The organism is Corynebacterium gottingense, from assembly GCF_002285125.1.
GTDB lineage: Bacteria > Actinomycetota > Actinomycetes > Mycobacteriales > Mycobacteriaceae > Corynebacterium > Corynebacterium gottingense.
In genome coordinates, this window is the sequence record NZ_NSGN01000011.1 from 1 (window position 1) to 98,563 (window position 98,563).

The 98,563-nt window shown below is 66.6% G+C and carries 91 protein-coding genes, 1 tRNA gene, 1 other RNA gene and 2 pseudogenes; 56 read left to right on the forward strand and 39 right to left on the reverse strand.

Annotated features, from left to right (window positions below):
* Positions 1 to 883: 883 nt before the first annotated feature.
* The gene (locus tag CKJ82_RS10170) at positions 884 to 1,780 is read left to right on the forward strand and encodes a hypothetical protein (protein WP_165765427.1); all 897 of its coding nucleotides are present in this window, start codon (positions 884 to 886) and stop codon (positions 1,778 to 1,780) included.
* 74 nt (positions 1,781 to 1,854) lie between these two features.
* On the opposite strand, the gene CKJ82_RS10175 is transcribed toward CKJ82_RS10170, so the two are convergent.
* Positions 1,855 to 2,481 carry a hypothetical protein gene (locus tag CKJ82_RS10175; protein ID WP_095538048.1) on the reverse strand — a complete coding sequence of 209 codons (627 nt, stop codon included), beginning with the start codon at positions 2,479 to 2,481 and terminating at the stop codon, positions 1,855 to 1,857.
* Positions 2,482 to 2,829: 348 nt separating this feature from the next.
* Here CKJ82_RS10175 and CKJ82_RS11700 point away from each other — a divergent pair, with 348 nt between their 5' ends.
* Entirely contained in the window at positions 2,830 to 3,195 is a 366-nt protein-coding gene (locus CKJ82_RS11700; protein ID WP_133064070.1) for a hypothetical protein, read from the forward strand.
* Positions 3,196 to 3,267: 72 nt separating this feature from the next.
* On the opposite strand, the gene CKJ82_RS10185 is transcribed toward CKJ82_RS11700, so the two are convergent.
* On the reverse strand, positions 3,268 to 5,037 hold the full coding sequence (locus CKJ82_RS10185; protein WP_095538050.1) for an AbgT family transporter: 1,770 nt from the start codon (positions 5,035 to 5,037) through the stop codon (positions 3,268 to 3,270).
* A 172-nt stretch (positions 5,038 to 5,209) separates the two neighbouring features.
* On the opposite strand from CKJ82_RS10185, the gene CKJ82_RS10190 reads away from it, so the two are divergent.
* The 4 genes from CKJ82_RS10190 (at position 5,210) to CKJ82_RS10205 (ending at position 9,525) form a co-directional block, all read left to right on the forward strand.
* The gene (locus CKJ82_RS10190; RefSeq protein WP_095538051.1) at positions 5,210 to 6,016 is read left to right on the forward strand and encodes a serine hydrolase domain-containing protein; all 807 of its coding nucleotides are present in this window, start codon (positions 5,210 to 5,212) and stop codon (positions 6,014 to 6,016) included.
* Between the two features lie 30 nt (positions 6,017 to 6,046).
* Entirely contained in the window at positions 6,047 to 7,492 is a 1,446-nt protein-coding gene (uriT, locus tag CKJ82_RS10195) for a uridine transporter UriT (protein ID WP_233125605.1), read from the forward strand.
* Positions 7,485 to 8,423, forward strand: a complete 939-nt coding sequence (uriH, locus tag CKJ82_RS10200; RefSeq protein ID WP_095538053.1) for a uridine-preferring nucleoside hydrolase UriH — start codon at positions 7,485 to 7,487, stop codon at positions 8,421 to 8,423. The genes uriT and uriH overlap by 8 nt, the downstream gene beginning before the upstream one ends.
* A gap of 184 nt (positions 8,424 to 8,607) precedes the next feature.
* The gene (locus tag CKJ82_RS10205) at positions 8,608 to 9,525 is read left to right on the forward strand and encodes a DMT family transporter (protein ID WP_095538054.1); all 918 of its coding nucleotides are present in this window, start codon (positions 8,608 to 8,610) and stop codon (positions 9,523 to 9,525) included.
* 29 nt (positions 9,526 to 9,554) lie between these two features.
* On the opposite strand, the pseudogene CKJ82_RS10210 reads toward CKJ82_RS10205, so the two are convergent.
* Positions 9,555 to 11,398: pseudogene (locus CKJ82_RS10210) on the reverse strand (flavin-containing monooxygenase).
* Positions 11,399 to 11,761: 363 nt separating this feature from the next.
* On the opposite strand from CKJ82_RS10210, the gene CKJ82_RS10215 reads away from it, so the two are divergent.
* Positions 11,762 to 12,118 carry a hypothetical protein gene (locus CKJ82_RS10215; protein WP_095538055.1) on the forward strand — a complete coding sequence of 119 codons (357 nt, stop codon included), beginning with the start codon at positions 11,762 to 11,764 and terminating at the stop codon, positions 12,116 to 12,118.
* Positions 12,111 to 13,496: an NAD-dependent succinate-semialdehyde dehydrogenase gene (locus tag CKJ82_RS10220; protein ID WP_095538056.1), complete on the forward strand. Its 1,386-nt coding sequence runs from the start codon at positions 12,111 to 12,113 to the stop codon at positions 13,494 to 13,496. Before CKJ82_RS10215 ends, CKJ82_RS10220 begins: the two co-directional genes overlap by 8 nt.
* Here the strand turns inward: CKJ82_RS10220 and CKJ82_RS10225 are convergent.
* Both CKJ82_RS10225 and CKJ82_RS10230 read right to left on the reverse strand, forming a co-directional pair.
* Positions 13,493 to 14,251 (reverse strand): HAD-IIA family hydrolase, encoded by a 759-nt coding sequence (locus CKJ82_RS10225; protein WP_095538117.1) that lies wholly within the window; start codon positions 14,249 to 14,251, stop codon positions 13,493 to 13,495. The genes CKJ82_RS10220 and CKJ82_RS10225 overlap by 4 nt on opposite strands.
* Positions 14,252 to 14,271: 20 nt before the next feature.
* Entirely contained in the window at positions 14,272 to 14,580 is a 309-nt protein-coding gene (locus CKJ82_RS10230; RefSeq protein ID WP_165765428.1) for an acyl carrier protein, read from the reverse strand.
* A gap of 22 nt (positions 14,581 to 14,602) precedes the next feature.
* On the opposite strand from CKJ82_RS10230, the gene CKJ82_RS10235 reads away from it, so the two are divergent.
* Together CKJ82_RS10235 and CKJ82_RS10240 are read left to right on the forward strand one after the other, a co-directional pair.
* The gene (locus CKJ82_RS10235; protein ID WP_095538057.1) at positions 14,603 to 15,598 is read left to right on the forward strand and encodes an alpha/beta fold hydrolase; all 996 of its coding nucleotides are present in this window, start codon (positions 14,603 to 14,605) and stop codon (positions 15,596 to 15,598) included.
* Positions 15,599 to 15,600: 2 nt separating this feature from the next.
* On the forward strand, positions 15,601 to 16,629 hold the full coding sequence (locus CKJ82_RS10240; protein WP_095538058.1) for a Rib/alpha-like domain-containing protein: 1,029 nt from the start codon (positions 15,601 to 15,603) through the stop codon (positions 16,627 to 16,629).
* Positions 16,630 to 16,862: 233 nt separating this feature from the next.
* Here CKJ82_RS10240 and CKJ82_RS12065 read toward each other — a convergent pair whose 3' ends face one another.
* Complete coding sequence (locus CKJ82_RS12065) at positions 16,863 to 17,078, reverse strand: hypothetical protein (RefSeq protein ID WP_240510757.1); 216 nt, start codon at positions 17,076 to 17,078, stop codon at positions 16,863 to 16,865.
* Positions 17,079 to 17,084: 6 nt separating this feature from the next.
* Here CKJ82_RS12065 and CKJ82_RS12070 point away from each other — a divergent pair, with 6 nt between their 5' ends.
* Positions 17,085 to 17,270, forward strand: coding sequence for a hypothetical protein (locus CKJ82_RS12070; protein ID WP_240510758.1), 186 nt, complete (start codon positions 17,085 to 17,087; stop codon positions 17,268 to 17,270).
* Between the two features lie 213 nt (positions 17,271 to 17,483).
* Here the strand turns inward: CKJ82_RS12070 and aceE are convergent, their stop codons facing one another.
* A complete protein-coding gene (gene aceE / locus CKJ82_RS10250) occupies positions 17,484 to 20,240 on the reverse strand; it encodes a pyruvate dehydrogenase (acetyl-transferring), homodimeric type (protein WP_095538059.1) in 2,757 nt (918 codons plus the stop codon).
* A 187-nt stretch (positions 20,241 to 20,427) separates the two neighbouring features.
* Between aceE and CKJ82_RS10255 the strand changes: the two genes are divergently transcribed.
* The 3 genes from CKJ82_RS10255 (at position 20,428) to CKJ82_RS10265 (ending at position 23,120) form a co-directional block, all read left to right on the forward strand.
* Positions 20,428 to 20,838: a DUF3052 domain-containing protein gene (locus tag CKJ82_RS10255; protein WP_095546598.1), complete on the forward strand. Its 411-nt coding sequence runs from the start codon at positions 20,428 to 20,430 to the stop codon at positions 20,836 to 20,838.
* A gap of 67 nt (positions 20,839 to 20,905) precedes the next feature.
* Positions 20,906 to 20,978, forward strand: a tRNA-Val gene (locus CKJ82_RS10260).
* A 333-nt stretch (positions 20,979 to 21,311) separates the two neighbouring features.
* Positions 21,312 to 23,120, forward strand: coding sequence for an exonuclease domain-containing protein (locus CKJ82_RS10265; protein ID WP_165765429.1), 1,809 nt, complete (start codon positions 21,312 to 21,314; stop codon positions 23,118 to 23,120).
* On the opposite strand, the gene CKJ82_RS10270 is transcribed toward CKJ82_RS10265, so the two are convergent.
* The 5 genes from CKJ82_RS10270 to CKJ82_RS10290 are packed head-to-tail and all read right to left on the reverse strand — an operon-like array spanning position 23,101 to position 27,068.
* Positions 23,101 to 24,171: an NAD(P)-dependent alcohol dehydrogenase gene (locus CKJ82_RS10270; protein ID WP_095538062.1), complete on the reverse strand. Its 1,071-nt coding sequence runs from the start codon at positions 24,169 to 24,171 to the stop codon at positions 23,101 to 23,103. The two genes, CKJ82_RS10265 and CKJ82_RS10270, sit on opposite strands and share 20 nt — an antisense overlap.
* Positions 24,172 to 24,181: 10 nt before the next feature.
* Complete coding sequence (locus CKJ82_RS10275) at positions 24,182 to 24,898, reverse strand: hypothetical protein (RefSeq protein WP_095538063.1); 717 nt, start codon at positions 24,896 to 24,898, stop codon at positions 24,182 to 24,184.
* 22 nt (positions 24,899 to 24,920) lie between these two features.
* Positions 24,921 to 25,910 carry an SURF1 family cytochrome oxidase biogenesis protein gene (locus CKJ82_RS10280; RefSeq protein WP_205691405.1) on the reverse strand — a complete coding sequence of 330 codons (990 nt, stop codon included), beginning with the start codon at positions 25,908 to 25,910 and terminating at the stop codon, positions 24,921 to 24,923.
* A gap of 11 nt (positions 25,911 to 25,921) precedes the next feature.
* Positions 25,922 to 26,422 carry a low molecular weight protein-tyrosine-phosphatase gene (locus CKJ82_RS10285; RefSeq protein ID WP_276291593.1) on the reverse strand — a complete coding sequence of 167 codons (501 nt, stop codon included), beginning with the start codon at positions 26,420 to 26,422 and terminating at the stop codon, positions 25,922 to 25,924.
* A complete protein-coding gene (locus tag CKJ82_RS10290) occupies positions 26,409 to 27,068 on the reverse strand; it encodes an HAD-IA family hydrolase (protein ID WP_240510759.1) in 660 nt (219 codons plus the stop codon). The genes CKJ82_RS10285 and CKJ82_RS10290 overlap by 14 nt, the downstream gene beginning before the upstream one ends.
* A gap of 35 nt (positions 27,069 to 27,103) precedes the next feature.
* Here CKJ82_RS10290 and CKJ82_RS10295 point away from each other — a divergent pair, with 35 nt between their 5' ends.
* From CKJ82_RS10295 to CKJ82_RS10315, 5 genes are all read left to right on the forward strand, one after another.
* Positions 27,104 to 28,258, forward strand: a complete 1,155-nt coding sequence (locus CKJ82_RS10295) for a Nif3-like dinuclear metal center hexameric protein (RefSeq protein WP_095538065.1) — start codon at positions 27,104 to 27,106, stop codon at positions 28,256 to 28,258.
* A gap of 18 nt (positions 28,259 to 28,276) precedes the next feature.
* Complete coding sequence (locus tag CKJ82_RS10300) at positions 28,277 to 28,999, forward strand: zinc ribbon domain-containing protein (RefSeq protein ID WP_095534939.1); 723 nt, start codon at positions 28,277 to 28,279, stop codon at positions 28,997 to 28,999.
* Between the two features lie 8 nt (positions 29,000 to 29,007).
* Positions 29,008 to 30,195: a bifunctional RNase H/acid phosphatase gene (locus CKJ82_RS10305; RefSeq protein ID WP_095538066.1), complete on the forward strand. Its 1,188-nt coding sequence runs from the start codon at positions 29,008 to 29,010 to the stop codon at positions 30,193 to 30,195.
* Positions 30,196 to 30,216: 21 nt separating this feature from the next.
* An RNA gene (gene rnpB / locus CKJ82_RS10310) (RNase P RNA component class A) lies at positions 30,217 to 30,619 on the forward strand.
* A gap of 39 nt (positions 30,620 to 30,658) precedes the next feature.
* The gene (locus tag CKJ82_RS10315) at positions 30,659 to 32,056 is read left to right on the forward strand and encodes an RNB domain-containing ribonuclease (protein WP_095538067.1); all 1,398 of its coding nucleotides are present in this window, start codon (positions 30,659 to 30,661) and stop codon (positions 32,054 to 32,056) included.
* Positions 32,057 to 32,065: 9 nt separating this feature from the next.
* Here CKJ82_RS10315 and CKJ82_RS10320 read toward each other — a convergent pair whose 3' ends face one another.
* Positions 32,066 to 33,280 carry a galactokinase family protein gene (locus CKJ82_RS10320; RefSeq protein ID WP_095538068.1) on the reverse strand — a complete coding sequence of 405 codons (1,215 nt, stop codon included), beginning with the start codon at positions 33,278 to 33,280 and terminating at the stop codon, positions 32,066 to 32,068.
* Positions 33,281 to 33,421: 141 nt separating this feature from the next.
* On the opposite strand from CKJ82_RS10320, the gene CKJ82_RS10325 reads away from it, so the two are divergent.
* Positions 33,422 to 33,601, forward strand: a complete 180-nt coding sequence (locus CKJ82_RS10325) for a hypothetical protein (RefSeq protein WP_095278206.1) — start codon at positions 33,422 to 33,424, stop codon at positions 33,599 to 33,601.
* 23 nt (positions 33,602 to 33,624) lie between these two features.
* Here CKJ82_RS10325 and CKJ82_RS10330 read toward each other — a convergent pair whose 3' ends face one another.
* Positions 33,625 to 35,253 carry a CYTH and CHAD domain-containing protein gene (locus CKJ82_RS10330; protein ID WP_095538069.1) on the reverse strand — a complete coding sequence of 543 codons (1,629 nt, stop codon included), beginning with the start codon at positions 35,251 to 35,253 and terminating at the stop codon, positions 33,625 to 33,627.
* A gap of 56 nt (positions 35,254 to 35,309) precedes the next feature.
* Here CKJ82_RS10330 and CKJ82_RS10335 point away from each other — a divergent pair, with 56 nt between their 5' ends.
* From CKJ82_RS10335 to CKJ82_RS10345, 3 genes are read left to right on the forward strand one after another with little or no spacing between them, the layout of a single operon-like run.
* Positions 35,310 to 36,644, forward strand: coding sequence for a glutamine synthetase family protein (locus tag CKJ82_RS10335; RefSeq protein WP_095278201.1), 1,335 nt, complete (start codon positions 35,310 to 35,312; stop codon positions 36,642 to 36,644).
* Position 36,645: 1 nt separating this feature from the next.
* Entirely contained in the window at positions 36,646 to 39,684 is a 3,039-nt protein-coding gene (locus tag CKJ82_RS10340; RefSeq protein ID WP_095538070.1) for a bifunctional [glutamine synthetase] adenylyltransferase/[glutamine synthetase]-adenylyl-L-tyrosine phosphorylase, read from the forward strand.
* A 34-nt stretch (positions 39,685 to 39,718) separates the two neighbouring features.
* Complete coding sequence (locus CKJ82_RS10345) at positions 39,719 to 39,997, forward strand: Cgl2226 family protein (protein WP_095538071.1); 279 nt, start codon at positions 39,719 to 39,721, stop codon at positions 39,995 to 39,997.
* Between the two features lie 3 nt (positions 39,998 to 40,000).
* Here the strand turns inward: CKJ82_RS10345 and CKJ82_RS10350 are convergent, their stop codons facing one another.
* Positions 40,001 to 41,347, reverse strand: coding sequence for an MFS transporter (locus tag CKJ82_RS10350; protein WP_095538072.1), 1,347 nt, complete (start codon positions 41,345 to 41,347; stop codon positions 40,001 to 40,003).
* A 136-nt stretch (positions 41,348 to 41,483) separates the two neighbouring features.
* Between CKJ82_RS10350 and thrC the strand changes: the two genes are divergently transcribed.
* From thrC to CKJ82_RS10360, 3 genes are read left to right on the forward strand one after another with little or no spacing between them, the layout of a single operon-like run.
* A complete protein-coding gene (thrC, locus tag CKJ82_RS10355; protein WP_095538073.1) occupies positions 41,484 to 42,926 on the forward strand; it encodes a threonine synthase in 1,443 nt (480 codons plus the stop codon).
* Between the two features lie 25 nt (positions 42,927 to 42,951).
* Positions 42,952 to 43,089, forward strand: coding sequence for a hypothetical protein (locus tag CKJ82_RS11870; protein ID WP_165765430.1), 138 nt, complete (start codon positions 42,952 to 42,954; stop codon positions 43,087 to 43,089).
* Between the two features lies 1 nt (position 43,090).
* Positions 43,091 to 44,134, forward strand: coding sequence for a S1 family peptidase (locus tag CKJ82_RS10360; RefSeq protein WP_240510760.1), 1,044 nt, complete (start codon positions 43,091 to 43,093; stop codon positions 44,132 to 44,134).
* 15 nt (positions 44,135 to 44,149) lie between these two features.
* Here CKJ82_RS10360 and CKJ82_RS10365 read toward each other — a convergent pair whose 3' ends face one another.
* A complete protein-coding gene (locus CKJ82_RS10365) occupies positions 44,150 to 44,887 on the reverse strand; it encodes a hypothetical protein (RefSeq protein ID WP_095538075.1) in 738 nt (245 codons plus the stop codon).
* A 62-nt stretch (positions 44,888 to 44,949) separates the two neighbouring features.
* Here CKJ82_RS10365 and CKJ82_RS10370 point away from each other — a divergent pair, with 62 nt between their 5' ends.
* From CKJ82_RS10370 to CKJ82_RS10385, 4 genes are read left to right on the forward strand one after another with little or no spacing between them, the layout of a single operon-like run.
* On the forward strand, positions 44,950 to 45,474 hold the full coding sequence (locus tag CKJ82_RS10370) for an NUDIX hydrolase (RefSeq protein WP_095538076.1): 525 nt from the start codon (positions 44,950 to 44,952) through the stop codon (positions 45,472 to 45,474).
* Entirely contained in the window at positions 45,471 to 46,055 is a 585-nt protein-coding gene (locus CKJ82_RS10375) for a GH25 family lysozyme (RefSeq protein ID WP_095538077.1), read from the forward strand. Before CKJ82_RS10370 ends, CKJ82_RS10375 begins: the two co-directional genes overlap by 4 nt.
* A gap of 11 nt (positions 46,056 to 46,066) precedes the next feature.
* The gene (locus CKJ82_RS10380; protein ID WP_133064071.1) at positions 46,067 to 47,200 is read left to right on the forward strand and encodes an HNH endonuclease signature motif containing protein; all 1,134 of its coding nucleotides are present in this window, start codon (positions 46,067 to 46,069) and stop codon (positions 47,198 to 47,200) included.
* 40 nt (positions 47,201 to 47,240) lie between these two features.
* Positions 47,241 to 48,167, forward strand: coding sequence for a 2-dehydropantoate 2-reductase (locus tag CKJ82_RS10385; RefSeq protein ID WP_095538079.1), 927 nt, complete (start codon positions 47,241 to 47,243; stop codon positions 48,165 to 48,167).
* Here the strand turns inward: CKJ82_RS10385 and CKJ82_RS10390 are convergent.
* Entirely contained in the window at positions 48,164 to 49,093 is a 930-nt protein-coding gene (locus CKJ82_RS10390) for a TDT family transporter (protein ID WP_095538080.1), read from the reverse strand. The two genes, CKJ82_RS10385 and CKJ82_RS10390, sit on opposite strands and share 4 nt — an antisense overlap.
* Positions 49,094 to 49,161: 68 nt before the next feature.
* Between CKJ82_RS10390 and CKJ82_RS10395 the strand changes: the two genes are divergently transcribed.
* Positions 49,162 to 50,016, forward strand: coding sequence for a CPBP family intramembrane glutamic endopeptidase (locus CKJ82_RS10395; protein WP_095538081.1), 855 nt, complete (start codon positions 49,162 to 49,164; stop codon positions 50,014 to 50,016).
* Here the strand turns inward: CKJ82_RS10395 and CKJ82_RS10400 are convergent.
* On the reverse strand, positions 49,982 to 50,260 hold the full coding sequence (locus CKJ82_RS10400; protein WP_095538082.1) for a DUF4236 domain-containing protein: 279 nt from the start codon (positions 50,258 to 50,260) through the stop codon (positions 49,982 to 49,984). The two genes, CKJ82_RS10395 and CKJ82_RS10400, sit on opposite strands and share 35 nt — an antisense overlap.
* A gap of 154 nt (positions 50,261 to 50,414) precedes the next feature.
* Here CKJ82_RS10400 and CKJ82_RS10405 point away from each other — a divergent pair, with 154 nt between their 5' ends.
* On the forward strand, positions 50,415 to 51,017 hold the full coding sequence (locus CKJ82_RS10405) for an META domain-containing protein (RefSeq protein WP_095538083.1): 603 nt from the start codon (positions 50,415 to 50,417) through the stop codon (positions 51,015 to 51,017).
* Here the strand turns inward: CKJ82_RS10405 and CKJ82_RS10410 are convergent, their stop codons facing one another.
* Together CKJ82_RS10410 and CKJ82_RS10415 are read right to left on the reverse strand one after the other, a co-directional pair.
* Positions 51,018 to 51,491 (reverse strand): hypothetical protein, encoded by a 474-nt coding sequence (locus tag CKJ82_RS10410; protein ID WP_095538084.1) that lies wholly within the window; start codon positions 51,489 to 51,491, stop codon positions 51,018 to 51,020.
* A 19-nt stretch (positions 51,492 to 51,510) separates the two neighbouring features.
* The gene (locus CKJ82_RS10415) at positions 51,511 to 51,771 is read right to left on the reverse strand and encodes a helix-turn-helix transcriptional regulator (protein ID WP_095538085.1); all 261 of its coding nucleotides are present in this window, start codon (positions 51,769 to 51,771) and stop codon (positions 51,511 to 51,513) included.
* 160 nt (positions 51,772 to 51,931) lie between these two features.
* On the opposite strand from CKJ82_RS10415, the gene CKJ82_RS10420 reads away from it, so the two are divergent.
* Both CKJ82_RS10420 and CKJ82_RS12075 read left to right on the forward strand, forming a co-directional pair.
* Entirely contained in the window at positions 51,932 to 52,546 is a 615-nt protein-coding gene (locus tag CKJ82_RS10420) for an META domain-containing protein (protein ID WP_095538086.1), read from the forward strand.
* A gap of 172 nt (positions 52,547 to 52,718) precedes the next feature.
* Entirely contained in the window at positions 52,719 to 53,018 is a 300-nt protein-coding gene (locus CKJ82_RS12075) for a carboxymuconolactone decarboxylase family protein (RefSeq protein WP_240510761.1), read from the forward strand.
* Between the two features lie 47 nt (positions 53,019 to 53,065).
* Here the strand turns inward: CKJ82_RS12075 and glnA are convergent, their stop codons facing one another.
* On the reverse strand, positions 53,066 to 54,502 hold the full coding sequence (gene glnA / locus CKJ82_RS10430; RefSeq protein ID WP_095278165.1) for a type I glutamate--ammonia ligase: 1,437 nt from the start codon (positions 54,500 to 54,502) through the stop codon (positions 53,066 to 53,068).
* A 116-nt stretch (positions 54,503 to 54,618) separates the two neighbouring features.
* Here glnA and CKJ82_RS10435 point away from each other — a divergent pair, with 116 nt between their 5' ends.
* Positions 54,619 to 55,080 (forward strand): RDD family protein, encoded by a 462-nt coding sequence (locus CKJ82_RS10435; RefSeq protein ID WP_095278163.1) that lies wholly within the window; start codon positions 54,619 to 54,621, stop codon positions 55,078 to 55,080.
* A gap of 30 nt (positions 55,081 to 55,110) precedes the next feature.
* On the opposite strand, the gene CKJ82_RS10440 is transcribed toward CKJ82_RS10435, so the two are convergent.
* The 8 genes from CKJ82_RS10440 to sucB form a co-directional block, all read right to left on the reverse strand.
* The gene (locus CKJ82_RS10440) at positions 55,111 to 56,415 is read right to left on the reverse strand and encodes a threonine/serine exporter family protein (RefSeq protein ID WP_095538088.1); all 1,305 of its coding nucleotides are present in this window, start codon (positions 56,413 to 56,415) and stop codon (positions 55,111 to 55,113) included.
* Between the two features lie 28 nt (positions 56,416 to 56,443).
* Complete coding sequence (locus CKJ82_RS10445; RefSeq protein ID WP_095538089.1) at positions 56,444 to 57,232, reverse strand: DUF4191 domain-containing protein; 789 nt, start codon at positions 57,230 to 57,232, stop codon at positions 56,444 to 56,446.
* A gap of 74 nt (positions 57,233 to 57,306) precedes the next feature.
* Positions 57,307 to 58,350: a lipoyl synthase gene (gene lipA / locus CKJ82_RS10450; RefSeq protein WP_095538090.1), complete on the reverse strand. Its 1,044-nt coding sequence runs from the start codon at positions 58,348 to 58,350 to the stop codon at positions 57,307 to 57,309.
* A gap of 34 nt (positions 58,351 to 58,384) precedes the next feature.
* Complete coding sequence (gene lipB / locus CKJ82_RS10455; protein ID WP_095538091.1) at positions 58,385 to 59,173, reverse strand: lipoyl(octanoyl) transferase LipB; 789 nt, start codon at positions 59,171 to 59,173, stop codon at positions 58,385 to 58,387.
* 47 nt (positions 59,174 to 59,220) lie between these two features.
* Positions 59,221 to 59,613 (reverse strand): glycine cleavage system protein GcvH, encoded by a 393-nt coding sequence (gene gcvH, locus CKJ82_RS10460; protein WP_095278151.1) that lies wholly within the window; start codon positions 59,611 to 59,613, stop codon positions 59,221 to 59,223.
* 1 nt (position 59,614) lies between these two features.
* Positions 59,615 to 60,703 (reverse strand): glycine cleavage system aminomethyltransferase GcvT, encoded by a 1,089-nt coding sequence (gene gcvT / locus CKJ82_RS10465; RefSeq protein WP_095538092.1) that lies wholly within the window; start codon positions 60,701 to 60,703, stop codon positions 59,615 to 59,617.
* Between the two features lie 28 nt (positions 60,704 to 60,731).
* Complete coding sequence (gene gcvP, locus CKJ82_RS10470; RefSeq protein ID WP_095538093.1) at positions 60,732 to 63,572, reverse strand: aminomethyl-transferring glycine dehydrogenase; 2,841 nt, start codon at positions 63,570 to 63,572, stop codon at positions 60,732 to 60,734.
* Between the two features lie 175 nt (positions 63,573 to 63,747).
* Positions 63,748 to 65,823, reverse strand: coding sequence for a 2-oxoglutarate dehydrogenase, E2 component, dihydrolipoamide succinyltransferase (gene sucB / locus CKJ82_RS10475; protein WP_095538094.1), 2,076 nt, complete (start codon positions 65,821 to 65,823; stop codon positions 63,748 to 63,750).
* Positions 65,824 to 65,983: 160 nt separating this feature from the next.
* Here sucB and CKJ82_RS10480 point away from each other — a divergent pair, with 160 nt between their 5' ends.
* Positions 65,984 to 66,379, forward strand: a complete 396-nt coding sequence (locus CKJ82_RS10480) for an oxidoreductase (RefSeq protein ID WP_095538095.1) — start codon at positions 65,984 to 65,986, stop codon at positions 66,377 to 66,379.
* A 39-nt stretch (positions 66,380 to 66,418) separates the two neighbouring features.
* Here the strand turns inward: CKJ82_RS10480 and CKJ82_RS10485 are convergent, their stop codons facing one another.
* Positions 66,419 to 67,900 carry a leucyl aminopeptidase gene (locus CKJ82_RS10485; RefSeq protein WP_095538096.1) on the reverse strand — a complete coding sequence of 494 codons (1,482 nt, stop codon included), beginning with the start codon at positions 67,898 to 67,900 and terminating at the stop codon, positions 66,419 to 66,421.
* A 111-nt stretch (positions 67,901 to 68,011) separates the two neighbouring features.
* Between CKJ82_RS10485 and CKJ82_RS10490 the strand changes: the two genes are divergently transcribed.
* The gene (locus CKJ82_RS10490) at positions 68,012 to 69,118 is read left to right on the forward strand and encodes a branched-chain amino acid aminotransferase (RefSeq protein WP_095538097.1); all 1,107 of its coding nucleotides are present in this window, start codon (positions 68,012 to 68,014) and stop codon (positions 69,116 to 69,118) included.
* 15 nt (positions 69,119 to 69,133) lie between these two features.
* Here the strand turns inward: CKJ82_RS10490 and CKJ82_RS10495 are convergent, their stop codons facing one another.
* Positions 69,134 to 70,153 carry a nicotinate-nucleotide--dimethylbenzimidazole phosphoribosyltransferase gene (locus CKJ82_RS10495; protein WP_095538098.1) on the reverse strand — a complete coding sequence of 340 codons (1,020 nt, stop codon included), beginning with the start codon at positions 70,151 to 70,153 and terminating at the stop codon, positions 69,134 to 69,136.
* 3 nt (positions 70,154 to 70,156) lie between these two features.
* Complete coding sequence (locus CKJ82_RS10500; RefSeq protein WP_240510762.1) at positions 70,157 to 70,903, reverse strand: DUF3043 domain-containing protein; 747 nt, start codon at positions 70,901 to 70,903, stop codon at positions 70,157 to 70,159.
* Positions 70,904 to 71,069: 166 nt separating this feature from the next.
* Here CKJ82_RS10500 and CKJ82_RS10505 point away from each other — a divergent pair, with 166 nt between their 5' ends.
* Entirely contained in the window at positions 71,070 to 71,414 is a 345-nt protein-coding gene (locus CKJ82_RS10505; RefSeq protein WP_095278134.1) for a HesB/IscA family protein, read from the forward strand.
* Between the two features lie 72 nt (positions 71,415 to 71,486).
* Here CKJ82_RS10505 and CKJ82_RS10510 read toward each other — a convergent pair whose 3' ends face one another.
* Entirely contained in the window at positions 71,487 to 72,497 is a 1,011-nt protein-coding gene (locus tag CKJ82_RS10510) for a S41 family peptidase (protein WP_095538121.1), read from the reverse strand.
* Positions 72,498 to 72,960: 463 nt separating this feature from the next.
* Entirely contained in the window at positions 72,961 to 74,898 is a 1,938-nt protein-coding gene (asnB, locus tag CKJ82_RS10515) for an asparagine synthase (glutamine-hydrolyzing) (protein ID WP_095538100.1), read from the reverse strand.
* Between the two features lie 419 nt (positions 74,899 to 75,317).
* Here asnB and ctaC point away from each other — a divergent pair, with 419 nt between their 5' ends.
* From ctaC to qcrB, 6 genes are all read left to right on the forward strand, one after another.
* Positions 75,318 to 76,409: an aa3-type cytochrome oxidase subunit II gene (gene ctaC / locus CKJ82_RS10520; protein WP_095534902.1), complete on the forward strand. Its 1,092-nt coding sequence runs from the start codon at positions 75,318 to 75,320 to the stop codon at positions 76,407 to 76,409.
* 20 nt (positions 76,410 to 76,429) lie between these two features.
* Complete coding sequence (ctaF, locus tag CKJ82_RS10525) at positions 76,430 to 76,861, forward strand: aa3-type cytochrome oxidase subunit IV (protein ID WP_095278124.1); 432 nt, start codon at positions 76,430 to 76,432, stop codon at positions 76,859 to 76,861.
* Between the two features lie 428 nt (positions 76,862 to 77,289).
* Complete coding sequence (gene ctaE / locus CKJ82_RS10530) at positions 77,290 to 77,910, forward strand: aa3-type cytochrome oxidase subunit III (protein WP_205691406.1); 621 nt, start codon at positions 77,290 to 77,292, stop codon at positions 77,908 to 77,910.
* A 42-nt stretch (positions 77,911 to 77,952) separates the two neighbouring features.
* Positions 77,953 to 78,801 (forward strand): cytochrome bc1 complex diheme cytochrome c subunit, encoded by an 849-nt coding sequence (gene qcrC / locus CKJ82_RS10535; protein WP_095538101.1) that lies wholly within the window; start codon positions 77,953 to 77,955, stop codon positions 78,799 to 78,801.
* The gene (qcrA, locus tag CKJ82_RS10540) at positions 78,798 to 80,018 is read left to right on the forward strand and encodes a cytochrome bc1 complex Rieske iron-sulfur subunit (protein WP_095538102.1); all 1,221 of its coding nucleotides are present in this window, start codon (positions 78,798 to 78,800) and stop codon (positions 80,016 to 80,018) included. The genes qcrC and qcrA overlap by 4 nt, the downstream gene beginning before the upstream one ends.
* Positions 80,018 to 81,649 (forward strand): cytochrome bc1 complex cytochrome b subunit, encoded by a 1,632-nt coding sequence (gene qcrB / locus CKJ82_RS10545; protein ID WP_095538103.1) that lies wholly within the window; start codon positions 80,018 to 80,020, stop codon positions 81,647 to 81,649. The genes qcrA and qcrB overlap by 1 nt, the downstream gene beginning before the upstream one ends.
* Before the next feature lie 76 nt (positions 81,650 to 81,725).
* On the opposite strand, the gene CKJ82_RS10550 is transcribed toward qcrB, so the two are convergent.
* The gene (locus CKJ82_RS10550; RefSeq protein WP_095538104.1) at positions 81,726 to 82,799 is read right to left on the reverse strand and encodes a zinc-dependent alcohol dehydrogenase family protein; all 1,074 of its coding nucleotides are present in this window, start codon (positions 82,797 to 82,799) and stop codon (positions 81,726 to 81,728) included.
* A gap of 558 nt (positions 82,800 to 83,357) precedes the next feature.
* On the opposite strand from CKJ82_RS10550, the gene CKJ82_RS10555 reads away from it, so the two are divergent.
* From CKJ82_RS10555 to CKJ82_RS10590, 8 genes are all read left to right on the forward strand, one after another.
* Entirely contained in the window at positions 83,358 to 84,113 is a 756-nt protein-coding gene (locus tag CKJ82_RS10555; RefSeq protein WP_095538105.1) for a C40 family peptidase, read from the forward strand.
* Between the two features lie 198 nt (positions 84,114 to 84,311).
* Positions 84,312 to 85,358 (forward strand): C40 family peptidase, encoded by a 1,047-nt coding sequence (locus CKJ82_RS10560; protein ID WP_240510763.1) that lies wholly within the window; start codon positions 84,312 to 84,314, stop codon positions 85,356 to 85,358.
* A 19-nt stretch (positions 85,359 to 85,377) separates the two neighbouring features.
* Positions 85,378 to 86,481, forward strand: coding sequence for a glycosyltransferase family 4 protein (locus CKJ82_RS10565; RefSeq protein ID WP_095538107.1), 1,104 nt, complete (start codon positions 85,378 to 85,380; stop codon positions 86,479 to 86,481).
* 15 nt (positions 86,482 to 86,496) lie between these two features.
* Positions 86,497 to 87,462, forward strand: coding sequence for an ROK family protein (locus tag CKJ82_RS10570; RefSeq protein ID WP_095538108.1), 966 nt, complete (start codon positions 86,497 to 86,499; stop codon positions 87,460 to 87,462).
* A 36-nt stretch (positions 87,463 to 87,498) separates the two neighbouring features.
* Positions 87,499 to 88,248 (forward strand): lysophospholipid acyltransferase family protein, encoded by a 750-nt coding sequence (locus CKJ82_RS10575; protein WP_095538109.1) that lies wholly within the window; start codon positions 87,499 to 87,501, stop codon positions 88,246 to 88,248.
* 6 nt (positions 88,249 to 88,254) lie between these two features.
* Positions 88,255 to 88,467 carry a hypothetical protein gene (locus CKJ82_RS10580; RefSeq protein WP_095534894.1) on the forward strand — a complete coding sequence of 71 codons (213 nt, stop codon included), beginning with the start codon at positions 88,255 to 88,257 and terminating at the stop codon, positions 88,465 to 88,467.
* Positions 88,468 to 88,509: 42 nt separating this feature from the next.
* Complete coding sequence (locus tag CKJ82_RS10585) at positions 88,510 to 89,046, forward strand: polyadenylate-specific 3'-exoribonuclease AS (RefSeq protein ID WP_095538110.1); 537 nt, start codon at positions 88,510 to 88,512, stop codon at positions 89,044 to 89,046.
* Positions 89,047 to 89,097: 51 nt separating this feature from the next.
* Positions 89,098 to 90,486 (forward strand): class II 3-deoxy-7-phosphoheptulonate synthase, encoded by a 1,389-nt coding sequence (locus CKJ82_RS10590; RefSeq protein ID WP_095538111.1) that lies wholly within the window; start codon positions 89,098 to 89,100, stop codon positions 90,484 to 90,486.
* A gap of 62 nt (positions 90,487 to 90,548) precedes the next feature.
* Here the strand turns inward: CKJ82_RS10590 and CKJ82_RS10595 are convergent.
* A pseudogene (locus CKJ82_RS10595) lies at positions 90,549 to 91,859 on the reverse strand (protein kinase domain-containing protein); the annotation flags it as partial.
* 1 nt (position 91,860) lies between these two features.
* Here CKJ82_RS10595 and CKJ82_RS10600 point away from each other — a divergent pair.
* The gene (locus CKJ82_RS10600; protein ID WP_095538123.1) at positions 91,861 to 92,253 is read left to right on the forward strand and encodes an Rv2175c family DNA-binding protein; all 393 of its coding nucleotides are present in this window, start codon (positions 91,861 to 91,863) and stop codon (positions 92,251 to 92,253) included.
* Here CKJ82_RS10600 and CKJ82_RS10605 read toward each other — a convergent pair.
* From CKJ82_RS10605 to CKJ82_RS10615, 3 genes are read right to left on the reverse strand one after another with little or no spacing between them, the layout of a single operon-like run.
* Positions 92,225 to 93,712 carry an alpha-(1->6)-mannopyranosyltransferase A gene (locus tag CKJ82_RS10605; protein WP_095538112.1) on the reverse strand — a complete coding sequence of 496 codons (1,488 nt, stop codon included), beginning with the start codon at positions 93,710 to 93,712 and terminating at the stop codon, positions 92,225 to 92,227. The genes CKJ82_RS10600 and CKJ82_RS10605 overlap by 29 nt on opposite strands.
* Entirely contained in the window at positions 93,712 to 94,815 is a 1,104-nt protein-coding gene (locus CKJ82_RS10610) for a polyprenyl synthetase family protein (protein ID WP_095538113.1), read from the reverse strand. The genes CKJ82_RS10605 and CKJ82_RS10610 overlap by 1 nt, the downstream gene beginning before the upstream one ends.
* A 56-nt stretch (positions 94,816 to 94,871) precedes the next feature.
* A complete protein-coding gene (locus CKJ82_RS10615) occupies positions 94,872 to 95,438 on the reverse strand; it encodes a GNAT family N-acetyltransferase (protein ID WP_095538114.1) in 567 nt (188 codons plus the stop codon).
* Between the two features lie 139 nt (positions 95,439 to 95,577).
* Here CKJ82_RS10615 and CKJ82_RS10620 point away from each other — a divergent pair, with 139 nt between their 5' ends.
* The 3 genes from CKJ82_RS10620 to CKJ82_RS10630 all read left to right on the forward strand — a co-directional run bounded on the left by CKJ82_RS10620 (position 95,578) and on the right by CKJ82_RS10630 (position 98,524).
* The gene (locus tag CKJ82_RS10620) at positions 95,578 to 96,021 is read left to right on the forward strand and encodes an SAV_6107 family HEPN domain-containing protein (protein WP_095538115.1); all 444 of its coding nucleotides are present in this window, start codon (positions 95,578 to 95,580) and stop codon (positions 96,019 to 96,021) included.
* A 186-nt stretch (positions 96,022 to 96,207) separates the two neighbouring features.
* Positions 96,208 to 96,600: a DUF3040 domain-containing protein gene (locus tag CKJ82_RS10625; RefSeq protein WP_095534976.1), complete on the forward strand. Its 393-nt coding sequence runs from the start codon at positions 96,208 to 96,210 to the stop codon at positions 96,598 to 96,600.
* Between the two features lie 262 nt (positions 96,601 to 96,862).
* A complete protein-coding gene (locus tag CKJ82_RS10630; RefSeq protein WP_095538116.1) occupies positions 96,863 to 98,524 on the forward strand; it encodes an IS3 family transposase in 1,662 nt (553 codons plus the stop codon).
* Positions 98,525 to 98,563: the final 39 nt, after the last annotated feature.

Genomic DNA, 98,563 nt, shown 5'->3' on the forward strand with positions numbered 1-98,563 from the left:
AGGACTCCAGACGGACCATCTCTAGGACTTGATGGATCGCCTTCTCCTTGAATTCGGCGGAATACTTTCTGGGCATAGTGCCAATCCTTCCTTAGCAGAGGTAGGAACTAAACCCAGGACGCTTCACAGCAAGCTCATCGAGTCGCGTCACCAAGGTCTCACATTGCTTTTCGTCAACGAGGACGCCCGCCACGTAATAGTGACCTTTCTGGTAGGACTCGTCAACGAAGAGTTGATACATGCGGGGTGTTCTCCTGTCGGGTGGGCACTAATGACCTTATCCCATCCGCCAATTCCACAACGAAACGTTGATAGCGCAGCCACGTGAATAGGGCGTATGCACAGATTTGGCTCACGCACCTGGGGATGGCCCACGTCGGTGCACTCGCTGTCGGTGGCACCGACTCACACACAGACCGGTCCCTTTCATTGGTACACCAAACGGGGAGTGGATCAGCTGAGGGGGGCATTCGGTATGAATACGCATGACAAAACCGCTGAAGGAAGCTTCGGGAACAAGCTGAAGAGGGCGCTGCACGGGAGTGGAACCAGTGCGTTGTACCGTTATCAAACGCCTTGGCGAATACGGGCAGGGACGCCGCAGAGGACCGTTTTGAAGATGATGCGGGGACCCAATCCAGCCTTGATACTGTGAAGCTTCGCAGAACGGTTTTAACCGGAAGCCTTGGACATGAGCGCGTGCGTGTATTTTACCGTGTTGTAAATCGTGTGCATCGCGGTAGTCGTTGCGGAGGGACTCTTTCCTCAACGCACAGGTGCAGGGCAGGCCGGGGAAGAGCAGGAACACGGGTAATGGAGTCGTGGCTCACTAGTGTGAGAAGTGTGTCATTGTTTCCCGCTGTACAAAGGGGTTTGAGTCAAAGTGAATCGTGTGGTGGTAGCGCTCGGCGCGGCGTGCGTGCTGGCGCTTTCGGGATGTTCGGGTGCTGGGACCGGACCGGGGGAGGTGGAGTCGACGACGGTGACGTCGACAACGTCGGTGCCTGAGTTCGCGGCGGTTGGGGATACCCTGCCCGTTGGCTGCGACGGAGGGGAGTGCCAGGGCAGCCTTGAGGTCGAAGAGATCCTGCTTGGCGGGCAGTGTGCAGCTGGCGGGGACGCCGCCGTGGCTGAGGGGGAGACGCTCGTGCAGGTGCGTGGCGTGCTGAGCGCTGAAGGCGGGGAGGTTCGCATGGACGCGCCGGTGGTGTGGGACAAGGAGAACTTCAAGAACACGGGCAAGCCTGCGGATGCGTGCGAGAAGCCATCGGGGTACGAGCCGTGGTCGACTGGCGCGTCGGCTGGAGAGAAGGTTCGTGTGTACGGGGCGTATGCGGTCCCGGAGGCTGCGGTGGCGCTGGGAATCGCGGATGCGAAGTTTGACCTAGGGGAAGTGGGAAAGGGCGGTGCTACCCCAGCCCCCGCGGCGACGCAGGCTACTGGGCCGGTGGACGCACCTGCATCGGAGGCTTCCGCCACTGTGGTGACCGAGCAGACCCTCCCGCCGGCCGAGGCTGAGCCCGCTGAACCCGTCATCGGCTTTACGGAGGCGCCGGGCAACGAGGCGCCCCACGTGATGGACAAGCAGATTGCCTCGTGCGGCGACCCGAGCATCCACGAAACCGGGACCACGTTTTTCACTGACGGGACGAGCGGCTGGACGCAGCAGTGCGCGTCGCAAATGTGGCCGGCGCAGGAAGCGATGATCGCGGAGCAGGAGGCAGGCATGGACGGCGATGGGTCGGTCGGTGGAGTCGAGGACGCTGACAACTGGGAGTGACCGGGCCAGGCGTACGAAAAAGCGGTCCTAGATTTCAATCTAGGACCGCTCCGGAACTCAGACTACTGATCGAATTACTTCAGCACCGGTGAGAGTACGGCAAGGCCGTTTGCCGCTACATCGGACTTCTCGTTCAGATTGTTCACGGCCTTAAAACGGATGTGGACTCGGCCTCCACCGCGAACATCGATCTTCTGGGGCTTTGACTCGCCCTGCTTAACGTAAACCTTGCCACGTTCGCCGTTGTCGAGAGTGACTGTGACGATTCCTACACCACCGGAATTAGGAACAGTGTCAGCCCATGCCGCGGTGAAATTCAGGCTTTGGTAACCCTCCGGAACAATAAACTGCTGGTAACTCAGGTAACCGGAATCGTCGGTCGAGATCAGAGATTTCGCATAGTCCTTGCCGTCCACCGTCACGGACACGTTCGATTTGAGGTCACGCGGGTCAAACTTCTCTTGGTCGGCCAGGTAGTTACTCACGGTGGTCTCTGGCTTCGAGAACCCACCCTTCGAGTCGGTCGGGCGGCTGTTGCTCGTACCGGCGTTGCCGCCAAGTGCGTTGCTGCTGGAGCCATCTTCCAGACTTGGCACGAGGACACCGATAGCGGTTGCGATCGCAACGATTGCGCCGACGATGGCGGGGACAAGCTGCTGGACGTCGTTGAGCATCCGGGTGAGTTCACGAGCGTTTGGCACGGGAAGTCTTCCTTTCGTAGCAGAGGGGGAAGCAATGACATGTTTATGAAAGCACGTTTTTCCAGTGTGTGCACAGTGAAATCGGATAATTTTTTCAAGCTTGGGGTGCCGCACGCGCCCTGGTGGGTAGCCCGGCCACTGGGCAGTGCCTCTCCTGTCGTCCCGCGTATAGATACCGATACTAAGAACCCGAAGACGCTGCTCAGGAGCGTGTTGTCGGTATCTTACTAACGGTATCTGCGGAACGGTCGGCCAAATCCGCATGTCCCGGCGGGTCCCCCAGTCAAGACCCGAACCCAAAACACCTACCCCACAAAATCGATACAAAAAAGTGTTACTGTGAGCGGCATGCAACATCGAGTCCCCGTCGTCGCCACCGCAATTGCCGTGGCCACCATGTCAATATCCCCGATTTCTTCCCACGCAGCCACCCCGAGTCGCCCGAGCTACGATGAGTTCCAGCGAGACGCTACCGTAGTGGTCAACTCCGGCAGCTCGGTAAAGCACAGCTACGAGCGCGCCGTCGGCTCCAGCTTCGAGGACGCCATCGCCGCGGGCAGTCTTTCCGCGGTGGTGCGCAACGCGAGCCGCACCGACATCGTGCTCACCGCGCTCCTCGGCGCGTTCGCGGCCGGGTCGACCGGCTACTACATGGTGCTGCAGGGGATGGTGCCGAATCCGTTGCCTGGGATCATCCCGTCGACGGCGAAGTAAACGCCCCAAAAAGACCGAGGCCCCGCGCTCTCCCGGAACAGGGAAAGCGCGGGGCCGAAACGCGTCGTTGAATTAGACCTGGTAATGCATCGGCGAGCCCGGGCCGAGCGGGATGCCCACGTAGTACCAGATGAGGAAGAAGATGAACCAGCCCGCCAGCATGACAATCGTGTACGGCAGAGCCAGCGACATGAGCGTGCCCACGCCGGCCTTCTTGTAGTAGCGCTGCAGGAACGTCAGCGCGAGGGCGAAGTACGGCGACATCGGGGTGATGATGTTGGACGGGGAATCGCCGATGCGGTAGAGCATCTGGGTCACCTCGGGGGAAACGCCTACATACATCATCATCGGGACGACCACCGGGGCCATGAGCGCCCACTGCGCGGAGCCGGACGTGATGAACAGGTTGATCAGCGTGACCATGAGCACGAAGCCCAGGAAGAGCAGCACGTTCGGCAGGTTCCAGCGCTGCAGCAGCTCCGCGCCGTTGATCGCCGTCCAGGCGCCCAGGTTGGACCAGTTGAACCAAGCCAGGAACTGGGAGACGGCGAAGAAGAGCACCAGCATGGGCAGCAGCGTCTTCAAACCGCGGGCCATGAACTCAGGGATGTCAGCGGCGGAGGTGATCGTGCCGACAATGAGGCCGTAGACCAGGCCCATGAGGAAGAACGCCAGGGAAATCGGGACCGCGATCGCGCGGATCAGCGGAGACTCCATGAAGCCCTCCTCAGGGCGCGCGAACGGCGACCCCGGGATGAACAGCAGGCAGAAGTACGCGATCAGGAACAGCACCAGTGCGATCGTGGACCACACCATGCCCTTCCACTCGATGGGGGAGAGCTTGAGCTGGTCCTCGGTGAGCTCGCCCTCCTGGTAGTCGTCGGGGCGACCTTGGGCCGCCGCGTTCTCGGCGGCGGCCTTCTCCTTGGTCTTGCCTGCGGCCTCCTCCAGCAACGGGTCGCCGGATTCGGCTTCCTTCAGGGCCTTGGCGTGCTCGCGGCTCTCAATCTTGTCAAAGGAGAGCTCCTCGGTCTCGATGTGGTCGTGATTGACCAGCGCCTGCGCCTTCTTGTCCACGTAGAACTCGGTCACGGCGGTGATCACCAGTGCGAGCACGATAGCGGACGGGATGACGAAGTAGATGTTGGCCAGCGGTGAGACCTCGTAGGCCTCGTCCACAATATTGGCAGCGGAGGTGGAGATACCGGCCAGCAGGAGGTCCGTGATGTTCAGGATCAGGGACGCGTTGAAGCCTGCCGACGACGCCGCGAACGCCACCATCGCGCCCACCACTGGCGAGCGGCCGAGCGCGTGGAACGCCAGCGCGCCGAGCGGGATGATGATGACGTAGATCGCGTCGGAGGCTACCGAGCCGGTCACGCCGGCCAGCGCCACCATGAAGGTGAGCATGCCGGGGCCGACCTTGGCCACCATCGCGCGCACTAGCGCGCCGAGGAAGCCAGTCTGCTCCGCCACGGCCACGCCCAGCATCACCGACAGCACCACGCCGAGCGGCGGGAAGGCGATGAAGTTTTCCACCGCGTCGGTGACCATGCGCGAGATGTTCTCGGTGGTCAGCAGGGACTGGACCTCGATCGTCTCGCCCGTGCCGGGGTCTACTGCGGACATGCCAGCCTTGTGGCCGATCCAGGAGGTCACGGCTACGACACCCGCGAGGATGACAAATAGCCAGAATGGGTCCGGCAGCTTGTTGCCGATCTTTTCAATGATGCCGAGGAAGCCAGCGCCCTCGCCGTGCGTGTCGTGTGCGCGGTCGTCGCGCTTGTCGGGTTTCGTCTTTGTGCCCGCGGAACCGGGCGTGACTTTGGAGGAACCGGTCATCGATTCTCCCTCTCGTGCTCGTTGGGGCCTGCCCGGGTCTCCGCGCAGGCTGCGTGCAGTTGTGAAGGCCGTTCGGCCGGTGACCCGTGGCCCTAAGGCGCATAGGTGAGAGATAGCTTACACGTCACGTGTGTCACGTCCACATCAGCGGAGCGCAGGTACGCTCGGCACCATGGATTTCCGCCTTGACGACTACCTCGACACCTGGCCCGCCGACAACGTCAGCGCCGCCCTGATCGGCACGCGCACCGCCACCTACGGCGACGCCGAGCGCGTCTACGAGCTCGCCAGCGTGACCAAGCTGCTCTCGGCCTACGGGTTCCTCCTCGCCGTCGAGGAAGGAGCTTTTTCGCTTGAGAGCGCTTGCGGGCCCGAAGGCGCGACCGTCCGCCACCTCCTCGCGCACGCCTCCGGCGTCGGCTTCGCTTCCCGCGAGCTGGAGAAGCCGGTGGGGGAGCGACGCATCTACTCGTCGGCCGGTTACGAAATCCTCGCCGACTTCCTGGAGGAGCAAACCGGGTTTACCTTCGCCGAATACATGCGCGAGGGGGTTTTCGAGCCCCTGGGGATGCAGACAGCTGAAGTGTATGGGTCGGCGGGGCATGGCGGGAGGGCGTCGATAAGCGATCTCGCCCTGTTCGCGCAGGAGCTCATGGCGCCGAAGCTTTTGAGCGAGGAGACGCTGTGCGAGGCGTTCAGCAACCAGTTCGGGGACCTGCGCGGCGTGGTGCCCGGCTACGGGATGCAGAAGCCGTGCCCGTGGGGGCTGGGGTTTGAGATCAAGGGGGAGAAGGCGCCGCACTGGACGGGCGACGGGATGCCTGCAGACACGGTCGGCCACTTCGGTATGACGGGCACCTACCTGTGGGTCGCCGATGGGCAGGCGATGGTGGCGCTGACGGACCGCGAGTTCGGCGACTGGGCCAAGCCCCTGTGGCAGGAAACCAACACCGCGATCTGGGCAGCGCTGGGGAAGTGATTTTGCACCCCATGCCCTAGGCTGATGGGTATGCAACCCAACCAGGCGCCCGGCGCGGCCGGGCACAAACTTCCGTCCTCGCAGGTCTGGCCGCTCATGCTGGCCCTGCTCACCGCTATTTTCGCATTCCAGCTCAACGCATCCATGCTCGCCCCGGCGCTGGCGACCATGGAGGTGGAGCTCAACGCTACCACCAACCAGATCGGTATGACGCAGACCGCGTTCTTCACCGCCGCGGCGCTGTTCTCCCTGTTCATGCCCCGCTGGGGCGACCTGATCGGGCGCCGCAAGGTGCTCGTGGCCATGATGTGCGTGACCGTGATCGGCTCCATCATCGCCGCCCTGTCCACCAACGTGCCAATGCTCTTCCTTGGGCGCGTGGTGCAGGGCGTGTCCGGCCCGACGGTGGCGCTGACGTCGGTCATGCTGCGCCAGGCGGTGCGCGATGAGAAGCAGTTCGCCCTGCTGGTGGGCGTGCTGACCTCCATTAACGGCGGTATCGCCGGCGTGGACGCTCTGCTCGGCGGCTGGCTCACCTCCGCCTTCGGCTTCCGCTCCCTGTTCTGGGTCATCGGCGCCTTCGCGCTCGCGGCCGTCTTTACCATCCGCTTCGGCGTGGCGGAGACGAAGTCCAGCGAGACCCAGCGCATGGACTGGCTCGGCGTGGCCCTCCTGGTGGTGGCCATCGGCACGATCCTCACCGCGTTCAACGAGGCCGGCGCGCTCGCGGAGGCCAACTGGTTCCTGGTTATCGTGCTGCTCATCATCGGCGCGATCGCGCTGTTCTTCTTCTGGCGCGCCGAGAACTCGAGCTCCCACCCGCTGGTCCAGCCCGAGCTGCTCACCCAGCGCCGCACCTGGGCGCTGCTGACCACCACCACGCTCACCATGACCGGCATCTTCGCTGTCATGAACGGCTTGGTGCCCAACCTGGCGCAGGACGCGACGAACGGCCCGGGCTTGTCCGCCGGCACCGTCTCTTTCTGGACGCTCACCCCCTACGCCATCGCCGGCCTCATCTTCGGGCCGATCGCGGGCTACATGGCTGGCCGCCTCGGCTACACCACGGTGCTCAAGATCGGCATCGGCGGCGCGGCCTTGTCCGTCCTGCTCGGCGTGTTCGTGGTGGGCAACCCGACGCCGTGGCTGCTCTTCCTCGTCTCCGTCGCCGCCGGCGTCACCTACGCAGGCATTGCCAACATCATGCTCGGCTCGCTCCACGTCGTGCTCGCGCCGAAGTCCAACCAGGGCTACCTGCCGGGCCTGAACGCGGGCGCGTTCAACCTGGGCGCCGGCATCTCCTTCACCGTCATCTTCGCCGTGGTCACCTCGTTTGCGGACAACGGCGGCGGCTACCGCGCCGGCATGATCGCCGGCCTGGTGCTGCTCATCGCCGCGTTCTGCACCTCGTTCCTCATCCCGCGCCCGCAGGACCTCCCGGACACCATCGCCGCCGAGGAGGCCGCGCGTGCGTAAGATCATCCTGGATTGCGACCCGGGCCACGACGATGCGGTAGCCATTCTCCTCGCCCTCGGCGACCCTTCGATCGAGCTGTTGTGCTTAACGACGATCGGCGGCAACCACACCATCGACAAGGTCACCCGCAACGCAGCCCAGGTCCTCACCGTGGCCGGCCGCACCGACGTGCCCGTCTACCGCGGCGCGCACCGCCCCCTGGTGCGCGCGGTGGAAACTGCCGAGGCCATCCACGGCGACTCCGGCATGGAGATCCACGGCTTCGACCTTCCGGAACCGGAGGTTGCGGTCCAGGAGGGGCACGCGGTGCGCGCGATCATCGACACCATCATGGCCGAGGAACCCGGCACCGTCACCCTCGTGCCTACGGGCCCGCTGACCAACATCGCCCTCGCCGCCCGCCTGGAGCCCCGCATCGTGGAGCGCGTCCGCGAGGTCGTGCTCATGGGCGGGGCTTACGGCACCGGCAACTGGACCGCGTCCGCCGAGTTCAACGTGGTCGCCGACCCCGAGGCGGCCCACATCGTGTTCAACGAGTCCTGGCCCGTGGTCATGGTCGGCCTGGACCTCACCCACCAGGCCCTGGCCACGCCCGAGGTGGAGCAGCGGTTCGCCGCGCTCGGCACGCCCGTGGGCGACCTGGTCGTCGGGCTTTTCGGCGCGTTCCGCACCAACTACAAAGACAACCAGGGCTTTGACAACCCGCCGGTCCACGACCCCTGCTGCATCGCCTACCTCATCGACCCGTCGGTGGTAAAGACCGTGCCCGTGCCGGTGGACGTGGAGCTCTCCGGCGCACTCACCGCCGGCCGCACCGTCGCCGATTTCCGAGCCCCCGCCCCTGCCGACTGCCACACCTCGGTAGCCACCGAGCTGGACGCCGACCGGTTCTGGGACCTGGTCGTGCGCGCCGCCGAAAACCTGGGGTAGGGGCCTGGGGTGGGCCTCCGGGGCTGTCTCCGGGGCTGCCGGATGACAAGAATGCGTAAAATTTCCCCTTTTCCGGCGACCCCCTCGAGCGTTTCCCCAGTTGGGATGGTCTAGTCCATTCGCGGGACGGGGAAATCTTGCGCGCCGTCCCCTCGCGGCACCCCACCAGATAGCATGAGTGCCTATGTTGCACCTCCCCATTGCGCTGGCGATCGGCGCGATCATCCCCATCCAAACCGCCGCCAACTCCCGCCTGCGCCAGAGCGTGAACAATAAGCCGGTGGTCCCGGCGCTGACGTCGTTTAGCATCGCGCTGCTGCTGTCCATCCTGGCCACTACCGTGCTGGTAGGAAACCCATTGCCGCAGTTCGCGCCGGGCACGGAGACGCCGTGGTGGATCTGGCTCGGCGGACTCATGGGGTCCTGCTTCGTGCTGGGCAATATTTTGCTGTTTCCCAAGCTCGGCGCGGTGCAGACGGTGGTGCTGCCCATCCTTGGGCAGATCATCATGGGGTTAAGCATCGACCACTTCGGCCTGTTCCACTCGCCGCAGGAGCACGTGAGCTTCATGCGCATCGTCGGTGCCCTGGTGGTGCTGGTGGGCATCGTGGTCACGCTGGGCGTGGGCAGGAAGAATGTTGCGGGCGATGCTCACGGGCCCGAGGTGTGGCTCTACCGGCTCATCGGTGTGGGCGTGGGAATGGGCTCGTCGATCCAGGCGGCGGTGAACGGGTACCTGGGTACGATCGCGGGCTCGTCGCTGCACGCGGCCGAGATCAACTTGGCGGTCGGCGCGGTGCTACTGCTGATCGCGGTGCTGGCCACCAGTCCGAAGCAGCTGACCCGGAAGGTGCAGCCAGGGCCGTGGTGGATGTGGCTCGGCGGCGTGGTGGGCGCGATCTTCGTCATCGGCGGCGCCACGCTCGTGCCGATCCTGGGCACCGCCACCACGGTCATCGCGTTCAACGCGGGCACGATCGTCGGCGGCCAGGTGATGGAGTCGGTGGGTGCGTTTGGCGCGCGCAAGACGCCTATCGACGCCACCCGTGCCCTCGGCCTCGCAGTCATCATCGCCGGCGTGTTGGCGGTGCGGCTGCTGTAGGGGGCGCGGTGGCGTCGATAAGCAAACTGCTAGGAGGTGTGGTGGACCTCCGCGAGCTCGTAGACGGGGGTGTCCATGCCCTCGTAGCGGGCCTTGAGCTGCAGGGAGAGGTAGCGCGAGTAGTGGCGGGACTGGTGGAGGTTGCCGCCGTGGAACCACAGCTGGTCGACCTGGGTGGGCTTCCACATGTTGCGAAGCTCGCGCTCCCACGGGCCCGGGTCCTTGGTGGTGTCGGAGCCAACCCCCAGACGCGGCCGACGCGGTCGGCGGTCTCCTTGTCAATGAGGCGCTCGACCCAGCCGTTCATGGACCCGTAGCCGGTGGCCAGCACGATGACGTCGGCGGGGAGCTCGGTGCCGTTGTCAAGCACGACTGAATGCTCCTTGACCTCGGCGATCGTAGTGGGGGAGTGGACGGGGATCGAGCCGTCCGCGACGAGCTCGGAGGCGCCGACGTTGATGTAGTAGCCGGAGCCTCGGCGCAGGTACTTGAGGAAGAGGCCGGAGTCGTCGTCGCCGAAGTCCACCATGAAGCCGCGGTCGGCGAGCGAGTCGTAGAACTCGGCGTCGTCCTTGCGGATCTGGTCGAAGGCGGGGCGCTGCGCGTCGGGGAGCACCTTGTACGGCCAGGAGGCGAATAGGAGGTCCGCGGTGTCGGTGTCGATGCCAGCCTCCACCGCATCCTCCGAGTACAGCGGGCCGAAGACGTACTTCATCAGCGAATCCGACTGCGAGATGTGAGTCGACGAGCGCTGGATCATCACCGGGCGCGCGCCGTTGTGCACCAGGTCCGCGGCGATGTCGTGGGCGGAGTTGTTCGCGCCGAGGATCACCACGTCCTTGCCCGCGTCCACATCACCGCCGGGGTGCTCGGAGGAGTGGCGAATCTCGCCGGCGAAGTTTTCCTGGCCCTTCAGCTGCGGGCGGTTCGGCACCCCAGACATGCCGGTGGCGAAGACGAGCTGGGTCGGATGCAGCGTCATCTCGTTGCCGTCGCGGGTCAGGCGCACGTCCCAGCGCTGCTGGGCCTCGTCGAACTCGGCGTGCTTGACCTCGGCGTTGGTCCAGTAGTCCAGGTCCATGATGCCCACGTAGTGCTCGAGCCAGTCGCCCATCTTGTCTTTCGGGGTGAACACCGGCCAATCGTCGGGGAACGGCAGGTAGGGCATGTGGTCGTACCACACCGGGTCGTGCAGGCACAGGGAGTGGTAGCGGCCACGCCACTGGTCGCCGGGGCGGTCCGCCTTATCGACGATCAGCGCCGGCACCCCCTGACGCTTCAACCGCGCCCCCAGCGCGATGCCGCCTTGGCCACCGCCGATGATGAGCACGTACGGCTGCTCCGAAACGCCGAGGGTGGCGCGGCGCTTGTCACGGCGGTCCGCCCAGTTCTCCGGGTCCTGCTTAGGACCATGTTGCGCGCCCAGCTCGCGGTTGCGCCCTTTCTTCTCCGGGAAGTCTTTCAGCTCGCGGCCGGAGATGAGCAGGGTCCACGCCTTGCCGTCTCGCAGCCTGGCGATGCCGCGGCATTGGAAGTGGCCCGTATCGCAGGTGAAGTGCACGCGCGTGACGCCGTCGCCTTCGTCCTCGACGTCAGTGAGCTCGGTATTCGTGATTGTGCTGTCCGGGTGCGTCGCGGCGACCATGCGCGCGATCTCTTCCCGTCCCTCAGCGGTGTAGAGGTTCCAGGTCATGGCCGTGAGGTCACGCCAGAACCCTTCGGGTTCGAAGAGCTCGGCGGCGGCTTGGCCCGCCGCGTCTGGGTCGGCTGTCGCTGTCGCCGCTTCCAGGTCGGCGAGCCATTGCTGTGCAGCGTCGCGCAGCTGGTCCTTTTCGCTCACGTTTTCCGTGTTGGCCTGCAGGGTCTCAGTCATGGGATACCTTTCCGTAGTAATGGGTCAGGGTGTTGCTACACACACTAGACTCATGAGGGAGACGTAGACCACATAAAGGGGTGGGTGTGGTCGATCGTGGTGCGGGTTCGCCCGCGCTTGGGGCACTCACCCTCTACCTCAGCTTGAGTAAATAGGGGGATCAACCTGGGGTTTAGGGTTGCCGGAGTGAATGTGTGTGGCGCAAGATTGGTCGCGTTAAGCCAGAGGCCGTTGGGGAAGACGAACCTCTCGTCTTGCACCCCGCCGGCGCGCCTAGTCACCGCGCCGGAGCCCGCCTAGTCACCGGGTGTGGGGTGTTGTTCACCGAAACCGCGAAGCAATCCACGGAAGGTCCCCCACACCATGACTACGACATTGGTCGCGCCGTACACCTCGTTGACTGCGCGCGAAGCCACCCACACCCGCCAGCTCAGTACCGCCACGGCCACGCTCACGGTGGCCGAGATGGAGGGGCGGTGGCGGCGTGGCGTCGAGAAGCTGCTCTGCGAGCTGCCCGAGGCCCCGACCACGAGCGAGGACGACGCGATCTGGTTTACCCGGTGGCGCCGCGCGGCGGACGGCACCTACGAGTGCCGCGAAACCTTGCGGGCGCCTGCGGAGGCGCTGGCCACGTTCGCCGAGAAGTTGGACGCATACGCAAAATCGCATAGGTTTGTAGCGAGCGTCACGCCACGGTCGTACGATGGAGCGCATGTCTAGTCAGTATCGCGTACAAAATCCCGTAAACAACCAGGTCGTCGAGACCTTCGACTTCATCTCCGACGAGGACCTCGCCACCGCGCTTGACCGCGCCGACGCCGCCTTTGCGCAGTGGCGCGAGGTCAGCTTTGAGGACCGTGCGGCCCTGCTGCACAAGGTCGCCGAGCTTTTCGACGCCAAGCGCCCCGAACTCACCCGCATTATCGCCGAGGAAATGGGCAAGCCGCTCGACCAGGGCGAAAACGAGCTCAACGACGTGGTCAACATCTTCAACTACTACGCGGACCACGGCGCCGAGCTCAGCGCCGACGAGCCGATCGAGCACACCGGCGGCGAGGCTGTGATCCGCAAGGTCCCCACCGGCGTGATCGTTGGCGTCATGCCGTGGAACTTCCCGTACTACCAGGTCGCGCGCTTCGCTGCCCCGACCCTCATGGCGGGCAACACCGTGCTGCTCAAGCACGCCGAGATCTGCCCGCGCTCCGCCGAGGCCATCCAGGCGATTATCGACGAAGCGATCCAGGACACCGGCGTACCTGCCCACCTGTACACCAATATCCGCGCTACCCACGACCAGGTCGCCGACCTTATCGCCGACATGCGCGTCCAAGGCGTGTCGCTCACCGGTTCCGAGCGCGCCGGGCGTGCCGTCGCCGCGACCGCCGGCCAGCACCTGAAGAAGGCGTTGCTGGAGCTCGGCGGCACCGACGCCTACATCATCCTGGACACCGACGACGTCGAGGCCGCCGCCGACACCGCGTGGGGCAAGCGCATCGCCAACACCGGCCAGGCGTGCACGTCGAACAAGCGCATCATCGTCATGGAGGACATCTACGACGACTTCGTCGACGCGATGGTGCGCCGCGCGAAGGCGTTTACCCAGGGCGACCCGCTGGACCCGCAGGAGGGCCACTTCTACCCGCTGTCCTCCCGCGACGCCGCCGAGATCCTGGACGAGCAGGTGAAGAAGGCCGTCGAAGAGGGCGCGACCCTGCACGCCGGCGGCGAGCTGACTGGCGAGGGCGCTTACTTCACCCCGGCAGTGCTGACGGGCGTCCCCGTGGGCTCCGAGTCCTACTACACCGAGTTCTTCGGACCCGTCGCCGAGATCTACAAGGTTGCAAGCGACGACGAGGCGGTCAAGCTGGCCAACGACTCCAACTACGGCCTGGGCGGTGCGGTCTTCTCGCAGGACGAGGAGCGCGCAAAGAAGGTGGCCAACCGCGTGGTCACCGGCATGATCCACGTCAACATCCCGCAGGCGCGCGGACCCGAGCTGCCGTTCGGCGGCGTGAAGAACTCGGGCTTCGGCCGCGAGCTCGGTACGCTCGGCATGGACGAGTTTGTGAACAAGCAGCGCTTCTACGTCGCTGACTAGTCCCCGAACGGCTCGCGGATCCGCCCAACCAGATCCGCGACCGAGTCCACGATCTGGGTGGGGCGGTACGGGTAGCGGGCGATCTCGGCGTCGTCGCTAATGCCCGTGCGCACGAGCACGGTGCGCATACCGGCCTCCATGCCGGACTTGACGTCGGTGTCCATGCGGTCGCCGATCATCACGGTGTGCTCGGAGTGGGCGCCAATGTTGTTCAACGCCGAGCGCATCATCACCGGGTTCGGTTTGCCCACGTAGTAGGGCTCGCGGCCGGTCACCGCGGTGATCATGGCGGCGACCGCGCCCGTCGCCGGAATAACGCCGCTGGGCCCCGGGCCGGTGAGGTCCGGGTTGGTGGCTATGAAGCGGGCGCCGCCGCGGATCAGATTGCAGGCCGTGGTCAGCGCCTCGAAGGAATAGGTGCGGGTCTCGCCCAGCACCACGAAGTCCGGGTCCGCCTCGGTGAGGATCCAGCCCATCTCGTGCAGCGCGGTGGTCAGCCCGGCCTCGCCGATCACGTAGGCGGAGGCCTCGCCGGCCTGCTGGGAGAGGAACTTCGCCGTCGCTGTGGCGGAGGTCCAGATCCGCTCCGGCTCAATGTGCAACCCCATCCGCGTCAGCTTCGCGGACAGATCCCGCGGGGTCTGCATCGAATTGTTCGTGAGCACCATGAACGGGATGCCCTCCTCGCGCAGCCGCGCGATGAATTGGTCCGCGCCCGGAATCATGTCGCCCTCGCGGTGCAGGACACCGTCCATGTCGGTTAAGTACGCGACGCTCACTCGTGTTCCTCCAAGAATTCTGCGAGCTGGCCAACAGTCTCGTATTCATCGTAGATCTGCTCGGTCACCCGCGCGCCGAACTCGTCCTCGATTCGGATGGCCAGCTCGACCCGGTCCAGCGAGGACACGTCCACGTCCGACAGCCGCGATTCGCGGTGCACGCTGTCCTCCTCGCCGGTGATGCGCTCGATCAGCGCGGCGAGCCGGGCGAAAGCGCTGCCGTCGGAGTCTTTGCCGGTGTCGTTGGGGGTGTCGTCGAGAAGCTTGCCCAGATCACCGAGGTTGAGCCGTTGTGAGAGTTCCATACCCACATAATAAGGTGTATATATGCTCCAACCCCTCGCGTACGCCCGCACACTCACGCCCGCCGCGCGCCGCAACCTGCTGCACACGCGCGCGAAGCTCCACGACGGCGACGGCGTCATCGGCCTGTCGTACGAGCGCACAGGGCAAGTGCTTCTCGACGCCACGCGGCCCGACACCAGCCGCATCCACTGGTACGAGACGGGCCCGGACAACCCGGCGGCGACCACCGTTGTCTACGTTCACGGGTTCAATATTTCGGCGGAGACGTTTTACAAGCAGGTACGGGGCGTGGACGAACAATGCCCCGAAGTGCGCCAAATCCTCATCGACCTCCCCGGACACGGGCAAAACCCCACCACCGACCCGGGCAACCTGACCATCGACCGAGCCGCCGACGCATGCGCCGCAGTCCTGCGTGAACGCGGCGCCACCGGCCGCATCATCGTCGTCGGGCACTCGCTCGGCGGACCCGTCTCCCTGTCCATGATGCGCCGCTACGCCGGCGAATTCCCCTGGTCAGCCAGCGTGCAGATCTCCAGCGCCGTCGAACCCTTCACCGTGCAGGGTCTGCCGCAAATCCTCGCCGGACCCATCGGACGCGGACTCGAGACCGCCATCGCCGCCACCCCACGATTCGCAGAAGGCGTACGCGAAATCGTTACCGACACCATCACACCCGTCCTCGCGCTCGGCTTCTACTTCCGGCCCATGCCCTACGACATCGTCGACTTCCACGCCGTGATGATCCGCGAAACCCCGCTGGAAACCTACGCCGGTTACTTCCAAGACCTGCTCTATCATTCTGAGCTGGAAGCCGGCACTGTACTTGCCGGGATGCCTGGCTATATCCTGGTGGGAGACCGAGACAACGTCACCCCCGTGTCCCAATCGGAAGTGCTCCACCGGATCTGGCCACGCGCATACATGCAAGTGCTGCCCGACTCCGGCCACATGCCGCCCCTCGACGCGCCGGGTGCCGTCACCACCGCCATCGTGCGCCTCATCGAAGGAGCGTAGCCATGTCACGAATCCTGGCCACCAGTGTCATTGCCGCCTGCCTGGCTGCGGGCGCTGTCGTGCCCTCCGGTGTTGCGTCGGCCGCGCCGACGGCGCAGGAGTGCGTCGCGCGCGCCGATCAGGGGGTGAGCGGCCCGCAGATGGCAGATGAGTACGAGCCCTACATCGACACCACTCCGCGCACCGTCGGTGAGGTGCCCGGCCACTACGTCAGTACTTCCGCGCTGTACGACATCCAGGGCATGCCCGACGGCGCGACCTGGGCAATCGCCACGCAGAACAACCTCACCGAGCCCATTATGGTCCAGCGCAGGGGCGACCAGCTCGAGCTGTTGCTCTACCATTGGAACAGGCAACAGGGCGCACCACACCGCTCCATCCAGCCTGGCCCTAACACCACCGACAAGCTGGACATTCGCATCTGCTACCCGGACAACTCGACCGAGCTCGTGCGAATGCACCCCCAGCTCGTGCCCACCCATGCCTACCTCTACGACCTCATTTACGAGTCGCCCAAAGCCGACCCAGGCCAGCGCCTCACCCTCACCCCCAGCAACGGCAATTACCGGGACTACAACACCGACCCGGTGCGCCTGCCCAAGGACGTGGACGGGTGGTCCGTGTCCTCGCACGCGCGCTGGGATGTGCATATCGACGACCGCGGCACCGTCACCACCACCGTGCCCACCAACACCGACCGCGGCTCCAACTTCACCGTCGCGGTGCGCTACGCCGACGGCACTACGGACGAAGCGCAGTTCTACGTGGCCAACTCCGGCAAGGGTGTCTCGAGCGGTGGGCGCACCGAGACCCCCGCAGCCGGGCCGACGACGCAGAAGCCGGCCGGCAAGAAGGACGCGGGTAAGTCCGGCTCCGCCGCCAGCTCCAAGGGTGATAGCCAGTCCGGGTCATCGACGGCCCAGGTGGCGGCACTGATCATCGGGCTTATCGCCGCAATCGGCGGCGCCGTCGCTTTCCTGCTGCCACAGCTGGCCGACATTTTCGGCGACGGGCTGAGCCTGCCGGTCTAGCGGGATCCGCGTAAAAAGCGAGTATATAATTGCTGGACTATGACCAAGAAAATCCTGTCCGCCGCCGGTGTGCTCGTCATGGTTCTCGCTCTGCTAGGTGGCGGGTTTCTGTGGGGGAAGACAAACAGCCTCAACAGTCCGGTAGAAACCATTACTGAGACGGAGAACTCGGAGGTTATCCTCGCAGTGGAACGCCGCGAAGAAATCGTGCTGCCTCCACCTCAACCCAGGGGCTATACACCACTCAAAACACTGCGAAACTCTTCAAATGGGGTGTCCCCGGTAGCCAAAAGACGAATATCCTGCAGTACAAATTCACCGCCAAGCTGGGTCTCGACGGCAAGGAAGTAAAAGTCGAGGAGGTAGCTCCCGGTCACTTCAAACTGATCATCCCACCCTTTAAGTTCATTGGCTTCTCTGACCCGCAATTCAAAACTGTGCACCAACATGGCGAGGTGCTGAGCTTCGCTACGGCAGATATCGATGTCGCGGAGGGCATTAACGCGGTACTGAATGAAGAGAAGCGCGCCGAACACATCCAGCTGAACCTTGACCTACTGAAAGAACAAACTCAGACCTTTTACGGTGGCATCATCCACGCCGTCGACCCGGAAGCTGAGCTGGAGTTCGAGTTCCTGTAATGGGCGACGGGCTGAACCTGCCCACGCTGCCGGTCTAGCGAGATCCGTGTGAAAGATTCCGCCTCGTAATTTTCGCGACCTGGGCGCATGCGCCGGGTCGTGGAATTTTTCACGCGTTCACTGGCAACCCCGCGCGCTCACCGACGTAAAACGCCCCCTTCCCGGCAAACATACCGGGAAGGGGGCGACGGGGCGTCGAGAAGCGAAAGCTCCTTACTCGGTGCCGCCATTCGGGTTCGGCTCGGTCGGGTCGTCGATGTGCAGGTCCTTCGCTGCCTGGGCGGCGACGGACTTGTCAATCTTGCCTTCGTTGGCCAGGCCGAGGAGGGCGGCGACGGCCATGGACTCCGCGTCGATGTTGAAGTAGCGACGGGCGCCCTCGCGGGTGTCCGCGAAGCCGAAGCCGTCCGCGCCGAGCACGATGTACTGGCCCGGTACGTAGGCGCGGATCTGCTCCTGCAGGCTGGTGGTGAAGTCCGAGGTGGCGATGTACGGGCCCTCGGTCTGCTTCAGCTGCGTGGTGGCGAACGCCTCGCCGGCGTCCTCACCCGGGTGGAGCAGCTGCTCCTTGGCAACGCGCGCGCCGTCGCGGGCCAGCTCGACCCACGAGGTGACGGAGTAGATCGCGGCACCGACGTTGTACTGCTCCTGCAGGATCTCCTGTGCGCGCAGCGCCTGCTGCATGCCCACGCCGGAGGCGAGCAGGGAGACGTTGTGCTCCTTCTTCTCGCCCTCGTCGTACAGGTAGATGCCCTTGTGCAGGCCCTCGACGTCCAGGTTCTCCGGGCGGGCCGGCTGGTGGGTCGGCTCGTTGTAGACGGTGATGTAGTACATCACGTTCTCGTCCTCGCCGGAGCCCTTACCGTACATGCGCTCGATGCCCTTGGACACCAGGTACGGCATCTCGTAGGCGAACGCCGGGTCGTAGGTGACCACGGCCGGGTTGGTGGAGGCCAGGACGGGGGAGTGGCCGTCCATGTGCTGCAGGCCCTCGCCGGTCAGGGTGGTGCGGCCTGCGGTGGCGCCGATGATGAAGCCGCGGGCCATCTGGTCACCAGCAGCCCAGAAGTTATCGCCGGTGCGCTGGAAGCCGAACATGGAGTAGAAGATGTACATCGGGATCATCGGCTCGCCGTGGGTGGCGTAGGACGTACCGGCGGCGATGAAGGATGCGGAGGAGCCGTCCTCGTTGATGCCCTCGTGCAGGATCTGGCCCTGCGGCGACTCGCGGTAGGACAGCTGCAGGTCGTGGTCGACCGGCACGTAGTTCTGGCCCTTCGGGTTGTAGATCTTCTGTACCGGGAACCAGGAGTCCAGGCCGAAGGTGCGGGCCTCATCCGGGATGATCGGGACGACGCGCTTGCCCAGCTCCTTGTCGCGCATCATGGCCTTGAAGGTACGTACAAGCGCCATGGTGGTCGCGACCTTCTGCTTGCCCGAGTCCTTGAAGATGGCCTTGTAGGTCTTTTCAAAGTCGGCCTGCTCAAGCGGCGTGTACTGTTCGCGGCGCTCCGGCAGGAAGCCGCCGAGCTCCTTGCGACGCTCCTTGAGGTACTTGATCTCCTCTGCGTCCTCGCCCGGGTGGTAGTAGGGCGGCATGTAGGGATCCTTCTCCAGCTCTTCGTCGGAGATCGGGATCTGCTGCTTGTCGCGGAACTGCTTGAGGTCCTCGAGGGTGAGGTTCTTCATCTGGTGGGTCGCGTTGCGGCCCTCGAAGTTGTGGCCGAGGCCGTAGCCCTTGATGGTGTGCGCGAGGATGACGGTCGGCTTGCCCTTGGTCTCCAGCGCGCGCTTGTAGGCGGCGTAGACCTTGCGGTAGTCGTGGCCGCCGCGGCGCAGCGCCCAGATCTCCTCGTCGGTCATGTCCTCGACGAGCTTCTTCGTGCGCTCGTCGCGGCCGAAGAAGTGCTCGCGGACGTAGGCGCCATCGTTGGCCTTGAAGGTCTGGTAGTCACCATCCTTCGTGGTGTTCATGATGTTGACCAGCGCGCCGTCCTCGTCCTTCTCCAGCAGCTCGTCCCACTCGCGGCCCCACACGACCTTGATGACGTTCCAGCCAGCGCCGATGAAGAAGGTTTCCAGCTCCTGGATGATCTGGCCGTTGCCGCGCACCGGGCCGTCGAGACGCTGCAGGTTGCAGTTGATCACGAAGGTGAGGTTGTCCAGCTCATACAGCGACGCCATCTGGAGCAGGCCGCGGGACTCCGGCTCGTCCATCTCGCCGTCGCCGAGGAAGGCCCAAACGTGCTGCTCGTCGGTGTCCTTGATGCCGCGGTCCTGCAGGTACTTGTTAAAGCGTGCCTGGTAGATCGCGTTCATCGGGCCAAGGCCCATGGACACGGTCGGGTACTCCCAGAACTCGGGCATGCCGTGCGGGTGCGGGTACGACGGCATGCCGCCCTGCGGGCGGGAGTGCTCCTGGCGGAAGCCGTCCAGGTCGTCCTCGCTCAGGCGGCCTTCGAGGAACGCGCGGGAGTACATACCCGGGGAGGCGTGGCCCTGGAAGAAGACCTGGTCGCCGCGCTGCCCCGCGTCCTTGCCGTGGAAGAAGTGGTTGAAGCCGACCTCATAGAGTGCGGCCGCAGAGGCGTAGGTGGAGATGTGGCCGCCGACCTTCACGCCCGGGCGCTGCGCGCGGTGCACCATGATGGCGGCGTTCCAGCGCATCCAACGGCGGTAGCGCTTCTCAATCTGCTCGTCGCCCGGGAACTCGGGCTCCATGGTGGTGGGGATGGTGTTGACGAAGTCGGTCGAGGACAGTGCGGGCAGGTGGACGCGCTTGGCATTCGCCCGTTCAAGCAGGCGCAGCATGAGGTAACGCGCGCGCTCGGGGTCAGATTCCTCGAGCAGGCCGTCGAGCGAGTCCATCCACTCTTGGGTCTCTTCCGGGTCGCTGTCGTGTAGGTAAGACGCCACACCGTCGCGAATCAGCTCGATGTTTGACGCTTTGGCCTTGTCTTTCTCAGCCACGAGAAATCCTCCCTAAATGGTTGGGCAATGTTTCCTCCCACATTACTTGGTTTTTTGTTTTTGCCCCTGCGCGGGGGCAGTTGCTTATCGACGCCCCCAATTTCCCCTTTCACCCATCACTCCCATCACAACAGATGTAAGCTCTATTGCACTGTCGTTCATTACCAAACATGGAGGAAACAAGACTTTGGGCGCCGCAGGTGTCAACACGTACGCAGACCGCTTGGGTATTCACGCCGACGACATCGTGCAGGAGATCGGCTGGGACGAAGACGCCGATTCCTCCATCTCGGAGGCCATCGAGGACGCGGTCGGCGAACAGCTTCTGGACGAGTCCACCGACGAGCTCTGCGACGTCGTCCTGCTCTGGTTCCGCTCCGACGACGGCGACCTCGTCGACGCGCTCATGGATGCCATCCGCAACCTCGGCGACTCCGGCCGCGTCTGGCTCATGACCCCGGGCGCCTCCAAGCCCGGCGGCGTCCACCCGGGCGAGATCTCCGAGTCCGCCCAGCTCGCCGGCCTAATGCAGACCAAGGCCGACCGCTTCGGCGAATGGCAGGGCTCCTGCCTCACCCCCGCGGGCACCAAGAAGTAGCGTCGAGTCACGGCGTGACCTGCGCGTTAGGCGGCCGTGGCAAGTTCTGCTAGCCTTTACCGCTAGCGCGCCGTTAGCTCAGCTGGAAGAGCAACTGGTTTACACCCAGTAGGTCGGGGGTTCGAGCCCCTCATGGCGCACAGCCTGGAAGCCGCCTTCCGCCCCCATCCCGGGGCCGGGAGGCGGCTTTCGTCGTGCTGGCGGGGGCGAGGCGGGGGCGGTGCGGTCAGGTCCTCGGGGCGCTCAGTTTTGCAGATACCGATAGTAAGACCCCGATTTCGTTGCTTTAGTGCTGCGTTCTCGTCATGCTGGTATCGGTATCTGGCGAAGCGGGGCGCAACCGGAGCACATCAGGGCGCAACCGAGGCGCACCAGGCGCGCGCAGGCGCCCACCCGGACCACGCGCACTCCGCGCTCAGGCCGCCCACTAGCCTGGAGGGAACAGTCGCGCGACGCGGAGGAGGATGTCAGCGGTGGGCCAGGACAGCGGGTATGCGGTCATCGACCTCGAGACCACGGGGTTTGGCAAGTTCGACCGGATCGTGGAGATCGGTGTCGTCCAATTGGGGCCGGACCTGTCGGTGGAGCGGACGTGGCGGACGCTGGTGCAGCCCATGCGTGACATCCCCAACACGCACATCCACGGCATTTCCGCGACCGATGTGGTTGACGCGCCGACGTTCGACCAGGTCGCGGATGAATTGCGCGGCCTAATGCAGGGGCGCACGCCGGTTGCCCACAACGCGTCGTTTGAGAAGCGGTTCCTGCAGACCGAGCTGGCCAGGGCGGGGATGGCCAACTGGGTGCCGGAGGCGTGGGTCGATACGATGCGGCTGGCCAGGGAGCATATGGGCGTCGGTAAGCTGAGCGAAGCTCTCGCGCTGGCGAACATCACGAACAAGCGGGCGCACTCCGCGCTGGCGGACGCCGAGGCCACGGCCGAGCTGCTGCGGTACTTCTACAGCCAGCAGGCGCGGCAGGCGGGCACGCGGATTGGGCAGCTTTCGCGCGCACTGCCGTCGAGCGGCGAGCGGGGCGAGGAGACGTATCGGCGCAGGCTGGCGTACGCGCTCAAGGATAAGGAGATCACCCGCGCCGAAGCCCGCCTGCTCGAGGCCGCCGCGACCGGGTTGGCGGCGGAGGACGTCGAGGCTATCAACGAGGAGTTCACCCGGCAGCTCGTCGTCGAGGCCTGGGCCGATGGGGTGATCACCGACGATGAGCGCGCGGAGCTGCTCGCGGTCGCCGAAGCTCTGGGCGTGAACACAGCCGGCCTGCTCGAGGACCCGCAGACTGATGACGACGGCGTCGTGCTCAAGCCCGGCGACCGGGTCGCGCTCACCGGCGCGCTGGACATCCCGCGCGACGCGTGGACTGAGCGCGCCACCGCCGCGGGCCTGGACGTGGGCGGGGTGACCAAGAAGTGCGCGGTGCTCGTCGCCGCCAACCCCGACTCCATGAGCGGCAAGGCGCGCAAGGCCCGCGAGTACGGCGTGCCCATCGTGAAGGAGGCGAGGTTTGCCCAGCTCATCGCCGCAATGGGCTCAGGCGGTGCGGGGGCGATTATCGACGCTACCGCCACCGCCCCCTTCTCCTGGCTCACCCCCGAGGACACGCAACGGACGGGCGCGTCGCCGGCGCAGATCGCGGCGCTGTGGATCGCACGCAACCCCGAACGCCCGCTGTACGAGATGTCCGACCACCTCCGCCCGGAGCACCGGCCCGAGGCGACGGGCACCGGGATTGACAAGTACCTCGATGCCTGGCGCGAGCAGCACCCGCTGATGCTCAAGGCCAGCGCCGCCGACCTGCTTCAGCTGCGCGGCGTGGGGGAGAAGCGCTGCAACAAGCTCGTGGAGCTCGTCGTGGAGCTCGCCGCCGACGGCGCGCCCGAGCCGGCAGCGCCTGAAGCGCTGGTAGAGCCAGCGTCGGAGCCGCTCCCGCGCCCGGTGGCCACCCCGGTGCCGGGGAGTCCGTACGAGTACTCGGCTGCGGATGAGTTGTTTGAGGACCCGTTGGCGTCGTCAAGCACCCCGTCAAGCACGGTGACCGTGCCGGACGAGGCGCCGCTGGCGAAGAAGCGGAACGGCGCCGCGCGGGTGTGCAAGTGGTCGGCGATCACGATGGCCGTGACCGCCGTGCTGATCATCGTGCTCGGTGCCGGGCTGGGAATGCCGGGCGAGCACCCGGTCGCGATCACGGTCGCGCTCGTGTTCATGGGGGCGGCGATCAGCACGATCCTGTCCGGGATCGTCGCCGTGATTAAACTGCTGCGGAAGTAGCCCCCGCGAACGTCGCGGTGTCGATGACGAAGCGGAACTTCACGTCGCCCGCCACGACTCGCTCGTAGGCGGCGTCGACGTCGTCCACGCCGATCTTCTCAATCACCGCGCCGATGCCGTGTTCCGCGCAGAAGTCGAGCATCTCCTGGGTCTCGGCGATGCCACCGATATTGTTGCCGGTCAGGACCTTGCCGCCTCCGACCAGGCTGCCCATGTGTACGCCCAGCTGCTCCGGCGGCAGGCCGACGACGGACATGATGCCGCGCGGCTTGAGGAGCTGTAGGTAGTCATCAAGCGAGTAGTGCGCGGAGATGGTGGACAGGATCACGTCGAACTCGCCGCGGTGGTTGGCAAAGAAGTCCTCGTCCTCGCCGGTGGCCAGCACGTGGTGGGCGCCGAGCTCGTACGCCTCCTTCTCCTTGCGCAGCGAGCGCGAGATCACGGTGACCTCGGCGCCCTTCGCGGCGGCGATTTGCACGCCCATGTGGCCGAGCCCGCCGAGCCCGACGATGGCCACCTTGTCGCCTTCCTTCACGTTCCAGCGGGCGAGCGGCCCGTAGGTGGTGATGCCGGCGCAGAGGAGGGGAGCGGCGACGTTGAAATCCAGCCCATCGGGGATCGTGCACACAAACCCCTCGTTCACGACGACCTTTTCGGCGTAACCGCCCTGGGTGATCGTGCCGTCGACGTCCTCGGAGTTGTACGTGCCCACGTTGCCGTTCAGGCAGTTCTGTTCCTGGCCGTTCTTGCACTGCTCGCACTCGCCGCAGGAGTTGACCAGGCAGCCGACGCCCACGCGGTCGCCGACCTTGAACTTGGTCACCTTGCTGCCCACCGCCTCGACCACGCCCGCGATCTCGTGGCCCACGGTGAGCGGGAAGTGGGCCTCGCCCCACTCGTTGCGGATCGTGTGGATGTCGGAGTGGCAGATGCCCGCGGCCTTGATGTCAATGACCACGTCGTCTTCGCGTGGGTCGCGGCGTTCGATCTCGACGACCTTGAACGGTGCGTCGGGGCTGACTTTCTGCAGGACTTTGCTGGTGATTGTCATGTCACCAACCCTACGCGTCTGCTTCGGACTCCGCAGCCAGGACCGTGAGCAGGTTGTCAATCGCCGTGTTGCGCTCCGCCGCCCGCGCGGCCGCGGCGGTGACCGGCTGCTTCGCATCCGGGGAGGTGTGCGGCGCGGGACGGCCGTGCGCAACGCCCGCATCCGCGCCGGTCTTCGGCGTGAGGTAGATGATCGCGGTGTCGCCGTCGGCGGTGGCGAAGAGGGCTGCCTCCCCGCCCGTCGGCAGCGCTGCGGCGATGAGGTCGGGGACCAGCCCGCGCGACCCGTTCACGCGGTCCGGCTCCCAGCCACCGCTCGTCAGGTCGTAGGAGACGTCGACCACGTCCCACTCGCCGAACTGGAGGCGCAGCGTGCCGGCGGTGGCGGAGCCCGGGTCGGGCACGACGGCGACGTCGCGTAGGTCCGTGCCGGCGGGGTCGCAGATCGCGTGCACGTAGGCCGGCAGCTGCGCGTGCGTGGTGGGGATGCGGGGACCGTCGAGGCCGTCGGAGAAGGTGACGGAGGCGAAGAAGGGGTGTGCGTCGGCGTCGATAAGCGAGAGCACCGTTGTCGCGGGGGCGACGCGGAAGCCCTCGAGGTCGTCGCAGACGCCGTCCTCAACGTCGGCGATCTCGATGCCGGGGGCGAGCGTAAGCCCGGCGCGGCGGAAAAGGTCCAGGTGGGCGGCGAGAATGTCGTGGTCGGTGACGGTCAGTTGCGGTGGCATCGGGATCCTTCCTGCGCCGGGGTCAGCGTTCCTCCTGCCTATCGTAGGCGCGCTGCCACGGGTTGCGCCGACCGTCGCCGTAGCGTGCCCGCGACCGCGCGGGGGCCGGGGGCATTGGGGCATGCTTTTCGACGCCACCCTGACCCTCCCCATCCGCAGACTCGGGGTCGGGCCCGGGGCCGGAGGCGGGGGCGTCGAGAAGCATTTGCTCCTGCTCCTCGCGGAAGCGGCGGCGCTCGCGGGTCTCGGCGACGATGAAGTAGATGAGGCCCGCCGGCGCCATGATGCCGAACGCGATCCACTGCAGGCCGTAGGAGAGGTGGTTGCCGGTCTCGAGCACAGGCAGCGGGATGGCGGTGAGCTCGCCGGGCTGGCCGGAGAGCAGCTGCAGGTAGGGGGCGACCGGCTCGGTGCCGGTGAGCTCGCCGACCTGGGCGGGGGCGATGGAGTAGACCATGTCGTAGCCCTGGTCCTGCATCGGCGCCTTGGAGTGCGTGGGCTCGCCCGCCAGGAGCATGGCTTCCAGCGTGACGTCGCCGGTGGGGGCGGGCGCGATGTCGGGCACCTGGGTGGAATTCTCGGCGGGGACCCACCCGCGGTTGATCAGGATGGTGGGGCCGTTGTCCAGCGCGAAGGGAGTGAGGACCTGGAAGGCGGGGTTGCGGTCCACGGGGCGCAGGCGCAGCAGCACGGTGCGGTCCAGGTAGTGGCCGGTGGCGGTGACGCGGGCCCACTCGCTGTCCTGGCTGATGGTGCCGTCCGCGCCGAGCAGGTTAGAAAGCGGGACCGGGTCGTGGTCGAACGCTTCGCTGATGTGCTCGTTGCGCTGCTCCAGCGCCTCGTTCTTCCCCAGCTGCCAGGGGGCGAGGAAGGTGAACGCGTAGTAGGAGAACAAGGCGATCAGGATCGCGGCGATGATCCAGCCCGGGGTGAGAAAGGTTTTCCACCACCGCTTCTCGGCGGTTCCGCGCGTGCCGTCTCGCTTCTGTTCTCGTTCCTGTTCGCCCTTCACGCTGGCCTAGTTTAGTCGGTGCGGGGCTGGGACTGAACCCGGTCGCGGACCCAGGCGACGATGCCGTCGGCGGCGGCCTCGATCTGCTCGCGCGTGGTGGTAAAGCCGGCCGGGCCGCCGTAGTAGGGGTCGGCGACCCCGGCGCCCTCGGGCGCGGCGGGGTCGAACGAGCGGATCAGGCGCACGCGCTGCTCCGGTACGCCGCGCGCGACGAGCTCGGAGACGTGGTTGGTATCCAGGGCGACGATGAGGTCGGCGTCGAAGCGGTCGCCGCCGAACTGCGCGGCCCTGTGCTGCGAGCCGTCGTAGCCGTGTGCGGCGAGCTCGGCTTGCGCGCGCTCGTCGGCCGGGCCACCGACGTGCCAGCCGCCGATGCCGGAGGAAGTGACGCGGACATCGCCACCCAGTCCCGCTGCGGTGAGCGCGTCGCGCACGATGACCTCGGCCATCGGCGAGCGGCAGATGTTGCCGGTGCAGACGAAGTCGATGTGCAAGGGGTTAGCAGTACTCACGGACAATGTCCTCCAGTTCAGTCGACGTGTGCGCCACGTAGGTGGCCTGTTCCCATTCTTCTTTGGCGCCGTAGCCCCAGGTCACGGCGATGGACGGCAGGCCGAACTCGGCCGCGCCGGCGAAGTCGTGGGTCCGGTCGCCCACCATCACCGGGTGGTACGGGTCCGCGTTGCCCAGCACATGTTGGATGACCTCGATCTTCGTGCTGCGCCCGGCGTCCCAGTTCGCCGCGCCGAGGAAGTCGATGTGCTCAAGCACCCCCGCGCGCTCCAGCGCCAGCCGCGCGAAGTGCTCGCTTTTCGACGTCGCCGTGCACACCTTCCACCCCTCGTCCTTCCACCGGGCGATGAGCTCCGCCATGCCGTCGAAGACGGTGAAGCGCTGCCAGCCCTCGCTGCTCATGTAGTCGGAGTACGCCTGCATGGCACGCTCGACCTGGTCGGGTCCCAGGCCCGCTGCCGCCATGGAGTCGCGCATCGGCGGACCGGGGATGCGGCGGATGAAGTCCTCGGCGGGGCGCGTCGCGCCCACCGCGTCGAGCCCGCGGAGGAATCCTTCGCGGATGCCGGGATAGGAATCGATGATGGTGCCGTCCACGTCAAGCAGGATGGTGTCCTGCCCGCCGCTGTTTGCTGTATCAATCACGGACCCCAGCATGGCAAATTTGTAGGCTTGGTGCCATGACTGTTGTAGCTGATGTTGTCCGCGCCCTGGAGACTGCCTACCCGCCGCAGCTGGCCGAGAGCTGGGACAAGGTGGGCCTGGTCTGCGGGGACCCGGACGCGGAGGTGTCCAAGGTGGCCTTCGCCCTCGACTGCACGCTGGAGGTCGCGCAGGCCGCGGTGGACGCGGGCGCGCAACTCCTCGTGGTCCACCACCCGCTGCTGCTGCGCGGGGTGAGCTCGGTGGCGGCGAACACCCCGAAGGGCAAGGTGGTCCACACCCTGATCGCGGGCGGATGCGCCCTGTTCGCCGCGCACACGAATGCGGATTCCGCCCGGCCTGGCGTGTCCGATAAGCTCGCCGAGCTGGTGGGCATCACCCCGGGCCGCCCGATTAAGCCCATCTTCCTCGACGGCACCGACCACTGGGGCGTCCACGTGCCGCCCGCCGATGCCGACGACGTCAAGCGCGCACTGTTCGGCGCCGGCGCCGGCGCGATTGGCAACTACCGCGAGTGCGCGTTCAGCCACGACGGCACCGGCGAGTTCACCCCCGTCGAGGGCGCCGACCCCACCGACGGCGAGGTGGGCGCACACTTCACCGCGCCCGAGGTCCGCGTCGAGTTCGTCGCCGCCACGCGCCTGCGCGCCTCGCTTATCGACGCCCTCCGCGCCTCCCACCCCTACGAGGAACCCGCCTTCGACGTGGTCCAGATGTCGCAGCCCGCAGGCACGCGTGAGCTGGAGCACGCCTACGGGCTCGGCCGCGTGGGCGAGCTGCCCGAGCCGATGACGCTGCGCGAGTTCACGCAGCAGGTGGCCGACGCGCTGCCGGAAACGGTGTGGGGCGTGCGCGCTGCGGGGGACCCGGACCTGCTGGTGCACCGCGTCGCGGTGTCCTCGGGGGCGGGGGATGGGTTCCTCGGTGACGTCGCAAAGCTTGGCGTTGACGTATACGTGACCTCGGACCTGCGGCACCACCCGGTGGACGAACACCTGCGCGCGGGCGGGCCCGCCGTGATTGATACGGCGCACTGGGCGAGCGAGTTTCCGTGGACGGAGCAGGCGGCGAGTATCGTTGAGCCGCTAGGCGTGCAGACGCAGGTGCTGGACATCCGCACCGACCCGTGGACCGTGTCTGCACACCCCGGACACCCCGGGGCAGAGAAGTAGAACAAGGGAGGAGTAACCGTGAAGCTTTCCGCAGAGGAGCAGCCGATCCTGTTGGAGCTGGCCAAGGCGGACCGCGTGGCCGCGCACCCGGACTCGGCGCGGCCGGAGGAGCAGGAGCTGGAGAGGCTGCTCAAGGAGCGCAAGGACCTGCAGGCCGCGTCGGCCGCCGCGCAGATGGCCGTGGACGACATGGAGCTGGAGATCCTGCGCATCCAGGAGGACGAGCGCAAGCTGAAGAAGCGCGAGATTGATGACAAGCGCCAGCTCGGCGCCGAGACCAACCCGGAGCGCCGCAAGGACCTGGAGCACGACCGCTACGCGGCGAAGTCGCGCATCGCGGACCTGCTCTCCGAGCTCAAGGAGGCGCACAACGAGATCGCCGCGCTGCGCAACAACCGCGACAACCACGGCGCGCGCCTGGACGAGGCGGACCGCAAGGTGGAGGCCGCCCGCCGCGCCGTTGAGGCGCTGCCGGACCGCGAGCAGGTGGACACCGCCGCGCTGCGCCACAAGCTCCCCGACGACGTCCTCGAGGTCTACGACGAAATGGGCGCCGCCGCGTTCAACGGCCGCACCTGCAACGCCTGCTTCATCCAGCTGCCCGCCTCCGAGCGCGCCGCAGTGATGGGCACGCCCGCCGACGAGGTCCCCGCCTGCCCGAATTGCGGCGCCCTGCTCGTGCGCGTGCGCCTCACCCCGGACGAGGCTGCGGCCCGCACCGGACTGACCATCGAGGAGTAGGGGAGCCGATGAAGGTCAGCGTCTTTACTGACGGCGGCTCGCGCGGCAATCCCGGCGTGGCCGGCTCCGGCGCCGTTGTCTACGGCGAGGGCGGGGAGACCCTCGCCGAGATCGTCTACGTGGTGGGCGCGAAGTCCTCCAACAACGTCGCCGAGTACCACGGCCTGCTGCGCGGCCTCGAGGCCGCCGCCGAGCTGGGAGCCACCGAGGTGGCGGTGTCCATGGACTCCAAGCTGGTTGTCGAGCAGATGAACGGCCGCTGGAAGATCAAGCACCCTGACATGCAGAAGCTCGCCGTCAAGGCCCGCAAGCTCGCCGGCGGCTTCGACCGCGTCACCTACACCTGGGTGCCGCGCGCGAAGAACAAGAAGGCCGACGAGCTGTCCAACAAGGCGATGGACGCCGCCACGAAGGACGGCACGCCCCGCATCGTGGAGGAAGCAAGCCTGCACAGCGGGCCGCCCGCCCGCGCCACCGCCACCCCCAAGGCGCCGAAAACCCGCGCCGCTTCCGCCACCGCGGCCGCCGGCCATCCCGGCGCGCTGGTCTACGGCAACAGCGGCGCAACCCGCACGCGCTTCATCCTGCTGCGCCACGGGCAGACCGCGCACTCCGCGGAGCACCGCCTCTCCGGCACCTCCAACCCGGAGCTGACCGAGCTGGGCCGGGCGCAGGCGCGCCGGGCCGCCGGGGCGCTCACCGCGCTGGCGCAGGAGTCACAGTTTGGGCCCATCGACGCGATTGTCGCCTCGCCGCAAGCGCGCGCCCAGCAGACCGCGGAAGCTGCGGCCGACGCGCTCGGGTTCGACGCGTTTGCAACCAACGACGGATTCCGGGAGATCAACTTCGGCGACTTCGAGGGGCTGACGAGGGACGAGGCCCGGGGGAAGTTTCCGCAGGAGTTTGGGGAATGGGAGGCGTCGGTAAGCAAGGCCCCGCCGCGGGGCGAATCGCTCGCCGCGCTGCACCGACGGGTGACCCGCGCGCGGCTGAAGCTGCAGGAGGAGCGCGCCGGGCAGACCATCCTGGTGGTCAGCCACATGATGCCGATCAAGAGCGTGATCCGGCAGGGGCTCGGCGCCGGGGCGGAGGTGTTCAAGCACACCTACCTGGACCTGGCCAGCGTGTCCGTGGTGGATTTCTACGACGATTTTGGTGTCGTACGCTGCGTCAACGATGTCGCGCACCACAGGTAAGGTACAATAACCGATTGCGAATGAGTCGGCCGGGTGACCGCGGCCGCCCGAACCGCCGCGCATGCGGGCTGGCGGGTGGCCGAGGAAAGTCCGGACTCCACAGGGCACGGTGGTTGCTAACGGCAACCCGGAGTGATCCGCGGGAAAGTGCAACAGAAAGTAGACCGCCTCGCGCTTGTCGCGGGGTAAGGGTGAAAGGGTGCGGTAAGAGCGCACCGGCGCCGGTGGTGACATCGGCGGCCAGGTAAACCCCATCGGGAGCAAGGCAAGAACCGCTGCGCGTGCGCAGGGGTCGTTGGACGCGATGAGGCTGCCCGCCCATGTTCGAAGGTAGCTGCTTGAGGCGCCCAGCGATGGGTGGCCCAGATGGATGGTCACCGCCCCGTCCGGGGCACAGAATCCGGCTCATAGGCCGGCTCATTCGCACTGCGCGCTCCCGCAGACTCTGGCACGATGGCGGGGTATGAAACTGTATGCCGCGCCGCTGAACTTTCGCGCTATCGCGAGCGAATTTTCCGTCCCCACCGACTTCCCTCCGCAGGTGCTCGAGGAAGCGACGCAGCTCACCGATCGGTTCGCCGGGCAGCGTATCGACGCCCGCTCGATCCCCCTTGTCACCATCGACCCAGTCGGCTCCCGCGACCTGGACCAGGCGGTGCACATTGCCGAGCGCGGCGAGGGAGGAGGCGGCGGCTACACCGTCACGTACGCGATCGCGGACGTCGCCGCCTTTGTGGAGCCGGGCGAGGCGGTGAAGGACGAGTCGCTGCAGCGCGGCCAGACCATCTACCTTCCCGACGAGCCGGCACGCCTGCACCCGCCGAGCCTGAGCGAGGGGTCCGCCTCACTGCTGCCGGACGTGGACCGGCCGGCGGTGTTGTGGACGTTCGAGCTGGACCAGGACGGCGAGGTGGACAGCGCTCACGTCGAGCGCGCCCTGGTGCGCTCGGTGGCCCGGCTGGACTACGACGGGGTGCACGAGGACTTCGCGCGGGGGGAGCCGCACGCGTCGATACGCTTGCTCCCCGAGGTCGGCCAGCTGCGGCAGCGCAGCTCGCTGCGGCGCGAGGCGATCAACCTGCGGCTGCCCAGCGTGCGCGTGGTCGGCGAGGGCGGGACCTTCGAGCTGGTCATCGAGCCGCGCCACCCCGTCATGGACTACAACTCGGAGATCTCCCTGCTCACCGGCATGGTGGCGGGCAGGATGATGGTGGAGGCTGGCGTCGGGTTCCTGCGCACGCTCGGGCCCGCGACCGGTGAGGCAGAGGCCGAGTTCCGGCGCGAGGCGTCGAACCTGGGCTACGAGGTCGGCGGCAACATCGGCGAGTTCCTCGCCGGGATCGACGCGGACACCCCGCGCGGGATGGCCATGATGCGCGAGGCACAGAAGCTGCTGCGCGGCGCGGGCTACGTGGACCTGTCGGAGAAGGAGCCGGAGGTACACGCGGGCATCGGCGGCTACTACAGTCACGTCACCGCGCCGCTGCGCCGACTGGTCGACCGCTACGCCACCGAAGTCTGCCTGGCTATCTGCGCGGGCACGGAGGTGCCGGAGTGGGTGCGCGAGGACGCACCAAGGGTGATGAAGACGATGGGGCGGACGTCCCAGCTGGCCAACACCGTGGACAAGGCGTGCCTGAACCTTACCGAGGCGACCGTGCTCGAGCCGTGGGTCGGCCACAACTTCGAGGGCGTGACGCTCACGGTCAACGAGGAGGACCGCGCCCGCATCTTCATCGCGGACCCGCCGGTGCTCGCGCCGTCCGTCGGCGCGCCGGGGGAGGGCACGGAGACGAAGTTTTCGCTCGTGCTTGCCGACGCCACCGCGCGCGAAGTCTCCTTCGCCTGGCCCGCCGACTAGGCCTGCTGACTAGGACGCAGGGGCGTCCTCGAGGCGCGCGGTGGCGCCCGGCGTGATCTCGACGACGTCGAACTGCTCGGCCATGCGGCGGGCGAACTCGTCCGCGTCCCGGCGCGGCACGAGCGCGAGCACCGCCCTGGAGGTGCCGGTGGCCGCGGGCCGTGCCGCGAGCGCGCCTCGCTCGCGGCACAGGGCCACGAGCTCGGCGGGGACATTGAGCCCGCGCAGCTCGGTCGGCGAGTTCACCAGCGCGAACAGGTCGTTGGTGTGGCGAGAGCGCAGCGCCCTGGCTACGGCCATGCTGCGCAGCGTCTCCGCCTCGCAGAAGTGGACCCACGCCCGTGCCGTCTCCGGCGCCGGCGCGGTTGCGTCGCCGACGGTGTGGCGCGCCTGGACCCACTCGACGACGCGCTCGATGGCGTCGGGCAGCTTGCGCAGCGAGTGGACGCCGAAGTTGGCGCACGCCGCGCTGATGAACGCGCGGTGCGTGGCGATGCCCTCCACCTGGCCCGCGTCCGCCTCACCGAACGTCTCCGCGACGGAGAAGATGCGCACGCCCTCGCGGGTTGGGTGCGGCGCCTCGGTGAGCGAGCCGTCCGCGTAATCGATCACGGCGATGCCGTTGCCGGTGGCGCGCAGGGCCGCGGTGTGGCGGGAGCGCAGGCCGTTGAGCGACGAGTACGTCTCCACCGCGTGGGCGGCGATGTCGGCGAGGCGGGCGCGGAAGGGCGCGTCGTTGATGTCGCTGTGCCCGGCGGCGAGGGCGAGGCACAGGGCCGAGTCCGCGGCCCACAGCGCCCCAAGCCCGGCGCCGAGTGGGATGTCTGAGACAATCGTCACGTCCAGGCCCGCCGTGTCGCGCGAGAGCACCTGCCGCTGGATCAGCTGGTGGACCAGACCGGCCCACCGCTTGCCCAGGGGGTGGTCGGCGCCGTCGGGGTCGCCGAGCGGGGCGGTGGCCAGGACCGGCTCCGAGCCCGGCGCGGAGGCCGCGAAGCGGAGCTTATGGTCGTCGCGCGGGCTCACCGCCACCGAGGCGCGCAGCCCGCCGAGCCCGATGAGCGTGGCGCCGCCGAAGTGGTCCACGTTTTCCCCGGCGAGGATCCACGTCGCCGGGGCGGATGCGACGTGTGCCGGCTGCGCGCCCACGCGCCGTTCGTGCTCCTTGCGAGCGCGTTCCACCAGGCCGGATGGTTGGGCGTCGGGGGCAGGCCACAAAGACATAAAGCGTTCTCCACTCTGCGCAAAGGGGGATTGGTACGAGGAAACTCCAGACTACCAACCGCCGTCGGCGGGTATGGTGGGCCAAAATGTCCACCGTTCGCGGCCCACCGCGAACCCCCGGAATACACGAAGGAGCCGACCATGGCAGACGAAAAGTTCTACTTCAACCCGTCCACCGGCGAGGTCACCCAGGGCAAGGTTGCGTCCTGGGACAACCGCATGGGCCCGTACGACACCCGCGAGGAGGCGGAGCGCGCGCTGGAGACCGCGGCGCAGCGCAACCAGGTCGCCGACGACCAGGACGAGGCCTGGGAGGACTAGGACGCGAGCCCCGCCCCCCGGCTCTACACCTGCTTGAATGCCTTCTTGATGTCCTTGATCGCCTTCGAGTAGTCCTCGAGCGCTGCGCGCCCGATCTCCAGTTCTCGCTGGTAGAGGATGCCGTACGCGAAGGTATCCTCGCCGCGGTCGCGCGCCGCCCGGGCGAGGCGCTCGATGTGCTCGCGCGCGGTCACCGCGTCCTGGAAATCGCCGAGGATGGTCTGCAGCCGCTTGCACGCCTTGGCCAGCGGCCCCGTCTTCAGGCCCGCGTCCTTGGCGGCCACCGCGGCGTAGCGCAGCTTCTTCGCCGTCTTGCGCACGTCGTGCACGTACGACTCGCGCTGCAGCAGCGGCAGGGAGGTGTCGCCGTAGTATTTTTCCACCTTTGCGTTGCGCTTCTTCAGCTTCTTGTACGCCGCCCGCAGGTGCGCGTAGAGCACCGCGTCGGCGGGCTCCTCGGGCTCATGCTTGTCCGCGCCACCCTCATCCTCATCAACCTCACCGGGGAGGTGGGGCGTGAGGGCGTCGTGAAGCAGCGCGTCGACCTCGGCGAGCAGGGCGGTGAAGCGCTCCGAGTCGAACATGTCGACGATGTCGGCGTGGGCCTCCTCGTAGACGCCGCGCATGTCGCGATTGATGTGGGCGGCGGTGATCACGTCGATCTTGTCGGACTGGTCGCTGGCCAGCAGGTCGTGGAAGCGCTGCTCGACTACTTCGGCGTCGCGGGCCATGCCGAGGACCGCCGCGGCGTGCTTGAGCTCCGCCTCGAGGTGGGCGAGGTCGCCGGCGGTAATCACGCCGTCGAAAGTCTCCAGCAGGGAGCGCAGCTCGCGGGTGGCTACGCGCATCTGGTGGACCGAGTCGTATTCGTCGGCGCGCACGCGCGGCTCCCAGCTCATGATGGCGTCGCGCTTGTCGCGCAGGGAGGCGTACACCGCGTCGGCGGCCGCGTCGCCGGTGCCCGCGGACGGCAGGGGCGCGTTGTTGAAGCTGTCGCCAAGCGCCGTGGCCAGCTTGGACGGCGAGTCAGCGCGGCGGGCGCCCGCGGCCAGCATGGCCTCGGTGGCGCGGCTGAGCAGGCGCTCGCCGGCGGGGGTGCCGGCGATGGCGTCGGTGAGCTCAAGCTCCCATTCGCGCCACTCGGAGGCCGTGCCGCCGGGCAGGTAGGACTCGGCGGAGACGTGGTCGTCGCAGAACTCCGCCACCGCGAGCGAGTCGGCCGGGTCCGGGTAGCGCACGCCGATCACGGTTTCCACGCGTCGGTTGTCCACGCGCGCGATCGGCTTCAGCGGCGGGTGGACGGGGCCGAGGACGTCGCGCACCGCGTCCAGCAGCGGCTCGGGGACGGTGTCTGCGTCGCTGTTCGTGCCGGTGCCGTCCGACAGCGGGTGTTGCAGCTCGCGGCGCCCGCCGGACTCGCCGGGCAGCTTGACGTGCCAGCCGGCGTCCTTGCCGCCGGTGCGGCGGCGCAGGGTGATCTTGGAGCGCGTCAGGCGCAGGTCCGCGGTATCGAAGTAGATGGCGGAAAGTTCGTGGGTGGTGGTGGAGATGGGGGACAGTGTGGCGTCGATAAGCGAAAGCTTCGGTGGCTTAGTCTCGGCGTCGACGGCGAGCTTGACCTCGAGTTCCAGAAATTCCTGTGGTTGTGGCATGCGTTCCTCTCCTCACTTCGGCTGGCATAGAGTCTAGCCCGGCTACAGTGGGCCGTATGAACACTCAACAGGAAGAGGTCCTGCGCAAGGTAGAGCAGCAGGACATCGCGTTTCTGCGGCTCTGGTTCACCGACATCTTCGGCTCGCTGAAGACGGTCATGATGTCTCCCGCGGAGCTGGAATCCGCGTTTGAGGAGGGCGCGGGGTTCGACGGTTCCTCCATCGAGGGCTTCACCCGCATCTCCGAGTCCGACACGCTGCTGAAGCCGGACCCGTCGACCTACCAGGCGCTGCCGTTCGACGAGGACTCCGGGCTGCAGACCGCGCGCATGTTCTGCGACATCACCATGCCGGACGGCGACCCGCTCTACGCGGACCCGCGGCAGGTGCTGCGCCGCCAGATCCAGAACGCCCGCGACATGGGCTTTGAGTTCCTGGCCAGCCCCGAGATCGAGTTCTACGTGGTCAAGCCCTTCGAACCGGGCGAGCATCCGCGGCCGGCCGACAAGGGCGGCTACTTCGACCAGGCCAAGCGCAACGAGGCGCCGAAGCTGCGCCGGCAGGCGATCAGCGCCCTGGAGTACATGGGCATCGTCACCGAGTTTTCGCACCACGAGGCCAGCGCCGGCCAGCAGGAGATCGACCTGCGCCACACCGACGCGCTGACCATGGCGGACAACGTGGTGACGTTCCGCTACATCGTGAAGACGGTCGCCGAAGCCAACGGCGTGCACGCCACGTTTATGCCCAAGCCGTTCCGGGACATGGACGGCTCCGCCATGCACACGCACTTCTCCCTGTTCGAGGGCGACGAGAACGCCTTCCACGACCCGGACGATGAGATCAGCCTGTCGCGCACCGGCCGCCAGTTCATCGCTGGCATCATCGAGCACGCCAACGAGATCTCCGCCCTGACCAACCAGTACGTCAATTCCTACAAGCGCCTCCAGTTCGGCTCCGAGGCGCCCACCGCCGCGACCTGGGGCGTGTCCAACCGCTCCGCGATGGTCCGCGTGCCCACCTACCGGCTGCACAAGGCGGAGTCGCGCCGCGTGGAGGTCCGCTCGTTGGACTCCGCCGCGAACCCCTACCTGGCCTACGCGGCGGTCCTGGCCGCCGGCCTGCGCGGGATCGAGCAGGGCTACGAGTTGGACGAGCCCGCCCGCGACGACGTCTTCTCGCTCACCCGCCGCGAGCGCCGCGCGATGGGCTACCGCGACCTGCCCAACTCGCTCGACCAGGCGCTGCGCTACCTCGAGCAGTCCGAGTTCATGGCCGAGGTGCTCGGCGAGCAGGTCTTCGAGTACTTCCTGCGCGCCAAGTGGGACGAGTGGCACGACTACACCTGCCAGGTCACCCCGTGGGAGCTGGAGAGCGGGATGGACCTTTAATATGGCGCTTCCCACCCCAGCAAAACTCGGCCTCGTCTCGCCGCGCGCCGCGGAGGACATCGAGGAGCTTTCGCTTGTCGACGCCCCCTCGCTCTGGACCCTCGCCGGTACCGGTGACCCCGACCTGGCCCTGAACAACACGCACCGTTTCGCCGGGGCGCTGCAGGAGCACGCGCCGGGCGAGTGGGCCGAGGTGCGCGACCAGCTGGCGGCCGATCCGGCGTTTTGCACGCGCTTCTTCGCGCTGCTCGGCGGCTCGACGGCGCTGGCGGACCACCTCGTGGCCAACCCGGGGCAGTGGCGCGCGCTGGCGGGCGAGTTGCCCACCGCCGAGGAGATGCGTGAGGCGATGCTCGCCGCCGTGGACGCCGCGCCGATCGCGGAGGCGACGTACCGCGCCGGCGCGCGCTTCGACGACAAGCACGCCGCGAAGGAGGCGCTGCGCGACGCGTACCGCACGCTCATGATGCGGGTCGCTGCCGCGGACCTGGCGGGCACGTTCGCCCCGGTGAAAGGCCACGGCGGGACGGAACCGCTCGGCTACACCCGCACCACCGAGACGCTGACCGCGCTTGCCGACGCCGCGCTGACCGCCGCCCTCGCCGTCGCCGTCCGCCACGTCTACGGCGACGAGGAACCGGACACGCGGCTCGCCGTCGTCGCCATGGGCAAGTGCGGCGCCCGCGAGCTGAACTACATCTCCGACGTGGACGTCATCTTCGTCGCCGACGACGCCACCGCCAAGGCGACCCGCACCGCCAGCGAGTTCATGCAGCTGGGCACCGCCTGCTTCTTCGAGGTGGACGGCAACCTGCGCCCCGAGGGCAAGGCCGGCGCGCTGGTGCGCACCCTGGACAGCCACGTGGCGTACTACAAGCGGTGGGCCGAGACGTGGGAGTTCCAGGCCCTGCTCAAGGCGCGGCCGCTGACGGGGTCGCTGGAGTTGGGGCAGTGCTACGTCGATACGCTTGCTCCGCTCGTGTGGGAGGCCTCCCAGCGCGAATCCTTCGTGGAGGATGTGCAGGCGATGCGGCGGCGCGTGCTGGCCAACGTGCCCGAGTCGCTGCGGCAGCGCGAGCTGAAGCTGGGGGAGGGAGGCCTGCGCGACGTGGAGTTCGCCGTGCAGCTGCTGCAGCTTGTGCACGGGCGCATCGACGCCGACCTGCGCAACCCCAACACGGTCGCGGCGCTCGAATCGCTTCGCGACGGCGGCTACGTCGGCCGCGAAGACACGAGCAAACTCATCCGCGCCTATGAGTTCCTCCGACTCCTGGAGCACCGCCTGCAGCTGCAGCGCTTCAAGCGGACCCACCAGCTGCCCGACGCGGACGACGAGAAGCGGCTGCGCTGGCTCGCCCGCGCCGCCGGGTTCCAGGCCACCGCGCGCCGCACCGCGGTCGAGGAGATGCAGCGGGCGCTGTCGCAGCTGCGCCAGGTGGTGTCCAACCTGCATGAGCGCCTCTTCTACCGCCCGCTGCTGGAGGCCGTCGTGGACCTGTCCATCGGCGAGGCGACCTTCTCCGCCGACGCGGTCAAGGCGCAGCTGGCCGCGCTGGGCTACCGCCACCCCGCCCGCGCCTACGACCACCTCAACGCGCTGGTCAAGGGCACCTCGCGCAAGGCGAAGCTGCAGGCGATCCTCCTGCCCACGCTCATGCACTGGCTCGCCGGCACCGCCGACCCGGGCGCGGGCCTGCTCAACTACCGCAAACTGTCGGACGCCGCGCTGGATCGCAGCTGGTTTCTGCGCATGCTTCGCGACGAAAGCGTCGTCGGCATGCGCCTCATGCACATCCTGGGCAACTCGCCGTACACCTCCGACCTCATCATCTCCGCCCCCGACGTGGTCAAGCTCCTCGGCGACGGCTCCAGCGGGCCGCGCCTGCTCGAGCCCGCGCCGGACCAGGTGTACAAGGCGATCATCAACTCCGCCAACCGGCACCGCGGCAACCCCGACAAGGCCGTCGCGGTGGCGCGCTCCCTGCGCCGCGCGGAGCTGGCACGCATCGCGTCTGCGGACCTGCTGGGCCTGATGGAGGTGCGCCAGGTGTGCACCGAGCTGACCATCGTGTGGGAGGCGGTGCTGCAGGCGGCGCTGGAATCTGAAATCTACGCCGACCTGCAGGACCAGGAGTTGGCCGAGCAGCCGGCGCGCATCGCTTTCATCGGCATGGGCCGCCTCGGCGGCGCGGAGCTTGGCTACGGCTCCGACGCCGACGTCATGGTGGTTGCTGAGCCCGTGGGGGAGACCTCGGAGTCCGACGCCACCGCGTGGGCGGCACGCATTGTGGACCAGATGCGCAAGCGCCTGGCCAAGCCGTCCGGCGACCCGCCGCTTGAGGTGGACCTGGGGCTGCGGCCCGAGGGACGCTCCGGCGCCGTCGCGCGCACGATCGCCTCCTACGAGCGCTACTACCGCGAGTGGGGCGAGGTATGGGAAAAGCAGGCGCTGCTGCGCGCCACCGGAGTGGCCGGCCACGCGCCGCTCGGCGAGCAATTCCTGCGCATGATTGACCAGTTCCGCTACCCCAAGGGCGGGGCGAGCAGGGCCGACATCCGCGAGATCCGCCGCATCAAAGCCCGCGTGGACAACGAGCGCCTCCCGCGCGGCGCCGACCGCGCCACCCACACCAAGCTGGGGCGCGGGGCGCTTGCCGACGTCGAGTGGACCGTCCAGCTCCTCACCATGATGCACGCCCACGAGCACCAGGGGCTCCACACCACGTCCACCCTGGACGCGCTGGACTTCCTCGCGGAGTTAGACGACCCGGAGGTGCTGGCCGCGTCGAAGGCGGAGATCCTCCGGACCGCCTGGCTCACGGCCACGCGCGCCCGCAGCGCGCTCGTGCTGGTCGCGGGCAAGCGCACCGACCAGCTGCCCGCGCCGGGGCCGCACCTGGCGCAGGTAGCGGGCTCCGCCGGCTACGACCCGGACGACCAGCAGCAGTTCTTGGAGGACTACCTGCGCATTACCCGCCGGGCTCACCAGGTGATTGAAGAGGTGTTCTGGGGAGAAAAGCCCACCCGCGAGTTTGATTAGCGCCGTATCCCGCTCGCGCCCGTAGAGTGGGGGCATGGCTGTTCACTTTTCCATTGATCTGACCGATGCGACCTACGCCGACCTGGTGGCGCTGGTGGAGGGGGCGCGTGTGGCGGGCGTCGATAAGCGTGCCGCGCTGCACCTTGAAGATACGACGCTGTCGCTCGAGATCGAGCCCGATGCGCGGACCGAGCGCAGCGCCGCGCGCGAGCACGCACCGGCGACGGGCGGGCAGCTGCCGCAGCTTGGCGACGCCGCCATCCGCTCCGTCGTTGACATCCTGACCGGGCGCCAGGAGCCGCCCCGGCGGTAGGGGCTACGCCTGCTGCAGCTTCTGCCGCTCGGCGGGCGCCTCGTTGACGATCTTGACGCGCGGTGTCGCGGTAAGGCGCTGCGCCTTGCGGCGCGACACGAGCAGGCCGATGAGCAACACCGCGGCCGTGACGTAGAAGGCGATCCAGGCGAGCTGGAAGTCGTGCCACTGGTAGGTCTGCCCGTGCGAGGAGTGGTCGAGCAGCACGCCGACGGTCTGCGCGCCGATCATGGTCGCGACGAACCCGCCCATGTTGCCCAGGCCGGTGCCGGTGGCGACCATGTTGGTGGGCAGGTTTTCGCGCACGGCGTCGAAACCGAAGTTCGAGGTGGGCACGCACAGGCCCATGATGATGGCCATGGTGAGGATGGCCGCGTAGCTGCGCGGCTCGCTGGGCAGGAAGAAGATGATCCACGCCAGCGGGGTGACGCCGCCGAGGATGAGGGCGCCGAGGTCGCGGCTCGAGCCCATGCGGGCGGAGACCGCGCCGACGAACGGCGCCGAGGCGATGTTGACCACCGTGAACAGGATGAGCACGGTGCCGGCCTGGCTTTCGGTAAGGCCCATGCCGAGCGTCATGAGCGGCAGGCCCCACAGGAGGCAGAAGCTGAACATCCAGAAGATGACCCAGCCGTGGATGAAGAATGCCTCCCAGGCGATGGGGGAGCGCAGGACCACGCCGAGCACCTCCTTCATCGGGGTGCGATCGTCCTGGCGCTGCTGCTTGATCTCGCGGCGCTGGCCGGGCGTCATCTCGGCCCACTCCGGGGTGTCGGCGACTGCGATCGCGGCGAGGAGCGCGACAAGTAGGCCGAGCGCGCCGAGGGAGACGAAGGAGACGGTCCAGCCCTTGGCGGTGAGCAGGGCGAGGAAGGGGACCGCGGAGAGGAACTGGCCGAGCTGGCCGAGCGCCGCGGTGAGCTGGGTGAACAGCGGGGTCTTCCGCGGCGGGAACCAGTAGGGCAGGATGCGCATGCCGGACAGGAACGCGGTGGCGTCGCCGGCGCCGATGAGGACGCGGGCGACAATCGCCACGCCGTACGACGTGGTCAGGCCGAGGACGATCTGCCCCACGGCCATGATGATGGCGCCGGCGACGAGCATGAAGCGGGGGCCGAGCCTGTCGATGAGCAGCCCGGTGGGGATCTGCGCGAAGGCGTAGACGCCGACCTGGACTGCGGTAAAGACTGCGATTCGTGATGCGTCGACGTTGAATCTGTCGATAGCTTCCACGCTTGCCACACCGAAGGAGGTGCGGCCGAGGATGGCTACGGCATACACAGCGACTGCGCCGAACCACACGATGAGGGCTTTGGTTGTCAGTTGTTCGCGTGGATGATTGTTTGCCATGGCAATGAATGGTAGTACCCTAACGCCCGTTATGTTTAATTGGGATTACCTTTGAGGCAGCTGGTGCGCGTTGCACAGTCCGTTGCGCCGCAAGAATATCTACGAATTCCAACCCGGTCCCGTAAACTCGACGCCCGTGGATTACATTTCAACTCGCGATACGACCGCCTCACCGCACAAGTTCACCGACATCCTGCTCGGGGGATTGAGCGCCGACGGCGGCCTGTTCATGCCGGCCACGTATCCGCGCCTGGAGCCCTCGCTTCTCGACGCCTGGCGTGACCTCCTCGCCGCCGAGGGGTACGCAGCCCTTGCGGCCGAGGTTGTGAAGCTGTTCGTGGACGACATCCCGCCAGCGGTGATCGAGGAACTCACCGCCAAGGCCTACAGCACTTCCAAGTTCGCGCACCCGGACATCGTCCCGGTCACGGAGCTGGATGAAACGCTCTCCATCGCCCACCTGTCCGAGGGCCCCACCGCCGCGTTCAAGGACATGGCGATGCAGCTGCTCGGCGAGCTGTTCGAGTACGAGCTGACCCGCCGCGGCGAGGCGCTCGCCGTCCTGGGCGCGACCTCGGGCGACACCGGCTCGTCCGCCGAGTACGCGATGCGCGGCCGCTACAACATCCGCGTCTTCATGCTCACCCCAGCTGGCCGCATGACCCCGTTCCAGCAGGCGCAGATGTTCGGGCTGGACGACCCGAACATCCACAACATCGCCCTCGACGGCGTCTTCGACGATTGCCAGGACGTGGTCAAGGAGGTCAACGCCGACGCCGCCTTCAAGGCCAAGTACTCCATCGGCGCGGTGAACTCCATCAACTGGGCGCGCCTGCTTGCGCAGACCGTCTACTACATCTCGACCTACCTGCGCGTGACCGAGTCGAACGACGAAAAACTCTCGTTCGCTGTACCGACCGGCAACTTTGGTGACGTGTGCGCGGGCTACGTCGTTAAGCGCATGGGCCTGCCCATCGACCGCCTCATCGTGGCCACGAACGAAAACGACGTGCTCGACGAGTTCTTCCGCACCGGCAACTACCGCCCGCGTTCCTCGGCGGAAACCCAGGCCACCTCGTCGCCGTCCATGGACATCTCGAAGGCATCCAACTTCGAGCGCATGCTTTTCGACGCCCTCCAGCGCGACGCCTCCGCCACCAAGCGCCTCTTCGGTACCAAAGTGAAGGAGGGCGGCTTCGACCTGGACGATCTGGGCGGCCAGGAGGTCCTGGACCGCATCCGGAACGACTTCGGCTTCGTCTCGGGCTCGTCCACCCACGCCGACCGAGTCGCCACGATCAAGCAGACGTGGGAGGAGCACGGCGTGATGGTGGACCCGCACACCGCCGACGGCATCCACGTCGCACGCGGCCTTGCCGGCGAGACCGACACCCGCATCGTGGTCCTGGAGACCGCGCTGCCGGTCAAGTTCGCCGACACGATCGTCGAGGCAACTGGCCGCGAGCCGGAGGTGCCGGAGCGCTTCGCCTCCATCTTGGCCGCCGACCGCCACGTCACGGACCTGCCCAATGACGCCGAGCGCGTCAAGCAGTTTATCGTCGATATCCTCGGGCAGTAAGCCCCAGCACGAAAAGGAGCACACCATGGCACAGGAACAGTTCGCCGGCCCCGACTACTTCACCGAGTTCGACCCGGAGAAGTTCATCCGCGACCTGAAGATCCAGGCATCCGGCGACACTGACTCGGAAAATGACGAGGAGGAGCACTCGGACGCCGAGTAGCGTGACCCACCCAAACGATTCATCGACCGGCAACCACGCCAGGAAGTACCAGCCGACCTACGGCGAGCGCTGGACGTTCCCGGAGCCCGCGCCGCAGCACCGCGCCGCACCCGCCCCGAGCAGCAGCACGTCACGCACCGTGAGCTGGGTGGTCTGCATCGTCGCGGTCGCCCTGTTCGTCGCCTCCGTGGTGTGGCTCGGCTTGACCACCTCGCAGCTGCCCACCGGCTCCGTCGAGGAGCGCCAGGCGCGCGAGGCGGTGCAGACCCCGCTGGAGACGGAGGCCGCCGAGTCTGACGGCCAGGCCAACCTGGTCCGCGTGCCAGCGTTCGCGCTGTGGGCGCCCGGTACGCGCATCCAGACGACAGACCACCAGCCGCAGCCCGGCGAGAGCTTCACGGCGCAGTCGTGCACCGTCGCGTTCAGCTTCAGCGACGCGGCGGGCCAGCACTACGCCGTCACCGCGGGGCACTGCGGCCACGCCGGCGACCTCGTGTGGCCCACGAACGCCTCGCGCGCCTTCGACTACGCGCACGAAGTCGGCCAGTTCGTCTACTCGGGGCTGTTTGCTCACGACGCCAGCGCCTCCGACGGCATCGACGTCGGCATCATCAAGATCACCGACCCGGACCGCTACATGGACGTGATTGGCGACCCAATCCCCACCGGCATCGCCGACGAAGTCCCGCCGGTGGGCCACGTCTGCAAAACCGGCGCCACGACCGGCTACACCTGCGGCGAGTTCGAAGACACGCAGCGGGTGCAGATCGTGAACGCGGGTGACGACGAGGACCGCGAAACCTTCGGCGACATCGCCGCAGTCTGCGCCGCCGCCGGTGACTCTGGCGGCCCGGTGTTCACCCACGTCAACGGCCGCGCCGTAATCATCGGCATCGTCTCCGGCACGGAGGCCGGCCGCAGCGGCGAGGACTGCTGGGAGGGGATGGAGAACCCGAAGCTCATGTCCTACTCAAACGTCGAGCAGATGATGACCGTGATCGACCAGGTCGTGCCGGACGCGCAGTGGGAGACGCAGCGCTGGTAGCGCTGCGCTGCAAAGCTACCAGGATTGGCCAGGCTCCGGCATGCCCCACTTCTCGCGCAGCGCCGCGCCGGTCGGTTCGTGCTTGTAGGTGTGCGGCCGTGAGGGATTCGCCTCCATGATGGTGAGCTCGTCCTCCGTGAACGCCTCGAAGGTCGCGCGGTCCAGGTACGGGCGCAGGCCGAACTCCTCCCATGCGGGCTGCAGCGCCTCCACCTGCTCGTGCGTCGCGTCGAGCCAGTACAGCTGCGCGAGTTGGCCGCCACCCTGGCGCTCCAGGTTGTTGGTCACCGTGACCGAGTTGGCGCCGTGCTCGTCGCCGAAGTGGAGGAGGTCGGCGATGGTCTGTGGCGGGAGCGTCGTGAAGCAAAAGCCCAGCAGCTCGAAGCGCATGTTGTCGGGTGTCTTGAGGGTGAGCGTGTCCAGGCAGTTCTGCTCGAGCAGGCGCGAGATGTGGCCGGCGGTCTCCGCACTCACCATGGCGGTGGGGGTGAGGTCACCGCGCAGCATCACGCCGGTTTTCGTGGCGCCTACCTGCGCGTCGGCGATGACATTGGGGCGGACGCTGGCGGCGACGTTGGGGGCGTCGGCAGGCGCGGGGTTCCAGGCGGTAACCGGCGGCGCCGGCGTCGTCTGCGTGGTGCGCGCGTTGGTCTGGTAGCTGGTCAGCGCCGCGATCATGACCACGAGCGCGATCAGCACCGCGCCGTAGACGGTGACAAATACGGCTTTGGGGAGGCGCTTCAGGGTGTGCATCGCAGCTCATCCTAGCCGACGTAGACTCGTGGGCACGCGAACGACGAACGAAAGGACACGCCGTGCCAATCCCGGAATTTATCGTGCAGATCCGCGAGAAGATCGGCAACGACCCGCTCTGGCTGCCGTCGGTCGCCGCGATCGTGCTGCGCGATTCCGCCGACCAGTCCGCCTGGGCCGTGCCCGATGTGCTGCTGGTGCGGCGCGCCGACAACGGCGAGTGGACCCCGGTGACCGGGATCGCAGAGCCGGGGGAGCAGCCGCACGACGCGGCGGTGCGCGAGGTGCGCGAGGAGACCGGCATCGAGGCTACGCCCGCCGCGATCCTTGGCGCGGGGTCCGTCGGCCCTCTCGTGCACGCCAACGGCGACCAGGCCAGCTACATGTCCGTGCAGCTGCGCCTCGAGCCGGCCGACCCCGCCGCGGAGCCGGTGGTAGGCGACGACGAGTCGACCGAGGTCGGCTGGTTCCCCATTTCGCGCATGCCCGTCACGGACCCGAAGTGGCGCCTGGCCATCGCGGACGCGGCCGCCCAGCGCCGCCACCCCGCGTCGTTCACGCCGCGGATGGGGCTGTCCAAGCGGTGAGGCTCGGCGTCGACTGCTCCGAATACCAGGCCGGCCTCGAATTCGCCGGCTTCGACTTCGCGGTCCTGCGCACCACCGACGGCACCTACCAGGACCCGTGCTTCGAGCAATTGCTTCTCGACGCCCACTCGTCCCACTGCTCCCTGTCCACATACCACTACCTGCGCAGCCCGTCGGAGGGCACGACCGTCGCCGAGCAGGTCGGCGCCGCCCTCGACGTGTTGGGTGGGAGGCGGCTGCCGATGTGGCTCGACGTGGAGTCACCCGCGGGGCTTTCGCTTGCCGACGTCCGCGCCGCCGCCACCGCCTTCCGCACCGCCGGAGTGCCCGTCGCCGGCGTCTACACCACGGCCCGCTACTGGCGACGCCACATGCTCTTGGCCAACCCGGCGGAGTTCGGCGCGCTGTGGTTGGCGCAGTGGGGCGACAACTCGGTGACCGACCCCGCGCGCCTCGGGCCGTGGCCGCGGCCGCTCGGGTTCCCGGCACCGCAGGTGTGGCAGTTCACGTCCCGCGGGCGCGTCGGCGGGATCGCGGTGGATCTCAACCTTGCGGTTGCGGGGTGCGTGGGGGTGGGCTAGGTTGTGGGCCTATGGGGGAGGAACAACTACGGGCCTTTTTGGCCTTCCGCGCTGGGGGTATTGCCACGCTCCGGCTCGTCGACGAGGCCGGGTTGGACGCGCCCGCGCTGGTGGGGATGGGCGCGGCCGAGGACTACGCGGACACGCTGGTTCGGCTCGCACAGCGGTTCTTTCGGCCGACCAGCCACTCGCGCTACCAGGCCGAGGCACGCTCCGCGGCGGAAGCCAATAGTCACTGCATTGAAACGCTGGAGCTGATCGAGCGCACCGCTCGCCGCATCAGCAACCCGACCAAGCGTTGGGAATACACCGCCGAGCTGTGCGCCGCGCAGGGGGACACCGCCACCATCGCAAAGAAGGCCGCCCGGCTGCGCAAGGACTTCATCGCGCCGCGCGTGCCCGAGGACGGGGTGCGGATCCAGCGCGACATGAAAAACGACAAGTTCATCATCCGGCTCACCGGCCCTACCAACCGACTGCAGGACGTGGTCACCACGTTCGAAACGCCCGACGAGCGGGGCAAGCCCATCGATGCGATCGACTGGATTGTCAACAACCGGCGCATCGTCCAGGCGCCGGTGGCGGTGCACGCCATTGTCACCGACAAGGACATCGACCACGTACTCGCAGGCACCGACGACAGGGACGACACCGAGCCGGTCGTGGTCACCAACACCGGGGTGCGCATGACCACTAGCCAGTTGCTCCAGCGCCGGATCCTGCCGGACGGCTACATCACGCTCGCCGCGGAGCACCTTGGCCCGATCAACACCCACCGCATGCGCCTCGCGTCCCGGGTGCAGCGGCTCGCGTTGGAGGTGGACTCGCCGACGTGCTGCTGGCCCGACTGCAACGCGCCGATTTCCAAGTGCCAGGCCCACCACCTCACCGAGTACGCGCACGGGGGAGAGACCACCCCGGCGAACATGTGCTGGCTGTGCCCGCACCACAATGCCGTCAACGGCGACCCGAAGCGCGGCCGCATGACCCGCATCAACGGGCGCATCGCGTGGGTCGGTCCGAAGTACGCCGCGCCGCGCTTCACCGGCCGGGCCTACGCCGATACCGGCGCCGTGATCGGCGGGCCGGCCCAGGGCGCGCCGGCCGGTGAGCCCACCTACGCGGGACCGTCGCCACCGGAGTAAAGGCGCACGCGGCGGCGTGCGCGCGGATAGACTGTGCACCATGAAGGTGGTGTGCATTGGTGCGGGCGCGATCGGCGGGTACTTCGGCGGCGTGCTCGCAGAGGCTGGTCACGAGGTGTCGTTTGTCGCGCGCGGGAAGACGCTCGCGGCGCTCAGGCAGCGCGGCGTGCTGCTCAGCCGCGGCGACGAGCCGGCGCGCGCCGTCCGGGTCCACGCGGCGGAGCACGCCGGGGAGGCCGCGGACCTGATGGGCGGGGCGGACATCGTGGTTGTCGCCACGAAGGCGGTGCCGGATAACCCGACGTTCGCGGACCTCGCGGACGCGCGGCAGCTCGGCGGCGTGCCTATCGTCACGACGCAGAACTCGGTCGAAATCCACGACACCGCCGCGCGCATTTTCGGCGCCGACCGGGTCCTCGCCGGGGTGGCGCGCTGCTACGCCACGCGCGTCGGGCCGGCAGAGATCGTGCTCAATCCCGGGCCTTTGGCGTTGAGCTTTGGGCCGGTGGCGGGGGCGTCGATAAGCGAAACTGCCCGGACGTTCCGCGCGGCGCTGGATGAGGCAGGGATCGGCGGCGAGCTGTACGCGCCGGGCGACGTGCTTACGGACGTGTGGTCAAAAGCCATGTTTGTCACCACCACGGGCGCGCTCGGCGCGGTGGCCGGCGTGCCGATGGGCGTGCTTCGCGACGCTTTGCGCCCCCAACTCCGCGCCCTCATGAAAGAAGTCGAGGCCGCAGCCCGCGGGCTTGGCGTGCGGCTGGCGGCGGACGCGGTCTCGCAAACCCTCGCGTTTGCGGACCAGCAATACGCGGGCGCGACGAGCTCGATGCAGCGCGACATTGCGGACGGACTGCCGAGCGAACTCGACGCGCAGGTCGGCGCGATCCGCCGGCAGGCCGCCGCTGCGGGCGTGCCCACCCCGCTGCTGGATTACACCTACGCGGTGCTCGCGGTGCGCGCCTAGCTGGTGCGCCCCTCCGCCACCCAACTGACGAACCGGCTCGAGCACAGCGCCCAGTGCGCGACGAGCAGCACCGGGATGCTCAGTGCGATCGCGTCCAGCCACTGCGACCCGCTGACCATCGCCATCTGGTGTCCGCCCATGCTGACGGTGCCCGGCGGGAAGGTGCACGACCACCATGCCGGCGAGTACGGCACCCAGCGCGCGGCGTTGGGGTAGAAGGTGATCATGGCGTAGATCGCGAGCGGGATCGCGATGATCAGCGCGACCAGGCCGTAGTAGATGGAGACCGGGCCGGGGAAGAGGATCTGCATCGCGGTTGTGGATTGCCCGACCACGCCGAGCGGCACCCACGCGGTGGCGGACTTCGCGCCCTCGAAGTCGACGCGGCCGTGCCAGGCGGCCCAGTAGACGCGGGCGAACGTCGGCACCGCGGTAAGCAGCGACATGACAAACAGGGCGGTGCCCATCACGTGGTAGAGCGGGCCGTAGTCGTGCGCGAGCCAGCCGGAGACGGACGCGGAAATCATCGGTCCGACCAGCGGCAGGCCCCAGGTGAACCGGGGCTGGCCGTCGAATCGCGTGAGCTGGATCGCCCAGGTGATGACGGTGACTGGGCCGCCGATCCAGAAGCCGATGAGCCTGTACACGCCGTCGCCGGTGAGCCCGGACAGCGCGGCGCCGAGCGCGAGGATGCCGATAAAGTACATCGACCACTCGGCCATCGTGGTGCGCTCGAAGCTGGGCTGGCGGTAGCGCGCAAAGCCTACGGTGAGCACGACCAGGATCACGCACGCGATGGCGGCGAAGACGCCGGCGAGGAAGAGGAGGTCCTCCTCGACGAGCAGGCGCGCGACGATTGAGGTGCCCATGAGGCTGCCGCCCCACGCGGGGCCCGGGGGCGGGAGTTGGCGAAATTTGTCAGTCACGGGCTTATGGTAATCCCTATTGCTTCACGACGCCACGCTACCCCACCCCAGCGGCGTATCATGAAGTTATGGGTTCCTATCATATGCTCGGCCGCGACGGGGCCCCGCGCGTTGCCTGGTGGCGTCCGCTTCTCGAGTTCGTCGTCGTCCTCATACTCTTCTTCGGCATCTTCGCCGCGATGCTGGCGCTCTTCAGCGCGGCGGATCAGTTCTTCAACCCGTCGGTCAAAGCGATGGGCGAGTTCGAGTTCGTGGACACGCCTTGGCTCGCGCTCGCGGCGGGGTCAATAGAGTCCGCGACGATCCCCGCGGCGTTCATCGCCGCGTGGTTGCGGGGCCGGCGCCCGGCCGCGCTGTGGTCGGTGGAGCGCCGTTTCCGGTGGCGCATCTTTGGCATCGCGCTGGTGCCGGCGCTCGTCGCGTTCGGTGCGGAGCTAGGGTACACGCTGTGGCGGAGCGAACCCGCGGACGGTGCGTTCACCGCAGAGAACTTCGGTGCGTTGTGCATCCTCGTCGCGCTCATCCCGCTGCAGGCGCTGTCGGAAGAGCTGGTGTTTCGCGGCTCGCTGGTGCAGGCAGTAGGGCAGTGGACCCGCTCGCCGTGGGTGGCCTACCTCGTCCCCGCGTTGATGTTCGTCTCCGTCCACGACTACGGCTGGCGAGGCCAGCTCAGCGTCGCGACGTTCGCGCTCTGCGGCGCGTTCCTCACGTGGGCAACGGGCGGGCTAGAGGCGTCGTTGGCAGTGCACGCCGTGGCGAACACGCTCGCGATCCTACCGGATCCCTTCCACGTGCCCGTTGCGGGCTTGGCTGAGGCGACGGTGGGGGATGCGGTGGCGTCGATAGGCGCGACCGTGCTCGCCACCGCCGCGATTTGGTGGCTGGTGGCTAGCGGTACTGCTGCGAAATCTCGTCGAAGCTAGCCTGCTCCTTGCCAACCTGCTTGCGCTGCTGCTTCGCGCGCTTCTTCCTGCGCACCTGGTTCGGGGTGTCGCGCTCCTCGTAGCGCAGGCCGGGGATCCCGGTGCGCATCGTGCGCGTGCGGCCGCCGTTGGAGTTGAACGTGTAGCGGAACGGGCCCGAGCCGACGGACGCGGAGAGGCCGGATCCGGACATCGTGAACCGGAACGGCCCGAACTTCTTGGAGCGGCGGAAACGGAACGGCATGGGGGCTCCTTATCGACGTAGCGTAAAAGTCCCTCAAGCGTAGCAAAGACCACCCCACACTCGACCTTGGTGCGCGTTGGCAGGACCGTAACGCTTTCATAAGACGTGTTCGTTTCAAGGGAGATCGCGCCGGGGCGCCGGTACGTTGGTCCGCATGGCTAACCAGATCGTACGGAAATTGACCACCAAGACGGCTGCCGCGGCGGCGATCGGCGCGCTGGCGCTCAGCGGCGTCGGTACGGCGGGTGCGCAGGACCTGTCGTCTGTGCCGAGCGTCGCAAGCCTGAACGTGTCTGACTACGTCGATACCGACCGGCTTGGCGAGCTCAACGCCACCGTGCTTGGCGGCGCGAGCGGGAAGGCGGCGGAGCAGCGCGCGTCGCAGTCGTCCGTCGTGACCACCCTGCCCGCCGACGCGCAGCCGTTGCCCAAGTCGCAGGCGCAGCGCGCGGTGACCGGGCTGCTCGAGGCGAAGCAGAGCCAGGCGATGACCGTGGAGCTGCGCGCCGACGGCACGCTCACCTACAGCGACGGCTGCAACTCCGGCAACGGCCTGTACACCATCGACGACGCCGGCGCGCTGCACGTCAGCGGCCTTTCGGAGACCCGCGTCATGTGCGATTCCGCGACGATGAACAACGCCGCGGCGCTGAAGTCGGTGCTGCAGTCCGCCCCGGCCGTGTACCAGGTTGCCGGTGGCGTCGCGCTCGGGAGCGCGGCGAAGGCGATCGAGTTCACCAAGGCCGCCGCGCAGTAGCTACTCGCCGGCGATGAGCGCGTCGCGGTTGATCTTGCCCGCCAGCGAGCGCGCCACCACGAACGGGATCCAGAGCATCTGGCAGAAGAGCAGTTTGGCAAAGAACAGCGCCACGTCCAGGCTTGACGGTTCGAATCCGAAGCGCGTCGCGAGCGCCAGGAATCCTGCCAGGACAAACATGGCGGTTGAGGAGAAGATGGACCAGCTTAGTCCCTCGTCGCGAGCCTCGATGTGCCGCTGGGTCTCGTACTCGTCGAGCTCGGCGCGCGGCATGTCGGCCCCGCCGATGGACTTGCGAAGCAGCAAGATTCCGACCGCGGCGAGCGCACCCCCACCGAGCCACAGCGCAGTGGACACGGTGGGGTTGAAAAATTGGAGGACCGCAGCGAGCAGCACTATTGCGATTCCGACGTCGGTGGCCAGGGTGAGCCTCTTTCGCTTCACGACGATCGCGTGAACATCTTTCGGCGCCATGGGGAGTCCTTTCGGGGTTTTAGGGTGTGCGGTAGATCTCGGTTGACATTGGCGTGAACTCGGTACGGGAGAACACGGCTTCCACCGGCAGCCCGAAGACGTCGCAGATTTTGAAAGCGAGGTCGAGGCTGGGGTAGTGGTCGCCGCGTTCGAGCGCTCCGATGGTTTGTGGATTGACTTCAACCGCTTCCGCGAGTTGCCCGCGCGACATGTCCCGTTCGGTGCGCAGCACGCGGATACGGTTGAAGATCGGATCCGCAGGTCTTTTCTTTGGGGACATGACTCAGAGTGTTGTATAAACACAACGGATTGTCAACTGTTCGCGTTAATTTTCATGCGACTTTCAGCTGCGACCGCCGCGTTTAGGAGCGCCCTGGAGAAACCGTTCTAGTTCTCTCAAGGTGGTTGATTTGGCGGTTTTGCTCGGTAGGTTGAGGGCCATGGTTTCCAAGATCATGAAGACACTGTCAACCGCTACCATTGCCGTCGCCCTGATGGGTGGCGCTACCGGCACCGCACACGCACAGGAGCTGCCGCAGGGCCTGTCGTCTGACCCCGCGATCGTCGAGAGTGCTGCGGGGCTCAGCTCCATCCTCATCGGCGGCGCACCGGCGCTGCCGGGTTCCAGCGCTCAGCTGCCGGGTGCTTCGGCCGAGCAGGGCGGCCTGATTACCGCCCTGCCCGAGCACGCGCAGCCGGCACCCGAGCACCTGCGTGGCCCCGCTGTTGAGCGCCCGCTGCAGGCGAAGGCCAACGAGAACGTGACCATCGAGTTCAACCCGGACGGCACCCTGACCTACGGCGACGGGTGCAACTCCGGCAACGCCACCTACCACTTCGACGAGCAGGGCAAGCTGCACGTCGGCGACCTTGCCGAGACTCAGGCGCTGTGCGACCCGGCCGCTATGGCCGCCGCCGACGACCTGAAGACCATCCTGCAGGCCAACCCGGACGTCTACATCTTGGACCGCGACACCATCGCACTGGGCAGCCAGGGCCACGGCATCGAGTTCATTGAGGCGAAGGCCACGATCAGCGAACCGCAGGGAGGCTAAGAACGCGACCCACGAGAAACGATGCACTCGCGGCCCGGGCCACTTTGGTCCGGGCCGCGTAGCATCGTTCTATGACTGCACACAGAAAACCAATTTCGAAAGTCGCCTACGCGCCAATGCTCGGGCTGGAAACGTAGGACAAGCGCGCGTCGACAAGCGCTATTCGCACCTGGTGCAGCTGCGGGCTTCCGCGCTCAACCAATGCGTGTATTGCCTGGCCATGCACCGTCGTGATGCGAAGAAGGACGGCTGGAGCGAAGAAAAGATCAGCAGCACCGAGCGCTGGACCGACTACAAGGAGCAATTCTCCGACGAAGAGTGCGCAGCACTCGAGCTCACCGACGCCGTGACCCGAATCCACGGGGAGGAGTCCGTGCCGGACGAGCTCCGGAATCGGATCGGCATCACCACACGTCTTCACCCGCGCAGCATTTCCGGAGTTGGCGACTTCGACCTAGGCATCCGGGTATAAGTAAACCCCGAGGGAACACCCTCGGGGTTTTGACTGACGCGCGCGAGCTAGCAGTCGAAGTACATTTCGAACTCGAGCGGCGTCGGCCGCAGCTGGGCCGGCGCGATCTCGTCCTCGCGCTTGAGCGTGAGGTAGGTCTGGATCAGGTCGTCGGTGAAGACGTCACCTTCGGTGAGGAAGTCATGGTCCGCCTCGAGGGCGGCGAGCGACGCCTCGAGCGAGGTCGGTGCCTGCGGGATCTCCTTCGCCTCCTCCGGCGGGAGCTCGTAGAGGTCCTTGTCCACCGGGGCGTGCGGCTCGATGCGGTTCTTGATGCCGTCGATACCGGCCATCATCATCGCGGCGAAGCCGAAGTAGGGGTTGCCCGACGGGTCCGGCGCGCGGAACTCAATGCGCTTGGCCTTCGGGTTGGTGCCGGTGATCGGGATGCGGATCGCGGCGGAGCGGTTGCGCTGCGAGTACACCAGGTTGATCGGCGCCTCGAAGCCCGGAACCAGGCGGTGGTAGGAGTTCAGCGTCGGGTTGGTAAACGCGAGCACGGCGCCAGCGTGCTCGAGGATGCCCCCGATGTACCAGCGCGCCAGGTCGGACAGGCCGCCGTAGCCGGACTCGTCGTAGAACAGCGGCTCGCCGTCCTTCCACAGCGACTGGTGGGCGTGCATGCCCGAACCATTGTCGCCGGCCAGCGGCTTCGGCATGAACGTCGCCGTCTTGCCAAACTGGGTCGCCGTGTTCTTCACAATGTACTTGAAGTCCTGCAGGTCATCAGCCGCGTGCAGCAGGGTGTTGAAGCGGTAGTTGATCTCCTGCTGGCCGCCGTTGCCCACCTCGCGGTGGAAGCGCTCGATGTGGAAGCCGGCCTGGTCGAGGTTGCGGACCATCGCGTCGCGCACGTCGACGGTCTTGTCGTACGGCGGGACCGGGAAGTAGCCGCCCTTGTAGCGGTTCTTGTAGCCCAGGTTCGGGTTACCGTCGGCGTCGGATTCCTTGCCGCGGTTCCACCAGCCCTCTTCCGCGTCGATCTCGTAGAACGCGCGGTGGCCCTCGGCCTCGTAACGGATGGAGTCGAAGAGGTAGAACTCGGCCTCGGCACCGAAGCTGCAGGTGTCCGCAATGCCTGTCGACGCCAAGTAGTCCTCCGCCTTGCGCGCCACGTTACGCGGGTCACGCGAAAAGGCCTCGTGGGTGAACGGGTCGTTGACAAAGAACTTCACGTTCAGCGTCTTCGCCTCGCGGAACTGGTCCAGCTTCGCGGTGGCCAGGTCCGGCATGAGCGTCATGTCCGACTCTTCAATGGTGGTGAAGCCGCGGATGGAGGAGCCGTCGAATGCGAGGCCCTCTTCCATGACATCCTCATCAAACATGGACGCCGGGATGGAGAAGTGGTGTTCGCGGCCGGGAACGTCGGTGAACCTGACGTCGACGAATTCGACTTCCTCGTCCTTGATGAATTTTGTTACGTCCTCGATATTTTCGAAAGACACGTGCTATCTCCTTACGGCGACAATGTGAACCACACCAAGTTTAGTCGAATGCCCTGCCACGGTCGCGGACCCCGCCCATTTTCGTGGCTCGCGCGGCGCAGCTAGGCTTGGTCACCATGGCAGGATCGAAGAGTTGGCGCGAAGGCCCGGAAATGCCGAACCAATTCGGCGGCACACCGGAGTACCCAGGGCAGACGTTGGGGCTGCCGGCGGAAGGGCCGGGCTCGCAGGCGTCGGTAATGCGGCGCGCGGGCGGCGTCCTCATCGACTGGGTCCTCGCGTGGGCGATCGCGACGCTGATTACCGCCACCACGGATGCGCTGGGAGACACCGCCACCCTGACCTATCTCATTTGGATCGTCCTGGGCATCCTCACCGGTTGGCTCATGGCCCGCACGCCCGGGATGGCCATGCTGGGCATGGGCGTCGCGCGTGTCGACGCCACCGAGCCCGTCGGCCTCTGGCGCGCCGCGCTGCGCACCGTCCTGACCGGGTTCGTGTTCCCGGCCGCGATCGTGGATGCGGACGGCCGCGGCATGCACGACCGGGCGACGAACACGACGGTGATCCGCGGCTGAGAAGGGGGAAGTGGGGGCGTCGATAAGCGACTAGCCCGGCGTGCCGCCGAGGTTTTCGCGGAAGTCGATGTGGTGCTGGAACGCCCAATTGCGGTCCGTGATGAGGCGGGCGACGGTAAGCCCGCCGGAGAGGAAGAGCACCGCGAGGACGACCTCGGTGGTGGCGCTGATGCCGCCGGTGACGTCGCCGCTGGTCAGCTCCTGCATCGCGGCGTAGATCGTGGTGCCGGGGATCATCACGACGGTCGCGGGGATGGTGACCGTGGAGCGCGGGACGTGGAAGTGCTGGCCGAGCCAGCGGCCGAGAATGCCGATGGTGAGCGTGCCGAGGAAGCACGCGAGGAAGTACCGCATGTCGGCGTGGAGGAGGACGAGTCGCAAGACGTTGGCGACCGTGCCGAGCGTCGCGGCGAGGAGCGCCATGCGCCGTGAGGCGTTGAAGATGATGGCAAAGCCGCCGATACTAAAGAAGCTGGCGACGGCTGCGGCGAGGTAGAACCCGAGCTCCGGCTCCGCGGAGATGTGCGGCGGCGGGGGAGCGCTGGTGATCATGGCGATCACGGCGACGGTGAGCATCATGGCCACGATCACTTCGAGCGCGTAGAACAGCCGGGGGATGCCGGCGCTGAAGTCGAAGCGCGACAGGTCATTGAGCGCCACGAACAGCGGGAAGCCGGGGATGAGGTAGAGGATCGCGGCGACGAAGCCGGCGGAGAGCTGCGTGTCCGCGCCCGGCACGAGGAGCGACAACAGCAGGAAGAGGATGGTGGAGACGGCGCCGGCGATCATCACCACGCCGAGCTGGAGGAATCGCTTGTGCGCCAGGCGCTGGCGCACGAACTGGCCGACGCCCGCAGCGATCACCACCAGCACTGCGGTGAGCAGGGAGAAGCGGTTGAGGATCGCGAACCCGCCACACGCCAGGCCCGCGGCGAGCGACGCCACGAGGGGGCTCCAGCGAGGGGTGTGGATGTGCTCGATGTCGTCGAGAAGCGCGTTGACTTCCTCGGCGGTGGCGTAGTGGTGCAGTTCGTGGCGGCTAAAGTTTTCCAGCGCCTCAATGCGCGAGGCGTTCACGCCGGGCACCGGGAGCACGGCGGCGAGGGTGCGGAACCGCTCGCCGCGGTGGAACGTGCAGGTGAGCGTGTCGAGCCCGACGATGACGTCCGCGTGGTCGAAGCCGAGCGCGCGGGCGCACCGCTTCACGGCGCGGATGACTCGGTAGGCGGGCGCGCCGGAGGTGAGCAGCATTGAGCCGAAGCGCAGCGCCGTGCTGGCCTCTACGCCCATGCCGAAGTGCTCGTCGCTGCCGTGGTGCGTGTGGTCGATTCGCATCGTCGTCTCCGGTTGCCGCCCGGTCGCTCTACTTACCCTTGCGCTGCTGCATGCGGCGCATGCGGCGGTTCATACCCGCCATGTTCTGTGCCTGACGAGGCATTGGGCCGCCCGGCATCCCGGCGACCTGGCCGGGGCCCTTGCGGTTATCCATCGCCTCAAGCTTGGCGTTGAGGGAGTAGACCTCGTCCTTCTTGTAGTTCTTCGGCAGCTTCAGCAGGTGCTTCTGCAGGTCACGGACGGGAACCTGGTCCTCGCCGTCGCCGGCGTAGACCTCGTGGATCGGCACGCCCGCCAGGAGGCGGTCGACGCGCTTGTGCTCCTTCGCCATCATCGGCTTAAGGCGGTTCGGGTTGCCCTCTCCAACCAGCACGACGCCGGGGTTGCCCACGACGCGGTGGATGGTGTCCATGTGGGTGTTGGCCTGGACGCCGTTCTTGGTCAGCCAGACGATGCCCATGGTGTTGCGCATGTTTTCCAGGGTCCAGCCCGCGGCGCCCGGGGTGTCGCCGACCTCGTCGTACATGGACTTCTCCAGGCGACGGGAGAACAGCCACATCGCCAGCACAGCACCCAGCAGCAGGCCGATGACCAGCATGAACCACTGGCCGCTCCAGAGCAGGCCGATGAGGAAGAACAGCAGGCCCACGCCGAGCACCGAACCCAGCATGATGGGGACGAGCGCCTTGTCGCGCTCCTTTTGCATCTTGAACGCCTGCCACACCTGGCTGCGCGTCTGCTTGCTCTTCGCGCGCTTCGCGGCGCGCTCTTCCTTCTTCGCGGCCTTCGCTGCGGCCTTGTCATCCTGCTTCGCCATGCCGCCAATGTTAATGGCACGCCCCGGGCAAGCAAAAAGAAACGCCCGCCGGTGAGGCGGGCGTGAAGCAGTGCTTAGCGAGTGACCACGGGGTGGTCCTGCGACGGGCCGTACTTCTTCAGCAGGGTCGACGCCTCCTGCGTCGTTTCGCCCTGCGAGGTCTCCTTGAGGTGCTTGAGGTTCTCGGGCAGCTCGCGGCCGTGGTGCTCCATCGCCTGGACGTAGAGCTTGCCGGCGCGGTAGGAGGAACGCACGAGCGGGCCGGACATGACGGCGGCGAAGCCCATGTCGTAGGCGGCGTCGCGGTATTCGATGAACTCCTCCGGCTTCACCCACCGGTCGATCGGGTGGTACGTCGGGCCGGGACGCAGGTACTGGGTGATGGTGATGATGTCGGTGCCGGCGTCCTGCAGATCTGCCAACGCCTCGAGGATCTCCTCGCGGGTCTCGCCCATGCCGAGGATGAGGTTGGACTTGGTGATCAGCCCGAAGTCGCGCGCCTGGCGGATCACGTCCAGCGAGCGCTCGTAGCGGAACGCCGGGCGGATGCGCTTGAAGATGCGCGGCACGGTCTCAACGTTGTGCGCGAAGACCTCGGGGCGGGCCTCGAAGACCTCCTGGAGCAGGTCCGGCTTGCCGGAGAAGTCCGGGGTGAGGTTCTCCACACCGGTGTGCGGGTTGAGCTCGTGGATCTTGCGCACGACCTCGGCGTAGAGCCACGCGCCTTCGTCCTCAAGGTCGTCGCGGGTCACGCCGGTGATGGTGGAGTAGTTGAGGTTCATGCCGCGGACCTCTTCGGCCACGCGGCGCGGCTCGTCGCGGTCCAGCGGGTCGGGTTTGCCGGAGGCGATGTCGCAGAAATCGCAGCGGCGGGAGCAGCGGGAGCCGCCGATGAGGAAGGTCGCTTCGCGGGATTCCCAGCATTCGTGGATGTTGGGGCAACCGGCCTCCTGGCACACGGTGTGCAGGCCTGCGCCCTTCACCTTTTGTTTCATGTCCTCGTACTCGGGCCCCGTTTTGACCTGGTTGCGGATCCACCGCGGTTTGGACTCGATGGGGGTTTGCGCGTTGCGCTTTTCGATTCGGAGGAGCTTTCTGCCATCTGGTGCTACAGTCACGTTTTCTACGTTAACTGACGTGTCAAGCGCTGCGTTACCGCGGTCGCTTCTTCAGCCCCTTCGTGGGGTCCGGCGCCGAGGCGAAGGTGTGGTTTGCCACCGTGAGCTCGCCGGACAGCGCGCGGTCGAGGTGGTGGAGGAGCCTTGGGGCGATTGCCGACGCCCGCGTGTCCCTCCCCAACTCCAGACTCATGGTGGTCACGTCGGCGTCGTCAATGCCGCAGGCGACGATGTGCGCGTAGTGGGCGAGCGTGTTATCGCAATTGAGGCTCAGCCCGTGCATGGTGACGCCGCGGGTGATGCGGATTCCCAGGGCCGCAATCTTGCGGTCGCGCGTCGGTGCCGACGGGTCGGCGGCGCGCGTGGTGTGGGGGACCCAGACGCCGGAGCGCCCGTCGATGCGGCCGGCGGTGGTCACGCCCGCCTCGCGGACCGTCTCAATGAGCGCTTCTTCCAGGCGGCGGACGTAGTCGACCACGTCAACGGGCTCGGCGAGCTTGATGATGGGGTAGACCACCAGCTGGCCCTCGCCGTGCCACGTGATGCGCCCGCCGCGGTCCACGTTGACCACGGGGACGGGGTAGTCGGCGTCGGGCATGTCCTCGGGCTGCGTGCGCTTGCCCGCAGTGAACGTGGAGGGGTGCTCGAGGACGAGCACGGTGTCGCCGACCTCGCCCTTCGCGCGCTTCGCCGCGAGCTCCGCCTGCAGGTCCCACGCCTCCTGGTACGGCACGACGCCGAGGTCGCGCACCTCGAGCGGGGTGGCGGCGTCGGCGCGGATGGATTTGTCGGCGGGGAAAAATGGGTCACGCGGGGCAGTCATGCTTTCGCATTCTAGCCCCGCGTGAAGTGGTGGGTGTTTAGCCCTGTTTAGCCCTCGACGCCGTTCTCTGCGGCGTACTCGTCGGCGGTCATAAGCTCGCCGACGGACTCTACCTCGACCTCGAAGAGCCAGCCGTCGCCGTACGGGTCATTGTTGATGGCCTCGTACGCGCCGTCGATGTCCTCGTTGACGGCGGTCACGGTGCCGGTGACCGGGGAGAACAGGTCGGAGACGGACTTGGTGGACTCGACCTCGCCGCAGTGCTCGCCGGCGGTCACGGTGTCGCCCACCTGCGGCAGCTCGGCGAAGACGATCTCGCCCAGGCGATCAGCGGCCACGTTGGTAATACCCACGCGCACGGTGGCGCCGACGGCGGTGTCCGGGGTGGCGTTGATCCACTCGTGGTCCTCGGAGTAGTAGAAGTCCTTCTGCAGTGCCATGTTAGGCGTCCTTTCGGGAGTAAAACGGGGTCTCTACGATAGTAAACGGATAGCGACGTCCACGGATGTCAATTTCCACAGCCGTGCCAACCTCCGCGTGCTCTGGCGCGATGTGCGCCAGAGCAACAGGGTAGCCCAGCGTCGGCGAAGGCTGGCCGGAGGTGACCACACCGATGCGTTCCTCCGCGCCCGGCAGGAACACCTCCGCGCCCTCGCGCGCGGCGCGGCGCTGCTCGGAGGTCAGACCGGCGATGACTACAGACGGCTCGCGGCCAGTCAGCGCGTCCTTGCCCACAAAGTCCGCTTCCTTCTTGGCAAAGGCGCGGCCCATCCCGGCCTCCACCGGGGTGATGCTGGTAGTGAGTTCGTGGCCGTAGAGCGGCATCGACGCCTCGAGGCGCAGCGAGTCGCGCGAGGCGAGTCCGCACGGGGTGCCGGAGCCGATCACGGCGTCCCACACCGCTTGGGCGTCTGCGTTGGCACAGAACAGCTCGAAGCCGTCCTCGCCGGTGTAGCCGGTGCGCGCGACGAACACCTCGACGGATCCGCCGCCTGCCGGGTGCAGGGTCATCCAGGCGCCGGAGTAGTAGGCGAGGGTGTCGGCGTCGTCGCTGAGCAAAGGCTCGAGGACCTTGAGCGCATTCGGGCCCTGGACTGCGACGAGCGCCACGGCCTCGGAGTCGTTGCGCAGCTCAACGTCGAAGTCGCCCTTGCGCGCTTCAAATGCGGCCCACACGGTGGCGGTGTTGGCGGCGTTGGGCACGACCATGAAGTGGTCGTCGGCCATCTTGTAGGTGATCAGGTCGTCCAGGATGCCGCCGTCCTCGGCGACGATCATGGAGTACTTCGCCTTGCCCACCTTGAGGATGGACATGTTGGAAATCAGGGCGTAATCCAAAAACGCGGCGGCGTCGGGGCCCTTGACGTCGATCTCGCCCATGTGGGAGAGGTCGAAGATGCCGACGGCGCTGCGCACCGCGCGGTGCTCGTCGAGCTCGTTGCCGTACTTCAGCGGCATGTTCCAGCCGCCGAAATCGGTAAACGTGGCGCCCAGCTTCTCGTGGGCTGCGTGCAGGGGAGAGGTAGCCATGAGGGTTCTCGCTTTCAGTGGGAGGGGACTATTCGCCGGTGTTGATGCCAAAGGCTTCCGGCGGCGGGCAGGCGCAGACGAGGTTGCGGTCGCCGTACGCCTCGTCGATGCGGCGCACCGGCGGGAAGTACTTCGCGTGCACGAGCCGGTCGACCGGGTAGGCCGCCTGCTCGCGACTGAACTCGTACGGCCAGTCGGAGCGCACCACGGAGTGGGCGGTAAACGGCGCGTGGTGCAGCACGGAGGATTCGTAGGCGACGCGGCCGTCGATGATCTCCTGGATCTCGGCGTGGATGGAACGCATCGCCTCGACGAAGCGGTCCAGCTCGGCCAGGTCCTCGGATTCGGTCGGCTCGACCATGAGGGTGCCGGCGACCGGGAAGGACAGCGTCGGCGCGTGGAAGCCGTAGTCCACCAGGCGCTTCGCCACGTCCGCGGCGGTCACTCCGGACTTGTCGGTCAGCTCGCGCAGGTCCAGGATGCACTCGTGGCCCACCATGCCGTTGTCGCCGGTGTAGAGGACCGGGAAGTACTCGTTGAGCTGGCGCGCGAGGTAGTTCGCGCCGAGCACCGCGTGCTGGGTCGCGGCCTTAAGCCCCTCGGCACCGCTCATGGCGATGTACGCCCAGGAAATCTGCAGCACGCCCGCGGAGCCGTAGAGGCTCGCGGCGACGGGGACGCCGGCGTCGCCAGGCACCGGCGCCGAGGCCTGCTCGAGCGAGACGTTCGCGTCACCCGGCAGGAACGGGATGAGGTGCTCGCCCACGCCGATCGGGCCCACGCCCGGGCCGCCACCGCCGTGCGGGATGGTGAAGGTCTTGTGCAGGTTGAGGTGGCTGACATCGCCGCCGAAGTCGCCGGGGCGCGCGATGCCGGTGAGCGCGTTCATGTTCGCGCCGTCGATGTAGACCTGGCCGCCGGCCGCGTGGACCTTGTCGGCCACAGTGCGCACGGTGTCCTCGTACACGCCGTGGGTGGACGGGTAGGTGAGCATGATCGCGGCGACGTGCTCGCCGTGCTTCTCCAGCTGCGCGTCGAGGTCGTTCAGGTCGATCGAGCCGTCGTCGGCGGTCCTGATCACCACGACTCGCAGGTTCGCCAAGCTTGCCGACGCCGCGTTCGTCCCGTGCGCCGACGCCGGGATCAGGCAAATGTCGCGGTCGGTATCGCCGTTTGCCACGTGGTAGCGGCGGATCGCAAGCAGGCCGGCGAGCTCACCGGTCGCGCCCGAGTTGGGCTGCAGGGACACCTCGGCGTAGCCGGTGATGCTGATGAGCCAGGTGCGCAGGTCGTCGATAAGCGTGGCCCAGCCCTTCGTGTATTCGGCCGGGGTGAAGGGGTGCACGTTGGCGAATTCGGGCCAGGTGATGGTCTCCAGGCCCGCGGTGGGGTTGAGCTTCATCGTGCAGGAGCCGAGCGGGATCATCGTGCGGTCCAGCGCGAGGTCCTTGTCGCCAAGGGTGCGGATGTAGCGCATCATCTGCGTCTCGGAGTGGATCGCGTTGAACGTCTCGTGGGTGAGGAACTCCGTGCGGCGCTCCAGCGCCTCGGGCAGGCGCGGTTCGGCGGACTCGGGCGCGGTGGCGCCGAACGCGTCGAGGAGTGCCGCGAGGTCGGCCTCGGAGGTGTCCTCGCCGAAGGACACGCCGACGGTGGTCGCGTCGATCGAGCGCACGAGGTAGCCGGCCTGGGCAAGCTTATCGACGACCCCCTGCGCGTCCGACACCTCAACCGCCACCGTGTCGAAGAAGTGCGCGTGCTTGACGCGCGCGCCGGCGGCCTCCACACCTGCGGCGAAGCGCGTGGCGAAGTCGTGGACGGTGCGCGCGATTTCGGTCAGGCCGGCGGGGCCGTGATAGACCGCGTACATGGAGGCCGCCACAGCCAGCAGCGCCTGGGCGGTGCAAATGTTGGAGGTGGCGCGCTCGCGACGGATGTGCTGCTCGCGCGTCTGCAGTGCGAGGCGGTAGGCGGGAAAGCCCTCGGCGTCCTTGGACACGCCGACCAGGCGGCCCGGCAGCTGGCGCTTGAGCTTCTCCGGCACCGCCATGAAGGCGGCGTGCGGGCCGCCGTAGAACAGCGGCACGCCGAAGCGCTGGGTCGAACCGATCGCGATGTCAGCACCAAGCTCACCCGGCGACTCCAGCACGGTCAGCGCGAGGATGTCGGCATCAACGGTGACGAGGCCGCCGCGTTCGTGGATCGCCTCGATAACCGGGCGCGGGTCCGCGATGTCGCCCTCGGTGCCCGGGTAGGCCAGCACGGCGCCGACGAGATCTTCGCCGACGACCCCCTGCGACAGGTCCGCGACCTCGACCTCGAGGTCGATGGCGCGGGCGCGCTCGCTGGCGACGGTGATCACCTGGGGGTGCAGGCGGGCGTCGAGAAGCACCCTGCGTCCCTTGCGCACCGCGCGCGACATGAGGCCGACGGCCTCGGCGGCTGCGGAGGCCTCGTCCAGCAGCGATGCGTTGGCAATGTCCAGGCCGGTGAGGTCCTGCACCATGGTCTGGAAGTTGAGCAGCGCCTCCAGACGGCCCTGGGAGATTTCCGGCTGGTACGGGGTGTAGGCGGTGTACCAGCCGGCGTCCTCGATCACGCCGCGGCGGATCACCGGCGGGGTGAGCGTGGAGTTGTAGCCCTGGCCGTAGAAGGCCTTGAGCACGGTGTTCTGGCTTGCGATCTCGCGCAGGCGATCCTGCGCCTCGTACTCCGTGAGCGCCTGCGGCAGCTGCAGCGGCCCGTCAGCGAGGATGCCCTTCGGCACCGCCGCGCTGATCAGGGCGTCCAGCGACTCGTAACCCAGCGCGTCCAGCATTTTCCGCTGCTCGCTCTGGTCGGGGCCAATATGACGGGAGATGTAATCCAACAGGTGCTCCTTGGTCGAAAGTGGTGCCAAACACTGTCAGTATACGGTCTGGGCCTTAGGTGACTCGAACTGTGGGGGAGTCCCAGAACGCACACAGCGGCCCGGCCCCCGTTCGTGGGGGACCGGGCCGCTGTGTGGCTGTGCCGTTGATCCAGCGCCGGATCAGTCGGCGAAATTACAGGGCGAGGTCTGCTTCGAAGTCGCCGACCTCGATGCGGTCCTTGATCGTGGTGATGAAGCGACCTGCGTCTGCGCCGTCGACCAGCTGGTGGTCGTAGCTGAACGGCAGGTAGCACATCTGGCGGATCGCGATGGAGTCGATGCCGTCCTCGGTGACGATGACCGGGCGCTTCTCAATCGTCGCCGTGCCCAGGATGCCCGCCTGCGGCGGGGTGAGGATCGGGGTGTCCAGCATGGCGCCCTCGGAGCCGATGTTGGTCACCGTGAAGGTAGCGCCGGTCAGGTCGTCCGGGCGCAGCTTCTTGTTGCGGGCGCGCTCGGCGAGGTCCTTGATGGCCTTGGCAATCTCGGCGAGGTCCATGTCCTGCGCCTTCTTGATCACCGGCACGAGCAGGCCCTGCGGGGTGTCCACAGCAATGCCGATGTTCACGTCGGAGTGGTAGGTGATCTCCTTGGTCTCCGCGTTGTAGGACGCGTTGACGTTCGGGTGGGAGACCAGCGCCTCGGCCGTCGCCTTGATGAAGAAGGCGAGGTAGGTGATGTTCGTGCCGTGCTTCTCCACGAAGGCCGGCTTGACCTTCTTGCGCAGCTCTGCGACGCGGGTGACGTCGACCTCCTGCACGTGGGTGAGCTGGGCGGTGGTCTGCAGGGACTCGACCATCTTCGCAGCGGTGATCTCGCGGATGCGGTTGACCTTCTGCGTGGTGCCGATGAGCTTCTGCTTCTCCGGGTCCACGGACTTGGTGGACCAGTTTGCGCGAGCACCCTTGGCGGCCGGCTTCTCGGCCGCGCCCTTGTCAGCTGCGGACTCGCCGTTGGCGGCAGCCAGCACGTCCTGCTTGCGGATGCGGCCGCCAACGCCGGTGCCCTCGACGGTGCTGAGGTCAACGCCGTGCTTGTCGGCCAGCTTGCGCACCAGCGGGGTGACGTACGGGACGTTGCCACCGCGGTTTGCCAGCTTCTCGGAAGCGCCCGCCTTCGGGGCCTCCTTCTTGGGTGCCTCTTGCTTCGGGGCAGCCTTCGGAGCTTCCTGCTTCGGCTCCTCGGCCTTGGCCGGAGCCTCTTCCTCTTCCTCAGCCTCGTCGGCTGCGTCGTCTGCGCCAGCGGCAGCGGCGTCTGCGTCGCCGACAACGGCGATGGCACCGCCGACCTCGATGGTGTCGTCCTCTTCAGCCAGGATCTCCAGCAGGGTGCCGGCGACCGGGGACGGGATCTCGGTGTCGACCTTGTCGGTGGAGACCTCGAGCAGCGGCTCGTCGACCTCGACCTCGTCGCCGACCTCCTTGAGCCAGGTGGTGATGGTGCCCTCGGTGACGGACTCGCCGAGCTCCGGCATCTCAATCTTGGTGCCAGCGCCCGAGCCGGAGGACTTCTTCTCCTGCTTCGGAGCTTCCTGCTTCGGCTCCTCTGCCTTGGCCGGAGCCTCTTCCTCGGCCTCGGTCTCGTCGGCTGCGTCGTCCGCGCCAGCGGCAGCAGCGTCTGCGTCGCCGATGCGGGCGATGACCTCGCCGACCTCGACGGTGTCGTCCTCATCGGCCAGGACCTCAACCAGAGTGCCGGCGACCGGGGACGGAATTTCGGTGTCGACCTTATCGGTGGAAACCTCGAGCAGCGGCTCGTCGACCTCGACCTCGTCGCCGACCTCCTTGAGCCAGGTGGTGATGGTGCCCTCGGTGACGGACTCGCCAAGCTCAGGCATCTCGACGTCGGTCGCGGAGCCGGACGCCTTCGGTGCGGACTTGGCTTCCTGCTTCTCGGACGGCTTTTCCTCTGCGGCCTCGTCCTTTTCCTCAGCCTTGTCGGCGGAGTCGGCGGAGCCAGCGGCTTCCTCGCCCTCCTCGCCGATGATGGCGATGACCTCGCCGACCTCGACGGTGTCGTCTTCCTCAGCCTTGACCTCAATGAGGACGCCGGCGACAGGGGACGGGATTTCGGTGTCGACCTTATCGGTGGAGACCTCGAGCAGGGGCTCGTCTACCTCGACGGTATCGCCGACTTCCTTCAGCCACGTGGTGATCGTGCCTTCGGTGACAGACTCGCCCAGCTCGGGCATCTCTACGGAGTGCGCCATGTTTTCTCAGTCTCCTCGTAGTTCAAGGTTGTAACGGAAGCTATACAGAAAACAGGCTACCCGTATTCCCCCGTATTCGTCGCGTTTGGGGGCACCATCGGTGGGGCCTCGGCCGGGCGGCATCGCCTCGCCCGCGCGCCGGTTCCGTAAGATAAGGCGCGTGTTTAACCTTTTCGGCAAACGGAAACAGTCCTCCAGCTTCAAACCCCCGCGCGCGCCAGGCGGAACAATTCGCCCGGACGACGCCGAGTACCTGAAGCAGTGGGTGCGTGGCCGCAAGTTTGTCGAGGGCTACATTGAGCCGGAGACCATGGTCAATGAGATGTCGGTCGTGCTCGTCGATGAGCTGGGCAACTACACCCGTCGCCGCCTCGGCGGGCCGAAAGGCATCGACCAGGTGGCCAAGCTGCTGAGCATCTCGCTCTACGACGTTGAAGAGACCGGCTACCCCGACCGCATGCGCAAGAAGATGGAGCAGGAGCGCATTCTGCGCAAGCGCGAGGAGCAGCGGCAGCGCCGCGCCAAGTTCGAGCGCGGCGAGGACCCCTACAGCTAGGGGCTCATCGCTTATCGACGCCACCGCCCCCGGCCACACCTACTCACCCGCAAGCTGCGTGAGCGTCTCCACAATGGTGCGAACCGGCGCGCCGGTTGCCCTCTTTGGGGTGTAGCCGAATGGCGAGTCGGTGTTGAAGGCCGGGCCCGCGACGTCGATATGCGCCCACTGCGTGCCGTTGTCCTCCCCGGAGAACTTGGAGAGGTACAGCCCGGCGAACAGCATGCCGCCGGTGCGCGCGTTGTGGGTGTTGCGGATGTCCGCGATTGGGGACTTCAGCTGCGCCTCCTGCTCCTCGAGCAGCGGCATGGACCAGGCCGGCTCGCCGACGGTGCGGCCGTTCTCCGCGATGCGGTCGCGCAGCTCCTCCGTACCCATCACACCGGCGGTGCGGGTACCGAGCGCCACCATCTGCGCGCCGGTGAGCGTGGCGGTCTCGATGAGGTAGGTGGGCTTGTCCTCCGCTGCGCGCGCCATCGCGTCGGCGAGCACCAGGCGGCCCTCCGCGTCGGTGTTGAGGATCTCTGAGGTCAGCCCGCCGTAGTGGGTGATCACGTCGCCCGGGCGGGTCGCCGAGCCGGATGGCATGTTCTCGGCGAGGGGCAGCCAGGCGTCGATAGGCATGGCCAGCTCGAGGCGTGCCGCGGCGACGATGGAGGCCAGCTGGGCCGCGGAGCCGCCCATATCGCTGATCATGTCCTCCATGTGCGCGCCCGGCTTCAGGGAGATACCGCCGGTATCAAAGGTGATGCCCTTGCCAACCAACGCGGCGCTCGCTGCCTCGCCGTCCTGCGCGACCTTCGGCGACCAGGACAGGTGCACCAGGCGCGGCGGGCGGGCCGAGCCCTTGCCCACAGCGGTGATGCCGCCGAAGCCGTGGTCCTCCAGGTACTGCTCGTCAAAGACCTCGACGCTCAGCCCGACCTGCTCGCCGACCTCGCGCATGATCTCGGCGTACGCCTCGGGGTAGAGGTAGTTCGCCGGCGTGTTGACCAGGTCGCGCGCCAGGTTGACGGACTCCGCGATGATGCGCGCGCGGTCGAACGCAGCTCGCTCCTCGTCGCCCGCGACGACCGTCACCGCGACCGGGGCGGGGGCGTCCTCCTCCGCGGACTTCAAGCCCTGGTAGGAGTAGGAGCCCAGCAGCAGGCCTTCCACTATCGGGCCCATGCCAAACTCCGTGCTCACCGCGACCTCCTCGATGCCGGAGAGGCTGCGCACCGCCGTGCCGACGCCGCGACGCACGGACTCCTCGTCAACCTCGTCGGCAGGGCCCAAGCCGTAAGCGATAAACAGGGTGCCGTCGACCACGACGCGGTGCAGCTCGCCGGCCGCGCCCTTTGCGCCCACCTTCGCCAGGGCGTCGAGGACGCCGTCCGCAGTCAGCGCGGTCACGGGCAGCTCGACGCCGTCCTGGCCCGCAGCGACCGGGATCAGGCGCGCGGCCTGCAACGGGGCGGAATCCGCCAACGTCAGCGCCGCGGTGGTGCCGCGGGCGGGGAGTGCGCAAGTGAAAGTCATGTTGGGTTACCTTTCGATCAGGGAATCGTCGATAAGCTCTGCTGAATAAATTCCAGCCCTATTCAGCGTACTCGGGCTCCGGCGGGGTACCGCCCGAGTAGGGTGGGGCGCATGACAACGCTAGACTTCTCCATTTCGCAACACCCGAACCCCGCAACCGACGCGGAGCGCGAAGCCATTTTGGCCGACCCGGCGTTTGGGCAAGAGTTCACCGACCACATGGTCTCCATCGAGTGGACCGAGGACAAGAGCTGGCACGACGCGCAGGTGCGCCCGTATGGGCCCATCTCCCTGGACCCCGCGACCAACGTCTTCCACTACGGGCAGGCCATTTTTGAGGGCCTGAAGGCGTACCGCCACGCCGACGGTTCCATCAGCACCTTCCGGCCGGAGCAGAACGCGAAGCGCATGCAGCACTCCGCCCACCGTCTGGCCATGCCGGAGCTGCCGGAGGAGTTGTTTATCGAGTCGCTGCGCCAGCTGGTGAGCATCGATAAGGCGTGGGTGCCCGAGGCGGGCGGCGAGGCCGCGCTGTACCTGCGTCCCTTCATGATCGGCACCGAGGAGACCCTGGGCGTCAAGCCCTCCCATTCGTACACGTTCTACGTCATTGCCTCGCCCGCGGGCGCGTACTTCTCCGGCGGCGTGAAGCCGGTCTCCGTGTGGGTGTCTAAGGAGTACGTCCGCGCCGCGCCGGGCGGCACCGGCGACGCGAAGTTCGCCGGCAACTACGCGGGCTCGCTGCTCGCGCAGGCGGAGGCCCAGGAGAAGGGCTGCGACCAGGTGGTCTGGCTCGACGCCATCGAGCGCAAGTACATCGAGGAGATGGGCGGGATGAACCTCATGTTCGTCGAGGGCTCCGGGGACGACGCCACACTGGTCACCCCGGCGCTGTCCGGTTCGCTGCTCGCCGGCATCACCCGCAAGTCGCTGCTCCAGGTCGCGGAAGACGCCGGCTTGGGCACTGAGGAGCGCAAGATCACCGTGGAACAGTGGCGCGAGGGAGTGGAAAACGGCACGATCACGGAGACGCTGGCGTGCGGCACCGCTGCCGTGCTCACCCCGGTGGGGCGCGTGCGTAGTGCGGACGGCGAGTTCACCATCAACAACAATGAGGCCGGTCCGATCACGATGTCGCTGCGCGAGCGCCTGCGGGGAATCCAGAACGGCAGCGTGGAGGACACCCACGGGTGGAACGTCACGCTGGTTGAGGCGTAACGCGCCTCACCCGGCCTAGCGCGGCTCCGGCCGGCTCGTGGCGCGCAGCTGCGTGAGCGCCTCGGCCGCCATCTCCGCAGCCATATTGACCTGCGGCAGCGCGGCCAGCGCGCCCGCCGCCTGGCCCGTGGTCATGTCCAGGGCAAGTACCGGGGTCAGCTCGAGCGCCTGGAGGCAGCCGATGTGCGCCGGCTCTGGGCTTACCCCGCCGGCGATGCACCAGCGCTTCGTGCCGGGGGCGAGTCGCTCTGCTGTGTAGGCGGCGACGGAGGGGAGCGCGGCGTCGATAAGCACTGGCGTCCTGCGCGCCGCGGACTGGGCGACGAGGCCCACGAGGAAGGCCATGTCGGGGCCAGAGATCTCCGCGAGCACGCGCTCAACGTCGTCGGCGATGGTGCGGGCGCGGAACATTGCGTCGCGGATCGCGGCGACCTTGACCTTCCACACCTCGTCGTTGATCCCGGAGCCGCGGCCGATCGCCTTGACCGGCTCGGTGCGCGTGAGCGTGCCGTACACCGCGGCGGCGACCGTGGTATCGCCGACGCCCACGTTGCCGGGGATGATGAGGTCGGTGCCGGAATCCACCTCGTGGTCGGCCACCTCCATGCCCCGCGCGATGGCAGCGGCGCACTGCTGCGTGGTCATCGCGGGCTCCACGTCGATCGCGCCGGTGACCTCGTCGAAATCGTCTACCACGCGCACCGACGCCCCCGCGGCGCGCGCCGCGATGTGCGCCGGACCCGCGCCGGCCTCAAGCTGTTCCAGCAGCGTCGCGCCTGCGTCCGGCTCCCACGCGGACACGCCGCGCTGGGCTACGCCGTGGCGAGCGGCAACGATGACCGCGCGCGGGTGGGCGAACGGCGCGGGCGTCGACGCCCCCTGCACCCCCGCGACCCACGCGCCGATGTCGGCCAACCGGCCCAGGTTCCGCCCCGGCACGGAGCGCGCGAGAAGGCGGGACACGTTCCGCGCGCGGCCGAGATCGGGGGATTGCACGGGCGCGAAGTCGACGCCGGCCAGATGGGGCTCGGTCATGGCTTAGACCTTCTCGCCGATGCTCACCTGCGGTTTGGGCGAGCGCCAGTTGCGCGGCTGCGACGCGCGAGAGAACGCGTACATACCCAGGCCGAAGCCGGTCTCGGTGGTGCCCGGGAACTTGGCGCGCACCGCGTTGTTCACGCGCTTGCCAATCACGAAGGCCTCGATGAAGATGGCCAGGATAAACAGCATGGTCAGCCCGGAGAGCACCGCGGACACCTCGGGCAGCCACGTGCCAATGAACAGGACCACCACGAGCACAAGCGCGACCGGCATCACGTAGTTGTTGAAGAAGCGGCGCGCGTCGACCCAGTCGCGCGCGTAGCGGCGCACCTCGCCCTTGTCGCGGTCCATGAGGTAGCGCTCGTCGCCAGCGTCGATGCGCGCCTGAATCTCCTTGTTCGCGCGGCGGTTCTCCGCGCGCTGCTCCTTCTTGTAGGCCTTCCACTCCTCCTTCGACATGGAGGCCTTGAGCTCCTTGTTCTTCTGCGCGCGCTGCGCCTGCGTCATGTTGTCGGGGTCGCGCAAGACGCCGCGCTTGACCTCCTGGTCGTGGCGCTTCGGGGTCGGCCGCCCCTTCGGCGGCGTGTAGCCCTTCGGGTACTTGGGCTCGTCGTGTGCATCGCTTATCGACGCCCCCTTGTCCCCACCGGACGCCCCACCGATCTCCGCGGCGGAGATGGCGGTCGAGCCGCCCTCGGCCCGCTGCTCGGACTGTTGCTCAGATTTCTGCCATGGGAGTTTCACGCACTCTAGGCTACAAGGCGCCGCCCGGAAAGGAGCAATGCGCTGCCGGGAATAATCGCCCTCGGTCCCGCGTTGCGAGGCGTGAGGAAACCCCACCGTCCCCACCGATGCTGCGCGGGCAGTATGATGGGGCAAACTCCGGCCACATATATAAGGAGAGATTTCAATGACTGCACCTACCTCTGCAACTGGTGTGAACCTGACCGAGGCCGCCGCGGCGAAGGCCAAGGCGCTGCTGGACCAGGAAGGCCGCACCGACCTGTCCCTGCGCATCGCCGTGCAGCCGGGTGGCTGCGCTGGTCTGCGCTACCAGCTGTACTTCGACGACCGCGACCTGGACGGCGACAAGGCCGACGAGGTCGGCGGTGTGCGCCTCGTGGTGGACAAGATGAGCGTGCCGTACCTCATGGGCGCCACCATCGACTTTGCAGACACGATCGAGCAGCAGGGCTTCACCATCGACAACCCGAACGCCGGTGGTTCCTGCGCTTGCGGCGACTCCTTCAACTAAGTCGCAACGCCTCCGATACCCCGTCCACTGCGCGAATCCTTTCCGCAGCGGACGGGGTATTTTTCTGGCCGGCTACGCCTCGCAACCGTGCTCGGCGTGCAGCCACGCCTTCGCCTCGTCGAGCGCCGCATCACCGGAGTCCGTAGGAGTGTCCGGCGCGACCGGATCCTCGGAAAACTCCTCGCCCGTGCGGGCCTTGTTCTTTGCGACGGTAAGCATCAGCTCGCTGCCGTCGGGGAAGTCATACACCATGTTGGCCGAGGCAAAGCCGGCGGTCGGCGTGCCGAACGAGCGTGAGTCGTCCAGGCCGCGGAAAGCGAGCATGGTCGCTTCGCCGGAGGAGGCAGTGGTGGCGTCGACAAGCACTGCGGTGGGCGCCTCCCAGTTACCGCCTGCAGTTTCCAGCGGGGTGCCGCCGCCGCTGACCGCGTTGCCGTCGACCGTGACCTGGGACGTGTTGGCGCGGCTGACAAACTCGAGCGCAGTGCCGTCGGGCAGGAGCGGGGACAGGCCGGCGATCATGGGGCCCATGTCGCCGCCATCGTTGCCCCGAAGGTCGACGATCGCGCCGCACGCCCCGCCGTCCCGGGCCTCGATCAGTCCACTGGTGAGGGTGTCCGCGTACTGCTGGATTTCATCGTTCCGGCCGATGCCCGGCACAGTTGCGACCGCGACGTTTCCCACCGTTGTCACTCCGACCTGGGCAGTAGGGCTGTCTTCTTCGGCGTCGGGCTGCTGGGTTTCCGCCGGAATGAGCCTGGAGTGCTTGCCGCCGGCGGCGTGGACGGCCTGGTCGAGCACGTCCTGTAGCTCGGCCTGGTGTTCTGCGTCCTTCGCAGCCTCCTCTGCCTTGGCTCGAGCGGCGGCAAACTCCTCCGAGTCCCCGTAAAGCCCCATGGACTCAGACAGGTCGAGCACCGTGCGGGCGTAGCGCTGCGGAGAATCTTTGCCCAGGAACTTTGCCTGGCCGGTCATCTGCGCGGAAAGTGTCGGCCCCCAGACGTAGCAGGCGGCCGCGAGGGCCAGGCCGATGGCGACTACGATGCCGCCGAGGACGAGAAGAATTTTCTTTGCTGTACTCATGGTGTCCATTCCACCGTGGCGGCGGGGCTCGGACAATGGTGGCAACCGGAGTCTTTGGGTAGAGCTAGCGCTACCCCTTGAGCTCGCGCAGCTACTTCGCCGGCGGCTGGTGCTGCCTGGCGCAAATGGAGCTAGCTCCATCTGGACGGATGCTGCCTGCAAAACGCCTGGTCGGCTGGGGTCGCCCGGTGCAAATGGAGCTAACGCCATGTAGATAGCTGTGTCGGGGAAACGCCCGGTCGGCTGGTGCTGCCAGGTGCAAACGGAGCTAGCTCCATCTAGACGGACGCTGCCCGTAAAACGCCTGGTCGCGGACCCCGGCGCCGCCCAAAGGGAGCTAGCTCCATTTGCCCCGTGTGCACCCAGCCCCCTTTGCGCACCCAGCGCCCCCTTTGTGCACCCAGCCCCGGCGTGCCCCCCGGATCCGCCAGCCCACGCAGGACCCCCAAACGCGGCCGCCCGTTTACAGCTTGACCGGGTACTCCTTGTGCTCGATCTGCGGGTCAATGCGCTGCTCGACAAAGATGCCGTGCCACACCATAAAAGCCAGCACGGTCCACAGGCGTCGCGAGTGATCCGAAATGCCGTCGCGGTGCTCCTTGAGCATTTCCAGCACGGCCTTCTTGTCAAAGATGTGCGCGGTCTGCGACTCATTGATGGTGTCCTGCGCCCAGCCGTACAGTTCCTCGCCGGCGAGCCAGTGGCGCATCGGCACCGGGAAGCCGAGCTTGCGGCGGTTGAGCACGTGCGCGGGCACGATCTGCTCCATGGCGCGTCGCAGCGCGTACTTGGTCGTCCCGTTCGCAATCTTCTGCTCATGCGGGATCGTCTGCGCCACCTCGAACACCTCCTTGTCCAGGAACGGCACGCGCAGCTCGAGCGAGTTCGCCATGTTCATCTTGTCCGCCTTCACCAGGATGTCGCCACGCATCCAGGTAAAGAGGTCAAGGTTCTGCATGCGCGCCACCGGGTCCATGCTTGTCGACGCCGCGTAAATCGGCGCCGTGACCTCGCGGTGGTCCCACTCGCGCTTCGCCCAGGGAAGCACCCGCTCCAGCTGCTGGAAGTTGAAGGACCGTGCGTTGCCGTAATAGCGGTCTTCCATCGGTGTGGTGCCGCGCTCGAGCAGGCTCTTGCCCTTCATGCCTTCCGGTAGGACCTGCCCGAGCCTGTTCAGCCCGCGCAGTAGGGGAGAGGGGAGCTTCTCAAACGGAGCGAGCGACAGCGGCTCCTTGTAGATGGTGTAGCCGCCGAACAGCTCGTCGGCGCCCTCGCCGGACAGCACGACCTTGACGTGCTTGCGCGCTTCCTGGGCCACGAAGAACAGGGGCACGAGCGACGGGTCGGCGACGGGGTCGTCGAGGTACCACATGATCCTCGGGATGGCGTCGGCGTACTCCTCGGGGGAGACGATCTTCACGATGTGCTCTACGCCGATGGCCTCGGCAGACTCGGCCGCCACGTCGACCTCCGAGTAGCCTTCGCGCTCAAAGCCGGTGGTGAAGGTGAGCAGGTCCGGGTTGTGGCGCTTTGCCAGCGCGGCGATTGCGGTGGAGTCGATACCGCCGGAGAGGAAGGAGCCGACGGTAACGTCGGCGCGCATGTGCTTCGCCACCGAGTCCTCAAGCGCCGCTGCGATGCGGTCGTAGAGGTCTTGCTCCTTGTCCTTGGTCACCGGGGTGGTGCGGAAATCGGGCTTGAAGTAACGCTCCGCGTGGACCTCGCCGCCCGGGGTCAGGGTGACGGTGCAGCCGGACTCTACGCGGCGAATTCCGGCGTGCAGCGTCTCTGGCTCAGGGACGTACTGCAGGTCCACGTAGTGCTCGATGGCGCGACGGTCCAGGCCGTTGTCTTGACCGGAGAGGTCAAGGCCCAACTGCTCGGCCATGTTCAGGATGGACTTCTTCTCGGAGGCGAAGACGGTACCGGCTTTGGTCGTGGCGTAGAAAAGCGGCTTGATGCCAAACTGGTCGCGGGCGGCAAACATCGTCTTGGTCTCTGTATCCCAGATCACGATGCCGAACATGCCGCGCAGGTGCTTGACCACATCCTTGCCCCAGTGGTGGTAGCCCACCACAATCGGCTCGCCGTCGCCGGAAGTATTGAACGTGTAGCCGGCGGCCTGGAGCTCTTCGCGCAGCTCGATGTAGTTGTAAATCTCCCCGTTGAACGTCATGGCGTAGCGCTCGGGGTTCTCGGCCGGGCCCCAGCGCAGCGGCTGGTGGGAGTGCTCGAGGTCAATGATGGCCAGGCGGTTGAAGCCGAACACTGCGTCGTCGTCGTGCCAGGTGCCGGCGGCGTCCGGGCCACGGTGGTACATGCACGGCAGCGCGTCGTCCACGGCTGGGACGAAGGTGCTGGCGTTGGATCCGGCGGTAAGCATTGCAAGCAGGCCACACATCGTAAGTTGAACCTTCTCCTTATATATACGGTGCGCCGCAAGCATCGGCCGGGGCGCGTCATGATGTGTTCCAGGATAAGGTTCCGAGGGCTGGAACGGCGAACCAGACGTGGCCGCGGTGGTTCAACCTTTAGCCCGTCCCCGATTGGGGGCCAACTTTCGGATGAACTTTTTGGCGAAAAATCCGTTTTTTGGGTGACGCAGACCACGCTGTGGGTGGGGGATGGGGAAAAGCCAAGGGTGGCGGGTGTGCGTCGAGAAGCGAAAGCTCGGCGCGTTGCGGCTCCAATCTGCAATTCCGTGCCTGCCCGCTGGATGAACTATTCTGACTGGGTAGGAATGGGTAGGAATGCTCTGGCATTTCTATGAACGTTCATCGTTTTCAACGAATTGAAGTGTGGACAGGAAGGCAGACACACGTGGAAAAGGAAACAAAGCGCAGCTTTGCCCGGAAGCTCGGTGTAGCAGGCTCGCTCCTGCTCGGTGGCTTCGCGCTCGCTGGCTGCAGCGTTGCTCCCCCGGAGGCCCTCGCTAACGTGCTGGATATGGGCTGGCCGGACCCGATTACGCCGGAGGGCACTGAGCTGTACAACTTCTGGGTGTGGGTCTGGGTTGCCGCCTGGATTGTCGGCATCATCATGTGGGGCCTGTTCCTCACCGCTGTGTTCAAGTGGAACCGCAAGGCCAAGGAAAAGAAGGGTGAGGGCGAGTTCCCGAAGCAGCTGCAGTACAACGTCCCGCTGGAGCTTGCGCTGACCATCGTGCCGATCGTCATCGTTATGGTCCTGTTCTTCTTCACCGTGCAGTCGCAGACCAAGGTCACCGCGCTGGACAAGGATCCGAAGGTGACCGTGGACGTCACCGCGTTCCAGTGGAACTGGAAGTTCGGCTACGCCGAGCTCGACGGCGAGTTCACCAACAACGGCCAGAAGTACGAGGGTGTGGACAAGGAGCGCCAGGCGCTCGCCGAGGAGACCAAGCACGATCCGGAAGACATGCCGAACGCGAACCCGATTCACGGTATGTCCCAGGGCGACCAGTCGTACCTGAACTTCAACAAGATCGAGACCATCGGTTCCACCGAGGAAATCCCGGTGCTGGTGCTGCCGACCGACACGCCGATCGAGTTCCGCCTCGCGTCCGGCGACGTCTCCCACGCGTTCTGGATTCCGGAGTTCCTGTTCAAGCGCGACGTCTACGCGCACCCGGAGGCGAACCAGCAGCAGCGCAGCTTCCAGATCGAGCGCATTGAGAAGGAAGGCGCATTCGTCGGCCGCTGTGCTGAGATGTGCGGTACCTACCACTCGATGATGAACTTCGAGCTCCGCGCAGTCTCGCCGGAGAAGTTCAAGGACTACATGGAGTTCCGCGAAGCCAACCCGGAGGCGCCGAACTCGGACGCGCTGAAGGCTATCGGCGAGGAGCCGTTCGCAACGACCACCCACCCGTTTGTCACTGACCGCACCGCAACCCGCGACGGCGATAACGCCGTTGTCGCTGCCAACAACTAAGAAAGAGGAAGTGTAGAACTATGGGTCCTGGCGCAAAAGTTTTCTACGCAATCGGCACCTTCTTGGGTCTGATGGCGGTGATCTACATCTTCGCCACGAGCTGGATTGGTGAAGATGCTTACCTGTTCGGCCTCGAGTGGGTCGGCGGTGTTGCCCTCGTCCTGGCAACGGCCCTGTGCTTCATGATGGGTGTGTACCTCGATTTCACCGAGCGACGCATGGACGTCGTCCCCGAGGACTGGGAAGAGGCGGAGATCGAAGACGGCGCGGGCGTGCTCGGCTTCTTCTCTCCGCACTCCATCTGGCCGTTCGCAATGTCCGGCGCGGTGCTCTTCCTCGGCCTGGGTATCGCCTTCTACCAGCTGTGGCTGATCGCCTTCGGTGCAGTGTTCCTCATCTGGACCACCACCCAGCTCAACCTGCAGTACGGCATCCCGCGCGAGAAGCACTAGTTGCTCCGCCCCGCTGCCTTCGCGGGTCCGCAAGCCTCGGCCCTTCGGTGCCGGGGCTTTTCGCTTATCGACGCCCACCCGCCCAGGGGTCAACCGAAAGTAGGTCCGCGCGCCAAATCCCCTGGGAAATGATGTGAGAAGCGACACATCCGGGAACTTGCGGAACCAGCGGTGCGACGGCAATTCCGTCGGTCGGGGAGGGGAGCGGCGTTGTGGAAATCGGTGTCGTGCGATGCGTGCTGGCGGGCCGTTGGTGTGACCAGGGGAGATGGGCGTCGTAAAGCGCGGGCAAAAAGTTCCCGAGTTTTCCAAAAACTTTTTTGGCAACCGTCGGCGGCGCCGAAACGGCAGGTTGCGGCACTCCTGTCAGAGAAAGTCCGGGGGTATTCGAGGTGACTTTAAGGCGGAAACGCGCCATAATCACATGCGTGACGACCGCAATTACTAATCAAGGCATGGCGACACCGCAGAATCGTGTCCCAGCGCTGAACCGACCCAACATGGTCAGCGTTGGCACGATGGCGTTCCTCGCCCAAGAGTTGATGTTCTTTGCCGGCTTGTTCGCGATGTACTTCACGTCGCGCGCAAACGGCCTGGCCGCCGGAGACTGGGCGCACCAGACGGAAAACCTGAACGTTATTTTTGGCCTCATCATTACTATCGTTCTGCTGGCTTCCTCGGTGACGTCCCAGGTTGGCGTGTTTGCTGCAGAAAGGGGTGACGTATTCGGGCTTCGCAAGTGGTTCTCCGTAACCATTCTGCTCGGCGTGGTCTTCCTGGGCCTCGTCGCGTTTGAGTGGACTGAGATGGTCCACGAGGGCGTGACGCCGCAGGCGAGCGTCTACGGCTCGGTGTTCTACATCATCACCGGCTTCCACATGGCGCACGTGACCGCGGGCATCCTCGCGTTCATCGTGGTGCTGCTCCGCGTTTCCAAGTCGAAGTTCACCCCGGCGCAAGCTACGGCCGCAATGGTGACCTCCTACTACTGGCACTTCGTGGACGTCGTGTGGATCGGCGTGTTCACCACGATCTACCTGGTCCAGTAACCGGCCTAGTAACCGTTTGAATAGTCGCTAAAAGGAAACAAGATGGAAAACACACCAAAGAAGAAGCGCATTGGTCGCAAGACCAGGCGCACGGTCGCTGGTGCTGCCGCGCTCACGCTCGGCCTCTCCGGCGCCGGCCTCTTGGCATCCGCACTGGCCCCGAACGCTCAGGTTGCTAACGCAGAGCGAGACGAGCAGGCGATGATCCAAGAAGGCAAGGACATCTACGACGTCGCGTGTATCACCTGCCACGGCGCCAACCTGCAGGGCGTCGAGGACCGCGGCCCGTCCCTGATCGGTACCGGCGAAGGCGCCGTGTACTTCCAGGTGCACTCCGGCCGCATGCCGATGATGTCCAACGACGCGCAGGCTGAGCGCAAGCGCCCGCGCTACACCGAGTCCCAGGCACTCGCCCTCGCTGCGTACGTCGCGGCGAACGGTGGCGGCCCCGAGCTCGTGTACGACAAGGACGGCAGCGTCGCGATGGAGTCGCTGCGCGGTAAGGACTACGACGGCAACATTCAGGCCGCCGACGTTGCCCGCGGTTCCGAGCTCTTCCGCCTGAACTGCGCGTCTTGCCACAACTTCACCGGCCGCGGCGGTTCGCTGTCGTCCGGTAAGTACGCACCGGCCCTGGATCCCGCCAACGAGCAGGAGATCTACCAGGCGATGCTCACCGGCCCGCAGAACATGCCGAAGTTCTCTGACCGTCAGCTCTCTGCTGATGAGAAGCGAGACATCATCGCCTACATCAAGTCGGCTAAGGAGACCCCGAGCCCCGGCGGCTACGCCCTGGGCGGCCTCGGCCCGGTTTCTGAGGGTATGGCTATGTGGATGATTGGCGTGACCTTGGTCGCCGCCGCTGCTATCTGGATTGGATCGCGTTCATGAGTGATGTAAAGAAGAACTACACAAACGAAGAGCTGGACCGCATGAGCAATGCGGAGCTGGCCGCGCTGGGCACCGAGCGTGACGACGTCACCGTTGCCTACCGCAAGGAGCGTTTCCCGGTCGAGGGCGACCCGCGCGAGAAGTCCGCAGCCGCAGGTATCAACGCCTGGCTGTTGGTTTCGGTCCTGTGCGGCATCGCGTTCCTCGGCGTCTACCTCTTTTGGCCCTGGGAACCGAAGTTCCACGGCGACGAGGACCTGTGGGTCTACACCCTGTACACCCCGCTGCTTGGCCTGACCTCCGGTCTTGGCTTTGTCACGCTGGGCATTGCAATCATCCAGTACGTGAAGAAGTTCATCCCCGAGGAGATCTCGGTACAGCGCCGCCACGACGGCCGTTCCAGCGAGCTGGATCGCCGCACGACGACGGCGCTGCTGAACGACGCTTGGGAGACCTCGACCTTTGGCCGTCGTAAGGCCATGCAGGGCCTCCTTGGCGGCGCTGGCGTGCTGGCCGGTCTTATGGTCATCGCCCCGCTGGGCGGTCTGATCAAGAACCCGTGGCGCCCGCGCACCGAGCTCGGCTACATGGGCGACGGCACGCTGTGGACCCACGGTTGGACCATTCAGGACCAGGGCGTCAAGGTCTACCTCGGCCGTGACACCGGCGCGATCGCCGAGCTGCATGAGGGCGAGGCCGGTTCGCACTACAGCACCGCCGGCGTCTCCCGCCTGGTGCGTATGCGTCCGGAGGACCTGGCTGCCGCGTCCATGGAGACGGTCTTCCCGCTCTACGAGGAGGACGTCAACGATGGCAAGGAGTACGATCCGAACCGCGACGTGTACGAGCACCACATGCACTCGCTGCACGGTCCGCGTAACTCCGTCATGCTGATTCGCCTGCGTTCGCAGGACGCACAGCGCGCCGTTGAGCGCGAAGGCCAGGAGGACTTCCACTACGGCGACTACTACGCATACTCGAAGATTTGCACGCACATCGGTTGCCCGACCTCGCTGTACGAGGCCCAGACGAACCGCATCCTGTGTCCGTGCCACCAGTCGCAGTTCGACGCACTGCACTACGGCAAGCCGGTCTTCGGCCCGGCCGCCCGTGCGCTGCCGCAGCTTCCTGTGACTGTTGACGAAGAAGGTTACCTCATCGCCAACGGCAACTTCATCGAGCCCGTCGGCCCGGCATTCTGGGAGCGTCGATCCTAATGAGCACTAAACTTGCACAAGCCGCGGACAACGTAGACTCGCGTTACACGATCTCCGGGTTCCTGCGGCCCCAGCTGAACAAGGTCTTCCCGAGCCACTGGTCCTTCATGCTCGGCGAGATGGCCCTGTACAGCTTCATCATCCTGTTGTTGACCGGTGTCTACCTGGCACTGTTCTTCGATCCGTCCATTACTAAGGTCATCTACGACGGCGCGTACCTCCCGCTTAACGGCGTGGAGATGTCACGCGCGTACGCAACTGCACTGAACATCTCGTTCGAGGTCCGCGGCGGCCTGTTCGTCCGCCAGATGCACCACTGGGCAGCGCTGATGTTCATGATGTCGATGTTCGCCCACATGATGCGCATCTTCTTCACCGGCGCGTTCCGTCGCCCGCGTGAAGCGAACTGGATTATCGGTGTCACCCTGGTGCTCCTCGGCATGATCGAGGGCTTCATGGGGTACTCCCTGCCGGACGACCTGCTCTCCGGCGTCGGTCTGCGCATTATGTCCGCCATCATCGTCGGTATCCCGATCATCGGTACCTGGATGCACTGGGCCATCTTCGGCGGCGACTTCCCGTCGGACCTCATGCTGGACCGCTTCTACATCCTGCACGTGCTGATCGTGCCGGGCATCATCCTGGCGCTGATCGCAGCCCACCTGCTGCTCGTCTGGTTCCAGAAGCACACCCAGTTCCCGGGGCCGGGCCGTACCGAGAACAACGTCATTGGTATCCGCATCATGCCGGTCTTCGCCGTCAAGGCAATCGGCTTCATGATGTTCGTCTTCGGCGTCCTCGCCGCGATGGCCGGCCTGACTACGATCAACAGCATCTGGATGCTTGGCCCTTACAACCCGTCGCAGGTCTCCGCAGGTTCCCAGCCTGACGTCTACATGCTGTGGACGGATGGTGCGGCCCGTGTCATGCCGGCGTGGGAGCTCTACCTGGGCAACTACACCATCCCGGGTGCGTTCTGGGTCGCCCTGCTCTGTGGTCTGATGGTCGTCCTGCTGATCACCTACCCGTTCATCGAGGCGAAGATCACCGGCGACGACGCTCACCACAACCTGCTGCAGCGTCCGCGCGACGTTCCCGTGCGCACCTCCATCGGTGTCATGGCGCTCGTGTTCTTCCTGCTGCTGACCATCTCCGGTGGTAACGACCACGTGGCCCACTTCTTCCAGATCTCGCTGAACGCGATGACCTGGTTCGGCCGCATCGGTTTGATCATCCTGCCGCCGTTGGCTTACTTCATCACCTACCGCCTGTGCATCGGCCTGCAGCGCTCCGACCGAGAGGTCCTGGAGCACGGCATCGAGACCGGCGTGATCAAGAAGCTGCCGAACGGCGCGTTCGTGGAGATCCACCAGCCGCTCGGCCCGGTGGACGAGCACGGCCACCCGGTCCCGCTCGAGTACGCCGGTGCCCCGGTTCCGAAGCAGCTCAACCAACTGGGCTTCGCCGACTCCGAGACGGTTGGTACCTTCAAGTCCGGCGAGCTCGGCGTTACCGAGCGCGTTCGCGACGCGGAGGCGCAGAAGCACCACGAGGAGATCGAGACGCTGCGCAAGCTCGAAGAGACCAAGCACCTCTCCGACCGCAACGCCACCGACGAGCCGAGCCACTAAGGCCTGACTCAATCGACTTGCGGTCATCGAAAGGCCCCTTTCCCTTGTACGGGAAAGGGGCCTTTGCCGTCGTGTCTTACGCGTTGTCGATGATGACCTTCATCGCCTGGTGCTCCTCGGCGTGCGCGAACGTCTCCCACGCCTCATCCAGCTCTGTAAACGTGAAGTGGTGGGTGGCCAGCGAGTTGATCGGCAGGTCCGAGTTCTGGACCGCCTTGAGCAGCATGCCCGTTGTGTTCGCGTTCACGAGTCCGGTGGTGACGGTGAGGTTCTTGATCCACATCTTCTGCAGCTCAAAGTCGACCGGCTTTCCGTGCACACCGACGACGGCAATGTGGCCGCCCTCCTTGACGTTTTCGGCGCACGTTGCCCACGTAGCCGGCAGCCCGACCGCCTCGATGGCAGTGTCCACGCCGTAACCGTCCGTGATGGAAGCGACGTGGGCCGCGACGTCCTCCTTAGCCGGGTTCACCGTGTACGTCGCACCCATCTCCTTGGCCTTGGCCAAACGATTGTCGTCCATATCCACCACAGTGATTGATGCGGGGGAGTAGAACTGCGACGTGAGCAGCACGCCCATCCCTACCGGTCCCGCACCGACAATGAGCACGTCCTTGCCGGGCGCGACGGCACCATTTTGCACGCCGATCTCGTGGCCCGTGGGCAGCGCATCAGACAGGAAGACCGCTACCTCCTTGTCCAGTGTCTCCGGCAGGTGGTAGAGCGAGTTATCCGCGAACGGGGTGCGCACGTATTCGGCGAGCGTGCCGTCAATCATGTAGCCCAGGATCCAGGACCCGCCATTGCGGCAGTGGCTGTACAGCTGCTTCTGGCAGTTCTCGCACGTGCCGCAGCGCGACACGCAAGAGATGAGGACCTTGTCGCCTGGCCTAAAGTTCTTCACGGAGTCGCCGACGGCCTCGACCGTGCCGATACCTTCGTGTCCAAGGATGCGCCCGTTCCATTCGCCTGTGCGCTCGCGCTCGGTGGCCTCAATCTCCGGGTTCTTGCCGTGGAAGATGCCGAGGTCGGTGCCACAGATCGTCGTGGTGTCCACGCGGATGATGGCGTCGGTTGGCTCGAGAATCGTGGGTTTGGGGCGGTCTTCGATGCGTACGTCGTTCGCACCGTAATAAGTCAGCGCTTTCATCGGGCGGTCCTTCCAGTAGGGGGTATCGGTATAGACCCAATTTTACGGCGGGGAGCATGCTTGCCGACGCCCTTCTGCGCCCGTTACACCCGCCAACAATACCCCTGTGTCTAACGTCACAGTATCTCATGGGGTGGCGCAGCGTACAGCTGTAGTCAATCAGTGGAATTCCCGCGATTGTCGGTTTAGTGCAGGTCAATGGGCGCAAATCGGGGTACGGGCGGCGCGAATTGAGGGGGAGTGGTGGCGTCGATAAGCGGGCAAAGCCTTTGCAAAGATTCAATAACGGATTAGTAACACTCTCAGTGTTGGACAAACTTGTTGCCGTTTCGTAATCTAATCGAGACATTGCGACAACAGCCGTTGCTTGCAAGGTACGAAAACAGAACATATGAGCCGAATTCCGCGGACCGAGTGAGATGCACGAGCGATGTGGAACCGGGAACCCGCACTTTCCTACAAGGGCGGATGGCGTGCAGAGGTACGTCAGGGCGCATTCTCAGGGCCCAGCCCGACAGGCAACCCGGTAGGCGAAGAGAAGATATGGAGAAACTTACAATGGCTAAGCACCGTCGCCAGAACAATTCCGCAGTGCGCACCGTCGCAGCTGCCACGGCCGTCGTCGCAGGCGCGACTCTGATGGTCCCGACCCAGGCTTCCGCCGCTGAGGTCCGCGTCCCGAACACCCCGGTTGCTGCGCAGATCCCGGGCATTGAGAACATTCCGGGTGTTGCAAACATCCCGGGCATCGAGGCTTGGGTCCCGTCCCTGGCAGGCAAGGCCGATGGCGGCCAGTACCGTCAGGCCCTGTCTCAGGTGAAGGCGCTGCCGGGGATTGCCAATGTCCCGGGCTTCAACCAGTTCATCGCCAACGTCGAAGCACAGGTCCTGCCGGAGACCCCGGCACCGGCCGTCGCTCAGCAGTACTCCGCTCCGGTGTCTGCGCCGGCGCCGGTGGTGCAGGAGAAGACCCAGGGCGAGCGCATCGTCGACATCGCCCGCACCAAGATCGGTTCGCCGTACGTCTACGGCGCAGCGGGCCCGAACGCGTTCGACTGCTCCGGCTTCACCTCCTGGGTCTACGCCCAGGCTGGTAAGTCCATCCCGCGTACCTCGCAGGCGCAGGCCTCCGCGGGTACTCCGGTCTCCCTGGACAACATCCAGCCGGGCGACATCGTCGTCTACTACAGCGGCGCCTCCCACGTTGCTATCTACGCTGGCAATGGCATGATCATCGACGCCCTCAACGACGGCGTCCCGGTCGGCGAGCGCCCGCTGAGCATGATGCCGGTCCACTCCGTGGTCCGCTTCTAACTCCCGGATTCGCGTACTCGTTGCGCACCAATTTTCACACCCGTGTCAATCGTTGCTGATTGGCCGGGTGTGCTTTTATCGGACGGCTGATCTGGCTATAGTAGGTACAGTTTTGTAAAGGCTTGCGGTCAGTTGGACCACGGCCGATATTGGTTTTCCGAGTGGCGTACTCGGCTTGAAAGCTCAAGGGGATTTGTCGTGGGCAAACACTCTCTCCACGCGCGCGGTGCGCGCCGTTCAGGACGTCGAGGCGCGATGGTCATTGCGGTCGGTGCGCTCTCTTCGGCGGCGGTCACCGCGCTGCAGGTGCCGGCTGGCGCGGACGACGTTGATGAGTTGATCGACAGGCTCGAGGACGTCTCGCACCAGGCCACGGCGAAGTCGGAGGAGATCAAGTCCCTCGAGGACCAGGTCGCTGAGTCCGAACGCAAGATCGCGGAGGCGGACGAGAAGGCTGCCGCGGCGCGCACCGCCGCTGCGGAGGCCAACGGCGCAAAGACGAACTACCAGCGCAACGTCAACGACATTGCGCAGTCGAAGTACCGCAATTCCGAATCGGAGGTCCTGCTCACCACGCTCGAGTCGGGCAGCCCGCAGGTGGCGATCGACCGGGCCGCATACCTCAACTCGCTGTCCCGCAACGCGCAGACGACCATTGACGGCTTGAACACCGCCAACGAAGAGGCAGCGTCCCGCGCCCGGAGCGCGAACATTGCGAAGGCGGAAGCGGAGTACAACCGCAACCAGCTCGCCGCGCAGCTGGACGCGCTCCACCGCGAGCGCGACGAGCTGGACGGCCAGATCCGTGACATCGAAGACCAGGTTGACAGTCTGAACGAGGAAGACCGCCAGCGCTGGATTGCCAAGGACGGACCGATCGACCTCGGTGCCAACGTGCCGGCAGCGGATTCCGGCGTGGTCGCCGCAGCGCTCGCGCAGATTGGCAAGCCCTACGGCTGGGGCGCGACCGGCCCAGACGCATTCGACTGCTCGGGCCTCATGGTGTGGGCCTACGGCCAGAACGGCAAGGGCATCCCGCGTACGTCGCAGGCCCAGCTGGCCGGCGGTACGCCCGTCTCTATGGACCAGCTGCAGCCGGGCGACATCATCGGCTACTACCCGGGCGTGACCCACGTGGCCATGTACATCGGCGATGGCATGGTGGTCCACGCGTCCGACTACGGCATCCCGGTCCAGGTGGTGCCGGTCAACTCCATGCCGGCCCAGGGCGCAGTGCGCTACTAACCGCGTACGCTGGCAGGCCATGGCCCCGACGCTGCTTGTCACCAACGATTTCCCGCCGACCCTCGGCGGGATTCAGTCGTATCTGCGGGATTTCGTCTCCCACCTCGTTGCGCTGAACGGGCCCGACTCGGTGGTGGTGTTTGCCTCCACGCAGGACGCGGCGGCTGCGCGCGAGTGGGACGCCGCGCAGCCCTACACCATCGTGCGGTGGCCGCACCGGGTCATGCTGCCCACCCCGCGCGTCCGGGCGGCAATGGCGCAGCTGATCCGCCGCCACGGCGCGACCACGGTGTGGTTCGGCGCGGCCGCCCCACTGGCCGTCCTTGGCGGCGCCGCCAAGCGGGCTGGTGCGCACCGCGTCGTGGCCACGACCCACGGGCACGAGGTCGGCTGGTCGATGCTCCCGGGCGCGCGCCAGGTCCTGCGCAACATCGGCCGCAACGCCGACGTGCTCACCTACATTTCCGGCTACACGCGCCGCCGCATCGCTCCCGCATTCGGCACACACCCCGAGTACGTGGCGCTGCCGTCTGGGGTAGACACGGACTTTTTCCGGCCGGCCGAGCCCGCCCACGCCGAGCCCGCGCCCCGCATCGTGTGCGCGTCCCGGCTCGTCCCCAGAAAAGGGCAGGACCAGCTCATCCGCGCGCTGCCCGCGATCCGCGCAGCCGTGCCTGGCACGCAGCTTGTGATCGTCGGGTCCGGTCCAGACGAGCGCCGACTCCGCACCCTCGCCCGCGGCACCGCAGGCGTCACTTTCACCGGCGCAGTCGACCGAGCAACGCTGCGCGACACCATCGCCTCAGCCGACGTCTTTGCCATGCCCGCGCGCACCCGCGGCGGCGGCCTCGACGTGGAGGGCCTTGGCATCGTCTACCTCGAGGCGCAAGCCTGCGGCGTCCCCGTCATCGCCGGCGACTCCGGCGGCGCGCCCGAAACCGTCACGCCGGCAACCGGCGTCGTCGTTGACGGCACGAGCGTGAGCATGCTTGCCGACGCCACCATCACACTCCTCAGCGATCCCGCCGCGTCCAAGCGAATGGGTGAGGCGGGGCGGGTGCGCGTCGAGAAGCACTTTGCCTGGGACGTGCTGACCCGCAGGTTGGCTGCACAGCTGAAGTAACTACGATGATGGGCTATGGCAACGGACGAAACGCTCACGCTCGGTTTTGACATCGGCGGAACGAACTTGCGCGCCGCCGTCGTGGATTCGGCGGGGCGGATTCTTGACTCGGCGCAGACGCAGACGCCGCAAACCGGCCCGGAAATGACGCAGGGGATCGTGCAGCTGGTCAACCAGTTGCGCGAGACGTACGACATCGGTGCTGTCGGCCTGGCGATCGCCGGCTTCCTCGACCCTGACTGCGAGATCGTGCGGTTCGCCCCGCACCTGCCGTGGCGCGACGACCACCCGCTGCGCCGCGAGCTCAGTGACGCCCTTGGCCTGCCGGTGCGCTTGGAGCACGACGCGAACTCGGCGGCCTGGGGCGAGTACCGCTTCGGCGCCGCGAAGTCGGCCGACACGTGGGTGCTGTTCGCCGTGGGCACGGGAATCGGCGCGACACTGATGCACCACGGGGAGATCTACCGCGGGTCCTTTGGCACCGCCCCGGAGTTCGGCCACATTACCGTCGTCCCGGACGGGCGGGTCTGCTCCTGCGGCAAGCAAGGGTGCCTCGAGCGCTACGCGTCGGGGACCTCGCTGGTGGACTGCGCGATAGAGAGCGCGGCGAAGGGCTCCTACAAGCGCTGTGGCCTGTACCGCAAGGTGGTGGACAAACGCGCGACTGGGCGCGACGTGATGGCCGCGGCGCGCGCCGGCGACGAGCTGGGGCAGGCCGCCGTGGACAGCTTCGCCACCTGGCTGGGGCGCGGACTGTCAATCGTCGCTGACGTGCTCGACCCCGCCCTCATCGTGTTGGGCGGCGGGGTGTCGGAGGACGCCGACCTGTTCATTGACACTGCTCGGGAAACGATGGCGAACACGATGGTCGGGTCCGGGTACCGCCCGGTAGCAGACATCCAGTGCGCGGAACTCGGCCCCCAGGCCGGTATGATCGGAGTGGCTGACCTCGCGCGCGAGATGCTGCGCGGCGAGCACTGAAATCTTGATCAGCATCTTGATGAGGGAGCAAACGCAATGACAAACCGGTGGTATTCACTGTTTAAGGCCGTGCTCGGCCCGTTCCTCATTGTGTGGAATCGCCCGACGATCAACGGCGCGGACTACATCCCGGAGCGCGGCCCGGCGATCATGGTGTCCAACCACCAGGCCGTCATGGACTCGTTTTACCTGCCGCTGATGGTGCGCCGGCAGCTCACGTTCCCGGCGAAGAGCGAGTACTTCACCACGCCCGGCGTGAAAGGCGCGGTGCAGAAGTGGTTCTTCTCCTCGGTGGGGCAGGTCCCGCTGGACCGCCAGAGCGCGGATGCAGGCGATGCCCTGCTCAACGCCGCGACGCGAGTGCTGGACAGCGGCGAGCTCTTTGGTATTTACCCGGAGGGCACCCGCTCGCCGGACGGCCGGGTGTACAAGGGGCGCACGGGCGTTGCGCGCATCGCGATGGAAACGGGAGCGCCCGTCGTGCTGACCGGCATGGTGGGCACCCGCAACGCCAACCCGATCGGCACCAACTTCCCGCGCCCGGCGAAGGTGCACATTGAGATCAGTGAGCAGATCGACCCGCACGCGTGGGCCGCGGAGCACGGGTTCGACCCCGCGTCGCGCGAGGTAGCCCGTCCGTTCACGGACTACCTCATGCGCCGGCTCGCCGAGCTGACGGGCTACGACTACGTTGACGTCTACGCCAGCGAGGTCAAGGAATCCCTCGCCGCGACGGGGTCGTACCCGCCGGGGGCCGAGCCGGAAGCAACGTCGGAGGGAAAGTAGGTGAGCATGAAGAGCATGGACAAGGATCTCCTCACCCGCATCGTGCTGGTGGTTGTCACGGTGGCGCTCTACATTGTTGCGTCGCAAACCGGCTTTCACACGACAATTGCCGCACCGATCGCCGTCGTCATCGTCGCGGTTGTGATGTTCTGGCCGCGCAGTCGCGCTCGGCGTGAGGAGCGCCTGCCGATCCGCTTGGATGATCGCCCGAGCGAGTAGCAAATGTTTACACCCTGGAACTAGGAAGGCCTGTGTGCGCAGGTGAAGTACTTCTACGATACGGAGTTCATTGAGGACGGCTCGACGATCGAGCTGGTGTCCATCGGCATCGTCGCCGAGGACGGCCGCGAGTACTACGCGGTTTCTCGCGACTTCGACGCCACCCGCGCCAGCGACTGGGTCGTCCGCAATGTGCTGCGTAAGCTGCCACCGGAGAGTGACCCTCGCTGGAAGCCGCTGCGCACGATCCGCGACGAGGTCTTCGCCTTCCTCACCGCCGACTCCTCCACGCCGCACCTCTGGGCGTGGGTTGGCGGCTATGACCACGTGCTGTTCGCGCAGATGTGGGGCGACATGAGCGCGTACCCGCGCGAGCTGCCGCACTTCACCCACGAGCTGAAGCAGTATTGGGAGATGGCCGGCCGGCCGAAGCTTCCGCGGGTTCCGAAGGGGAGCCACGATGCGCTTGTCGACGCCCGTCATAACGTCAAGAAGTACCGCGCCTGCGCGGAAGTGCTGCCGCTGGATGCAAAAGGCCGGGTCACCGCGTTCCGTGACCCCTCTCTTGGGCACGCATAAAAGTCCGCAAATTCATTTTGTGCCCCTCACCGGTGTGCTAAGAATGAGAACGTGAGTTGGACTATTGACATCCCTAAAGAAGTTTTGCCCGATCTTCCGCCGCTGCCGGGGGACCTGAACGAGCAATTTCAGGACGCGGTTTCGCGCGACGCGAAGCAGCAGCCGAGCTGGGACCCGGATCAGGCCCGCGCCGTGCGCAAGATCCTCGAGTCCGTTCCGCCTGTGGTCCTCGCGCCGGAGGTGCACCAGCTGAAGTCGCACCTCAAGAACGTCGCGCTGGGCAAGGCGTTTCTGCTGCAGGGCGGCGATTGCGCCGAGACCTTTGAGTCCAACACGGAGCCGCACATCCGGGCGAACGTGCGCACGCTGCTGCAGATGGCGGCGGTGCTGACGTACGGCGCGTCGATGCCGGTGGTCAAGCTCGGCCGCATCGCGGGGCAGTACGCCAAGCCGCGCTCGTCCGATCTGGACGCGAACGGTCTGCCGAACTACCGCGGCGACATTGTCAACGGCGTGGAGCCGACCGAGGAGTCCCGCCGCCACGACCCGGCCCGCATGGTCCGCGCGTATGCAAACTCGTCCGCAGCGATGAACCTGGTGCGCGCCCTGGTTGCTTCGGGCACCGCTGACCTGCACAACATCAATGATTGGAACCGCGAGTTCGTGACCAACTCGCCGGCGGGTGCGCGCTACGAGGCGCTCGGCCGCGAGATCTCTCGCTCGCTCGCGTTCATGGACGCCTGCGGTGTCAACGACTACAACCTGCGCACCTCCGAGATTTTCGCGTCCCACGAGGCACTGCTGGTTGATTACGAGCGCGCGATGCTGCGCCTGGCGGACGGCGAGGACGGCAAGCAGCACCTCTACGATCTGTCCGCGCACCAGCTGTGGATTGGCGAGCGCACCCGCGGGATGGATGACTTCCACGTCAACTTCGCGGCGCTCATTGATAACCCGATCGGCATCAAGCTCGGCCCGAAGGTGACCCCGGAGGAGGCTGTCGCCTACGCGGACAAGCTCGACCCGAACCGCGAGCCGGGCCGCCTGACCATGGTGATCCGCATGGGCCACGACAACGTCCGCACGGTCCTGCCCGGCATTGTCAAGGCTGTCGAGGCGTCCGGCCACAAGGTCGTCTGGCAGTCGGACCCGATGCACGGCAACACGTTCACCTCGTCCAACGGCTACAAGACGCGCCACTTTGACAAGATTATTGATGAGGTCCAGGGCTTCTTCGAGGTTCACCGCGAGTTGGGCACGCACCCGGGCGGCGTGCACATCGAGCTCACCGGCGAGAACGTCACCGAGTGCCTCGGCGGCGCGCAGGACATCAGCGACGTGGACTTACCGGGCCGCTACGAGTCGGCCTGCGACCCTCGCTTGAACACCGAGCAGGCCCTCGAGCTGGCCTTCCTCGTCGCGGAGATGCTGCGCTACTAAGCGCCATTCGCTTCTCGACGCCCCCGCGATCCCTCCCTTCCTCAGCCAACCAACGCGGAACTGAGCAGGGGAGGGATTTCGCCGTAGAGGCCCGACCCGAACCACCAACCGCCGACGGCGACGGCTGCGGTGACTGCAATCGCGAACAGCACGTACACCACAACCCCCAGGCCTGATCGGTTGGACACGCGCCGCACCTTGGGGCGCGGTCCGCGCGCGGCTGGCGGTGCCGCCGGTGCTGGCCGCCGCTGCGTGGGTGGCGGCGCGACGGGAGCCTGCCGCGTCGGCACGGGCACCGGTTGCGGGGCAGGCTGCGGGACTGGTTGCGGAACCGAAGCCGCGGCCCCAGCGCCCGGGGCATCCGGGAACAGGCGCCGCTCGGCCTGCGGAACGGCGCGCGTGGGTCCTGCTCCGTTGGGGTACTGCGGGCGCTGAGGGTGCGGAGGGCGCGGAGGGCGCGGCTGGGAGCCGAAGCGCGTGGGGTGCGCGGCGGCGCGGTTTGCGGCCGAGTTTTTTGGGGCCGGCACGGTGTAGGCGGGAAGGCGCAGGTCGCGCGCGACGTCGTCGAGCGCATCGAGGAACTCCCCGGCGTCGCGGAACCGCTCGGAGGGGGTCCGGGCTGTCGCGGTGGTGACGAGTTCGTCGAAGAGCATGGGCACTCCGTCGATAAGCTGCGACGGCGGCGGCACATCATCCTGCAAGCGTGCGTAGGCGTGGGCGAGCGGCGTGTCGCCGGTGAACGGGGTGCGGCCGGTGAGGAGCTCGAACAGGACGATGCCGGCGGAGTAGACGTCTGAGGCGGGCGTGATCGCGGAGCCGTTGACCTGCTCCGGCGAGAGGTAGGACACGGTGCCCACGATCTGGTCGGTAGATTGCGGCGACTCGGCGGCGGCGCGCACGAGCCCGAAGTCGGCGAGTTTGACCTGGTGGTCCGTGCTGATAAGCACGTTGTCGGGCTTGATGTCGCGGTGGACAAGGCCCTTGGTGTGCGCGACTCCGAGCCCGGTGAGCAGGCCGCGGAGCACGCTGGTGGCCGCGTGCGGCGGCATCGGGCCGCGCTCGGCGAGGAGCTCGCGAAGCGTGCCGCCGGTGATGAGCTCCATGATGAGGAAGATGGTGTCGCCCTGCGCGGAAAAGTCGTAGACGTTGACCAGGTTCGGGTGCGACAGCTGCGCCATGGCGCGGGCTTCGCGGCGGAACCTGTCGAGGAACACCGGGTCATGAACATACTGCTCGTGCATGACTTTAGCGGCGACCTCGCGCCCGAGCCGGGTATCCACGCAGCGGTACACGGTGGCCATGCCGCCACGCGCGATCGGCCTGTCGATCACGTATCGGTTGTCCAGGTAGTCTCCTACACGCATGCTGACCAGTATGGTGCACACCCGCCGCTCGGCGCTAAACTACGGTTCCGTGAATACTCTTGATGATCTTCTCGCTGGCGAAGAACTGCTCACCATGCCCGATGTTGCGGAGATGCTCGGCATCCCCGTGACTAAGGTGCACGACTACGTGAACGGCAAGAAGCTCGTGGTCTACCGCAAGGACGGCAAGAAGTACATCCCGGCCGTGCTGTTCAGCGACGGCGAGATGAGCAAGTTCATCACCGGCGCGATCACGGTGCTCTACGACGGCGGATTTACCGAGGAAGAGATCCTCGCATACCTGTTTACCCCGGACGATTCACTCCCGGGCCGTCCGATCGACGCTCTGCACGGCCACGGCGCGCGCGAGGTAATCAGGCGCGCGCAGGCGATGGCGTTCTAGCGCCGACCTGCTTATCGACGCCACCGCGCGGCCACACCAACACGACCGACAGAAGCGCCGCGAACGGCGCGAGCACGAGGAACCACGGGTCGTAGAAGCGGTGGTTGCCGCTGCCCGTGAACGCGAGCGCGATGACGACGGAGCCGCCCACCGCGACCCGCTCGACCCACGCCGGGGCTTGGAACGTGCCCACCAGTGAGATAAGCGACGCGTAATACCAAGGCAGCGTCACCGAGTTGGCGACAAAGGCGACGGCGTAGGCGGCGGTGGTGCCGGCGACGGCGGTGGAGCTGGCAAGCGCCCTGTCTTTGGGGCGGAAGAACCACCACACGACGACGAGCCCGGCGAGCATGAGGATCCCGCTGGCCGCGCGGTTGGCGGCGAGGGCGCTGTTGTAGTGGAAGTCCTCGTTGATCAGCTGCGCGATCGGCGTGATGAGCTCGGCGAGCAGCGTCGGCCCGGCCAGCGGGTTGACCACCTTGGAGTTGCCGGAGATCTCCTCAACCCAGCCCCACGACGATCCGGAAAGCACGGTGACGAGGTTGACCACCGCGGCCGTGACGGCGACGGTCCACGCACCGCTGCCGATGAACACGCCCACGCGGCGCGGCCAGCTGGCGTGCGCGCCGCCGTTGTCGCGCGCGAGCAGGATCCAGACGACGAAGGGGAGCGCGATCGCCGCGGTGGCCTTCAGGGACACGGCGAGCGCGATGAGCGCGATGCCTGCGGTGGACCAGGCAACACGGCGGCACTGCGGCGCGATGCACGCGAGCAGCCCGGCGGAAACGAGGCCGACCATGACAGATTCGTTGTGCATGCCGCCGACGAGGTGGAGCAGCATGACCGGGTTTGTGGCGCCGATCCACAGCGCGAATTCCGCGTTCCCACCGAGCTCGCGGGCGATCCGCGGTACCGCCCACACGATGAGGGCGAAGCCGGCGAGCGAGATGAGCTTGTACACCATCAGCCCGGCGGTGACGTCGTCGCCGACAACCGAGGTAATCGCCTTGCCCAGCCCGAGGTGGAGCGGGCCGTACGGGGTGGTGGTGTTGCGCCAGTCGTGGCTGACCTCCCAGAGGTACGGTCCCGGGTTGACGGCTGCGCCCTCGGTGTAGGGGTCGTAGCCGTCGCGAAGCATTGCCCCCTGCATGAGGTAGGAGTAGACGTCGCGCGACAGCACCGGCCCGCTGAGCACGAGCGGTGCGGTCCAGGCGCAGGTGGCCAGTCGCGTCGCGCGCAGGCCGGGGCGGGCGCGGCCGAGCATCAGCCAGGCCACGACAAGACCAAGGATGCCCACAGTAAGCAGGCCGTTCATGAGTCCGCGGCCGTGGCCGTAGGTGAGGGCGTCGAGGCCGAGCTCCCGCATCAGCCCGCTGCGGTTGCGCGTTGCGCCCGCGCCGTAGGAGCCAAGCGCGATGCACACGCTGGCGGCGACGCCAAGCCAGAGCGTGCGCTGCATCAGGCGCGCCGTTCCGTGGACTTGATGGCCAGTTGCCGCAGGGTGTCGGCCACGGTGTCGTCGATGTTGGCGGTCTCCAGGTGCGCGAGCCCCGAGGTCGTGAGTGCCTCAATTCGCTTTTCGACGCCCTCCAGCGCCCCACTTTCCACAATCAGCTCCGCCAGCCGGGCCAGATCTTCAGGCGCCGTGGCGGTGCCGATGCCGGCGCGTAGCTCGGCCGCGGCGGACGGGTCGGACTCGTCGAGCAGCTGGAGCGCGGTGGCGAAGAGGACGGTGCGCTTGCCCTCGCGGAGGTCGTCGCCGGCCGGCTTGCCGGTGACGGCGGAGTCTCCGAAGACGCCAAGGACGTCGTCGCGGAGCTGGTAGGCGATGCCGATGTCGTGGCCGTAGCCGCGGAACGCCTCGATGGTGTCGGCAGGTGCGCCCGCGACGGCGGCGCCGAGGTGGAGCGGGCGCTCGATGGTGTAGGCGGCGGTCTTGAACCGGTTGACGCGGTCCGCAAGCTCGATGGACTCGCTGCCCTGCGCCTCGAGCATGATGTCGAGCAGTTGGCCGCCGATAACCTCGGTGCGCATCCCGCGCCAGGGCGCTGCGGCGCGCTCGAGGGCGGCGTCGCTCAGGCCGGAAGCGCGCCACATGTCCTCGGCCCACACCAGGGCGAGGTCTCCGATGAGAATGGCGGCGTGTTCGCCGAAGGCGGCGGCGTCGCCGCGCCTGCCGGCGGCCCGGTGTTCGGCCTCCACGGCGCGGTGGACCGTCGGGTTACCGCGCCGGGTGTCGGAGGCGTCAATGATGTCATCGTGGACCAGGGCGCAGGCCTGGATGAACTCGAGCGCGCTGACGGCGCGCAGGACTGCCTCCGGGTCCTCTGCGGATGCCGAGCCGCCGCGCTCGAGCCCTCCGCCTCCGACGAAGCCGGCCCAACCGTAGAGCGGGCGGATGCGCTTTCCACCGCCCAGGACGAATCGCTCCAGGTGCGCTACCGCGTTGGTGACGGGCTCGCCGATGCGGGCGACCGGTTCGCGCTGCTGGTCAAAGAACTGACGGAGTTGTGCTTCCACAGCCGCGGGGATCTGGTCTAGCGGGGTGCTCCTATCGGCCACGGTGTGGACTCCTTATATCTCATGAGTGTGGGGGCGTCGTGCTACCGCAAGATTACCTACCCGCCGGACGGCAGCGGCAGGGTGCGTCCCAAGATTGCGAACGGGCGCGGGTCCCCCGAGTAGTAGAAGCCGCGGGCGACGTCGGTGAACCCAAACCTGCGGTAGAGCCGGAAGGCGGCGTTGGCCTCCTGCTCGACCTCCGGGGTGGACAGCAGCGCGTGGGGCGCAGGTGTCGCCTGGAGGAGCGCGCGCAGGAGGTGCGCGCCGATGCCTTGCCCCTGGGCGCTGGGGGAGACGTGGACCTCCGCAACCTCGAAGTAGTTGCGCAGGATCGCGCGGTCGTGGTCGGTGGGCCCGCCGTTTTCTCGCATCGCGCGGACGAGCTGTCGGTCCCACCAGCGCTCGCGGCTGCCCAGGAATCCGTAGGCCACGCCAAGAACGTGCTCGCCGCTGACGGCGGCGAAGGCAACGAACCCGGGGGTGGTGACTTCGCCGCGCCAAACGCGGATCCGCTCGGGGCGGATCGAGCGCGGGTACTCCATCGCGTCGAGGTAAATGTCCACGAGCTGCGGTGCAAGGTACGCGAATTCAGCCTTGCTCAGGGGGCGAATGTCTACGGTCACGTCTCCATCGAACCATGCCGGTACTCGCGCCGTGGAAAAAGCCACAACTTCGAACATTTGAGCGATTATCGACGCCACCGTGTTCGCCCCGCACCTTAAGGTCAACACCAACGACATCCCAATAGGAAAGGACAGCCCGATGAACACCACTACTGCCAGCGTGATTTCCGCAACTACCCGCTCCGCGTCCTCCACCGCCAAGCGCGACCGCTTCCTTGCCGCCGCGGACGCCTTCTTGGCGCAGGCCCACGAGGAGCTCGAGGAGGGAGATGAGGCGCTCGCTCTTGAGCAGGCGTACCTGGCCGCGCTGCGTACTGCGGGAGCGGTGTGCGCCACCGCGCCGGAGATACGCCGGCGAAAGCGGCTGCCGAGTAGCGCGTGGGACAAGCTGGCGCTCACCGGTCCGGACGGTAAGCGGTGGGCGGCGACGTTTCGTGGTTACTCGGCGCTGCGTGGTCGCGTGGCCTCTGGCATCCAGCAGCGTCCCGAGATGGGCAAGGTGACGGCCCTGCTGGACGAGGCGGAGCAGTTCTATCTGGCGTCCCTGCCGGAGTTTGGCGCGGAACCTCCACTGGTGGCCTAGCGCGGCGGCATGGAGGCGGGGTGCGCTGTGGGCGAATGGCAAATCAGCACAGTTCGCTGAACCGATTCTCCGGCGGGAACAATCTGAGTAGGATGACCGTTGTACCCATAAGATGATTCGCCGCCGAGGCGATTCAACCACCGATTGAGTGCGGTCAACACGCCGTATAGCTGGGGAGTGAAGCCATTGTCTCTTTCTGAACAGGAACAGCGCGCCCTCCGAGAGATCGAGCAGTCGCTTCTCGCTGAGGACCCGCAGTTCGGGAGCTCGGTCGCGCAAGACGCTGATTACGCAGGCCGTCAGCCGTCCGGCAAGATCACCCTCCGTAGCGTCGCGCTGATGGTCTTGGGTCTTGTGCTCCTGCTCGGCGGTGTCGCGCTCGCAACCGTCAGCGTGTGGATGGTGCTCATCAGCATCGTGGGCTTCGGCGTGATGATGTTCGGTGGTGTCATGGCCTTGCGTACGCCCGCAACCCCGTCCCCGCACCTCCGACCGCAGCAGGCGAACGCGGCGCCGCAGTCGCGCCGTGGCGCGTCGATGGAGGAGAGTTTCCGCCGTCGTTTCGAGGATCGGCAGTAGACCGCCGGTAGGTACTGCCCGGGGAAGTTGTTGCCCCGCAGATTGGCTCATCGCATCCCGTTCTGGGGTGCGTTTTTTCATGCCCACACTCACTTCGGGTGCTCAGGCTCTTTCCGGCTCCGGGCGTCCATGAGTCAGGACGCGTCATCCGCTCTGACAACGCTTTTGACACCTAGATGACGAGATCACCGTGACGAAGTCGTAGGAAAATGGGACCGCGGACAAATAGTTGGAGTGTCTCAGGGGGCGGAGAGGGTTTCTGATGTCTGCTCGGTTTCCCCGTGAGATCCGGGAGCAAGCAGTTGATAAGTTTCTTGAAGGCATGCCGTACAAGCGCATCGGCGATTGGCTGGAAGAAAGCTATGGCCAACGCCCTTCTCGGTCAACGGTCGGGTTATGGGTCAGGCAAAGACGTCACGGTCGCCCTCTTAGCCCGCAGCCGGGTATGCATGCCCCGGAAACAGTCGCTGATGCGGTTGCACGTCGTGTGACCTCAACACAGTCGTTTGCAATTATCGGCGACCAAGTTGGCGTCGCCAGTGGGTCAGTGCGGAAATGGACTTCGCGGTACTGGCCCGACGCGCAAGAGGTTGCCGCTGCCGCGTCGCTGCCGTTCGACGAGGTCTATGCGATCACAATGGAACGTGTGAGCAAAGATCGCAGAAGCAAACGCACCGAACAGCAACAGCGCGTCGCTGCTCGGCACAATGCCGCAACCCGTCCGGCACCGGTAGATTCCTGGTTGCCAGGCCCAGGTCCTGTCCCTGATATGGATGCGCTGCCTGATGACCCTGCAGAGTTAAAGAAACTCCTCGCCCAGGAACGCGAACGCCAAGCGGTCAAAGACGCGATCATTGAAGTGCTCATGGGCGGCAGCGAACACACCCAGGGCAGTGGTGATGCATCGGGAAAAGCCCTCGTCCGTGATGGTGCATTGTCTATAGCTGCGAAAGCTGCTGTGGTCTGCGCCCTTACGGACACCCACCACATCAGTATCGCCAAAGCATGCGCGCTTGCCGGGATCGCGCAGTCAACGTTTTATCACCACCAGGGCAAACACCAACGCAGTGTGGCAAAACGCAAGGCACGCCGCGACAAGTACAAAGTCCTCATCCGCCAGGCAGTCGATGAGTGCGGGCAAAGCTACGGCTACCGGCGCATCCACGCGTGGCTTGTTCGCGGTGGGCATCGCATATCGGAAAAAATTGTGCGTGAGCTGATGGACGCACTCGGCTGCCGCCCACCAGCAAAAGCATCCACGAAGTACTCCTCATACACCGGTGAGACCGCGCACCGCCCGGCAAACCTGCTGCTCATTGGCGATAACGAGCGCCCTGCTAATGAGACACATACCCTTGCCCGCCCTGAGGTGGCGCACTCGCAGTATTTCACCCGGTATGCGCACAGTAAGGGGTTGACCCATGATTTTCACGCGGATCAACCTTGGCAGAAAATTGGTACCGATGTCAGCGAAATCCGCTGCAGTGACGGCAGGCTCTACTTGTCAGCAGCCATCGACTTCTTCGACGGGATGCCCATTGCTGTGACTATGTCACAAACGCCAAACCATGAGCTGGTTGCCGGGATGATTGAACGGATCGACGCGGTAAAACCTGCTGATGCGCAACCGATCCTGCACTCGGATCGTGGAGGGCTCTACCGCAGCACACGCTGGGTCAACCTGATTACCGACCACGCCCACAACATCACCGGGTGCAAGGCATGCGCCACAGGGGAATGGTGCCAGAGGCGGTGGCGATACATCCCGTCACTGTCACGGAAAGGCACAAGTGGTGATAACGCGCGCACCGAGGGGTTCTTCGGCACGATGAAACAGAGGGTGTCAGAAAGTTTGTGTGTGAGGCTCTCATCTAGAAGGAGTTTCACCGATAATGACTACGGTGTCACCGAAGAACAACCATGACCCGGCGAGGGTCAACGAGATCAGCGAGAAGCTGATGGA

Bases quoted from the DNA above. Each gene is read 5' to 3' on its own strand.
- CKJ82_RS11870 (WP_165765430.1), top strand. From the start codon at position 42,952: ATGGCACAGGAACAGTTCGCCGGCCCCGACTACTTCACCGAGTTCGAC.
- CKJ82_RS10215 (WP_095538055.1), top strand. From the start codon at position 11,762: ATGACTACGACATTGGTCGCGCCGTACACCTCGTTGACTGCGCGCGAA.
- CKJ82_RS10230 (WP_165765428.1), bottom strand. From the start codon at position 14,580: ATGGAACTCTCACAACGGCTCAACCTCGGTGATCTGGGCAAGCTTCTC.
- CKJ82_RS10555 (WP_095538105.1), top strand. From the start codon at position 83,358: ATGGCTAAGCACCGTCGCCAGAACAATTCCGCAGTGCGCACCGTCGCA.
- CKJ82_RS11700 (WP_133064070.1), top strand. From the start codon at position 2,830: ATGCAACATCGAGTCCCCGTCGTCGCCACCGCAATTGCCGTGGCCACC.
- CKJ82_RS10400 (WP_095538082.1), bottom strand. From the start codon at position 50,260: ATGCCGTTCCGTTTCCGCCGCTCCAAGAAGTTCGGGCCGTTCCGGTTC.
- qcrC (WP_095538101.1), top strand. From the start codon at position 77,953: ATGGAAAACACACCAAAGAAGAAGCGCATTGGTCGCAAGACCAGGCGC.
- CKJ82_RS10620 (WP_095538115.1), top strand. From the start codon at position 95,578: ATGAACACCACTACTGCCAGCGTGATTTCCGCAACTACCCGCTCCGCG.
- ctaF (WP_095278124.1), top strand. From the start codon at position 76,430: ATGGGTCCTGGCGCAAAAGTTTTCTACGCAATCGGCACCTTCTTGGGT.
- CKJ82_RS10190 (WP_095538051.1), top strand. From the start codon at position 5,210: ATGGATTTCCGCCTTGACGACTACCTCGACACCTGGCCCGCCGACAAC.
- sucB (WP_095538094.1), bottom strand. From the start codon at position 65,823: ATGGCGCACTCCGTAGAGATGCCCGAGCTGGGCGAGTCTGTCACCGAA.
- CKJ82_RS10490 (WP_095538097.1), top strand. From the start codon at position 68,012: ATGACAACGCTAGACTTCTCCATTTCGCAACACCCGAACCCCGCAACC.
- CKJ82_RS10445 (WP_095538089.1), bottom strand. From the start codon at position 57,232: ATGGCGAAGCAGGATGACAAGGCCGCAGCGAAGGCCGCGAAGAAGGAA.
- CKJ82_RS10600 (WP_095538123.1), top strand. From the start codon at position 91,861: ATGGTGCACACCCGCCGCTCGGCGCTAAACTACGGTTCCGTGAATACT.
- CKJ82_RS10335 (WP_095278201.1), top strand. From the start codon at position 35,310: ATGAACACTCAACAGGAAGAGGTCCTGCGCAAGGTAGAGCAGCAGGAC.
- CKJ82_RS10315 (WP_095538067.1), top strand. From the start codon at position 30,659: ATGAAACTGTATGCCGCGCCGCTGAACTTTCGCGCTATCGCGAGCGAA.
- CKJ82_RS10565 (WP_095538107.1), top strand. From the start codon at position 85,378: ATGGCCCCGACGCTGCTTGTCACCAACGATTTCCCGCCGACCCTCGGC.
- qcrB (WP_095538103.1), top strand. From the start codon at position 80,018: ATGAGCACTAAACTTGCACAAGCCGCGGACAACGTAGACTCGCGTTAC.
- CKJ82_RS10630 (WP_095538116.1), top strand. From the start codon at position 96,863: ATGTCTGCTCGGTTTCCCCGTGAGATCCGGGAGCAAGCAGTTGATAAG.
- CKJ82_RS10220 (WP_095538056.1), top strand. From the start codon at position 12,111: ATGTCTAGTCAGTATCGCGTACAAAATCCCGTAAACAACCAGGTCGTC.
- CKJ82_RS10415 (WP_095538085.1), bottom strand. From the start codon at position 51,771: ATGTCCCCAAAGAAAAGACCTGCGGATCCGATCTTCAACCGTATCCGC.
- CKJ82_RS10505 (WP_095278134.1), top strand. From the start codon at position 71,070: ATGACTGCACCTACCTCTGCAACTGGTGTGAACCTGACCGAGGCCGCC.
- CKJ82_RS10325 (WP_095278206.1), top strand. From the start codon at position 33,422: ATGGCAGACGAAAAGTTCTACTTCAACCCGTCCACCGGCGAGGTCACC.
- CKJ82_RS10570 (WP_095538108.1), top strand. From the start codon at position 86,497: ATGGCAACGGACGAAACGCTCACGCTCGGTTTTGACATCGGCGGAACG.
- asnB (WP_095538100.1), bottom strand. From the start codon at position 74,898: ATGTGTGGCCTGCTTGCAATGCTTACCGCCGGATCCAACGCCAGCACC.
- CKJ82_RS10225 (WP_095538117.1), bottom strand. From the start codon at position 14,251: ATGGACGGTGTCCTGCACCGCGAGGGCGACATGATTCCGGGCGCGGAC.
- CKJ82_RS10320 (WP_095538068.1), bottom strand. From the start codon at position 33,280: ATGTCTTTGTGGCCTGCCCCCGACGCCCAACCATCCGGCCTGGTGGAA.
- CKJ82_RS10420 (WP_095538086.1), top strand. From the start codon at position 51,932: ATGGTTTCCAAGATCATGAAGACACTGTCAACCGCTACCATTGCCGTC.
- CKJ82_RS10365 (WP_095538075.1), bottom strand. From the start codon at position 44,887: ATGCACACCCTGAAGCGCCTCCCCAAAGCCGTATTTGTCACCGTCTAC.
- CKJ82_RS10485 (WP_095538096.1), bottom strand. From the start codon at position 67,900: ATGACTTTCACTTGCGCACTCCCCGCCCGCGGCACCACCGCGGCGCTG.
- CKJ82_RS10440 (WP_095538088.1), bottom strand. From the start codon at position 56,415: ATGCGAATCGACCACACGCACCACGGCAGCGACGAGCACTTCGGCATG.
- gcvT (WP_095538092.1), bottom strand. From the start codon at position 60,703: ATGGCTACCTCTCCCCTGCACGCAGCCCACGAGAAGCTGGGCGCCACG.
- CKJ82_RS10395 (WP_095538081.1), top strand. From the start codon at position 49,162: ATGGGTTCCTATCATATGCTCGGCCGCGACGGGGCCCCGCGCGTTGCC.
- CKJ82_RS10435 (WP_095278163.1), top strand. From the start codon at position 54,619: ATGGCAGGATCGAAGAGTTGGCGCGAAGGCCCGGAAATGCCGAACCAA.
- CKJ82_RS10330 (WP_095538069.1), bottom strand. From the start codon at position 35,253: ATGCCACAACCACAGGAATTTCTGGAACTCGAGGTCAAGCTCGCCGTC.
- CKJ82_RS10345 (WP_095538071.1), top strand. From the start codon at position 39,719: ATGGCTGTTCACTTTTCCATTGATCTGACCGATGCGACCTACGCCGAC.
- CKJ82_RS10340 (WP_095538070.1), top strand. From the start codon at position 36,646: ATGGCGCTTCCCACCCCAGCAAAACTCGGCCTCGTCTCGCCGCGCGCC.
- CKJ82_RS10380 (WP_133064071.1), top strand. From the start codon at position 46,067: ATGGGGGAGGAACAACTACGGGCCTTTTTGGCCTTCCGCGCTGGGGGT.
- CKJ82_RS10385 (WP_095538079.1), top strand. From the start codon at position 47,241: ATGAAGGTGGTGTGCATTGGTGCGGGCGCGATCGGCGGGTACTTCGGC.
- CKJ82_RS10205 (WP_095538054.1), top strand. From the start codon at position 8,608: ATGTTGCACCTCCCCATTGCGCTGGCGATCGGCGCGATCATCCCCATC.
- CKJ82_RS10305 (WP_095538066.1), top strand. From the start codon at position 29,008: ATGAAGGTCAGCGTCTTTACTGACGGCGGCTCGCGCGGCAATCCCGGC.
- CKJ82_RS10270 (WP_095538062.1), bottom strand. From the start codon at position 24,171: ATGACAATCACCAGCAAAGTCCTGCAGAAAGTCAGCCCCGACGCACCG.
- qcrA (WP_095538102.1), top strand. From the start codon at position 78,798: ATGAGTGATGTAAAGAAGAACTACACAAACGAAGAGCTGGACCGCATG.
- CKJ82_RS10295 (WP_095538065.1), top strand. From the start codon at position 27,104: ATGACTGTTGTAGCTGATGTTGTCCGCGCCCTGGAGACTGCCTACCCG.
- CKJ82_RS10185 (WP_095538050.1), bottom strand. From the start codon at position 5,037: ATGACCGGTTCCTCCAAAGTCACGCCCGGTTCCGCGGGCACAAAGACG.
- CKJ82_RS10510 (WP_095538121.1), bottom strand. From the start codon at position 72,497: ATGAGTACAGCAAAGAAAATTCTTCTCGTCCTCGGCGGCATCGTAGTC.
- CKJ82_RS10550 (WP_095538104.1), bottom strand. From the start codon at position 82,799: ATGAAAGCGCTGACTTATTACGGTGCGAACGACGTACGCATCGAAGAC.
- CKJ82_RS10580 (WP_095534894.1), top strand. From the start codon at position 88,255: ATGAAGAGCATGGACAAGGATCTCCTCACCCGCATCGTGCTGGTGGTT.
- CKJ82_RS10410 (WP_095538084.1), bottom strand. From the start codon at position 51,491: ATGGCGCCGAAAGATGTTCACGCGATCGTCGTGAAGCGAAAGAGGCTC.
- CKJ82_RS10350 (WP_095538072.1), bottom strand. From the start codon at position 41,347: ATGGCAAACAATCATCCACGCGAACAACTGACAACCAAAGCCCTCATC.
- CKJ82_RS10575 (WP_095538109.1), top strand. From the start codon at position 87,499: ATGACAAACCGGTGGTATTCACTGTTTAAGGCCGTGCTCGGCCCGTTC.
- CKJ82_RS10235 (WP_095538057.1), top strand. From the start codon at position 14,603: ATGCTCCAACCCCTCGCGTACGCCCGCACACTCACGCCCGCCGCGCGC.
- uriT (WP_233125605.1), top strand. From the start codon at position 6,047: ATGCAACCCAACCAGGCGCCCGGCGCGGCCGGGCACAAACTTCCGTCC.
- CKJ82_RS10605 (WP_095538112.1), bottom strand. From the start codon at position 93,712: ATGCAGCGCACGCTCTGGCTTGGCGTCGCCGCCAGCGTGTGCATCGCG.
- CKJ82_RS12065 (WP_240510757.1), bottom strand. From the start codon at position 17,078: ATGTTGGTGCACAGTTTTGAATTGCGGGTCAGAGAAGCCAATGAACTT.
- lipB (WP_095538091.1), bottom strand. From the start codon at position 59,173: ATGACTGCCCCGCGTGACCCATTTTTCCCCGCCGACAAATCCATCCGC.
- gcvH (WP_095278151.1), bottom strand. From the start codon at position 59,613: ATGGCACTGCAGAAGGACTTCTACTACTCCGAGGACCACGAGTGGATC.
- CKJ82_RS10240 (WP_095538058.1), top strand. From the start codon at position 15,601: ATGTCACGAATCCTGGCCACCAGTGTCATTGCCGCCTGCCTGGCTGCG.
- CKJ82_RS10495 (WP_095538098.1), bottom strand. From the start codon at position 70,153: ATGACCGAGCCCCATCTGGCCGGCGTCGACTTCGCGCCCGTGCAATCC.
- CKJ82_RS10405 (WP_095538083.1), top strand. From the start codon at position 50,415: ATGGCTAACCAGATCGTACGGAAATTGACCACCAAGACGGCTGCCGCG.
- CKJ82_RS10275 (WP_095538063.1), bottom strand. From the start codon at position 24,898: ATGCCACCGCAACTGACCGTCACCGACCACGACATTCTCGCCGCCCAC.